We start from the raw sequence: 115,343 nt of genomic DNA on the forward strand, positions 1-115,343 counted from the left end.
TCAAACGTCAGGCATATGGATTCAGGGATAATTGGTACTTCAAGCTCCGATTATATTTTATTCACGAATCCATCCCGGCATTTCCCGGATGAATCAAAAAACTGAAATTGATCCTGGAAAAACATTCTAAGCGACGGGATCCGGCAAAAGATCGCCAGCCTTGAACAACTCCCTTGGAAATGGATTGCTTTTCCCGTCCTGCTTCCCATTAAGGTGCATTTAGCCCGGAGTGCCGGGAATGTATATCCCCCAACAGTTTCCTCGGAAATTCATGAGGAAAATAGAGGAGAGGATCACCCCGATGAAGTATAGGATTTTATTAGTTGATGGCCAGGTATCATTCTGTCAGCAGTTCAAGACGATCTTAAACGATAAAGGCCATGACGTCTGCATCTCTCATAACCCAGACGATGCATTGGAAAAGCTGTCCGGCCAATCGTTCGATATCCTGTTATCCGATATGAGAATGCCGGGCATGGATGGATTGGCTTTATTCCTGAGCGCGCGAAAAATAGATAGCGAGATCGCCGGCATAATCATGACTTCAAACGGTTCCATTTCGATGGCGGTGAACGCAATCAAACAGGGGGTTTCCGATTACATCCAGAAACCCATCGAGCCTGAAGTTCTGCTGATGATGATTGAAAAGGCGTTGCAGGAAAGACAACGGACCCGGGAAATCCGCCATCTGCGAAAGGCCTTGGTGCAAGGGTTTTCCTACGGCAAGATTATCGGGAAAAATCACAGAATGCGGGAAGTTTTTCATCTCATCGAGAAAGTGGCGCCCAGCGACTCCCGCGTTTTTATTACCGGAGAGACCGGGGTAGGCAAGGAGTTGGTGGCCAGGGCGATACATTTTAACAGCCCAAGAAAAAATAAGGCGTTTGTTGGCATCAATTGCGGGGTGTTGTCAGAATCCCTTTTGGAAACCGAGTTGTTCGGACACGAAAAGGGGGCTTTCACCGGTGCCGATCGCTGCAAGCAGGGTAAGTTCGAGTATGCCAGGGGAGGGACGCTGTTTCTCGATGAAATCGGCGATATCTCTCCGGCCCTCCAGGTGAAACTGCTTCGGGTTACTCAGGAAAATTCCATGGAGCGGGTCGGAGGCAACTCCCCGATCGATGTCAATGTGCGGATCGTATCGGCCACGAATCAGGATATTATGGGAAAAATCAAAAGCGGTTCTTTTCGGATGGAACTTTTTTACAGACTCAATGTTGTTGCCATTCAAATACCGCCCCTGCGGGAAAGAATAGACGATATTCCCCTCCTTGTACATCACTTTATCCACTGCCTGAACCGGAAATTTCATAAAAACATCCAGCGGGTTTCAACACGGGCCATGAAACAATTGATGCAGCACAACTGGCCCGGAAACATTCGGGAACTGGCCAATATTCTGGAAAGGGCGTTTGTCACAACAGACGGTGCCGTAATCGATAGTATCGATTTCTCAAATGATTTCCGGAAAAGTACCGGCCAGCAAGCCTTATACCCGGTGGACACGGATATTCCTTTTAAAACGGCCATGGCAATGGTCCAACAGCAGTTTGAGAAAGCCTACCTTTTAAAAGTGCTCCAACAGTGCAACGGCAACGTGTCAAGGTCGGCAGAAATAATGGAACTTAATCCCCGAACGTTGTGGCGCAAAATAAAGGACTACCGGATTGATCGGTTAGAATGCATCCTCGCTGGTAATCGTTATTGATCAGTTTGTATTCTGATGTCACAGTGCGACATCCATGCCCTTATCATAACCAATAAAAATAATAGGGTTTTCAAATATAAACACACATTTTGTCTTTGGGTCGCGCCATCGGTGCCGGCATTCACCTTGTAAAAAAACTTCTTTTCCAATTGCGTAACTGCCGAATTTTCCCTGATGAAATTACGATCGGCAAAACAAACAGATTAATGGCACATATTTTGAATGTGAATAGAGTAAGGATGCCAACTCATGTATGGCATCCCTCCCGCATTTTGAAGGGAAAATGGTGGAAATCCATTGCTGCCCCGCAACTGTAAGCGGTCTGTCCACCGTTTTATAAGACTGCGAGCCAGAATACCTTCTTTCCGAATGTCGCGCTTTCGAGGGTGAGGCGCCCATTTGTTAAAGCAGAGAAGAACCGTAATCGAACTTTAGCAAATGCAGGGTCTCTGGGGGTACAAAGCTTGATTGCGACAATTTCACAACACCACAATCCGGTTGGAACCTGTTGCCGTGACCTTTGCGTCGCCGGTTGAGCCAGCGGACAGGATCGTCCATTCGTCAGGCTGTTTATCTTCGAACGGGCGAGGAGTTCTGACCCGTTCTATTATAAAAACCAATCATTTTCTACCTGTGGGAGGCCCAGATGAATGCAAAAGAACGTGTGATGGCAGTTATAAACCATCAAAAGCCCGATCGAATGCCGTGTTTCGGAGCCAATTCGACCGTGACCTATGACCAGATGGAAGCAGTTGGCGCGTACTGGCCCGAAGGACACGAAAAGGGTGAAGCTATGGCCAAGCAGGCATTGGCCGCATATACCGTGGTGGGTTTTGATGCCGTTCGGGTTCCCTTTTGTCAGACATTTGAGGCGGTTGCCCTGGGATGCATCCGGAAGTCGGGGAAAATCAGGGATTCCGAAGGAATTCCGGGAATTGATCATCCTCCGCCTTATAAACTCGATGATACGCCCGAGTTTCCCGGTGATTTTCTTTCAAGGGGGTATATACCTGAATTGCTCAAAGCTATTGAAATCCTGAAAAGGGAAGTAGGCGATGAGGTCCCCATTGTGGGGGGAATCATTGGCCCTTTAACCATCGCTGGCTCTCTTCTGGGCAGTGTGCCACTGCTGAAAGCTACCTACAAGGCACCTGAAAAGATCGTGCCGTTTTTGGATATCGGTGAAAAAGCCGGTACTGCTCTGGCCAATGCCATGATCGAGGCGGGAGCAGATATTATCTCGATCGAGGACATGACCGCCTCCCCCGAATTAATTGCGCCCAAAACCTATCGGGACTACGAACTGGAGTACCAGCGCAGGCAGATTGAATCCATTTCTGTGCCTGCCATACTCCATATTTGCGGCAATGTCGACAAGATCGTTGAATGGATGGGGCAGACTTCCCCTGCAATTCTGAGCCTCGAACCCAAGGCCGACACCCGGCTGGCCCGTCAAAAATGCGGGCCCAATATGATCTTCATGGGAGGGGTTGATACTGCGACAACCCTGTTCATGAAGGATGCTGAAACGGTGAAGAAAGGTTGTGAAGAACTTATAGAAGATGGCGTCCAGATTCTGGCCCCGGGATGTGCCGTGGCACCTGGCACCCCCATGGATAACCTGAAGGCTATGGTGGAGGTCGCAAAGGCTCACTAGATAGATGATCGACTGTGGCGGTTGTCCCGGAAAACCCCACAGAAAAACAACAAAAACAAAACAAGGAGAAAGATGATGAAAGTGTTGAACGATTTTTCAAACATCTTCAGGCGGTATGATCTCCATGTGGAAAAAACAGGCCAGGCCAAGGAGGTTTCAAAAGACCCGATTCTCCAGGATATCGCTAAGTTCGTGGTAGAAGGAGATGAGGAGGGAGTCCTGCCCGTTGTCCAGAAGGCCCTGGAAACCAAATCCCCCCTTGAGGTCATCAATGATGCACTCATCCCCGGCATGAATGAAGTCAGCCGGTTGTGGGAAGAAGGCAGCTATTTTCTGCCCCAGGTTATCCTCTCAGCAGATGCCATGAATGTCGGCATTGCAGAGTGCGAGAAGAAAATGGGAAAATCCATGGAGCGAAAAGCAAAAGTGGTCACACATACCGCAGAAGGCGATATTCACGACATCGGCCAGGTGATTGTCAATGCACTGCTCAATGCCAATGGCTTCGAGGTTATCGACCTGGGATCCGATGTCCCGGTGGATAAGGTCGTGGCAGCATGTCGAGATCATCAACCGATAATGGTTACCGGCACCGCACTCATGACCACTACCATGTCGGCCTTTCCCAAAATTGCTCATCAATTGAAAAAGGCGAACCTGGAAATTCCTTTTATCTGTGGTGGTGGCGCGGTTGCCGAGGAATATGTGTCGGAATATGATCTGGGTATCTGGGGCAAGGAAGCCAGCCAGGCTCCGGGAATGGCCGAAGATGCACTGGCAGGTGAATCCTGGCAGTCCATGCGGTCCAAGTGGAATGGATAACGGATCAGTGGGTCAAACGCATGATTGTTGACATCGTTTTCGGGTTTCTGGGAGCAGGAAAAACCACATTCATCACCAGGATTCTCAATGATTGGGCCGTCAAAGAGAAGACCGTGGTGCTGGTGAACGAGTTCGGCGAAGTGGGTCTTGACGGGGAACTTCTTGCTATGCAGGGAGGCAATGTCGTGGAGATGCCCAGCGGTTGCATCTGTTGTACACTGCAGGCGGATTTCAAAACTCAACTGATGGACATCATAGATACCATCCAACCGGAAAGAACCATCATAGAACCTACCGGTGTGGCGACGATTTCCCAGATTCGATCCATCATTGAACTGCAGGTATTCGAAGGGGCAATAGAGGAAATCAACGATATTTTGATCGTGGATGCCACTGGATTTATGGATCTGTACAAAGCCAATCGCCATTTCGTTGAGTCCCAGATCGAGTATGCCAACATCGTTATCCTGAACAAATACGATCGGGTTGATAAGAGAAAAGCCATGTTGACGCGCAATTCGATATCGGCCATCAATCCCGGCATTACGGTGCTAACAGCGGCATTCGGGGCGGTGGATTGGGCGGAATACCAATTGGCCCTTTCCACCGTTTTTCGTTCAACACCATCGATAGACGTGGAACGCGGCCATGACCATGACTTGGCGCACCAGGACCGCTCATCATCACCGGCAAATGGCAGGAAATTGCGTTTCAGTGAAAATCAGGATGCGCTGGGTTATGAATCTTTCGGATATGTTTTCGAAAACCTGTCGTTTGATCCGGAATCGCTGGATTCATTCTTCCACATGCTCAAACAAGAGGCAGCCGGCATGGGTGAAATCGTGCGGGCGAAAGGGATTTTTCAAATCGGTGATAAGGGTGTGTTAATGGAAATCGCTTCGGGAGAGTTGTCCACCCAGCCCGCAGGGCAGGTCAGAGACAGCAAAATCTCGGTCATCGGCAAAAGCCTGGATCGGGATAAAATAAGCGCTGCTTTGAAACAGTGCACAACAGAGAAGTCATGATAAATATACGGGCAAAACAGGCAAATGATATATGCGGCAAACCCGTCATCCTTATTGTGGATGATGCCTATATGGCCCTGCGGCCGTTGACACGGTTGATCTCCCCGGAAAAGTACAGGACCATCTGGGTTTCAGATGAACAGCAGGGGTTGAAACTTCTGGAGAAATATCATGGCGTGCCGCTGGTCTGCATCATTGATCTGAAATCATCGACTATGGGCGCAGGCGGGTTTTTCCATCAGGCCAGACAGCTGTGCGGTCCCATCCCGCTTCTTATCACCAGTCCCCTGGGAACGATTTTGCATATGAGAGGCGATTTTTATGAGTTTGCGGGTTCCAATTTCAAAGACCACATCAATGATATTCTCTCTATCATCGTAAGGAGGCTGGCGAATCCGGGGGGGGCGAAAAGCAGGGCATCGAAACCACCGGAAACAACCCATGGGCCGACGGAATTCATGGTTGGCTGCAGCCGCAGCATTAATGAAATCCATCGCATGATTGATAAGGTAAGTCGTTTTCCCAGCACTATACTCATTCAGGGAGAAAGCGGCACCGGAAAAGAGCTGATAGCGCAAGCCGTTCATCGCGCCAGTCAGCGGAAAAATCAGCCGTTTGTCGCAATCAATTGCGGAGCTATACCGGGAAATCTAATGGAAAGTGAACTTTTCGGACATGAACGGGGCGCTTTTACCTCCGCAAATACGCATCGAAAAGGAAAGTTCGAAATCGCCCGGGGCGGCACTGTTTTTCTGGATGAAGTGTCTGAAATCGAGCGTGATTTGCAGGTCAAGCTGCTCCGGGTTCTACAGGAAAGGGAATTTGAACGGGTTGGGGGCAACGAAACCCATAAAATAGATGTTCGCATAATCGCCGCTACAAGTCGGAATCTGAGAGAGGCTGTGGAGGCGGGATCGTTCCGGGAAGATCTGTTTTTCCGTTTGAATGTCATACCCTTTCAAGTTCCTCCCCTCAGGGATAGAAGAATAGATATTCCCTTGTTGTTGAATCACTTTATGAAAACAACGGCTGAAAAAACCAGCCTGCGGCCGCCGCAGCTTTCCGATCCGGCGGAGAAGGCGTTGCTTCGGTATTCTTATCCTGGAAACGTGAGAGAACTGGCAAATATTGTGGAGCGACTTTTTGTCCTGTGCTCCGATGGACAGGTGACGCTGGCCGATCTGCCAGCAGAAATTCTGGATGAAACCTCCGGGGACTCTGAATACCCGGGGAAATGGATCAACGATTTACCTGAAACCGGGGTCCGTCTCCGGGAGATGGAAAAGGCCCTCATTGTAAAAACCCTGGAAAAAACTTCGGGAAACAAGGCAGCGGCGGCCAGAATGATGGGTATGACGCGACGTCGGTTGTATATACGGCTTATGGAATATGGCATCGTTTCCGCATAGGCGTGTTACCTCAGGTGACACCTGCGGGCCCGGATGTCACCCGGGGTGACAGTGCATGCGGGCTGATCGGCCGAAGGCTTCTGTCCCGGAGGTGTTTTTTCGGGCATTTTCCGGTCTCCATCTCATCGAGGATTTCATGGCACATGTTTTGCCTTTTATCAGATTGAGGACATTCAATTTACAATGGATTTGAACGTCGAAGAGGGCCATCCAATACATAATTGAAAAGGGGGATCGTCATGGCAAGAAAAAAAATTGAAAAAATGGCTTACAGCAGTGGTGCGGAGATGATGTTCGGCACCGCCAAGCATCCGGTCAAGACTTCTCGCGGCATCCATATCGGCGGGGGATTTGTCCATCCGGAAGTGGTTCCGCACCCCCGGGCCGGAAGCGAAAAAACCAAGAAAACACTCCTTCGGGAATATGAACGGGCCAACGGGGACGCACTGGAGCGAATGGTCATCGTCGGCCATCCTACTCTGATCGTTGAAAACGAACATGTGTTTCAGATGACCCATAATCCAACCTGGGGTGGAGAAATCGCGGCCCAGACCGCCCGCCAGATGGATGATTGTCTCGACAAGTACGGCCTGAAAGCCGCATACCGATCCACCCCGGCCGATTTGCGCAAACCCGACATGCACCACATGCGGGAAAGCGATTACACCCATGAGATTATAGAATCCTTCAAGCAGGTGTCCAAATACGCCGACATCATATCCATCGAGTCGATGGGCGGAAAAGAGATATTCGACCATGCGATCATCCGTAACGACATTACCGGCATCCTTTTCGGCATCGGTGTCCTGGGCGCTATCGATATGGAGTGGATGTGGGACCAGATCGTAGATATCGCCAAGTCCAACAATTGCATTCCCGGTGGAGATACCAACTGCTCCGAGGCGAACACGGCAATGTTTATGGCCGGCGGCATGGTTTCCAAGGATGTCCCCCATGTCATGGCGGCCCTGGCCCGTGCCATTTCAGCCTCCCGTACACTGGTCGCCTATGAATGCGGCGCTACCGGCCCCACAAAGGATTGCGCTTATGAGGATCCCATCATCAAGGCCATGTCCGGCGTTCCCATCTCTACAGAGGGAAAAATCAGTGCCTGCGCCCACTCAGACCTTGCGGGGAACCTCATCGCTGCGGTTTGCGACGTTTGGAGCAATGAGGCAGTGGAATATCATGATATGTTCGGCGCCACCACCACGTCGGTTTTTGCGGAAATCCTGGGCTACGATTGTGCCATGTTCAACAGTGCCATTGAGTTGGGCTATCAGGAACAGATGAAAGAGATACTGGTCAACTCCGATATGTACCGTGATTCTCACAGCTTGATTCTGGCCCCGGATAACGCCTGGGAGATTGGCAACGCCATTATCGGCAATCGCGGGGACAGCAATTACGCCAGCGGCAGAGCGGGCGCCATCAAGGCGGGCCAGATTATCCTGGGCGACTCCAAGATGAAGCTGACCCAACTCGAAAAAAAGGCACTGGAAAATGCCATGAAAGACCTGGAAGGCCTTCCGGACAGCGAGGGGGATTTCATCCAGATGTGCCTGGACAAGTACAAGAACGTCAAGGGATTCAACCCGGATTCTTATGGGCTATAGCGGTCCATTATAACACGGGTATCGGCGCAAAGGGCATATCCGGGACACCTTGCTTCGGTTATGCCCGACTTTTTTGGAAGGATTCGAGACAATGATAGCCTGCACCCGATGTGGCCGGTGGCATCTCGATGCGGAAAAGGCTGCGGGAAAAAGGCTGTCATGCACAGAAGTCAAACAATATTGGGAAGGCATCAGGCAGGAACACCAGAGGCAAACCGGGCACCGACCCCGAATCTCCGTCGACAGGGACGGTGAATGGGCATGTATGGAATGCAGCGCTAAACTGATCCTCCCCCTTATCGAATAGAGACAAGGGACCCCATGCCGAAACTCGCCATCGCTTTGGATCTTGGTACCAGCGGATTTCGCGGTCAAGCAATTGACCTCGATGAAAAGGGCCGGATCATCACCACAGCCATCACCACCCGACATCCCCTGCCAGGCGCCAATGTAATCGATCATCTGCATTTTGCCCTGGAGGTTGGCATTCATGTCGCCCATATGGTGATTGTGTCTGCCGTTAACCACGTTATTGATGCCCTTGAAATCGAAAAAGATCAGGTGATCCGAATGGCCGTTTGCGGTAACCCCATTCAACTGTCCTTGTTTCAGGAGATCGAAATCCGCGATCTGGCTTATGCCGGCAAGCAGAAACTCGAATCGATAGGTGTGGTTCCGCCGGCCCGGGATGCCCAGATTGTCAAGGCCAGTCAAATCGACGGCCTGGATCTGGCACCGGATATCGATATCCTGATCCCTCCCGCTGTGCAGCATGAAATCGGTGCGGACGCTCTGGCCATGATGATTCAGACCGGGATGCTGGAAAAGGAGGAAATCGCCATCGTAACCGATTACGGAACCAATGCTGAAATGGCACTTGTTGCTAAAGGCATTGTTTACACGGGTTCCACGGCTGCGGGACCGGCTCTGGAAGGCCAGCAGATCGAACACGGTCTTCTGGCCCTGCCCGGGGCCATATCCGACGTGGAATTTGTCCCTGACGAATCAAGGACAAGAACGGCAAGTGCTGCCATTGACAAACCAATGGAAGGACGTTTGAAAACCAGGATTCTGAACACGGACATGTCGGCCCGCACCGGTGATACAGTAAATCCGAATTCCGGAGAAGTTCTGGAAAAGGGGGAATTATCGGCTGTTGGCATTACCGGAACCGGTGTTGTGGGGTTGATCAGTCAGGGGCTTATATCCAAGCTCATTCGCATTCCCCGGATCCGGACATTTGATTCGGAAATTCATCTGCCCGACGGCATAACGTTCACTGAAGACGACCTGGCCGAAGCCGGCAAAGCGATCGGTTCTGTCCGCGCCGGACATATAACCCTCTGCAAGGAAGCCGGTCTTGGGATGGAAGATATTGAAACCGCATACATGTCCGGAGCATCCGGCACATATGTCGATGCCCTCAAAGCCCGGGAAGTCGGACTGATTCCGGCTGGGGTCCGAAAGATTTATCAGGTCGGCAACACGTCCCTGGCCATGGCACGCGACATCGTGCTGGATGTGGACAACCTTTGGAAGATGAAGGCCATTGCAGACGATTTGAAGAAGCATCATTGCATGTTTGCTGCCTCAAAGGTGTTCGAAAAGGTCTTTATTCTGGAGCTCTCGTATTGGACAGAGGGGATGCCCCTGGCGCAATACCAGCGTTTTCTCGCAAAATACGGTATGCCGGCTCTGACGGAAGTTGAAAGCCTTCCGGAGGTGATCAAGACGGTGGACAGGGATATCCCCGAGCTCGGATACAAAGGGCTCCGGATCATCCCCGACATCGGTGAACAAAAGGTTTTTGCCTTTGAGGCGTGCATCGGTGACGAAGCTTGCGTCTCGGTCTGTCCGGAACGGGCCCTGACGATGGAATCCGTTGATGATCAATTTCAAGTGACTGTTGATCTGGCGCTTTGCGATGGTGTGGCCTGCCGGCGGTGCGAGCGGGCCTGCACCGAAAAATGCTTCGATCTGGTGAAGCTCTTTACTGCAAACGCAAAAAGGCCGGGTTGGGATCCGGAAGATATTGATCGGACCATGCTCCCCGCACTCAAACGTGTGCCTGGGTTAAAAAGCGTCTGGATTTTATCGGCGGAAGATTTTAAAAGCGTTTTCCAGAAGGAACAGGAAGCCGAGGAACGTTCTTTATTGGGGCTTGGAAAAGTGGTCAACACGGGAGTGAAAAAAGTACTGGCTTCTCAACGGGTCTACGTTGCACTGACTACCATGGCGTTTGATTGGGGGTGCCATGCCACACTGGTCCTGAAAAAAGGGGATGAAATGGTGGGCGAGGAAGTGAGGGACGAAACAAGGTTAGCCGAATTGTCCACGCGTAAGGATGTATGGTTCATGCACAAGAATTTCGTGATCTACAAGGACAAAATAACCTTTCCCCAGGACATCGTGAAAAAAGTCTGTCATTTTGAAATTCCCTGCCTGCCCGCCGGGTTCTGTATTCCGGATAATGATCTGAGGAAACATTATTCCATCATCTTTGCAACACCCTCGATGCTTGGGGATATCTTTCTTAAAAATCGATACTGCGCCGGCGTTGACGAGAAAGGAACGGGGACCATCCTCGTCGGGGTTCAATTGCCATGAGGCTGGAATTGTATTCAATGATTTTTGAACACATGGGCAAAAGTCGATTTTCCCGGCCTTTCGTGCTGCAAGGCAACCTGCCTCTTTGATTTTATACCAGTTGATAGGGTAGTGAAGCGAATTTTGCCTGGGCTTCTGCAGTCATAGAGATTTTTTAATCTCCCTTATATTTATTTTTGTTTACAGGAAGCAAACTCAGACATCTCGTTTGCCGTATGTGTCACGGCTAATCTTGTCATATTGCAATGCAGTGCTCGGGTGAGGCGTTTTTTCCTCGGCCGGGTACCCGATGGCTATCATTGATTCGACTTCCAGTCCGTCTCTCAGCCCCAGTAATTCGCCAACATAATCACCTGCGCTTTGGCCTGTGTGGTGATTGCGTTTTCGGATCTGTCCCCAGCAGCTTCCCAGCCCGAGATCCGTAGCTGCCAAATGAATAAACGCGCCAGCTACACTTGCATCTTCAACCCAGACATCTGATTTGGACGTGTCGGCACAAATTGCTATCGATAGCGGTGCTTTTTCAAAAAATGCGAGGCCGCTGGGCCTGGCCCCGGAAAGTCGGCTTAAAATTTCGGGATCGGTAATCACAACAAATTCCCAGGGCTGTGTGTTTCTTGAGGAAAACGACCTTAAGGCGGCTTCGATCAGCAAATCAATTTTCTCCTTTTCAACAGGTTTTTCCTTGTATTTTCTTATACTTCTTCTTGCCCGAATCAAATCAATAAACATCCTCTTTTCCTTTCCATAATGGTTTTAAACTTTTTACGGCGCCATTTGAAATCGCCATTCTTCAGATCCGCCAAATCCTGAATACTGCCCGGGCATAGCCGCCATTGATTAGCGGTCCCACGCTGTAAACGCGGCGAATATCCGGCCAATAAAAGAGGGGCTCCTGTCTAAGGTAAGCCCCTCTAATTATTAATAAATTGTGGTGCCGAAGGCCGGATTTGAACCGGCACGGGCGTAGCCCACTACCCCCTCAAGATAGCGTGTCTACCAAATTCCACCACTTCGGCACAAACTGGATGTGAACCGCGGTTATTGCGGGTTATCGTCTGTTGACGGCGCTGCGGGCGCCTGCTCATTCGGTCCTGCTTGCTCGCCGCCGCCCGGTGCTGCGGGCACTTGGTCTGCGGGCAGGCTTTGCTCCGCAGCCGGCGGCTGAAATTCCTCAACCACGGATTTGTCCCCGCTTTTGGAGATATAGGCCAGAGACAGGGACGTGACCATAAACACCACTGCCGCCACGGTGGTAATCTTGCCCAGAAAAGTCGAGGCCCCGGTGTTGCCAAACAGGGTCTGGTTGCCGGCTCCACCAAACATGGCGCCCATGCTTGCTCCCTTGCCGGTTTGCAGCAGAACAATGCCGATTAAGGAAAAGCAGACAAACAGATGGATGATAATAATCAGTACATGCATTGGATTTAACGCTTATAGTGTATAATTTCAGCAAATGTATCCGGCTTCAGGCTTGCGCCGCCCACCAGTGCCCCGTCAATGTCGGGCAGGGCCATCAACTCGGCAGTGTTTGCCGGCTTGACGCTGCCGCCGTATAAAATTCGGGCAGCCCCGGCGGTTTGCGCCCCAAAGCGTTTTTCCAGAAATTGCCGCACATGGGCGTGGACTTCCTGTGCCTGCTCCGGGGTGGCGCTTCTGCCGGTGCCAATGGCCCAGACCGGTTCATAGGCCATGACGGCCTGGCTGAACTGATCTTCAGACAGTCCTTCTAACCCTTTTTCCATCTGTTTGTCAAGCACGGAAAACGTTTTTCCGCCATCGCGCTCGGTTTCGCTTTCCCCGATACAGATCACCGGAACCAGTCCGGCGGCCACAGCCGCCTTGATTTTTTTGTTCACGCCTTCGTCGGTTTCCCCGAAATACTGGCGGCGTTCGGAATGGCCGATGATCACATACCGGCATCCGGCTGATACCAGCATCGGGGCGGAGACTTCGCCGGTGTAGGCCCCTTGGTTTTCCCAGAACAGGTTCTGGGCGCCGAGCTGTACCGGGGTATCTCCGATGATGCGGCTGACCGGCACCAGAGCGGTGGCCGGCGGAGCGATCATAACCTCTGCCTCCTCTTTGCCGGTGAGCTGCCCCACAAGGGCCCGGGCCGTGTCTTCTGCTTCCGGGCAGGTTTTGTGCATCTTCCAGTTGCCGGCGATCATGGGTCTGCGCGTTGTCATGGCCACCTCCGGAATTAAAGCTGTTTTCCCATCATTTCAGCCAGGTCCACCAGGCGGGTGGAATAGCCGGTTTCATTGTCATACCAGGAAAGGACCTTGACCATGTTGTCAATGACATAGGTGTTTTCCGCATCAACCACAGAAGAAAGGCTGTTGCCGTTGAAATCCTCGGAAACCAGCGGCAGTTCGCTAAATCCCAGAATGCCGGCCAGCGGGCCTTCGGCGGCTTCCTTTAATGCCGCGTTGACGGTTTCCGCAGATGCCGGTTGCCTGAGAGTGGCCACAAAATCCACAAGAGAGACATTGGGCGTGGGCACCCGTATGGCCATGCCGTTTAGCTTACCGTTTAGCTGGGGCAGCACCAGGCCCACGGCTTTGGCCGCGCCCGTGGTGGTGGGAATCATGGACATGGCCGCCGCACGCGCCCGGCGCAGGTCCTTGTGCGGGGCATCCAGCAGTCGCTGGTCGCTGGTGTAAGAATGGACGGTGGTCATCAGGCCGCTTTGAATGCCGAATTTTTCGTCCAGCACCTTGGCCACGGGCGCCAGGCAGTTGGTGGTGCACGAGGCGTTGGAGACAATATGATGGTTTGCGCTGTCATAGTCTGTTTCATTGACGCCCATAACAAAAGTCATGTCCGGGTCCTTGCCGGGTGCGGAAATAATGACCTTTTTCGCCCCAGCGCTCAGGTGCTTGGCTGCGCTGTCCCTGTCCCGGAAAAGACCCGTGCATTCGGCCACGATATCCACGCCGGCTTCTTTCCAGCCGATATTGGCCGGATCTTTTTCCGCAAAAACCCGGATGGTTTTGCCGTTGACCGAAATGGCGTTGTCCCGGGCAATAATCTCCGCATCCAGGCGCGGGTGTACCGAGTCATAAATCAAGAGGTGGGCAAGGCTTTTGGTGTCCATGATGTCGTTGACTGCTGTTACCTCGATGTCAGACCGCTTCAGGGCGGCTCTGAAAACCAGTCTGCCGATTCTGCCCATTCCGTTGATGCCGAGTTTGATCGCCATTTTCCTTCCTCCTTATAAAAGTGGTATTCACAATAAATGAAGTTTGCAGTTTATTCCCGTTTGTTGCCCTTTAATATTTCGCTGGCAAGGGAAATGCTTTTTTTGCCGTAGGCCTCGATGGTCTTGGCCAGTACATCGAGCTCTGATTCCCGGTTGCGGGCGTTGGCCGCCTTGATCAGCACCGGCAGGTTGACTCCGGAAATCACCTCAATGCGGCCTTCCTCCAGAAACGAGTAACTCAGATTCGAGGGCGTGCCCCCAAACATGTCCGTAAGGATAATCACACCTTCGTTTTCGTCAACATACTGCACAGCCTTGTCAATCTTGCCTCTGAGTTTGTTGACATCATGGGACAGGTCTATGGAGACCGCAGTGACGGCCCTGGGCCGTTCATCGAAAATCATGGATGCGGTTTCAATGAGCGCCTCGCCGAGTTGTCCGTGGGTGACAATAACAATTCCGATCATAAAAGGTCCTTGGCTCAGATTTTGAGATCCACATCCCGGTGTGTGAGCATCACGGGCCGGCCTGGTTTGTTGATGTGCGCATAAAGCGCCTCAGCAATAACCACGGATCGGTGCTGCCCTCCGGTACAGCCCACTGCAATGGTAAGGTAAGCTTTGCCTTCCTTTTCGTAAAGCGGGAGCAAAAAGTCAACCAAATCATGAAATTTTTCAGTAAACGTCCGGGTAATGCTGTTTGTCTGCACAAATTCACGCACGGGGCGGCTTCGGCCATCCTGGTCCTTGAGTTCGGGAATGAAAAAGGGATTGGCCATAAACCGCACATCCATGACCATGTCCGCGTCCTGGGGGATGCCGTGTTTAAACCCGAATGAGAGCACCTGTGTGCGCATGGGTTTAGAATGGAGGATGGTTTCCACCAGGTTAAAGATGACGGATTTCAGATCATGGAGCGTATAATCCGTGGTGTCAATAATACGGTCGGCCATCTGGCGAATATGGTCCATATGTCCGATTTCCGCCCGGATGCTTTCCTGCAGGCCCCGGTCCTGGGACAGGGGATGATGCCGGCGGGTCTGGCTGTATCGCCGCAGGATAACGTTTTCTTCGGCTTCCAGGAAAAACACGTCAATGTTGTAACCGCGCTGGCGCAGATCATGGAAAATTTCCGGAAAGGAGCGGAGAAACCCCTTTTCCCGCAAATCCATGACAAATCCGAGCCCGGCGATCTCGGATTCCGATTGCAGGGGAAGCTCCATGAACTTGGGCAGCAGCTTGACCGGCATGTTGTCAACGCAGTAAAAGCCCGCATCTTCAAGTGCGGCCAGGGCCACGCTTTTGCCCGATCCGGACAAGCCGGTGATAATGACGATTTTATGCCGATGCATCAGAAATCCTCATCCACTTCCGAAAGCACGTCCATGACTTGTTGGGCACTGTTTGCCCGCTTCAGTTTTTCCTTGAAATCCTGATCCCTGAGCAGTTTTGAAATCCGGGCCAGTACCCGCAGGTGCAGACCCGTGGAATTGTCCGCGCTCAGTAGCAGAAAAAAAATATAAGCGGGTTTGCCGTCCAGGGCATCAAAATTGACCCCTTTTCGGCTCAAGCCGAATCCGAGCACCAGGGATTCAATTCCGTTGATTTTGCCGTGGGGAATGGCAATGCCGTCGCCGATGCCAGTGCTGCCCAGCCGCTCGCGTTCGATAAGTACCCGGACGATATTGCGCTGCTCCAGGCCGGTCAGGGCGGCCACCGGCTCTGTAAGCTCGTCGATAACCCCTTTTTTATCCGTTGCCTGCAGGTTGGTCAGGATCGTGTCCGCGGTAATGTAATCAAGTATTTTCATAACATTGCACCCTGTTTGCGCGGTGCCGGCCAATTGCCGTCCGGCACCGGTGCTTCGGTGTTATCCCAGGGGCTGAATCAGTCCGAGATCCCCGTCATTGCGTCGGTAAAGCACATTGATTTGGTTGGTCCGGGCGTTTCTGAATACCAGAAAATTATCGGAAATCAGGTCCATCTGCATTATGGCTTCTTCCACGTCCATGGGTTTGTATTCAAGGTTCTGGACAATGACGCTGGCGCCCGGGGCTTCTTCCGGGGACTCGTCCCCGCTTGGCATTGCCGCCGGCTCCGGGCTTCTGTCCTCGCCCCGGCCGCCCTGGCGATGATTTTTGATTTTGGCTTTTTGTTTTTTGATCTGCTTTTCAAGCTTGTCCAGGGCCAGGTCAATGGAGGAATACATATCATTGGATTTTTCCCGGCAAACAATGTTGAGCCGGTCGCCGGTCACGCGGATTTCTGCGATATGACGGATCTTTTCCACGGAGAGCACCACCTGTGCTTCCGCCGGATTGTCCAGGAGCTTGTCCATGCGGTCGAGTTTGCTGGAAACATAAGATTTCAGGTGATCGGAGGGATCAAGGTTTTTGAATGTCACGGATGTTTGCATGGGTACCTGCCTCCTTGATTAGGGTTGTTTACGCTTGCTTGATGGAAGAACCCCCATTATTTCCCTGTACTTGGCAACGGTCCGACGGGCGATGCGGATGCCGGATGCCGCCTCGAGCATGTCGGCGATTTTTTTATCGCTGTAGGGCTTTTTGGGGTTTTCTCCGGCAATAATCTTTCTCATTTCCTCCTGTACGCTGGCCGAGGCAATGGTGTTGCCGTCAGCCCGGTTAATGGAGCTGTTGAAAAAGAACTTGAGTTCGAAGATGCCATGCGGGGTATGGGCGTATTTGTTGGTGGTCACACGGCTGATGGTGGACTCATGCATGTTGATGTCTTCTGCCACGTCCCGCAGGACCATGGGTTTTAAATGAGCGATGCCCTGGTCGAAAAAATCGCGCTGGAATTTGACGATGCTGACCATGACGTTGTAGATGGTCCGCCGCCGCTGCTGAATGCTTTTGATGAGCCACTCGGCAGACCTGAGCCGGTCGCGCAGATAAGTGCGCGTATCTTTGGCAATGGGTTCTCCTTTGCGCACGGCCTGGCGGTAGTAGGAATTGATGTGCAGCTGGGGGATTTCGTCGTCGTTTAGCATAACGATATAATCGTCGCCTTCCCTGTACACGTAGACGTCCGGGGTGATGTAGATCTGATCCTCGTCGCCGTAGCGGAATCCGGGCCTGGGATCGAGCTGGCGGATGAGCTCGATGGCTGCAGACAGGGTTTCCATGCTGCATTTCAGCTCGCGGGCAATGACCTGATAGCGTTTGTTCTCCAGGTTATTGATGTGATCGCGCAACAGTGCCTCTACAACAGGATCTACAATGCCGAACTGCCGGGCCTGAATCAGCAGGCACTCGCTTAAGTCCCTGGCGCAGATGCCCGGCGGATCAAAGGTCTGCATCACATAAAGCACGTCTTTGACCTGTGAAACATCGGTTTCGGCCATTTGGGCGACATCTTCCAGGGGGACGTCAAGGTAGCCGTATTTGTTCAGGTTGCCGATGATCAGGCTTCCAATGGCTTCCTGCTCGGCCGTGGGCCGGGTCATGAGCAGCTGCCAGCGCAAATGATCGTAAAGGTTTGTCCGGCTGGCGGTAAAGGCCTCGTAATTGGGCGCCTCCTTTTCCTCGGACTCATAGTGAACCCGTCCCGTGGAGCTGTATTCGTCCATGTACTGCTGCCAGTCAAGCCGCTCGTCAAATGATTCCTCCATTGTGATTTCCCTGGCATCCGCGGCTTCAGGCGTTTCCGCCGGGGTTTCCTCGGGCGTTTCCACGGTCTCTGATTCTTCCAGGGTGGGATTGCTTTCCAGTTCCTGCTGAACCATTTCCACGAGTTCCAGGCGTGATAACTGCAGAAGCTTGATGGCCATCTGCAGCTGCGGAGTCATAACAAGATGCTGCTGGAGTTTTAAGTTCTGTTGGAGTTCGATTGCCATATCAGAGTCTGAACTTTTCTCCCAGGTAGATTTCTCGGGCAACAGGGCTTTGGGCGATCTTTTCCGGGCCGCCCGACTCGATTACCTCGCCGTTGTTTAAAATATAGGCCTTGTCACACACGCCCAGGGTTTCCCGAACGTTGTGGTCTGAAATCAGGATTCCGATACCCCGCCGGCTCAGATGTGAAATGATATTTTGAATATCGATCACCGCCAATGGATCAATGCCGGCAAAGGGCTCGTCAAGCAGAATAAAGGCCGGATCCGTGGCCAGTGCCCGGCTGATTTCCAGCCGCCGGCGTTCTCCGCCGGAAAGCACTCCGGCTTTCTGCGCCGATAGCCGTTTGATGCCTAGCTCGTCGAGCAGTTCATCAGCTTTCTGCTCCTGCTCGGCCCTGGATATCGGCAGGGTTTCGAGAATTGCCAGCAGGTTGTCGCGTACGTTGAGCTTTTTGAATACCGACGGTTCCTGGGGCAGATATCCCACCCCTTTGCGGGCCCGGACGTGCATGGGATCCTCGCTGATGTCTGCATCATCGAGAAACACATGGCCGCCGTCAGGGCGGATCAGGCCAACGGTCATATAAAAAGTGGTGGTCTTTCCCGCCCCGTTGGGTCCCAAAAGCCCCACCACCTCGCCTCCGGTCAGGTTCAGGTCGACCTGATCGACCACTTTTCGGCCATGATAGGTCTTTACCAGGCTTTTTAAATTCAGGGTTCGGGTCATGGCTTTCGGGCTTTGCTGGTTTTTGTTTTGTCCTGATTGTCCGCGCCGGATTCGGATTCAAAAACAGCTTCCACCCGTTTGCCCGCATCTGAGCTGACCACGATTTCCCCGGTTTCCCGCTGCAGGGTGACCTTTCTGCCGACAATGGCGTTGCCGTTGTTTTTGATTTCCACGCGTTCGCCTGTCAGGGTCAGCAGGCCGTCATCTGCGGTATATACGGCTTTTTGGCTTGTGGCGGTTTGCTCGTCTGTATAGATAACCACGCTGCCTTCGGCTTCCATGCGCTGGATACTGCTTTCGCTCATGCCGGACTGACCGGGCTGGGCGCCTTCTTCGGCCTTGTAGAAAATTTTAAGCCGGTCGGATTTGATTTCGGTTTTTCCCTGAACCGCGTGGGCTTTGCCGATAAATTCGGCACTGTTTTCATTGCTTTTAATCACCATTTTATCCGAAGTGATGTGAATGCGGCCTTCATCGGGCTGAAACAGCCCGGGCTTTTGTGCCCGGCAGGGCCAGGCTGTCATAAGGGTGATCAGAATCGCCGCAATGGCAAAGATTCCGGCAGGATTCGGGCTGTTTTTGCGCGCTTTGTCTTTATTCAACAGGATCCATCCATGACTTGACGTGACCTTCAAGGGTGACTTGGTCTTTTTGGAGCTCAACTGTTGCCGAGTCACCGGAAATCCGCATATTTTCTCCGTGAATAACCACTTTCTGATCTGTATACAATATATGTAACTCATGCTCATAATGCAAGCTTTCGGTCCTGAGCTCATATCCGGGATAACGGGCCACAACCGATTTTTCCACCGTCATGTCCCGGGTTTTGGTGTCAAGTTTCCCGGTGTCTGCAAAAAGTTTGACCTCGGTACCGTCTGAGTCAAACGCGGTCATTTCAATATCTGTGAGCACAGCTTTGTTTTGATCCGAATAGATTTCCGCAGTGGCGGCATTCAGCACCCATTCGGTTTTTCCGTCCCGTGTGGCTGTATGCTCAAATCCGTTTATGGTCAGGGCCGCTTCCGAGGTGTTTTTCTTTTCGGTCTGTTCCTCGTAGTCGGTCTGCATGCGAAACCGCACAAACACCGTTGCCAGCAGCACGGCGATCACAACGATGGCCAGTAATCCGGCCTGTTTGTATCGGGTCCGGTGTTTCATTAAAAGGTTCAAGGTTGATGGCACCGTAAAAAGTCTGATTTCAGATGGTGCCGTAAAAAGTTCAAGATCAAGGCTTGCGCAATTTCGAAGAATGCAGCGTACTGATCTGTACGTGAAATTCTGAGAAACTGCGCGTAACGCAGATATTGGATTTTTACGGCGCCATCAAGGTTCCTTCGGGATTTACGTCCGGTTTAGCCAGCGGGAAATGATGGATTCCCACAAACCCTGTGCCGAAAGAATGCGTTCGCAAACCTCCCGGACAGCCCCCCGGCCTCCCGGCTGTTTTGTGACCATGTCTGCGTGCTGCCGGACGACTTCATGGGCATCTCCAACGGCCACGGCCAGGCCGACCCGGTCCATGATGGCCAGGTCCACGAGATCGTCTCCCACAAAAGCGGTCTGGGCCGGGCTGCATCCGGCCTGCGCAACAATTGATGTCAGAAGCGCCTGCTTGTCCTTGACGCCTGTATGGCAATAATCAATGTTGAGTTCCGCGGCCCTGCGGTCTACAGCCGCGGATTTGCGTCCGGAGACAAGGCCCACCCGGATGCCGCCCTCCCGGGCCATGCGGATGCCCAGGCCGTCTTTAACATCAAAGGTTTTTGCTTCATCGCCGTCTGTAAAATAGAGAATCCGGCCGCTGGTGAGCACCCCGTCGACATCGAGCAGCAGCACCCGGATTTGCTGGAGTTTTTCTTCAAGCATGTTAGGGGTTTCTCTCCGGTTTGATCAATGCATTGTTGATGGCTTTGAGTTGATTGAGCAGAGGCTCGAGTTCATCCAGGCGAATGGAGTTGGGGCCGTCTGACAATGCCTTGTCCGGTTCCGGATGGACTTCCAGAAACAGGCCGTCTGCCCCGGCGGCAATGGCTGCCTTTGCCAGAATGGGGGCAAACTGGCGCTGGCCTGCGGATGCGCCACCGGCACCGCCGGGCAGCTGAACGCTGTGAGTGGCATCAAAGATCACAGGGCATCCCAGTGACTGCATGATGGGAATGCTTCGAAAATCGGCAACCAGGTTGTTATAACCAAAAGATGCGCCCCTTTCGGTCAGAAGGACCTGCGGGTTTCCGGCAGATCTGGCTTTTTTTGCAACATGATCCATGTCCCAGGGCGCCAGAAATTGTCCCTTTTTAATATTTAAGGGCCTGTTTGTCCGGGCAGCGGCCACGATCAGGTCGGTCTGGCGGCACAAAAAAGCCGGGATCTGCAACACGTCGAGCACTTCGGCAGCAAGCTCGGCCTCAGAGGGGCTGTGAACATCAGACATCACGGCCACATCCAGTTCCAGGCCAATTTCGGAGAGGATTTCCAGGCCCTGCTTGATGCCCGGGCCCCGGAATGAATCAATGGATGTCCGGTTGGCCTTGTCATAGGACGCCTTGAAGATAAACGGTATGTCAAGCCGTTTGGTGATCTCTTTTAAAGAGCGGGCGATCTGCATGACGCCTGTGTAATCTTCGATTACGCAGGGTCCGGCCACCAGAACGAAAGGGCGGCCGCTGCCCGCGGAAAAGTTTTTGATCTGAACTTCTGTCATTGAAAAATTGATCCTTTTGGTTGATTTGCCGGGTCATGGCCTTTGCACGCCAGCCGCTTGTATCATTGGCCGGCTTCGGGCGCCGGCAAAATCCATGCCTCCTGTTACCCCGCGTGCCGGTAAAAGTCAAGATTCGAAAATAAGGCCTTGCCTCCGGGCCGGCGAGCTGTTAAAAATAGCTTTCGTTTACCGGGTATCCAATTAAATTTCAGGGATCAATCATATATGGGTTTTAAAAAACGCAGGGAACGGGGCAAAGGTCTGAAATACAGCCTGGCGGCTGTTTTGATAACAATGGTGGCCGTATCAGCGGTCTGGCTGCTGATGGTGAAATTCGAGGGCAGGGCACCGGAGATTGAACTCGACATGTCTGATTCGTTTATTGGCGCCGATGCCGCAGTTTCCGGCACAATCACCGATGAAAAATCGGGGATCCGCAAGCTCTGGATCGCCGTAATCCAAAACGACAGGGAAACCGTTCTCAAAGAGGAATCCGACTTTTCCGGCACGCAGCAAGGCCCGCCCAGGCAGAGGCGTTTTGAGGTGGATTTAAATGCCGGGAAACTGGATCTCAAGGATGGAAAGGCCCTGTTGCGCATCGCTGCCTGGGATCATTCCTGGCGCGGCTGGTTTTCCGGTAATCAGGCCTATCTGGAAAAAGAAATTACCATTGATACCCAGCCGCCGCGGGTGGAGGTCATCAGCCGGCAGCACAATATCCGGCCCGGCGGATCGGGTCTGGCTGTCTATCGGATGTCCGAGAATTGTCCGGAGCACGGGGTCGTGGTGGGAGATCATTTTTTTCCCGGCCACAAGGGCTATTTTGATGACCCGGAGCTGGCGGTTTGCTTTTTTGCGCTGGCCCATGATCAGGACAGGGACACGAAGCTGCATGTGCAGGCTCTTGATCCGGCGGGCAATGCCGGCCGGGGCGGGTTTTATTACCATATCCGCAACAAAAGCTTTGACGCCGAACCCCTGCCGGTTTCCGACCGTTTCCTGTCCCGGATTCTGCCGGAGTTTCAAAGTGAGGACGGTTTTCCGGCTGATGCCGGCGCCCTGGAACAATTCTTGTTTGTCAACCGCGAGCTGCGCAAAAAAAACAACCGCACCATCCTTGCCCCTGGCCGGTCTCCGGATGAGCAGATGCACTGGCAGGGGGGCTTTTCCAGGCTTCCCAATGCCGCAAGAAAGGCCAGTTTCGCCGACCACCGGACCTATGTTTACAACGGGGAAAAAATCGATGAGCAGATCCACATGGGCATTGATCTGGCCTCTGTGAGCCAGGCGCCGGTGCCTGCGGCAAATGCGGGCAAAGTTGCCTTTGTGGGCAGAGCCGGCATCTACGGCAACGTGGTGATCATCGATCATGGCTTTGGCCTGTTTTCCGTGTATGCCCATTTGAGCCGCAGCAGTGTATCAGAGGGGCAGATGGTGGAAAAAAACGATATTATCGGGGGCACCGGAGCCACCGGTTTGGCCGGGGGGGATCACCTGCATTACGGCATGTTTGTTCATGATGTGTTTGTGGATCCCATGGAATGGTGGGATTCGCAATGGATACAAAATAACATCACAGGCAAGCTGGAACATGCCCGGGAGCTTGCAAAAAACAACTGAGCCCGGCAATGACGGCTCCCGCAGGGTTGATCCGGTTTTTTCAGGAAAATCATCAACGATATTGTTAAAAATTGAAAAAAAAATCAGAATCCCAGCAAATCCCGGATGAGGACGGTGCCAAAACCAAAAGCCGACTGCGGGAAAATCTTGAAGCCATTGCCATTGCCGTTGTGCTGGCCCTTTTTATCCGGGCGTTTGTGGTCCAGGCATTCAAAATCCCTTCCGGGTCCATGGAACCCACTTTGCAGGTGGGCGATCACATCCTGGTTAACAAGTTTATCTACGGCATTCGGCTGCCGGTCACCAATACCAAGATGATACCGGTGAGCAGCCCGGAACGCGGGGATATTGTGGTGTTTGAATATCCGGTGGAGCCGGACAAGGATTTTATCAAGCGGGTTGTGGCGGTGCCCGGCGATGTTGTTGAAATCCGGGACAAAAAGGTGTATGTCAATGGGCGGCTTGTTGACCAGTACACGGTCAAGCATACGGAAAAAAGGGTACTGCCGGGCGCGGTCAATGCCAGGGACAACTTCGGCCCGGTCACCGTGCCGGAAGACGCTTATTTTGCGTTGGGGGACAACCGGGACAACAGTTATGACAGCCGTTTTTGGGGCTTTGTAAAAGACTCGGCCATCAAGGGAGAGGCCTTTATCATTTACTGGTCCTGGGATAAGGACAACTTCGGGGTCCGGTGGGGCCGCATCGGCGAAGTGCTGCACTAATCAGGAAGCCTGCCCATGCAGTGGACAAAAAAGGACGTGCTCGACATTGAATCACTTTCGGTGGATGAAATTGAATTCATCTTTGAAACCGCCTTTGGTTTAAGGGAGATTTCAGAGCGGCCCATCAAGAAAGTGCCCACCCTCCGCGGCCAGACCATTGTTCTGCTGTTTCTGGAACCCAGTACCCGGACCCGGGTTTCCTTTGACATCGCCGCCAAGCGGCTTTCGGCAGACAGCATTGCCATTGCCGCGGCTTCCAGCAGCATTGTAAAGGGGGAAACCCTGATTGACACGGCCAGAAATCTGCAGGCCATGAAGCCTGACATTCTGGTGGTCCGTCATTCTTCGGCCGGGGCCCCGCATCTGCTGGCGCGCAATCTCGATATTTCCGTGATAAATGCCGGAGACGGCATGCACGCCCATCCCACCCAGGCATTGCTGGACATGATGACCGTAAAGGAAAATAAGGGCCGCATAGATGGGTTAAAGGTTTCCATTATCGGAGATATCGCTCACAGCCGCGTGGCCCGGTCCAATATCGCCGGGTTTACGAAAATGGGCGCCAGGGTAAGTGTTGCCGGCCCCCCCACTATGATGCCCGCCGGCATTGAGCAGTTGGGGGCATATGTGGCACCGGATATGGATGCCGCGGTTTCAGAGGCGGATGTGATCATTCTGCTGCGGATTCAAAAAGAGCGCCAACGGCGCTTTTTGTTTCCATCGGAACGGGAATATGCCGCCCGGTACGGGCTGAATGCCGCCCGGCTGCGCCGGATCAAGCCGGATGCGCTGATTCTGCATCCCGGTCCCATCAACCGGGGCGTGGAAATTGCCCCGGAGGCGGCAGACGGGCCGCATTCCGTGATTCTGGATCAGGTGACCAACGGGGTGGCCCTGCGCATGGCCCTTTTTTATCTGCTGGCAGGAGGTGTGCGGGATGCAAATGTGGATTAAAGGCGGCCGGGTTCTGGATCCGGAAGAATTTGACGGTCCGGCCGATATTTTCGTGGAAGACGGCCGGATTGCCAGGGTGCAGCCGGCAGGGCAGGGCGTTGAAGCGGGCTTTCCGGCAGATGCCGAAATTATCGACGCCCGGGATCTGCTGGTGGTGCCGGGGCTTGTGGACATGCACGTGCATCTTCGCCAGCCGGGCCAGGAATACAAGGAAACCATTGAAACCGGCACCCGGGCAGCCGCAGCAGGTGGCTTTACGGCTGTTTGCTGCATGCCCAATACTTCTCCGGTCAATGACTCGGAATCCGTCACCCGCTTTATCATCCAGGAGGCCGGGCGTCTGGGGTATGCAAGGGTCTATCCGGTGGGGGCTGTGAGCGTGGGATTGGCCGGTCAGCAACTGGCGGAATTCGGGGATCTGAAGACCGCAGGGGCCGTTGGTGTGTCTGATGACGGTCAACCGGTAGCGGATGCCCAGCTCATGCGCCGGGCCCTGGAGTATGCACGGGGAATCGGGATCTGCGTGATTTCCCACTGTGAGGAGAAGGCCCTGGCCGGGGGGACTATGAACGAAGGGGTGGTGAGCACCCGGCTGGGACTGGCCGGCATTCCCAACGCAGCGGAAAGCATCATGGTCATGCGCGACATTGCATTAAGCGAGCTTACCGGCACACCTGTGCATATCGCCCATGTGAGCACACGGCAGTCAGTTGAGGCCATCCGCGCGGCCAAAGTCGCAGGCATTGCCGTGACAGCCGAAACCGCGCCCCATTATTTCACTTTGACCCACGAGGCGGTAAAGGCTTATGAAACCCATGCCAAGATGAACCCTCCCCTGCGCACGGAAACTGACCGGCAGGCGGTGATCGCCGGCCTGGCCGACGGCACCATTGATGCGGTGGCAACCGATCATGCGCCCCACGGGGTGCTGGACAAACAGCTCGAGTTTGATCAGGCGGCAAATGGGATCATCGGGCTGGAAACTGCCCTGAGCCTGGGACTGCGGTTGGTGGATGCCGGTCTCCTGAGCCTGGGGCAGCTGATTTCGGCCATGTCCAAAAATCCCGCCCGGATTATCCAAAAACCCTGCGGTCTGGTTTCAGGCCTGCCGGCTGATATCACCCTCATTGATCTTTCCGCCCGGTACACCTATCATGCGGCAGACGGCTATTCCAAAGCCCGCAATACCCCGTTTGATGGTTGGCAATTCAAGGGCCGCGCTAGATACACAATCGTGGGCGGTCAAAAGGTTTTTGATTCGCAAAACCATGCAAACCTGTAAACACTGCTGATTGTTGTTATGACCGAAAAAGCCACATTGCTCATTGTTGACGATGAGCTGAGCATGCGAGAGTTTCTGGAAATCATGCTTGGTGCCGAAGGCTACGGGGTGGATACGGCTGAAAGCGGACGCCGGGCCAAGGCCATGGTTGATGAAAATGCCTATGACCTGGTCCTGTGCGACATCCGGCTGGGCGACATCAGCGGCCTGGAGGTGCTGCGCCGTGCCAAGGCAGATAATCCGGATACAGTGGTCATCATGATTTCCGCTTATGCCACCGCGGAAAACGCGGTGGAGGCTATGAACGAGGGGGCCTATGATTACCTGCCCAAGCCTTTTGACAATGATGAGTTAAAGCAAACCGTTGCCAAGGCTCTGGAACTCAAGACCCTTTCGGATGAAAAAAAACTGCTTGATGACGAACTGCAGCAGAGTATGCATTTCGGGCTCCTTGTGGGCAACAGTCCCAGGATGATGCATATCTACGAGGTCATCGAGCAAATTGCGCCCACGCGCACCAACGTGATGATCACCGGGGAAAGCGGCACCGGCAAGGAACTCATTGCCCGGGCCATCCACAATCAAAGCAGCCGCAGTGACAGGCCCTTTGTGGTGATCAACTGCGGCAGCATTCCGGAAAGCCTGATGGAAAGCGAGTTTTTCGGGTATAAAAAAGGGGCGTTCACCGGTGCTTCCCAGGACAAAAAGGGCCTGTTTGAGGCCGCCCACACCGGCACCATTTTTCTCGATGAAGTCGGCGAATTAAGCCTTCCCATGCAGGTGCGCCTGCTGCGGGTGGTCCAGGAGCGTTCCTTTAAGCCGGTTGGCTCCAATGATGACCTGTGCGTGGACATCCGCATTGTTTCAGCCACCAACAAGCAGGTTGAAGAAGAAGTCATTGCCGGCCGGTTTCGGGAGGATCTTTACTACCGGCTCAACGTGGTGGAAATCAAGGTGCCGCCCTTGCGGGAGCGAAAAGGAGATCTGCGGGCGCTTGCCCAGCATTTTCTGGAAAAATACGCCCGGGATGCGGGCAAGGAAATGACCAAGATTTCCTCCTATGCCGTTGATTTGCTTCATAAATATGATTTTCCCGGAAATATCCGGGAACTTGAAAATTTAATTGAGCGAAGCGTCGCACTGTCGAGCACCAATATTTTGCTGCCCGACAACCTTTCCCTTTCCATTCACAAGCGCCGCTGGATCGAGGGGATTGAAAACCGGCGGTTTGACCTTGATGAAGTGCCCAAGGGCGTGTTTCTCGACAGCATCCTGGAGCAAATCGAGAGGGCCTACCTGGAAAAGGCGCTTTCCTGCACAAGCGGCAACAAGCACAAGGCCGCTGAACTGCTGGGCATCACCTTCCGCTCTTTCCGCTACCGGTGCAGCAAGCTGGGAATCGAAAAACCGGAATAGCCTTAAAAGAGTTTTTTCAAATGATCAATATTGAGGGATTGAACAAAAGCTACGGCGGTCACGTGTTGTTTGATGACGTGAGCCTTCGGGTCCATGCCGGCGAGCGCCTGGGGTTGGTGGGCAGAAACGGGCACGGCAAAACCACCCTGTTTCGGCTGATTATCGGAGATGAGACCCCGGATGCCGGGAGCATTTCCCGGCCGAGAAATTACCGGATCGGTCATGTGGCCCAGCAGCTTATATTTTCCGCACCCACGGTGCTTGAAGAAGGCATGCGCGGCCTGCCGGCGGATCGGTCAGAGGCCCACTGGGAGGTGGAAAAGATCCTTGCCGGCCTCGGGTTCTGCCAGGCGGATATGGGCCGGGCGCCGGCTGAATTTTCCGGTGGCTACCAGATTCGGCTCAACCTGGCCAAGGTGCTGGTCTCCCGACCGGACATGCTTTTGCTCGACGAACCCACCAACTATCTGGATATCACTTCCATCCGCTGGATCCGCCAGTTTCTGGTCAACTGGCCGGGAGAGGTTTTTCTGATCACCCATGACAGGAGCTTCATGGACGGTGTGGCCACCCATATCGCCGGGATTCACCGCAGAAAAATCAAAAAGATCGCCGGCAACACGGAAAAATACTATACCCAGATTGCCCAGGAAGAAGAGGTGTATGAAAAAACCCGGCAGAATGACGAGCGCAAGCGAAAAGACATCGAGCGCTTTATCAGCCGGTTTCGGGCCAAGGCCCGCCTGGCCAACCTTGTGCAGTCCCGCGTCAAGACCCTTTCCAAGCTGACCCGAAAGGAAAAACTGGAGCAGGCCAAAAACCTGGATTTTTCATTTAACAGCCCCGGCTTTACGGGAAAATACATGCTTCAGGCGGAAAATCTCGCATTTTCCTATAACAGCGGACAAGCCAGTGAGCCGGCCGCCTGCCTGATTGACGATTTTTCCATGACCATCGCCCCGGATGAGCGGATCTGCATCATGGGCAGAAACGGGGCGGGCAAAACCACCCTGCTGCGTCTTCTGGCAGGGGAACTGGCCGCGCATGCCGGCCGGATTGAAAATCATCCCAACGCGGTCAAGGGCCTGTTTGAACAGACCAATATCCACACCTTATCCGATGAGCGCACAGTGGAGGAAGAAATCATGGCGGCCAACCCGGACATGGGCCGCCAGGCCTCCCGCAGCATCTGCGGGGCCATGCTTTTTGAGGGCGATCAGGCCCTGAAAAAAATCCGGGTGCTTTCCGGCGGGGAAAAATGCCGGGTCATGCTCGGCCGGCTGCTGGCCGCCCCGGCCAATTTCCTGCTGCTCGACGAGCCCACCAATCATTTTGACATGGAGTCGTGTGACGCATTGCTGGCTGCCATAGACGCATTTGACGGGGCCGTGGTCATGGTCACCCACAATGAAATGTTTCTCCATGCTCTGGCCCGGCGCCTGGTGGTTTTCCAGGGCGGGGGCATCGAGGTGTTTGACGGCACATATCAGCGTTTTCTGGAAAATGTGGGGTGGGAGGAGGACGAGCCGGCCGCCGGCCGGCGGCAGGACCCGGCGCAAAAAGCCGATTGTGCCGGCCAGATCTCCAAAAAGGATTACCGCCGCCTGCGCTCAAAAATTGTGGCGGAAAAAAGCCGGGCCCTAAAGCCCGTGGAAGATCAGATCGAAGCGGTTGAAAACGATATTGTCCAATGGGAGCAGCAGCTCGGGGATTTAAACGCCCGGATGCAGGAAGCTTCGATAAACGGCGGGGGCCGGGAGATCGCCGAACTGTCCCGGGCTCTGCATGAGTGCCGGCAAAACATTGATGCCGGTTTTGAACGCCTTGAATCCTTGTCGGCCAAAGCCGATGCCAAACGGGCGGAATTTGACGCGCAAATGGAACAACTCGACAACCAGCGGCCCTTTTAAAAAATCAAATCCTCTTCCTCCGGCTTCCAGAGAATCTTGTAGAGATCCTCTCTTCTGCTTTGCAGGTTGCGCACGCTTCCCTGCTGCCGCAGCTCCTTTAGCAAATCCAGGTCCAGGTCCACCATCAGCGTCATTTCCGTGTTGGGGGTGGCTTCTGCGGCAATGGCGTCATGGGGAAAGGCAAAGTCCGATGGCGTGAACACTGCGGCCTGGGAATACTGGATGTCCATGTTTTCCACCCTTGGCAGGTTGCCCACGCTGCCGGATATGGCCACATAGCATTCGTTTTCAATGGCACGGGCCTGGGCGCATCTGCGCACCCGCAGATAGGCGTTTTTGGTATCTGTCCAGTAGGGCACCAGCAGGATGTTCATTCCTTTGTCCACCAAGTGGCGGGATAATTCGGGAAATTCAATGTCATAGCAGATCAGAATCCCGATTTTGCCCATGTCCGTGTTAAACACCCGCAGGTCGCTGCCGCCCCGCAAACCCCAGTACAGGGACTCGTCCGGGGTGATGTGGAGCTTGTACTGGGCATCCCAGGTACCGTCGCGCCGGCAGAGATAGGAGACATTGTAGAGGTGTTCGCCGGCGTATTCCGGCACGCTGCCGGCAATGATGTTGATGTTGTAGGCAAGGGCCATCCGGAGAAACGATTCTCTGAGCGGCTCGGTGTATTCAGCCAGCGACCGCATGGACTCGGCCGGGTTCTCCTGGTTGAAATTGCGCAGAAGCGGTGCGTTTAACATCTCGGGAAACAAAACCAGATCCGAATTATAGCCGGCCACGGCATCCACGAAAAATTCCGCCTGCTGGATAAAATCATCAAACGAAGCAAAGGGGCGCATTTGCCACTGCACCACGCCGATTCTGGGATAGGCTTTTCTGCCGCCGAACAGCTTTCGCTTTTTTTCATAATAGATGTTGTTCCATTCCAGCAGCACCCCGTAGGAGCGCGACTGGCTGTCTTCGGGAATATAGTTTTTCAGAATTTTCTTGATGTGAAAATCATTGGCCAGCTGAAAGGACAGCACCGGATCATAGATTTCGTTGTTTTTGACCTTCTGGATGTACTGCTGGGGGGTGAGTTCCTCATGATACTCGTCATAGCCCGGAATCCGGCCGCCAAAAATGATGCCCCTGAGATTTAGTTCCTCGCAGAGTTCCTTTCTGGCGTCATAAAGGCGCCGGCCCAGGCGCAGGCCCCGGTAGTCGGGATGGACGAATATGTCGATGCCGTATAAGGCGTCTCCGGCCGGATCATGGCCGCTGATGCGGCTGCCGCCGATAACATCGTCGTAAGAGTGCTTTTCCTCGTAAATATCGGCGTTGACAATGATGGCAAGCGCTGCGGCTACCACCTTTCCCTTGTCCTCGATGCAGATCTGGCCCTCGGGAAACCGGTGGATCAGGGTGTGAAATTCACTTCTGTCCCAGGCCCCCATCTTGTCGGGATAGACCCGGTCCATGATTTCCTTGACATCCGGGTAGTCCCGCGTGATTAAATTACGAAGTTTGAGTTTGTGTTCAGATGTTTGACTGGTGCTATCCATGCTGTTCCTTTTGGGCTGTTGCTTTTGGCTTTTGTTTCAGTTCCGGGCCGTGCCGTGCCGGAAATCCTTTCTGCAGGGGCAAAAAATCATCTTAACCTGCCCGATTTCATGCAAGTTGACACACCGGACGAATCCGGCTATATAATAGGAATAAGATCCCATGTCCATAATAAAAAATATTTAAGGAAAAAATTAAGCATATGTCAAATCGCCGCCAGATGTCGGGCCAGGAAATGATTCAACTTGTTTGGGGTGCGGCCCTGCTGTTGATGGGCGTTGCCTTTTTCTTCCGGATTCCCCTGATCATGGAGCAGGTTGCCGAAATTGAGCATTTTGACTCTGTCCGGATCTTTTTGCACATTGCCTTTTATCTCATGGCCATTATTCTGGCCGGCGGCGGAATTCAGAAATTATACCGTTTCCGGCAGACGCGGGAAGACACCGACGGCTAAATTTTTTGCGCGGTTTGATCAAATCGGTTTTCAGAGACATCGGGAAAAAAACAATGAACAACGTTAAGCCATTTAACATGAAGTCCGGAAAAAAAAATGAGAAAGCCGATGCCTGTTATTTGAAATCGGAAGTGGCCTACCGAAGCAAACTCCAGGAAATCAGCAATGCGGTGTATGCGGCCGCCGATATTGACGGCATCCTCATTGATGCGGCCGGCGAGATTGTTGAAATCATGGGGGCCCGGCGCATCACCATTTACTACATCGACGGCATCCAACGGGAACTGGTCTCCAGGTTCAAGTCCGGCGACGAGATCAATGAAATCCGTATTCCTGTCAACAAGCAAAGCATTGCGGGCTACTGCACGGTGACCCGGCAGATGGTCAACATCAGCAACGTATATGACAGCGCCGAACTGGCCGGCATTGACCCGGAACTGGGTTTTGACCGGTCCTGGGATGAGAAAACCGGTTTTGAAACCCGCCAGGTGCTGGCCGCCCCGATTGTTTTTCAATCCGTTGTGCTGGGTGCCATTCAGCTTATTAACCGCAAAAAGGGAGGGTCCTTTTCAGCCGGGGACGAAAAAAAGCTTTCCGAACTGGCCACCATCCTGGGTATTGCCCTGTACAAGCAGCAGCAGATGACCGCCCGGCTCAAAGGCCGGTTTGATCTGCTGCTGGAAAATTATATCATCACCCGGGAAGAGCTCGATGATGCCGTCATTGCCGCCAGGGAGCGCAACAAACCGGTGGAGCGCTTCCTTGTCGAAGATCTGGAGATCGACAAATCCGATGTCTTAAAGTCTTTGAGCCGGTATTACAACCTGCCGGCCGTGGAATACAGCGATGACATGGATCTGCCGGCCGATATCATCGCAGGTCTGGATACCCGCATGATGGAAAAACAGGGATGCGTTCCGGCGGGTTTTGAAAACGGGGATCTGCTTGTGGCCATGGCTGACCCGGGTGACCTGGAATGCCTTGCGATGATCCGGGAACAGTTTTCCAGTTACACGGTTCGTGCGGCCGTGGCCATGAAAAAAGATGTTTTAAACATGCTCCGTTTGGCGACCGACATGCAATCCCGGCCGGCCGGGTCTCTGCAAACCCATGTTCTGACCGCCTCCGGGTCGGTGGACCAAGGGGATGAAAAGAGCGCTTTGTTGACTGAAAAAAGTCCTGAAGTGACCGAATTTCTGCGCAATCTCCTGGCAGAAGCCCGCAGGCGGAGCGCTTCTGCCATCCATTTCGAGCCGGAGCCGGATCAAATGGAAATCCAGGTGCGCTTTCGGACTGACGGGGTTTGTGCATCTGGTCAGACGATTTCAGACAGCCTGTATCAGGCTCTGGTGTTGCGGGTCAAGGCCATGGCGGGCCTGGATATTGCCCGGACGGGTCCCCATCAGCATGGCCGGTTGCGGTTTCAGGCAGAAGAGGGCCGGGATGCGGTTTTTCAGGTGACCATTATTGCCACTGCAGGCGGCCGGGAGGATCTTGTGCTGCGCAAGCAGCCTGCGGCAGCGCCCATGCCCATCGACGCCCTGGGCCTTGGCACAAATACCTGGCAGGCGTTTGCACATGCGCTTGAACATGCTCACGGGCTGATCCTGGTTTCCGGCCCCCCGAAATCCGGGCGAACCACCACTCTGCACGCAGCTTTGGCGCAAATCAACGCAGAAGAAAAAAAGATCTGGACCGCGGAAAAACACCTGGAAATCCTCCAGCCCGGGATTCGGCAGGTCCGGGTGGAGCCGACGGCCAGCTATGATTATGCTGCAGCCCTGGAGTCATTTGTTTTAGCAGATGCCGACAGCATTTTAATTGACGATATACCGGACGGCAAAACCGCCAACGCGGCTGTTTCTGCATGCCTGTCCGGCAATCTGGTTTTATCAGGATTTACTGGTCCGGGCGCTCCTGAGAGCCTGGCCCGGCTTGTTGTCATGGATGCAGATGCCTTTCATCTTGCAGAGGCGTTGATTTGCATTTTGTCCCAGCGCCTGGTGAGAACCCTTTGCACCCGATGCAGGCAGGCCAGGCATCCGGGACGCAAAGAATATGATCAATTGGTATCCCTCTACGGCAAAGCCGCTTTTGCCCGGGATCTGGGCATTGCGTATTCCAAAGACCTGAGGCTTTATGCCGCAGCCGGATGTCCGGAATGCAGCCATACCGGATACAAAGGGCAGATCGGGATTTTTGAACTACTTTCTGTCACCGACGGGATCCGGGACATGATCCAGACCCGGCCCCCGGGTCGGCACTTGGGTCCCATGATCCGGGAGCATGCCGTTGCCGGGGGCATGACCACACTGTTTCAGGACGGGGTTGCCAAGGTTTTTGCCGGACAATGCGACCTGACACAGGTGCGCAGGACCTGTTTGTCCTGACCTTAGAAAAAACGATGATTTCATAAAAAGCTGTTTATTCCGCTGCAGCAGTATTTTTGCAGAAAGGAAATCCATAAGCAACTTGGCTGATCGGCGGCACGAAAAGGGAGTTTCCTCGCTTCATGAGCCTCCCGGAGACTCAATTTCCGCTCGGAAACCCGCTTTTCCGCGTCCCCGTCAGGGTAACGCAGTACAATTTCGGTATAGCGGAAAAAAAGGAATTTCATTGGAACTGTCTGAAACACTTCAAAAAAGTTGCTGTTCATTTTTGGTCCTGGCTGCAGTCATTGGGAATGCTGCCAAGGAAGTCCAAGGGCGGGGGATGTTTTCGAAGCGACATTGAGCGTTTTTGCGGAAAGATTCAACAAATGCCGAAGCGTGAAAATTTCAAATTGTCTGAGGCCGACAGGCCGAGTTTTTGAAATTTTAGCGAAGGCATTTGTTGAATCCGCAAAAATGGTCAGGAGCGAAAAAACTGCCCCCGACCGCAGGGCTTCCTTCCCTGGAGCCAAAAAAAATTTACCCCCGAATTTGTTTTGGCTTCGGATTATACTTGACAGGCCCGATTGGCTGGTATTATAACGCAGTTAAGGTAAGTAACACTTACATACACAAAAGAATACAGGAAAACCGGCATGCAGCAAAGCCGTATGAATTCCCACCGGAACCAAACACATATTGCGGGGTACGCATCATGAAAGTACTGCACATTGATCACATCGGCGTGGCTGTCAACAGCAATCAGGAAAGCAAAACCTTCTGGTCCGACATTCTGGGCCTGCCTTTTGAGGGCGAGGAAACCGTGACCGAACAAAAGGTCAAAACCGCTTTTTTCCCTGTGGACAAAAGCGAGGTGGAGCTGCTGGAATCCACGGCCGAAGACGGCCCCATTGCAAAGTTCATCGAGAAAAAGGGGCAGGGCGTCCATCACATCGCCTTCCGGGTCGATGATATTGAGGGCGCACTGGCCGAACTCAGGGAAAAAGGCGTAAAACTCATTGATGAAAAACCGCGTATAGGCGCCGGCGGGGCCAAAATCGCCTTTATTCACCCCAAGGCCACGGGCGGGGTGCTGGTGGAACTCTCAGAGAGATAAAAAGATTATCAGACAATACCATCCACGAATCAAAAACAACGGAGAGCAACATGGCCGAACATCCCGAAAAACCCAGATGGATTGATCTTGCCAAAAAGGAATTGAAAAACAAGCCGGTTGAATCCCTGGAAAAGAAAACCCCTGAAGGCATTACTCTAAATCCTTTGTACACGGCTGAAGATATTGAAGGACTTGATTTTGTCAACACCCTGCCGGGATTTTCTCCGTTTGTCCGCGGCCCCCGGGCGACCATGTACGCAGGACGGCCATGGACCATCCGCCAGTATGCCGGTTTTTCTACTGCCCGGGAGTCAAACGAGTTTTACAAGCGCAACCTGGCAGCCGGGCAAAAGGGGCTGTCAGTGGCCTTTGACCTGGCCACCCACCGGGGATATGACTCGGATCACCCCCGGGTGACCGGTGATGTGGGAAAAGCCGGCGTTCCCGTGGATACGGTGGAGGACATGAAGATCTTGTTCGATGAGATCCCCCTGGACAAAATGACCGTGTCCATGACCATGAATGGCGCAGTATTGCCGGTTCTGGCCGGGTATATCGTGGCGGCCGAAGAGCAGGGCGTCTCCCAGGAAAAACTGGCCGGTACCATTCAGAATGACATTTTAAAGGAATACCTCACCCGCAACACCTACATTTATCCGCCGGATCCGTCCATGCGGATCGTCTCGGATATCGTTGGATATTGTTCGGCCAACATGCCCAAGTTCAACACCGTGAGCATCAGCGGCTATCACATGATGGAAGCCGGGGCGGACTCGGTGCTTCAGACCGCCTTTACCCTGGCAGACGGGCTGGAATACGTGCGCGCCGCCCTGGATGCCGGCCTGGAGATTGATTCGTTTGCTCCGCGCCTGTCCTTTTTCTTTGGCGTGGGCATGAACTTTTTCATGGAGATCGCCATGCTCAGGGCTGCCCGCTATTTGTGGGCTGATTTGATGAAGCAGTTCAATCCCAAGGATCCGCGCTCCACCATGCTGCGCACACATGTGCAGACATCGGGCTGGAGCCTGACCCAGCAGGATCCCTACAACAACATCATCCGCACCACCCTGGAGGCACTGGCAGCGGTTCTGGGCGGGACTCAGTCGCTTCACACCAATGCGTTTGACGAGGCGGTCAGCCTTCCCACGGACGTTTCCGCCCGGGTGGCCAGAAACACCCAGCTGATTATCCAGGAGGAATCCCAGATCACCAGTGTGGTCGATCCCCTGGGCGGTTCTTATTACGTGGAATCACTTACCAACGAGATTATCGAACAGGCCCGCGCCATTATCGATGAAGTCGAGGAATTGGGCGGCATGGCCAAGGCCATTGTGGAGGGCATGCCCAAGATGCGCATCGAGGAGGCCGCTGCCCGCCGCCAGGCCCGCATTGATCAGGGAAAGGACGTGATCATCGGGGTCAACAAATATCCGGTGGAGGAAGAAACCGAAATCGCGGTGCGCGAGATTTCCGAATCCGTTCGCGACGAGCAGGTCAAATGGATAAACGAAATCCGGGAAACGCGCGATGAAAACGAGGTCCGCCGCACCCTGGAGGCCCTGACCAACTGCGCTGAATCCGGCGGCAATCTGCTCGAAGCCTGTATTCCCGCCATCCGCGCCCGGGCCACGGTCGGGGAGGTCACAGAGGCCATGGAAAAGGTTTTTGGCCGATATGTGGCCACCACTCAGTGCATTTCCGGGGTGTATGCCGGGGAATACCAGGATGACGAGATCATTGCCGCCATCCGCAAGCGCGTGGATGAATTTTCCGAAAATCAAGGCCGCCGTCCCCGGATTCTGCTGACCAAGATGGGGCAGGACGGCCATGACCGGGGCGTGAAAGTGGTGGCCACGGCATATGCGGACCTGGGCTTTGACGTGGATTTAAGCCCCATGTTCCAGACCCCGGAGGAAGCCGCCAAGATCGCGGTGGAAAACGACGTGCATGTGGTGGGCGTCTCCAGTCTGGCCGGCGCCCACAAGATCCTGGTTCCTCAACTGATCGAGGAACTTAAGAAGCAGGGTGCAGAAGACGTGCTGGTGGTCGTCGGCGGCATCATCCCGCCGGTGGATTATGATTTTCTGTATAAGGCCGGTGTGGCCAAGGTTTTCGGCCCCGGTACCATGGTGACCGATTCGGCCAACCAGGTATTAAACGCCCTGAAATAATATGCCTGAACATGCCGCCTACTATATCGATGGAGTGCGGGCGCAAAACCGCAAGGCGATTTCCAAGACCATCACCTTGATTGAATCCGCACTGCCCGGCCACCGGGAATTGACCTACCAGGTGCTCGACGGCCTGCTGCCGTATACCGGCCAGGCGGTGCGCCTGGGCATTACCGGTGTTCCGGGCGTCGGCAAAAGCACCTTTATTGAAACCCTCGGCCTCCGGCTCATTGAAAAAGGCCGGAAGGTGGCCATTTTGGCGGTTGATCCCAGCAGCGCCAAAAGCGGCGGCAGCATCATGGGGGATAAAACCCGCATGGAAAAACTGGCCGCCAATTCTGAGGCCTTTATCCGGCCCTCGCCATCTGGCGGGACCCTGGGTGGTGTTGCCCGAAAGACCCGGGAAACCATCCTCGTGCTGGAGGCGGCCGGATACGATGCGGTCATGGTGGAAACCGTGGGCGTGGGCCAGTCCGAGTTTTCCGTGGCTTCCATGGTGGATTTCTTTCTGGTGCTGCTGTTGGCCGGTGCCGGAGATGAACTCCAGGGTATCAAGCGCGGCATCATCGAGCTGGCCGATGCCATTGCGGTCAACAAGGCCGACGGTGAAAACTTTTTCCGGGCGGAAAAGGCCAGAAAAGACTATGAAAATGCTTTGCACATGATGGCCCCCAGGAGCGATTCCTGGCAGCCGCCGGTGCTTACCTGCAGCGCCCTTGAAATGACCGGTATTGATGAGATTTGGGATACGGTGCTTTCTCACCGCAAGCAGATGCAGGCTTCAGGGGCCCTTGAGCGAAGACGCCGGGAACAGGCCCGGCAATGGTTTGAATTTCTTGTGGAGCAGGGACTCAAAGACTGGTTTTACGGGCTCGGACAAGTTCGGGCCCTTCTGCCGGAACTCACCCGGCGCCTTGAAGACGGGGAGACAACGGCCATGGCCGCAGCCAGACAGCTGCTGGACCTGGTCACGCACGAACATGAAAGGACACAGATATGAGCGGAGTTTCGGACAAGATCAAGGAGCTTCTTGAAAAAAAAGCCCGCATGCGGGAAATGGGAGGCGAAAAGGCCGTTGCCAAGCAGCAGGAAAAGGGCAAGTTAACCGCCCGGCAGCGGCTGGAACATCTTTTTGACGCCAACACGTTCCGGGAAATTGATATTTTTGTCAAGCACCGGTGCGTGAATTTCGGCATGAATGAAGTCGACGTTCCCTCCGACGGGGTGGTCACCGGCCATGGCCGTGTCAACGGCCGGCCGGTGTTCGCCTTTGCACAGGATTTTACGGCAAGGGCCGGCACCCTGGGCGAGATGCATGCCAGCAAGATCTGCAAGATCATGGATCTGGCCATGAAATCCGGGGTTCCCGTGGTGGGATTCAATGATTCGGGCGGGGCGCGCATCCAGGAAGGTGTGGATGCCCTTCGCGGCTACGGCGAGATTTTTTACAGAAATTCCATTGCTTCCGGCGTGATTCCCCAGATTTCGGCCATCATGGGACCCACCGCCGGCGGTGCGGTTTACTCGCCGGCCATGACCGACTGGGTGTTTATGGTCAAAAAGACCAGCCACATGTTTATCACCGGTCCCCAGGTGATCAAAAGCGTCACCGGAGAGGAAATTTCCTTTGAGGACCTGGGCGGTGCCACCACCCACAATGAAAAAAGCGGGGTGGCCCATTTTGCCTGTGACTCTGATGAGCACGCCATTGAGCGTATCCGGGACATGCTGTCCTATCTGCCGGCCAACAACATGGAGGACCCGCCTGCGGCCGATACCGGCGATGATCCGGAAAGGCGCGATGAACGCCTGGACACGATTATCCCGGCCGATTCCAACCAGTCCTACGACGTCAAGGATGTGATTGCCGCAATCGTGGACAACGGCGATTTTTTCGAGCCCCATGAGCATTACGCCAAAAACATCGTGGTGGGCTTTGCCCGGCTAAACGGCCGGACCATCGGCATTATCGCCAACCAACCCAAGTTTCTGGCCGGGTGCCTGGACATTGACGCCTCAGATAAGGCCACCCGGTTTATCCGGTTTTGTGACGCATTTAACATTCCCTTGCTGACTTTTGCGGATGTGCCCGGTTATATGCCCGGCAGCGACCAGGAGCATGGGGGCATCATCCGGCACGGCGCCAAGCTGCTGTGGTGCTATTCCGAGGCCACGGTGCCCAAGCTGGTGGTGATTTTGCGCAAGGACTACGGCGGGGCCTATATTGCCATGAGTTCCAAACACCTGGGCGCGGACATGGCCTTTGCCTGGCCGTCTGCGGAAATCGCGGTCATGGGTGCTGAAGGGGCGGCCAATATTATCTACCGCAAAACCATCGACAATGCAGAAGATCCGGTGGCCACGCGCAAGGAAAAGGTGGCGGAATACCGGGATCTGTTTTCCAATCCTTACGTGGCCGCAAACCGCGGATATATCGATGACGTGATTGTGCCCAGTGAAACCCGGCCGCGGCTTATCGAGGCCCTGGAAATCCTGTGCACCAAGCGTCAGAGCCTGCCGCCGAAAAAGCACGGCAATATTCCGGCATAACAAGGGGGTTGAAGATGGAAAAGAAAAAACAGGCCGCACTTGCCGCAGTGCTGCACTATCTGGACTGCGAAAAGGCCGCGCAGGCAGAAGCTGAAACCGGCTGGCAGCAGGCCGCCGATCAGGGTCAGGCCCGGATGCCGGACGGTTATGTGAGCCCGTGGGCTTTGAGCGGCCGGCAGGCACAGATGCAGATGCGGACCATGGTCCAGATGAAGGTATTTTAGCAGCGTTTGCGTAACGATCTGAAAATATATGAAACCATTCATTGCGAAAATTAATCCATAAGGCGAGGAGAGCTGGGTATGACCGAACACCATGAACTCAAGCAGACTGAAGTCAAATACGGCGCGGATCGCCCCAAGGCGGCCAATCCGGTTAAAATCGAGGATCTGACCCTGCGTGACGGGCACCAGTCGCTGTTTGCCACCCGCGGCCGTACCGAGGACATGATCCCTGTGGCGGAAATGATCGACGATATCGGTTTCTGGGCCGTTGAGGTCTGGGGCGGGGCCACGTTTGATACCATGCACCGGTTTTTAAACGAAGACCCGTGGGAGCGGCTGCGCACTCTGAAGCGCTATATCAAGAAAACCCCTTTTTCCATGCTGCTTCGCGGCCAGAACCTGGTGGGCTACCGAAATTATCCCGATGACGTGGCCCGGGCCTTTGTGGACCGGACCGCGGAAAACGGGATGGACATTTTCCGCACCTTTGACGCGTTAAATGATTTCCGCAATTTTGAAACCGTGGTCGAGGTGATCAAGAAATGCGGCAAGCATTTCCAGGGATGTGTTTGCTATTCCATGACCGAGCCGCGCATGGGCGGTGAGGTCTACGATATCGACTATTATCTCAACAAGGCCAGAGAACTCGAAGAAATGGGGGCGGATACCATCTGTGTCAAAGATATGGCGGGTCTGCTGTCTCCTTATGACGCATTTGAACTCATCAAGGCGTTAAAGGAAAACGTCAAGGCGCCGATTCATCTTCACAGCCATTTCACCTCGGGCATGGCGCCTTTGACGCATTTGAAAGCCATTGAGGCGGGCGTGGACATCATTGACACCTGCATGACCCCCTATGCCTACCGCACCTCGCATCCGGCCATCGAGCCCATGGTGATGTCGCTTCTGGGCACCAACCGGGACACGGGCTTTGATATCCGTGCCCTGGCCGCCATCAACGAGAAACTGGAAAGAGACATTCTGCCCAAGTACAGGTATCTGCTGGACGACTCCAAGGTTTCGGTGATCGACATCAATGTCCTGCTGCACCAGACCCCGGGGGGAATGCTTTCCAACCTGGTCAACCAGCTGCGGGAAATGGATGCTTTGGACCGCATTGACGAGGTCTACAAGATGCTGCCCAAGGTCAGAAAGGACCTGGGCCAGGTGCCCCTGGTGACGCCGACCAGCCAGATCGTGGGCATCCAGACGGTCAACAACGTGCTGTTTGACGATGAAAACGAAAGCTACAAGATGATCACCTCCCAGGTCAAGGACCTGTGCTATGGTCTGTACGGCAAGACCCCGGCCGGGGTCAATCCCGAGGTTCAGAAAAAGGCCCTCAAGGGCTATCCCAGGGGCGAGCAACCCATTGAATGCCGGCCTGCGGAAATCCTGGAGCCGGAACTGGAAGCTGCCAAAGAGGCGGTCAGGGATATTACCACAGATATTGATGACGTGCTTATCTATGCCCTGTATCCGGTCACTGGAAAGAAATTTCTGAAATACAAGTACGGACTGGAGACCCCGCCGGATTCCCTGAAGCCCAGGACCCTGGAAGAGGCCAAAAAGGAAGAGGACCTGATCCGCAAAGTGCGCACCGGTGAACTCAAGGACGTGCTGGAAAAAGCCGAGAAAAAGGGCCAGGCCCCGGAAGGCGACAATGTTCGCAAATTCAATGTTTTTGTGGACGGCGAGGAATTTGAGGTAGCGGTTGAAGATACGGGCATGCCCTTTGTGACCGCAGCGCCCCAGCCGGCAGCTGCAGCACCGGCGGGCCCCCGCAGGGCGGGCGGTCAGGCAGCACCTGCGGCCCGTCCGGCACCTTCTTCGCAGAAATCCGAAGCAGCCGGGCAAAAGGCCGAAGCGCCGGATAAAAAAGCAGCTCCTTCCGTTGAGGGCCATCCCATCAAGGCGCCCATGCCGGGCACGGTGATTCGCTATGAGAAAAAAGAAGGCGACAGCGTGGCCGAAGGCGACACTGTTGTGATTCTGGAGGCCATGAAAATGGAAAACTCCCTGACAACGCCCGTGGCCGGAACGGTCAAGGCCATTGGTTTTTCCGAAGGCGATTCAGTGGCCAAAAACGACGTGCTTTGCGTGATTGCATAAAAACGGAGCAAATGACTTATGAAGATACACGAGTACCAGGCCAAGCAGTTGTTTTCCCAGTACGAGATACCCATTCCCAGGGGCGCGGTGGCTGACAGCCCTGATGCGGCCAAATCCGAAGCCGGCACCCTGGGCGCATTTCCCGTGGCGGTCAAGGCCCAGATTCATGCAGGCGGCCGGGGCAAGGGCGGGGGTGTGAAGATTGCAAAGAATCTGGCTGAAGTGGAAAAATATGCCGGAGATATCATCGGCATGAATCTGGTCACCCCCCAGACCGGATCTGAAGGTCAGCCCGTCAAACGGGTGCTCATAGAAAGCGGACTGGAGATTGAAAAGGAGCTTTACCTGAGCCTGATGACCGACCGGGAATCGGCCGAGGTGCTGATCATGGCCAGCGAGGCCGGGGGAATGGATATTGAAACCGTGGCCGCTGAGACACCTGAGAAAATCATCAAGGTGTATGTCAATCCCCTGTCTGGCATCTATCCTTACCACTGCCGGCAGGCGGCTTTCGGGTTAAACCTGGGAAAGGAATTGCTAAAGCCGTTTTCCCAAATGCTGACCCGGCTCTATAAGCTGCTGATGGAAAAAGACGCCTCCTTAGTGGAAATCAATCCCCTGGTGATCACCAGGGATCAGGAGTTAATCGCCCTGGATGCCAAAATCAATTTTGATGACAACGCGCTTTACCGTCAGAAGGATGTGGCGGAAATGCGCGATTTGGATGAGGAAGACCCCCTGGATGTGGAAGCCTCCAAGTATAACCTCAACTACATCAACCTTGACGGCACCGTTGGCAACATGGTCAACGGCGCGGGTCTGGCCATGGCGGTGATGGACACCATCAAGCTGGCCGGTGCCGAGCCCGCCAACTTCCTGGATGTGGGCGGCGGAGCCACCGCGGAAATGATTGAAAACGGGTTTCGGATTATTTTGTCTGACAGAAAGGTCAAAGCCATTTTGATCAATATATTCGGCGGAATTCTGCGCTGCGATGTGCTGGCCGAGGGTGTTGTCAAGGCGGCCAAAAACACCCAGATTGACGTGCCCCTGGTGGTGCGCATGGAAGGCACCAATGTGGAAGAGGGCCGTCAAATCCTTGCCGAATCCGGACTGGAGATACAAACAGCCCGGGATCTGGCTGATGCCGGGGAGAAAGTGGCTGCACTGGTATAAATTTCGAATCAAACATGAAGAACATGAAGGTCATGAAGAAAAAACCGGAAAAATGACCGGTTTGGTGTTCTTCATGATGATCAATAGTGAATGCAATCAGCTGAGGAAACCCATATGAGTATATTCGTGGATGCAGATACCCGGGTGGTGGTGCAGGGGATTACCGGAAAAGAAGGGCAGTTTCATGCCCGGCAGTGCGTTGAATACGGCACCAATGTGGTGGCCGGTGTGACCCCGGGCAAGGGCGGGCAAAAAATGGACGAAGTGCCGGTGTTTAACTCTGTGGCTGCTGCCGCGGCCGAGACCGGTGCCAACTGCAGCCTGATTTTCGTGCCCCCGCCATTTGCCGCAGACGCTGTCATGGAGGCCGCAGACGCGGGCGTGAACGTGATTGTCACCATCACCGAGGGCATTCCCGTACTGGACATGATGCGGGTCAAACACTATCTCAAATCAAAGCCGTGCCGCATGATCGGTCCCAACTGCCCGGGCATCATCACCCCGGGGGAGGCCAAGGTGGGCATCATGCCCGCCCCGATTCACAAGGCCGGCGGTCCCATCGGCGTGGTATCGCGCTCCGGGACCCTGACCTACGAGGTGGTCTACCAGTTAACCGCCCAGGGCATCGGCCAGACCACCTGCATCGGCATTGGGGGTGATCCGGTTAACGGCACCAATTTTATCGATTGTCTGGACGCGTTTGAGGCAGACCCTGAGACAAAGGGCGTGGTCATGGTGGGCGAAATCGGCGGCAGCGCCGAGGAGCAGGCTGCGCAATTTATCAAGGAAAAGATGTCCAAGCCGGTGGTCAGCTTCATTGCCGGAATGACCGCCCCTCCGGGGCGGCGCATGGGCCATGCAGGCGCCATTATTTCCGGGGGCACGGGCACGGCCCAGGGCAAGGTCGAGGCGTTGAAAGCCGCCGGCGTGCACGTGTGTGAAAACCTCGGCCGCATCGGCGAGCTTTGCGCCAAAGTGTTTTAATATAGTTGATCTGATAGCCTGAATGGGCTGATCCATCAAGGTCTGCAATGATGTTTATTCAACCCAAACATTGATTATTTTTTATCCGGGAGCGGATGACATGAACTGGTTTGCACAAAACATTTCCACCGCCATCGGCAAAAAGCTGCTCATGGCGGTCACCGGCTTCGGCTTTGTGGGGTTTATCCTCATGCACCTGGCTGGAAACCTGACTTTTTATTTCGGCAAGGACGCGTTTTTGACATACGTGGAAACCCTGCACACCTTAGATCCCATCATTGTGGTGGTGGAACTGGTGCTGCTGGCCCTGGCGGTCATTCATGTGAGCACCGGCACGATTCTGTTTTTTCAGAACCGCGGGGCGCGCACCACGCGCTACGCAGTCGATAAAACCGCCGGGGGGCGCACCATTGGTTCGCGCACCATGCCCTATACCGGATTTCTGATCCTGTTGTTTGTGATCCTGCATTTGTCTCAGTTTCATTTTATTGATCATGCGGTGCAGACACCCTGGGACGCGGCCCTGGATACCTTCAACAACGGGCTGTTTGCCTTGATCTACATGGCAGCCGTGATTTTGGTGGGCATTCATATCCGGCACGGTTTCTGGAGTCTGTTTCAGACCCTGGGGTTAAATAACGAAAAATACATGCCCCTGATCCAGACAATCGGCATCGTGATTGCCATTGGCGCTGCAGTGGGTTTTTTCTTTGTTCCGGTTTATATCCGTATGGTTGTTCTATAAAAAAGGGGTGGTACATGACACTTGAATCCAAAATACCGGCCGGGCCCTTGCAGGACAAGTGGGACCGGCATCGTTTCGAGCTCAAACTGGTCAACCCGGCCAATAAAAAGAAGTTCAACATCATTGTTGTGGGCACGGGGCTGGCCGGGGCGTCGGCTGCGGCAACACTTGCCGAGCTGGGCTATAACGTCAAAAACTTCTGCATCCAGGATTCCCCCAGAAGGGCCCACAGCATTGCGGCCCAGGGCGGGATCAATGCAGCCAAAAATTACGCCAATGACGGTGACAGCATTTGGCGGCTGTTTTATGACACGGTCAAGGGCGGCGATTTCCGGGCCAGGGAGGCCAATGTCTACCGCCTGGCCCAGCTCAGCGTCAACATCATCGACCAGTGCGTGGCCCAGGGTGTCCCTTTTGCCCGGGAATACGGCGGACTGCTGGACAACCGCTCCTTTGGCGGCGCCCAGGTGTCGCGCACATTCTACGCCAAGGGCCAGACCGGGCAGCAATTGCTGCTCGGGGCCTACAGTTCGCTCATGCGCCAGGTCAATACCGGAAAAGTCGAGATTTTTCCCAGGCGCGAGATGCTGGATGTGGTGGTTGTAGACGGAAAGGCCCGGGGCATTGTGGTGCGCAACCTGGTTACCGGAGAACTGGAATCCCACAGCGCCGACGCGGTGGTGCTGGCGACCGGCGGCTACGGCAATGCCTATTTCCTGTCCACCAATGCCATGTCGTCCAATGTCACGGCTGCATACCGGTGCTACAAAAAAGGGGCGCATTTTGCCAACCCCTGCTTTACCCAGATTCATCCCACCTGCATCCCCGTGCATGGCACCTATCAGTCCAAGCTCACGCTCATGAGCGAAAGCCTGAGAAACGACGGCCGGGTCTGGGTGCCCAAAGAACCCGGGGATAAGCGGCCGCCCGGGCAGATTCCCGAGTCCGAACGGGACTATTACCTGGAGCGGAAATATCCGAGCTTTGGCAACCTGGTGCCCAGGGACGTGGCCTCACGCAACGCCAAGGAGCAGTGCGACATGGACAAGGGCGTGGGCGAAACCGGCCTTGCCGTGTATCTGGATTTTGCTGATGCCATCGCCAGAGACGGCCGGGACGTGATTGCCGGCAAATACGGCAACCTGTTTGAGATGTATGAGAAAATTACCGGAGAAGATCCGTATCAGACGCCAATGAAGATCTATCCGGCCGTGCACTATACCATGGGCGGGCTTTGGGTGGACTATAACCTGATGACCACCATTGACGGGCTGTTTGCACTGGGCGAGGCCAATTTTTCCGATCACGGAGCCAACCGGCTGGGTGCCAGCGCCCTGATGCAGGGGTTGGCAGACGGCTATTTTATCATTCCCTACACCATCGGCGGTTATTTGGCCGGCACGAAACTGCCGGACGTGGATGCCTCGGCCCCGGAATTTGCGGAATCCAGGTCGCAGATTCAGTCCCAGGTGGACAAGCTGCTTTCCGTGTCCGGAAAACGCACAGTGGCGGATTTTCACAAGACCCTGGGCAAGATTTTGTGGGATTACTGCGGCATTGCCAAGGAGGAAGAAGGCCTGAAAAAAGCCAAGCAGATGATCGCCGAGCTGCGGGCGGAATTCTGGGAAAACGTTACTGTACCCGGAGATGCGGCCGATTTGAATCAGGCCCTGGAAAATGCGGGCCGGGTGGCGGATTTCATGGAATTCGGCGAGTTGATGGTCACAGACGCCCTGGAACGCAAGGAGTCCTGCGGGTGCCATTTTAATACGGCCTACCAGACAGAGGACCATGAGGCCCTGCGCGATGATGACAACTACTGCCACGTATCGGTTTGGCAATACCAGGGCGCGGATTCAGATCCCGTGCTGCACACCGAGCCTCTTGAATTTGAAAACGTGGAACTGACCCAGAGGAGCTACAAGTAAATGAGTACCCAAACCATTGACCTGACCCTCAAGGTCTGGCGTCAGCATAAAAACAATCCCCGGGGATCTTTGGAAACCTATCCGGCCAAAGGCATTTCAACAGACATGTCATTTCTGGAAATGCTCGATGTGGTCAATGAGCAGCTCACCACAGAGGGCATCGAACCCATTGCCTTTGACCATGACTGCCGGGAGGGCATCTGCGGGATGTGCGGGGCTGTTGTCAACGGCCGGGCTCACGGGCATATGCCAGAGACCACCCTGTGCCAACTGCACATGCGCCATTTCAAGAACGGGGACACCATCGTGATTGAGCCCTGGCGAGCCCGGGCCTTTCCGGTGATCAAGGATCTTGTGGTGGACCGAAGCGCCCTGGACAAGATCATCCAGGCCGGCGGCTATATATCCATCAATGCCGGCGGCCCCCAGGACGGCAATGCCATCCCCGTTCCCAGAGATAATGCGGAAAAAGCATTTAATGCCGCGGCCTGCATCGGCTGCGGGGCTTGCGTGGCCGCATGCCCGAATGCGTCGGCCATGCTGTTTGCCGGGGCCAAGATCTCTCATCTGGCACTTTTGCCCCAGGGCCGCCCAGAGGCCAAAAAACGGGCCCTGTCCATGGTGCGGGCCATGGATACGCTGGGATTCGGCAATTGCTCAAACGAGGCCGAATGCGAGGCCGAGTGTCCCAAGGGCATTTCCATCCGGGAAATCGCCCGGATGAACCGGGAGTTTATCAAGGCGGCATTGTCCTAGATTTGTATTTTTCCCAAAGCCGTGTTATAGATCGGAAAATGTGGATAAAAGAGTTCTTTTTTGATCAACATGAATCAATACGCGGCTTTGGGGAGGAATCATGAGAACAATCAAGTGGCTGGGGGTGCTTTCACTTCTCGGTGGTCTGGTGCTTGTGGGATTTCAGGGAATCGCCTCGATCATGGACGAGGGGCAGACGTTTTACAACCACACCCTGGCAAGTGTGTTCGGGCATGACGCCTTTGCCTGGATCGAAAGCTTTCCGGTTGCTTTTTTGAGAAGTTATCTGGATTCTTTGGTCACAGCGCCGCTCTACATTGTCCTGCTTTGTGCAGGGGGATTGCTGCTGGTCATCCATGGCCTGTTTGCCAAGAGCTGAGTCTTTAAACAAAGGGGGCAGTTCCCGGAACTGCCCCCTCTTTTTTTGCTTATTGTTTGGATTTTAAGGCCGCCTTGAGTTTTTCTCCCAGATCGCCCATGGCCGAATCGGCTTGGGCGGTTTTTTTATAAGACTGCCATTCGCCTTTATCCGCAGCGTCTGCCGGGGCAAGCGAGATCTTCCGGTCTGCGATGTGAATGGCTTCAATGGCTACGCTTATGGGATCATCGACTTTCAGGGACTCGATCTGTCTGGCATTGGGGGCGTTATTGATTTTGGACACAGGCAGCAGTCCCACAACCCCGGGCTCTATGGCCACGAAATAGCCGAAGGATTCCTTTTTCTCAATGGTGCCGGTGACCTGCTGGCCGGGTTTGTACCGGTTTTCTATATTGATCCAGGGATCGCCTTCCGCATCTTTCATGCTCAGAGAAATCCGACGTTTTTCCGGGTCAATGCCCTTGATCATCACAGCCACGTGCTGGCCCGGCGATACCTCGTCTTCTGCCTTTAGCACGCGCTTTTTATAGCTCATCTCACTGATGTGCACCAGGCCCTCCACGCCCGGGGCGATTTCCACGAATGCCCCGAAATCCGCACACCGGGTGACCATGCCGTCAACCTTGTCGCCCAGGCTGAATTTTTGGGAAATATCCTGCCAGGGATCACCGGCGGCCTGCTTCATGGATAGCGAAATCCGGCCCGGTTGGCCCGGTCTTTCCGGCTCCCTGATATCGAGTATCTTAACGCGCACCGGATCTCCGGCAGACACGGCATCTTCAGGCTTTTCGAGCCTGGACCAGGAAATTTCGGATATGTGGGCCATGCCCTCCACCCCGGCGCTCAGTTCCACAAAGGCGCCATAGGGCATCAGCCGGGTGACCCGTCCGTCAACGATATCGCCCACAGACACGGTTTTAAGAAATTGTTCTCTTTGCTCAGCCATGTAACGTTCCAGCAGCTCCCGGCGGGAGACCACGATGTTTCGGCCCCTTTCCTCGATGCGGGTGATGAGAAATTCGTATTCCCCGGCCACATAATCCTCCGGGGTTTCCACGTAGGCCACATCCATCTGGCTGACCGGGCAGAAAGCGGTTTTTCCGGAAACATTGACCCGGAATCCCCCCTTGCAGGTCTCAGTGACCTTGCCCTGGACCGGGACCTTGGCGCGCTGGGCTTCATAGAGCTGGTGGATGCCGCTTTCGGCGGTCATGCTCCTGGAAAGACGGATTTCGCTGTCATCTTTTGACACCACGTAGAGGGTGAGCGGATCGCCCAGGTTGTAAGGGAAATTACCTTCCTTGTCCGTGAGTTCGGATTTGGCCGCCACCCCGTCGATCTTGGTGCCGGTGCTGACAAATACACTGTCTTGTCCAATGGCGATGATCTCGCCGGTGATCTGTTCGCCGATGTGCAGATCGTCTTTCATTTCGCTCATGTAGGATTCAAACAGATCCGCAAAGTTTTCTTCTTCATCAGATCCGTTTTCTTCCGGGATGTCATTTTCGGACATGGTTTTTGCTCCAGATCAGTTAATCATCAGTAGCTGCGATTTTCCAGGTTTGCCGCATCTACTGTGTCAGCCGATATCTCGCATAGCCGGCTATCGCTCAACATCGGCTTCCTTGTATCTGCGGCAAACTTGAAAATCTCTCAGTTTAGGTTAAAGTAATTTTAAAAAGCCGTCTTTAATGCCTTGGTCCCGGGGTTTGGCCCTGGGAAGGGCTTCCTTCCTGACAAGCAGCAAGCCAGATCAAAGGCTTTTTGCGATACTGTCACGGTTTACGGCCCGGTGCTTTTCTGTCACAATAGCATAATTGTCATTCCGGATAAAGTCTATTGCCTAAATCCCGGGATAATTGTTTATATTTGACACTTTATGGCGTATTTGCAACAGGCCGATGATTTCAACAAACATCCGATGCATTGAAAACCGGCTGGCTGTGCATTATTTTTACTTATGAAATTGATTGAAATTTTTATATACAAGGAGATTGAATGCTCACAAGATGGGTACCATGGAAGTTTATCATTAAACGGGCTGCCAAACGATTTGGCATTATTGATCCGATCAAGCTGGCTGCGCGGATCAGGCGGTTTTCCCAGCCCTCTGAGGTTCAGGAGCCGATTGAACTGCTCCGGGCCGGCATTATCTTCCACGCCCGGGGCCTGGTCAACACCAAGGCCATTCAGTACAATCTGGACTGGATCTGGCCCTACTGGGTTCAGCGGCAGTTCAATCCATCGGATTATTCCTTTATTCCGCGGGGGTTTGCCTTCAGCCACGTTAATCTCACCCACCGCAACTGGACCGCTGTTGGCCATCCCGACCTGCAGGTCTATCCCATCATGGATCCCCGGGGCCTGGTCACACCGTTGTATGACGGCTGGTCCGTGGACTGCTGGATCATTGACGCAAACGGCAGACCACTGATTCCGTCGGCGCTGGAGAATTCAAACCAGCATCTGGATATGGATGAAAACGCTTTAAGGCTTGTGCACCAGTGCAGTGAAAACAATATGGACCTGGAAACCGGACTACAGATGCAAACCCAAAACAGTTCCGGGTACGCGCAGATTGATTACACCGGCCGGTCAGCAGCCGGGGGATGGCTGGTTGTGGCTTTGCGGCCCTATAATCCTGAAGGCATTCAGTTTATTGAATCCATTGAATTTCAGAACCATGCCCGGCCATTCTGGCTGGTGAACCGTCATACAAGGGTTTATATGGATCAGGAGCCGGACAAGATTTTGTTTTCTGATTATGGCGAGGGAGACGTGTTTGGCAAATGGGCGGATGTAAACCCCAATGTCAAACGGGTCAAATGCCGCGTGGGCATGGCCACTTCTGCAGCGTTTTTCCGCCTGGAGGAAAACCAGGCACGCCGTATCCGGGTGTCAGTGGATCTGGAAAATGATATGCCGCCGGCTTCCGAGCGCCGAAAAATTACCCTGGGCTCCTGGCAGGAACATCTTTCGGATACCGCCCGGCTTCGGGTCCCGGATGAAAAAATCCAGTTTTTGTATGACACGGCCGTGCGCTCTTTGCTGCTTTTGTCCGCGGGTGATCCGGTGCCGGGTCCGTATACCTATAACCGGTTCTGGTTCCGGGATGCCTGCCTGATGTTAAATGCCATGATGACCGCCAACATGTGCGAGCGAAGTCGCATCCGGATCGATCGGTTTCCCCGCCGGCAGGGCAGGAGCGGATACTTCCGGTCCCAGGAAGGGGAATGGGATTCCAACGGTCAGGTGCTGTGGATTATGCACCGGTACCTGGAGCTTACCGGCACACGGCCGCCAAAGACCTGGCTGGATTCGGTTCTCAAGGCCGCGGAGTGGATCGAGGAAAAACGGGCGCCCAAAAGTCCGGGCATACGCCACGGCGGGCTGCTGCCGGCTGGGTTTAGCGCCGAGCATCTGGGGCCCAATGATTATTATTACTGGGATGATTTCTGGGGCCTGGCCGGGCTTAAGGCGGCATCAAAAATGGCCGGACAGTTTCACAGTCGGGCCATGGCCGAAAGGTTTAACCGGTTTTATCAGGATTTTTACAAGTGCATATTCGGAAGCATTGCCGCCATTCCCGAGGCCAAAAGCAAAAATGCCATCCCGGCCTCGCCCTACCGGCGAATGGATGCAGGGGCCATTGGATCGCTTGTGGCCGATTATCCCCTGCAGGTCACGCCTGCGGCTGAGCCCCGGATTATGGAAACCGTGGAGTACCTCATGAATGACTGTTTTCATAAGGGGGCGTTTTTCCAGGACATGATTCATTCCGGAATCAATGCGTATCTCACCCTGGATATTGCCCAGAGCCTTCTGCGGGCCGGAGACCCGCGCTATAAGGATCTGATCGAAAAAGTGGCTGAACTGGCCACATCCACCGGCCAATGGCCCGAGGCCATCCATCCCCACAGCCTGGGCGGATGCATGGGCGACGGCCAGCACGGCTGGGCTGCGGCCGAATGGGTGGTTATGATCCGCAACCTGTTTGTGCGCGAAGAAGAAAATCATCTGATCATTGGTTCGGGAATTTTCGGGCAATGGCTTTCTGAAAACGAGCCATTGTTTTTCGGCCCAACCCCCACACCCCATGGTCCTGTGAGCGTGACCCTGACCCCTGCTCAGGGTCGTCTTGAAGTGCAGATCAACGGGCAATGGCGAAGCAGGTGTCCGGATATATTCGTTCAGGTGCCCGGCTATGAGAACGCAGCCGTGGAAGCCGGATCTCAGGACAATGAAATGCGTATCGAGGTGTGCGAAAAATGAACATCTGCATGTTCACCAATACTTATTTGCCTCATGTGGGGGGTGTGGCCCGGTCGGTTTCCCTGTTTGAAACAGACCTGAGAAAACTCGGCCGCGAGGTGCTTGTCGTAGCCCCCACGTTTCCGGACAAAAAACCCGGCCGGGAAAAGACTTCCCGGGTACTTCGGGTCCCGGCCATCCAGAACTTCAACGGCAGCGATTTTTCCGTGAGCATTCCGATTCCCTTTATCATAGATGAGGAAATCGATGCATTTGCCCCGGATATCATCCACAGCCACCATCCGTTTCTGCTCGGGGATGCGGCCATGAGAACGGCATACCGCCGGGGCCTGCCCCTGGTGTTTACCCATCATACCCTCTATGAGCAGTACACCCATTATGTTTCCTCCCAGTCGCCCACCATGAAGAAATTTGTGATTCAAATGACAACAGCCTATGCCAATATGTGCACCCATGTGGTGGCCCCGAGCCAGAGCATTGCAGACCTGTTAAAGCAGCGAGGGGTCAAAACACCGGTTACGCCCATTCCCACGGGCGTGGATTTCGAGGCATTTCACGATGGCAGCGGTAAACAATTCCGAAAAGAATTCAGCATTCCGCAAAATGCCCGTGTGATCGGTCATTTGGGGCGGCTGGCCAGGGAGAAAAACCTGTCTTTTCTGACCCGGGCCGTGGCCGCTTACATGAAGCAGGATTTTCGGGCATGGTTCGTGGTGGTGGGCGACGGCCCGGAAAAAAAGCAAATGGAGAAGGATTTGGCCGGACAGGGCTTGGGCGACCGCCTGGTGATGGCCGGCAAGCAGACCGGGGATGCCCTGGTCAATGCCTACCATGCCATGGATCTGTTTGCATTTTCCTCCAAGTCCGAAACCCAGGGCATGGTTGTCACAGAGGCCATGGCCGCGGGCAATCCCGTGGTGGCCCTGGATGCTTCGGGCGTGCGCGAAGTGGTCAGAGACGGGCACAACGGCTCTTTGCTGGATGAAGATGCTGACCCTGAAACCTTTGCCCAGGCCATTGGCCGGTTTTTTGCGGAGGATGGCCATCTGCAGGTATATTCCGAAAATGCCCGGGAGACGGCAAGAGAGTTTGACCGGATGCATTGCGCGCAAAAGCTTTCGGATCTCTATACCCACATCGGCCGGTTGCCGGCTTCCAAAAAGCAGAAGATCAATGACGATCTGTTTGGCAACTGGGAGGAAATGCTCAAGGCGGTGCGCATAGAATGGAATATGCTTTACAGCAAGCTCAATGCCGTGGCCAAAACCCTGGATTTTCTGAAATAAACCCACATTTTCCAAAAAGGAACTGTCTGCTGTGCCAAGAGATCAAAAATTACCGGATTCACTTGTTTACGGGCCCGTGCCTTCCCGCCGCCTGGGGCTGTCTCTGGGGGTGGATATCGTGCCTTACAAAACCTGCACATATGACTGCATTTACTGCCAGATCGGCCGTACCCCCCGGACCACTGTTACCCGGCGGCCCTATATTGAAAAAGACCGTATCCTGGCCGAACTTCAAACCCGTCTGGATGCCGGGGCGAGACCGGATTACATCACCGTGGGCGGCTCCGGGGAACCGACTTTGAACAGTGAAATCGGCGCTATTATCCGGGAAATTCAGCAGATCTCGACTTTCCCGGTGGCCGTGCTCACAAACGGTTCTCTTTTGTGGGATGCAGCCGTCCAAAAGGACCTGCAGGCCGCAGACGTGGTGCTGCCTTCGTTTGACGGTCATGATGCAGAAAGTTTTCAGCGTATCAACCGCCCCCATGCAGATATATCATTTGAAAAAATGGCTGCCGGTCTGGCCGGATTCCGGAAACAATATGCAGGCCGAATTTGGCTTGAGATTTTTATTGTTTCGGGTATTAATGATACAAAAGAGGCCATGGAGGCCCTAAGATCCCATTTGGAAAGTATTAATCCGGATCGGATTCATTTAAATACGGCGGTCCGGCCGCCTGCGGAAAAATATGCCGCCCAGGTGCCGGCAGACAGGCTCCAGGCCCTGGCCGAAGTTTTGGGTCCAAAGGCCGAAGTCATTGCCGAATTTGCCCACACGCATACACCCGCCCATGAAAAAGACATGGAAGCCGAGATCCTGGACATGCTGTTGCGCCGGCCGTGCACGGCTGTGGATATCGCAGACGGCCTGGCCATGGACCCGAAGGCGGTGGCTGATAAAATGGTGCAATTGACTGCAGCAAATCTTGTGGAGATCCGCAAGTCCGGCGGTCAGATTTATTATTTTCGGCCCGGCCATCAGGCAGACCGGCCCTGAACGACTTCGGCCGGCCGGGAAACCAATCGTCCGGCTCGCTTTTGCCATTGATTTGTGATATGGATATTGCCATGAACCTGATCAAGCCAGTTCAAAGAAATGCCGTTGAAGGTTCCGGCAAAGCGGATGCTCCAGACCGGGACGGCAACCGGCGCTATTCTTTTGCCGAAGAATTGGCCAATTCTGTCACCCATGGCGTCGGCGCGGTGCTAAGCATTGCTGCCCTGGCGGTGTTGCTGTTTCTTGCGTGTAAAAGCGGCGATGTGTGGCATTTGGTCGGGTTTGGCGTTTACGGGTCATGCCTGCTGATGCTTTATCTTTCTTCTTCGCTTTACCATGCGGTTGCCGGCACCCGGCTGAAAACCCTTTTTCGCAGACTGGATCATGCCTCGATTTTTTTGCTCATCGCCGGCACCTATACCCCGGTTCTTTTGATTGCCATGCGCGGCCCCTGGGGCTGGAGCCTGCTTGCGCTCATCTGGACCATGGCAGCGGCCGGACTCATTTACGAACTGATATACCTGGGCCGCCACAAGTTTGTCAGTCTGACCATTTACCTGGCCATGGGATGGTTGGCCATTGTCGCCATTAAGCCCATGCTCGCCATACTTCCCCATGGATTGCTGTATTGGGTGGTCTTTGGCGGGCTTGTCTATACAGGGGGGGTGGTCTTTTACGTATCCAAATGCCTGCCGTTTAACCATGCCATCTGGCATTTGTTTGTCCTGGGCGGCTCCGCCCTGCATTTTATCGGCATTCTGATTCATCTTACACCGCTTTCCTGACCCCGGCCGCAGGGCTTCCTTCCTGAAAAAACAGCGGACACGGTAAAAAGCTTTTTACGAAAAAACAAAATCCGTTGTTTCCCTGTTTCTCCGTTATTTTGCATGGAGTTTGCGCTGCAGGCGATTTTACGACTAAAATGAGCGAGTAAATCGCATTTAAGCCTTTACATTGGGGTTGAACCTTAGTATACAATTTTCTATCATAAAAAATAATCTTCGCACCTATCCCGTTTTTGCCCACCCGAGTGACAGGGAGATGGAAAATGAAAAACCAAGTCTTTTTCCGGCCTTTTTTCCTTTTTTTTCTTTTATTGATCAATGCAGCCCCATTAGCTGCCCAGGTATCAGAAACCCCCTCAGAATCAGAAACACAGCAGCAGCAGGAGAGCGGAGTGCTCGATGGCCTTCTCAAAACCCTGGGGGATGCAGCACAGGATTCTCTGGAGCAGGAGATTGAAGAATTCATCGGAACGTATGAAGGCCGCATCGGTGAAGTCAAATTGCTGGAAAGGCGCGGCAATGCAATTGTTCTGCAAGTCGATTACGAAGATGTCAAACGCAGGGACGGGGTTTATGTCCAGGGTGATGTTTTGCGCTGGGGACAACCCCTGGAAGGATTTTCCAGCACCCTGTCGCCCATAGAAGACAAAAAAGGGGCGGTGATTCTCATAATCGGCCGGGATTCGCAGGCGGATGCGACCGGTTGGGATACCGGTTCTGAGGACATTATGTCTGATCAAATCCTTTTATACCTGGTCCGCAAAACAGATCCGGATCGCCCTTTTGGCAGCCTGGTCTATGATTTTCAAAAAAAATGGACAGACAGCAGTGAGATTGAATCTGCTGAAGCAGAAAACGCCGAACCGGCTGATTCCGAAGAGGCCATTGAACTGGCAGAAGATGAAACCGCAGAAAACACCCAGGCCGGCACCGCCGGGCCCAAACCCCTTGAAACCGGAGCCGTGTTAAGGCCCGTTCAAACCGTGCAAATCGATCCATCACCAACTGAAAAAGTTGCACAGACTGCGGATACAGCCGGCAAGACAAACCTGCCGGCCCGGAAAATATCAATTCCCCTGGTTGCCGAATATAATTTTTTTGCTCATGCCAACAAAGCCGCATGGAAAAGCGCGGCCGGGCAACTGCCGTTTCCGGGCTCAGACAGCGACAACCGGGGGTTTGCAAGAACCCTGAAAAACGGCACCATTTATCCGGACAACAAGGCGGCCAATCTTTTGCAAACCCACCCGCAATGGGTTGACGGCGGATGGATACAGGGGCGCTTTCCGATGATGAAACTCGGCGACAACGTGATGTTTAAAAGCACCGGTGCGCTGCTCAAGGGCGCGGAAAGCTCAGACGGGGTTGTGATGACGGTTTTGGTTGTATCCGCGGACAACAAGTCCCGCAGGGTGCTTCGCAAACGCATTACAAAAAGACAATATACTCCCCTGGAAGCAGACCTGTCGGCCTGGGCGGGCAAGCCTGTCCACATTGTTTTGCGTGCTCAGGCCGGCCAAAGCAGCGACCAGGACTGGGCGGTTTGGGTCAATCCCCGGCTGGTGAGCCAATAAGCTGGCCTATGTCTTGATGGCGCCGTAAAAGTCCAATATCTGCGTTACGCGCAATTTCTCAGAATTTCAGGTACGACTAAGTACTCTGCATTCTTCGCAATTGCGCAAGCCTTGATTTTGAACTTTTACGGCACCATCTGAAATCAGACTTTTTACGGTGCCAACATGTCTTAACCGCGTTATTTTTCAGGTAGGGAGATGCGTCCATGCGAAAATTGCTGATCATCGTGTTTTGTATAAGCCTCGGTGCAGCTGCCGCCCGGGCCGGGGAACAATCCCCGGTTGTCAACAATCGCCTTTTTCAAATAAACCCAAAGCCCGCTGAAACAGACCAGTCCGCGCCGTCCCTTCAATATAAGCCGGTCACCGCGGTGCGGATACAAAAACCTGTTTTTAAAAATCTGAAAAATCTCAGGCCGATCATACCCGAGGATGCCGTTGAACAACCCCAGGGGCCCGACCCTTCGGCTGCTTTGGATTTAAGCGATATCATCGATGATCCCGCCCTGCTGGCCGACCTGGGGGTTGTCTGCGGCTGGGACAGCCATTTGATCCTCCAGGACAAGGCAGCCGCTCATGTCTTTTATTACATTCCCCGGGCCTTTCTGCTCAAACGCGATGCAGACGGCTACCGGTTCAATGTTCAGTACAATTCCCAGGCAGAGGCCGGGCAGCCTTCGGTGATGATCACAGCCGAACTCCAGGCGCCGCATCAGACAGGTGATATTCATCTGCTCAAGTCCATTCTGCACCAGGCCTTTGATCTCAAGCCCACAGATCCATTAAGCGTCAAGGCGCTGCCCGGTCTCGGGGCCACGGCGGATTTGCAGGCCCTTTCCACCGGCCTGACCCTCCCGCCGGAACGGATCCATTTGGAGCCGCCCGGGCATTTAAAGCAAGTGTTTCGGCTCACCCTTTCGCTGACCCAGGATGAAACCGAGGAGGTTCTGGCCCAGATTGCCCATGGCGGTCTGGTGGGCCGCCTCAATGTTGTGGTTGAACAAGTGCGGATTCCCGTTCCCATCCGCATTCAGTATTCCCGTTTTGCCGGCCCCCGTTTAAAGGGATTTGATCAATGGGCCCGGGGCAATCCCATTGCATCGCTGGAAAACGTAACGGATTTTCCCATGGCCCTGGCGGCCGTCAATGCCTATCGCCTGAAAAACGGCAGACTGGAGCGGCTTTCCAAAAAACTCAAACCCGTTCAAATTGATCCGGGATCTGAAAAATCCCTGAAGCTTCCGGCTGCTGAAGCGCTTTTGGGCGATAACCTCATGGTGGCCTGGATGGATTTGGATTTTGACAGCAATTGTATGCCGTGCCTTGAGACAATTGATCAGAATATCAGAAAAGGCGTGGCCCTGGCTCCGGGAAGCCTGATGCATCTGGAGGCCATTCCAGGGTTGTTTGACCAGTTCAGTGTGTACAAACTCATTGTTCACGTCCAGTCACCTTATTTTACAGCCCGGGCTTCCGCGGTTCAGAAAAAGGAAATCACCCTGACCGCTGATGACAATATCAATGAAAATCTCATGCTCTATATTCCTGCAGATAAAGGCGGGGATCCGCTGTTGTACAAATACCGTCTCGAAGCTGTCACTCAGGCGGGACAAACCCGGATGGCACCAAAATGGGAGGAAGGCAGAAAACTCACCCAGTTTTTCGGTTCCAGCCAGATGGAAGCGTTGTTTAACGGCCCGATCCAGTAATCCGGGGGGTAATAATCTGAAAGCAAAAGGTTTGAAATACCTGCTGACAGTTGCTGCTCTATGCTTGTGGCCGGTGTCTGTATGCATGGGCGCGCCGGATCTGGATTATTTTACAGATATCCGGGATGTGCGGATTTACCGGGATCACCAAAATCATTCCAGATGGTATATCACTCCGGCCAGGCCTGTTTTGGGCAGGCAAAAAGACCGCACTCCGGATTACAGCCTGGCCCTTTACCGCTATCTCGGGCGCAAGGGTACAAGTGATTCCGGGGAGTTCAGGGCGCGGGGGGTGCTGACATTCGGCATTGAGCGCTGCCGAAAACCCCAAATTCTGCCGCAAATCCGCAAAGAACTCAGCTCCAGGGGGGTCAGCGGTCCTGAAATCAGAAGCATGCCGGTTTCCAAAACCCGGATCTCCCTGATGTTTGCCGGTGAACGAGCCGGCCGGACTTACAACACCAGGTGGACAGGCGGTGCGCTGGTGCTCCCCCTGGATGCCCGGGATGCGGAGATTTTATGGGATGCTGTGACAGCCGGGCAGATCCAGGTGAGTGTGTCCATCGACGAGACCCTGGCCGGGGTGCGCAAAAAACAGGACCAATGGGAGCCCGGCACAGACGCGCAAACCCGGGTTGTGGCGGTTGAAATGGATATTGCCGCTCATCCGGATCATTTTCAGCGCACCGATCTCGGGGCGGGAATGAAAAAGGGCTATACCGGCCTGGATGTGTTCTGCTTTGATTTTGTGGAAAATCTGGAGGAAAACCTTTATGCCAAGATCGTGGAGGTGGCCATCCCCACAGCCGGCCGGGATCTGGTGGAGTCCGTGACATTTAAGGCCAACAGCGATTACCGCCGGCGTATCACGTTTAAGCTGGCAAAAGACCTGGACCAGCCCTATCGCTACAGAATTTTAAAGATTTATAAAGACGGCAGCAAAAAGACCGGACAATGGCGGCAAAAAACCGGGGAGGCGCTGCTCGATATTACCGCCTATCAAAACAAGACAGAGGAGAACCAGAAAACAGAAGAACAATGACGGCATCCGTGATTTGCCGGAAAACAGGGGGGGTAAGGTGTCAATTTTCCGAAAACTGTTTTTGATTGTTGCCTTTGCGTTGGTGTGGCTCCTGGGCGTCCAGGCGGCGGCCCAGGAAATTTTGCTGGATAAAATGGAAACCTGTGGAGATTTGATCTGTTATCCAAGCTTGGATTCGCCGGAGCGTTTTTACTATCTTCCGGATCAGCCCGGACTTGCCTATAAAAACGGCCGGCCCCAGTTTTCCTTTCTCAAGTATGCCCGGACCCGAAAGACAGGCGAAGCCGGCACAGGACAAGCTGCGGGCGGTGGCATTCTTCATTTTCTCGTGACCTACGGCGCATCTGATGAGCGGGTCCGCCGGGCTGAAAACGACCTGCGGCAGCGCCACCCGGACGCTGTTTTGGCGGGCCCGATTGCGTACCGCAACGGAAGCTTTGCCCTGGTTACATCCTTTCAGCAGGAAAATCAGCAAACCACCCGCACGGTGGCAGTCGGCAAAGCCCCTTTGATGGAAGGACAGAAGACAGCCGTATCCATGGCCCTGACCCGGCAAGGGGCGGAATTGCTGTGGGAAAGCTTCCAAAGCGATACACCGGATATCTCCCTGGTTTTTGACATGGAATTTGCCGGGATCCGGCAGCCCTATGAGGCCACCCTGGAGGCGGACTGGAAAAGGGTCAGCAAGCATGACCGCATCAAGGCCGGCTTCAAGTATCAGTGGTTCGGCGCGGACGTGGATATTCTGCTCCAGGAGCTGCGACAGACAGGCGCGGTTAAAATCACCACCAAGGGTGAAAATAAAAACATGGACCAGATCATCCAGAGTGCGAATGAGAAGTTGCTGAAAGTGATGTTTGATCCTGCGCCCGCCGATGATTTAAAGAAAGCCGCTGTTCAAAAAAACAGCTATGAGAGCCTGAATCAGGCGGTCCAGCTGCTCAAAAACGCTGCCGGCGCAAAAAAATCCAAGAAAAGCGCCGGCATTGCAAACCCAGAGGCAATTTACAGGCTGGCGGGGGACCTGCCCGCTTCTGCAGCCAAGCCTTTCTGGCAGTCGGTTTATCAGTCTCTTTTCCCTTCAGCCTATGCCGACACCTTTAGAGACCGGGCCAAGGAGCTGTATACGAAGGGGTGCGTCCATTACAGCAAAGAAGAATATCAGCAGGCGCTCGAAACTTTCAGGCAAGCCTTGGACTTCTATGTCAAAAACAAGGACGCGGAACCCCAGGGGAAAGCCGATTTACTGTTCAATGTTGGAATGTGCCTGTTCAAAATGGAACACTACGAACCCGCCATAGATCCCTTCAACCATGCCGCGGATCTCTATGGACGGGACAGCGTTAACGGAAAAGCCGCACTGGGAAAAATTGAAAAGGCAAAAGCCCTCGCCGCGGCGGGGTCCGGGGACAGGCCGGCCGCCTCAGCCGACAGCGGGGGAATCGATCCGGAAGCCGCGGAGCAGACGGCCATTGAAAAAGATGCTGGCTATGCGTACAACCACGCCCGAGGCCTGTATGAAAAAGCCCGGAAAGCCAACTTTAAACAGGCTGAAACCCAAGCAGCCCTGAAGGCTTACGAGGCTTATCAAAAAAACCAGCAACTTACAGGCAGCCGGGCCGACGAAGTCAATGGACGCATCCGCATGCTGCGCCAGCGCCTCGAAAAAAAGGCGGATGCTGCCCCCACTGCCGCCTCTGATGAAGCACAATCCGCCGGTCGGACAGCAGAAGAAGCTGCCGGCATAGCTTCGGGAAAGCTGGAGGATTCCTCCGCAGGACAGACAGCAACAACGGATGCGTCGTCAAAAGTCGGTCAGCAAGCAGCAGCAGGGGACAAAGACAAGACCGGCGTTGACAGCAGGAAAGAGGCTGCTAAAAAAACGGCCGCCCAAAAAAACCGTGCCAGTGGCGCACCGGGTTTTTCCTTGGTGGCCTCCTATGAAATGAAGCGCATCAAGCGCTCCGGCAAGATGGTCTATGAGATGAATCATTTCCGAACAGAGAACCAGGCTTTTGCCATGGCTGAAAATATCGGGGCCATCTATGCCCGATACGGCAACGATCCCCGGGTGTTTCGGGCCGTGACAATCGATGATCCGGTTTTCAAACAGCGGGAAGTCCTGGTGACGCTCGATGGACAGGATGCCGCCACTTTTACCAAGTATATGAATTTCGTTACGGTGAAAATGAAAAAGCGCCACCAGGCAGGCGATATAACCACAGATGAGGTGGTTATCACACCCGAAAGATTCAATGATTCCGGCAACCATTTTTCCATGGCGTATGGATGGAAAAACGATTCCGATCGCGAAGCCTGGCTGAATTACAAATACCAGGCCATCTGGTCCTTTCACGGCGGGGTGGAACTCCGCACCCCGTGGAAGGACACCGACAGCCCCATGCTGGCTCTGACCCCGCCCCACCGCTACAGGACAATTGCCATCGAGGGCGACGGCAGCCGCCTGACAAAGGCGGGGGTGCGCCATGGGGTAATCACCCTGAAATGCAGAATCGGGGATCATTATGTGACCCGGCAGGCCACGATCCGGAATAAAGGCCCGGCGCCATCCATGATCCTCGACATTCCCGAAGACCCGGACAATCCCGAAACCCGGATGGCCGTCACCTGGTATCTCACAGGAAGCAGAAAAATACCAACTGCAGAAAGAAAACTGGAAGGCGATATCATCTATTGGGATGAACTTCCCGGGGGAGGCATTTAAGCAATGAAGGTGTTTCAAAAAATTGCAATGACGGTCGTATGCTTGTTTTTTGTGCTGACCGCCGCTTCAGCATGGGCGCTGGTCAATTATGAAGCCGGCCGGATGGAAATCAACGGGATTTTGCTGCTCCAGGATGCCGGTGATTCGGATGTTTATTATTATCTGCCCACTGTGCCCAGGGTATCGGAAAAAAACAACAGTGCCCTGGAGATTTCCCTGGTGAAGTTCGTGGATCCCAAAGGCGACACCAGCGGCGGGCTTTTGCACATGCTCATGACCTTTTCCCTGCCTGCAGATGAGCGCGCAGCCCTTGAAAAGGCCCTTAAACAGAAAAGACCAAAAGCCCGCCTGGCCGGGCCGGTGCCCCTGAACCAGCAGGAAGAGGGAAGTTTTTCCATTATTTCCGGAACGCTGTCAGACGATGGGTTTACCCGGAGTTTGATCAGCAGCGGCCGGGCACCGGTTACCCCGGGTTCCAGGGCCGCGGTGGCCGCCACCCTGTCGCCCCACGGGGCGACCTTGTTGTGGGAATCGTTAAATAAACCCACCTCGGATGTATCCGTTGCCCTGCGGACTTATTACGAGGCCTCCCTGCCGTCTTTTGAAGCCCGAATCAGTGCGGATGTGAGCACGGTTTATGAACATTTCTCAAAGGTTTTCAACCGGCAGGACAATTATGCCAGACGTCAGATCCGGGATATCATGGATGAACTGGTCCGCACCGGCACCGTCAATGTGGAGATCTTTGACAGGCTTCCGGAGGATACGGCCAACAAGGCCATGCAAAGCCTGGTGGATCTGGCCACCACCAAATTGACTGAAATTATTTTTGACCAGGAAACCGGATTTACCGCAATTCCGGAAAAGGAAGAAGCTGTTGAATCCGGCCAGATCAAGGGCCGTCAGAAAAAAGGATGGCTGGCCAAGGTGTTCACCGGTACGGGCAACCAACAATATTACACGGATAATCAGTATGTGCTCAAAAAACGAACTGATATCAACCGGGCCACTTTCAATATCAATTTAAACCGGCGGGCCGTGATTCGGGTGCCTGTGGACACGGCAGGAAATATATCGGGCCTGTACAGGGAATTCGGGGAAAACCCGGAAATGTTTCGGGTGGTCAACCTGGCGGATCCGGCCTTTGAAAAACGGGAGGTCTTTTTCCGTATTGACGGCAACTTTTCCGGCGTCTTTGAGGATATCATGAATTTTGCCGGGGTTTCTGTGATCAAGCAGTATCCGGATCACGCTGCTGCAGCCGGTGAACTGATATTCACACGGGAGGATATCCGGCAGGGGGTACTCAGCAAATCCTGGCGCTACGCCCGGCTGGGGCAAAAAGAAGAGGCCTGGCTGGATTACGGGTATCGCACCACCTGGAGCATCAGGGGCCAGCACCAGATCAAGAACCCGGAAAACCCGGATGAATGGCACACCAGCAGTGATCCCATCATCACCATTGCCCCGCCCCTTGACCGGATGGACCTGGAAGTGGATGCGGATCGTTTTCTTTTCGAAGATGCAGGGATCCGAAGCGCCACGCTGGAAGTCCGATACCCGGTTTTTGGCGAGAAGGTTAAAAAACGGCTGGCCGTAATGCGGGTCACGGATGCCGAGTCTGTGTCCGGCCACGTGCTTTTTTACGATCCGCAAGCAGCCGTTGATTACCGGGTCAACTGGTACCCGTCCGGTGGCCGGCCCATTAAGGGCGACTGGCAGCCTCTGGATGAAACCTATCTGGTTTTGATACCGCCTGAACTATAATTTAAGGAGGATATAATAATGATCCGATTCAAGCAGGTGGGAATGATTACAGTACTCATCCTGTGTATGGCGGCCGGAGCCGCCCTGGCCGGTGCCGGCAGCACGGCTGGTGCAAATCTGGAATATATCCAGAAATTAAAACCCAAAGCCATCCGCCCGGCGCTTACCGTCCCCTCATCAGAGACTGTCCGGAAAGTGGGCGGGATCCAGTACGGCCGCCACCGGGATGTCAAGCTCAAGGACGGCACCACTGTCCGGTGTTTTCCCGAGGCCACCCGGGATCCGGCAAAAACCAGCAAAACTTATTATTATCTGCCCACCAACCCGCATATATCCAGGCATGCCGACGGTACCCCGAAATTTTCCCTGATTCGTTTCGTGACGGATAAAACCAAGGCCGAAGGCGGGGCCGAGGGCGCCGTGCTCCATTTTCTCGTTGAATATGGCCTGGATAAAAGCCAGCAGCAGGCAGTGGAAAAAGCACTGCAAAAGCAGGTCAAGGGTGCCCGGCTAAAAGGCGCGGTGCCCCTGGAAGTTGGCGCGGAAGGCAACAGCTTCAACGTGGTCTCTGCCGTATTGGGCGACGAGGAGTTTACCGCCACGCTGATCACCACCGGAAAGGCGCCGGTGATGGAGGGTCAGCAGGTGGCCGTGGCCGCCCGGCTGGACGCCCACGGCGCCACCCTCCTGGCGGAAAGCTTCAAGCAGCCCACTTCCCAGGTATCGGTTGTCTTTGACCTCAAGTACGTGGTCAAGCTTCCGGCCTATGACGTCAAGGTCAAAATTAACTATGACAAATACCATGAAATCGAGTCCCAATACAGCTACCACCGGGAAAAATCGACTGACAGAACCCGGTACTGGGATCCCAAATGGTACAACGCCCTTAACCTGAGCACGAGAAAAACCACGATGCTCACTGAAAAAGAAAAACACCAGATGCTGGATTTCCTGGAAGAGACCGGGGTGGTGAGCTTTGATTACGTCCAGCATGTGCCTGACAGCGACAAGGAGATCGTTGAAAGCGGCTTGCACAAGATTGTGCTGGAATCCTTTTTTGACATGCAGAAAAGGCTGGGCCAGCCCGCGGAGGAAGAACTGTTAAGCGACGACGAGCAGACAAAAGAAGACAAGGACGCCATTGCCCAAAGACGCAAGGAAGCCGCAAAGCACAAAAAGTACCAGTACACGGTGTTTCAGCGAAAAGAGATCCGCCGGAAATCCACCCAGACGCTGAACCTCAAAAAGGTCATGGCCCGCTATGAGCACTATTCCATGACCGGCAACGTGGGCGCCTGGTATGAAAAATACAAGGATGATCCGAAGCTCGTCACCGAAGTCAATTTGGATGATCCGTTTTTTCAGCGGCGGGAGATGCGCTTTATTATTGACAATGAGGCCTATGATATATTCAATGAAATGGTCAATTACGCCACTGTCCAGGTGCGGGTGCCCCGCAAAGACCAGCGGCCCTTTATTGATGAACTCACCATTGACCGGAAATATCTGGAAAACAACGGACAGACCGCAACCCTGACTTATGCCCGGATGGGCGATGATGCCCAGACCTATGATTATGCCGTGCAATGGAGTCTGCGGGGCGGCCACCTCTATCCCCCGGAGCCCGATTGGACGGAGGGAGAGCTCATGGCCGTGACCCTGGCCGCCCCTGTGCGTCCCCGCACCCTGGAAGCTGAAGCCGACCTGGGAGAACTGGAGCAAATGGGCATCGCACGGGCGGTTGTCGAACTTCAGTACACCCGCTTCGGAAAACAGCATACTGACAGCAGAGCGCTGGCCATTTCTCCGGCCCAAGGCGAGCCCCTGGTCAACAAGGTGATATATCAGGATGCAAACAGTGATAAACTTTCCTGCCGGGTAATTTACTATCACAAAAAACTGGGCCGGCTTCCGGGCAGCACCTGGCAGCCGGTGGCGGGAAATTACATTTTCTGCGCCCCTTCAGGAACGATTTTACAAAAAATTCAATCTGCGATGAACTGATAACAATTGGATAAAAAAGGAGAAATCATGATGAAACGGTTGATATTGGTGTTGTGCTCCATGCTGCTGGTGTTTGGTTCCGCATGCGGCAGCGAATACAGTGATGTGGTGGATGTGCAGAAGGATTTTATTGATTTGTCATCTGATTATAATTCGGACATGGAAAAGGCCGATTCGGCTGAAAGCGTTGCTGCGGCCATGAATGCGTATGCAAAAGGGTTAGAATCCCTGGCCCCGCGCATCAAAGAGATCAATGAAAAATACCCTGAACTCCGGGACCCGGAGCAAATGCCCGAAGAAGTCAAACAGACTGCCAAAGAGCAGGCCGAGGTTATGCAGAAGGTCAGCAGCAGCTTTATGAAAGCCATGCCTTACATGAACGATGCCGCTGTCCAGGAGGCCCAGCAGCGGATCACAACCGCCATGCAGGGCATGGGTTCGCAATAGCTTCCAACAGGGTCTGAAACTGACCGAATTTAAGGGCCTCAGGGTTTGATGGCGCCGTAAAAAGTTCAAGATCAAGGCTTGCGCAATTTCGAAGAATGCAGCGTACTTATCCGTACGTGAAATTCCGAGAAATTGCGCGTAACGCAGATATTGAACTTTTTACGGCGCCATCAGGGTTTGAGACGGATTCGGAGTTCGCCGTCCTGCACCCGGAAATCTTCAACGCCTGCGGCAAAGGTGGACCAAAAGCCTTTTTCATTGCCGAACTCACGGACAAGGTCCACGTTTTTTAAATTTCCCATCCAGGCATTGGGCAGGGGCACGCCCCAGATACTCATGCCCCGGATTTTGACAACGGGTTTGGCGTTGGCATAGCCCAGTTCCACCCCTGCGGTGATTTTTATGGTTTTGCCGCCCAAAAGCGGAAAATCCGGATCCATGGGGATCAGTAGTTTCATGCTGGCCATGTCTTCGGAAAAATTAAATGCCAGCTTGTCTGCCAGGTTGGTGTTTTTGGCGATCAGGGCATTGAACTCCCTTTGGCTGAAAATGATTTGCCGGCTGCCGGGATCTTCCGTATATGGCTCCGGGGTTACGGGCGAATTTTGATCCCGGGCCGGTCCCTGGGAAGGTTGGTTCATGGATGCGGCATTGAGCCGGTTGATTTTTTGGGTGAGCTTTTTTTCCTCTTTGGGGCTCAATGTCACCGGCGTGAATTCTGAGGGAAAAAACACGTACCGGATGGCCACAGCGGTGCCAACAGCGGAAAGCAGTGCCACTGCCGCAAGAATTGCAATAAATTTGAGCCGGCTGCGGGATTTGGGCCTTTGATCCGCAAGCCGGTCCGGTGGTTGGCTTTGTTCATTCATTTGTCCGGGGCCTTAATTCAAAAATATTTTTATTCCGAAACTGAGCCCGGGATCGCCATCAGGGTGACAAGCGCCTTGGACACCAGTTTTTCCTGGTTTTGGAGAACCGAAAACAGTTCCGATTCCGCCGCGAGAATCCTCCGTCCCTGGTGGATGATCCTGGATCGGCACGCCACTGTATCGCCTGTGACCGGTTTGAAGTAGTTGATTTTCAGTTCAATGGTCAGTATGGAAACATCTTCGGCCACCAGGGTGTAGGCGGCGTATCCGGCGGTGTGATCGGCCATGGTGGCCAGCACCCCGGCATGGACAAAGCCTTCACGCTGGGCGTGCTCCGGGCCGACAGTCAGTTTTACCTCAAAACGTCCGGCATCAACATTGACCACCTCTATTCCGCAGTGGGCCGGAAAACCCTGTCTGTAATCCTGCTTTAAAAATTCAAAGCGGGTGTTATTGTCCATTGGCGTGGCAGCACTTTTTATTAGGGTTTCGGGCTTTTTTCGTTATTTGGGATAAATGGTGACATTGACTTTTTTCCTGCCCCACTGCAGGGCCTCTGTGTGGGAGCGGTAAAAAATGTCCAAACGCCGGGGGCCCTTGATGGCACTGCCCCGGTCTTCTACGACGCCGTATCCGTATCCGGGCACAAACATGCGCGTGCCAAAGGGATAATACCGGGTATCTGCGGCAATGGTGCCGTCTTCGGGCAGCAGCAGCCACGGGAAAAACACGATGCGCACCAGTATCATCCAGGGATGGGTAAGGCTGTCTCCGGAAAAAAGTCCGGGTTGGGGCTCACGGGGTTTGGTGCCGCTTGCGGTCAGCCCCGTGTAAGGCCGGCCGGCCCTGGGACCATATGAGATGTATTTGTTCCAGACATCGAGTTTCAGGCATTTCCACGAGCCCCGTTCCCATCCGCAGCACTGGCCGCAGCCGCAGTAGGCGGTCACCTCCATGGTTTTGACCCGGTATTTGCTGCCGCATCCGGCAGTCATCACCACAATCGCCGCCATGAGCAATACCAGAAGGTAAACGGACTGAAATTTTTTCTCGGACATGGACGAAGTTTTCCTTCTTACCCCACAGGCCGGCAATCCGGGCAAAACACCAGCCCGAGAAGCCGTCTTTGTTTACCTGGGCTCTTCAAAATACTCAACCTGGTAGGTCAGCACCTCGGTATCGCCTTTTTGCCAGGCATCTGAGGGCAGCCCGGCCTTCATGCACAATTGCTCCAGAAAGGTCCTTTGATCCGGGAGCTGTTCCCAGACTTGGGGCAGAAACGTGGAGCTGTAGGGTCCTTTTCGGAGAATCACCCCGTCCACATGGGGACGGAGCTTGTCAAGCAGATCCCGGCCGTCCTTGTAATTCAGGGGTTTGGGTTCTGTGAGCAGGCTGACCTCGATTTGGATTTTTTCAAATTCCTGCTTTGACAAGGGAGCAAAGCGCGGATCCTGAAATGCGGCGTTTACAGCGTTGTCCTGCACAGCGCTGATCAGGGGCTTGTCCGGCAGAAGGTTTCCGATACAGCCCCTGAGTTGATCATTGATTTTCAAGGTCACGAAAGTGCCCCGGCGGCTTTCAAACGCGGTATCCCGGGATGCGGCGTCCAGATCCGTTGAAGGTTTGTAAGACAGGCCGAGACGCTCGGCAATGGTTTTTCTGGCGATTTCAAGCAGGATTTCGCCTTTTTTTTCGTCAAACTCCCGGCTTTGATGCTCCTCTGTCATGGGTGCCTCTTTGTTTCTTGCCTGTGATATGCCATTCTGATTGCGCGCTGAGTTCCGGTCACCCACCGCTACCGCGACGGTCCGGGTAGATCAATGGTGGCGCAGGTGTTGCCGGACCCGCAGGTTTGGGACGAAACCTGGGGTTTGGCGCCCTGCTGGCCTGTTTTGCAGCAGCCCACCCGGCTGATCACCCGCTCCAGGGTTTCACAGCCGCAGGCCTTGCATTTCATCTCCACTTCCTCGGAGTCATTTCCGGCACCGAGGATAAATTCCTGGATGTCTCCGCACTGGACGCATTTAAATTCATATATGGGCATGCCAATGGTTTCCTTTCTTTTGTATGGTTTTAGCTGGTTTTAAAGACGGTTTTTTTAAAACGATGTTTGATGCTGCCGTAAAAAACTTCTCACATGGCTTGATGGTTCTCAGGAAGAAAGCCCTGCGTCCGGGAGCCGTTTTTACGCTTCAAAAACAGCCCCCCTTGGACTTCCTTGGAAATCCAGTGCCTGTGTTGGGCAGAATTCCCCATATTTTGAATTATTGAAAAGATATCAAAAAGGTCCGGGCCTGTCCAGGATTTCAGCAGGGGTTTCGGCAGGTTGTTTGCGGTGGATGAAAAATCCCAGAGGGCCCGGGCTTTAAGGGCGATGCAAGGCAAAGCCGGGCAGCATGGATGCATTTGCCAAAAAAATGTTTATAGTATGTACGCATTTGAGTATATACCGACAATTTAAGCTCAATATACTTGCAGAAAGAAAATCCATAAGCGCTTTGGCTGATCGGCGGCCCGAAAAAGGAGTTTCCTCGCTTCAGGAGCCTCCCGGAGCCTCAATTTCCACTCGGAAACTTGCTTTTTCGCGCCGCGTCAGGGTAACGCAGTACAATTTCGGTAACACTTAATCACTTAACACTGACTGTAAAAAAGACTTTTTACAGGCTCATCAAAATTGAAAATCAGAATCAGTGCAAAAGGAGCATGCATTTATGTCCCAACCTGCAAGTCCCATGGAGATTTATAAACTATTAAACAAGTCCAACTGCCGCCATTGCAATGAAAAAACCTGTATGGCCTTTGCTGCGGCAGTGTTTACGGGAAAAAGAAGTTTGTCTGAATGCCCTTACGTGGATGCCGAGGCTGTTGCGGCATTTGAAAATCAAAACAATGCCGCCCAACAGTCAAACGGCAATGGTGCAGAAGTCGATGATGCCGTGGAAGAGCTTCGGGAGCAGGTGCGCCAAACCGACCTGGAGGAAGCCGCCCGGCGCCTGGGCGCCCGTTTTGAAAAAGGCCGCATCATTGTCAAGGTCATGGGCAAGGATTTTGCCGTGGACGGCGACGGCCGGATTTCCACCCAGATTCATGTCAATCCCTGGGTGACTGTGCCGGTGTTTGATTACATCGTCAATGCAAAGGGCACGCCCCCCACGGGCCAGTGGGTGCCCCTTCGGGAGCTTAAGGGCGGACGTGAGCGCGAGGGCCTGTTTGACCAGCGCTGCACCAAACCCTTAAAAAGCATTGCAGACAACTATACGGATTTTTTCAATGATATGCTCGACGTGTTTGACGGCAAACGTACTGAAACCCGGTTTGATGCCGATACCGCGGTGGTGATGTATCCCATGGCCAAAGCCCCTCTGCTGTTTTGCTACTGGGAGCCCGAAGAGGGGATGGAATCGAATTTGCAGATATTTTTTGACAAATGCGTGGAAGACAACCTGAGCATCGGCTCTGTCTACACCTTGGGAGCGGGTCTGGCCCACATGTTTGAAAAGTTTTCCTTAAAGCATACAGGTTGATTGCAGCAGAACCATTTAACGTCAATCCCGATTCATCCATATAACCGAGCCCAAAAAAAGGGGCCAAAAAAGGGGGGAGATGATGATCCAGACCCGGATTACCGAATTGTTCGGCATTGAAAAACCCATCGTTCAGGGCGGGCTGATGTGGATCGCCCGGGCGGAACTGGCCGCAGCCGTGGCCAATGCCGGCGGCATCGGCTTTATGACCGCGTTGACATTTCCCGACCCCGAGGATTTGCGCGCGGAAATCCGAAAATGCCGGCAGATGACAGACAAGCCCTTTGGTGTCAACCTTACGTTTCTGCCCACGCTCACCCCGCCGGACTATCCCGCCTATATCCGGGTCTGCATCGAGGAAGGGGTCAGATTTATCGAGACCGCCGGCAGAAACCCGGAAGCCTACATGGATGAGATCAAGTCCGCAGGCATCAAGGTGCTGCACAAGTGTACCTCGGTGCGCCACGCCCAAAAGGCCGTGAAAATCGGTTGTGACGCTATCGGCATGGATGGTTTCGAGGCAGCCGGCCATCCCGGTGAAGACGATGTGACCTCCCTGATCCTGCTGCCGGCCACCCGGGATGCCATTGACGTTCCCCTGGTGGCCTCGGGCGGGTTTGCCGACGGCCGGGGCCTGGCCGCAGCCCTGGCCCTGGGCGCGGATGCCATCAACATGGGCACCCGGTTTGTGGCCACAAAAGAGGCGCCGGTGCACGACAATGTCAAGCAGGCCCTTGTCGGCCGCACCGAGCGAGACACCCGCCTGATCATGCGCTCTTTGCGCAACACCGAGCGGGTTTTGCACAACACCGCTGCTGATAAGGTCATTGAAATCGAGCAGCAGCCGGGTGAAACCCGCATCGAGGACATTGTTCCCTATGTGGCCGGCCGGGTGGGCGAGGAAATGCTAAAAGACGGCAATATGGAAACCGGAACCCTGGCTGCGGGCCAGTGCATGGGCTTAATCCGGGACGTGCCCAGTGTGGAGGACCTGCTTGAGCGCATCATGGCAGAGGCCGAAGCCGTGATTCGCAAAAACGCGGAAAGCATACGGGACTGAAAAAGGCTGGAGCCGTCGGTCATCGCCAACTTTGGATGCATGACGGCTCCAGTTTTTTGTGTTTTTACCAGGACTTGCTCAGGGTAATGATAAACTGGGAGCCTTCCGGGCTGTTTTCTGCGTGAAATTCCCGGAGAAACCGGAGGTTGACCTGCATGAGCCGGGGCGGGGGGAAGAAAAAATTGATTTCCGCGCCCAGGGCATGGTTTTGTTTTCTCTCCGAGGCCACGGTGCCGGGGCCGTCATCGCTGTCATCATCGATTTGCCAGGTGGAGCATCCGCTGATGCCCGGCCGGACCACAAGGCCGGGAGAAACCGGGATTTCCTTGCCAATTCCCCATTCCACCACAAATTCCGCTCCGGGCCGGATATCGGTGTCCTTTTGCCGGCCGTGGACCAGGGTCCGGGTCAGGGCGCTGGCCGACCATGTCTTTTGCTCATCGAAAAACAGGGTGCCGCCAAGGGTGAGCATGCCGCTCCAGTATCCCAGGCCGGGGGAGGCGGGTTTGTCTGCGTCAAATTCGCCGATGGGGGCAATCACGGCCAGAGCGGCCACGGCATCCCAGGCGGGCCGGTGCCAGGACAGGGCAAAGGGTTCGATGGTGATGTCGCCCACGCTCAAAGATTCGCTGTCGGATATCCCCATGGCGTCAATGGAGACATCCTTGCTCAGCACGGGCACAATCACGTCGTAGAGCACCTCTGCGCCCAGAAATTTTTTATCCGTTACATGAATGAATCTGTGTACGCTGGCAAACACGTCCAGGTCATAGCCGATGTCGAGTTTCTCTCCGCTGTCGTCGGTTAAGGTGGTGGGATTGTAGAAGGTGTTGTACATGCGGTAATGAAAACCCGGGGGAGGGGTGGATGCGCCCAGCACACCTTCGGTTCCCATGGGGTAATGGGTGCCGGCAGTGGCGCAAAAACCGGCAGAAGCGGTCAAAAACAGACCGGCTGCCCACAGCCCGCAGAAAATACATAAAAACCGTGGTAAAATCCTTTTGGAACCTGTTTTTGCCATACCTGACAATCCTTTCCTGTTTTTCGCCTTGTTGTTTGTACGGGCTTGCATGGTACCCGTGAGCGGCCGATAATGGTGAACGATTATTAAAGCTGCCTTATATAAGGCTTGCCCGGATTGTTCAACCCAAATTGAGCGTTTCAGATTTTTAAAAGCAATTCATTTGGGTTGAAAACCGCTCAATTCAGGTTCAAGTTTTTTGTCCGGGTTTTTACATATCCTTTACAAACTTTTACATTGACTTTTACATTTTTCCGGGCTAATGGATAAATCATGAAAACAGAATTGAGTCCACGACAGCAGCGGTTGCTCGATTATCTCCGGGAGCAGATCGCGGAAACCGGCCAGACGCCGTCTTTGCGCCGGGCCGCCGGGGATCTGGGAGTGAGCCATACGGCAGTGGCGGAAATGCTAAAAGTCCTGGAGCAAAAGGGGCTGGTAAAGCGCCATGGCCGCTACGGCAGGCATCTGCACCTGCTCAACCGCGCCGGCGCAACTGCCGGAATCCAGCGGATCCGGGAAGTTCCGGTCATCGGCCGGATCACCGCCGGGCTGCCCATGTACGCCCAGCAGCAATGGGAGGAAAGCATTGTGGTGGATGCAGAGCTTTATAAGGGAGACAATCTTTTTGCCCTGCGCGTAAAAGGCGATTCCATGACCGGCGCCGGCATCCTCAGCGGGGACCTGGCCATCTGCCGGCCCCGGCAGTATGCTGCAGACGGTGAAATCGCAGCCGTACTCATAAACGGCGAGGAAGCCACGATCAAGCGTTTCTTTGCAAGGGCCGACCATATCCTGCTCAAGTCTGAAAACCCGGATTTTCCGCCCCAGCGCTACGGGTTTGACCAGGTCCTGGTCCAGGGCCGGGTCATCGGGATCCAGCGCGGCCCGGACGTGATGCAGAGGCTCTGATATGGGCCGGGTTTTTGAGCGGGAAGTGATTCATTTGAATATCGCCGATTTTGCCGCGGCCGTGGAAAGCCTCCGGGAGCCCAGTCTTCGGGGCCGGCCCGTGATCATCGCCCCTGCCGGCGGGCAGCGGGCCGGGGTGTATGACATGAGCGAAGAGGCCTACCAGGCCGGTGTGAGAAAAAACATGCCCTTATACCAGGCCCGGCGCCGGTGCCGGGATGCCGCGGTGCTCGCCCCGCAGCCGCAGCGCTACGCACAGGCCATGGCCCGGGTGGTGCGCCGGGTCATGCCGTACTCCCCCTTGATCGAGCCCGGTGAAATGGACGGCCACTTGTTTGTGGACGTCACGGGAACAGGCCGGCTCCACGGCCCGGCCCGGGACGCGGCCCGGCGCATGGCCCGGCAGATCCAAAGGGACCTGGGTTTTTGCCCGGCCTGGGCGGTGGCCGCCAACAAGCTGGTTGCCAAGGTGGCCACGCGGCTGGTAAAGCCGGCAGGGCAGTACCTGGTGGCCCCGGGTGATGAAGCCGGCTTTCTTTGGCCCCTGGGCCTGGATTTGATCCCGGGCATCAGCAGAGACGATCTTTTTCGCCTCCGGGAACTCAACCTGATGACCGCCGGCCAGGCCGCCGGGCTGAGCCCGGAGCAGCTGGCCGTAATTGTTGGCCGGCGCGCGGGAAAAATCCATGACGCTGTCTGCGGCATTGATTATTCACCCGTGTCCCCCGCCGGAGAGAGGCCGGATACTGTTTCCGCGGCCTGCGGCCTGGGTTCGGACACCAATTGCGTGTCTGCCGCAGAAGCGGTTTTATACAGGCTTGTGGAAAAAATCGGCGCTGAACTTCGATCCCGGAACCGGGCTGCCCGCAGGCTGGTGATGGCCATTGACTATGCAGACGGCCGGTGCTGTTTTCGGCAGACAACCCTGGAACCGCCTGCAGCCGATGATATCACCCTGTTTGCGGTTTGCCGCAGGCTTCTGCACAAGGCCTGGGTGCGCCGGGTGCGCCTGTTTTATGTGTACCTTGCCTGCCCTGCACCGGTTGCCTTCCAGGTGCAGCGGCAGTTGTTTTCCGATCCGGCCGGGGTGATTGCAACAAGAAATTCTCTGGCAGGCGCCGTGGACCGGATCCGTCATCGCTTCGGCCACGACGCGGTGCGCCCGGGCCGGGTGATGGTCGTGCAGCCATGATCCCCCTGGCGGTGCATTCCGGTTATTCTTTTTTACAGGGTACATCTGGTGTGGAGGCCCTGGTGGGCCATGCTGCGGCCCTGGGCCATGAGTGGCTGGCGCTCACGGATACGGACAACCTCTGCGGCCTATGGGCCTTTATGGCCGCCTGCCGCCGTCACGGTATCCGCCCCATTACAGGCGCTGAAATCACGGAACCGGCCACGTCCAGGCGTGCGGTCTGCCTGGTCAAAGACACCCGGGGCTATGCCGGGTTGTGCCGGCTTTTGAGCTGCCGCCACACAAGTTCGGATTTTGACCTGGCATCCGGGTTGGCTGCTTTTGGAAAAGGGTTGGTGGTGCTGGTTTCAGACCCGGATCTGCTGTATGCCGGCCATGAGGCAAATCTTGACATGGTGGCGGCCATGTTTGGACACCCGCTGCCCGCAGATCATCTTCTGTACAGGGCCGCCCGGCGTCTGGATATTCCCCTTGTGGCCGCACCGGCGGTTTTTTTCAGCCGGCCCGAAGATTTTGAAATTCACCGGGTGCTGCGCGCCATTGCCGGAAACACCATCCGATGCCGCCTGACACCCCGGGATACGGCCAGGAAAGACGCTTTTCTGGCTGCACCCCGGCAATACATGCGCCGGTTTGCCGCATGCCCGCAAGCTGTTTTACAAAACGCGGCCATCGCCGAACGCATCGGTTTTACCGGCCCGGATTTCGGCCTTGTGATGCCTCCGTATGAATCCGCACTTCCGGAACAGGCAGCCGGGCAACTGCGCCGGGCGGCCTATGAAGGCGCCCGGCGCCGCTACGGCCAGCTGTCCGCGGCGGTCACCCGGCGCCTGGACCATGAACTCGACATTATTTCCGCAATGGGTTTTTGCGGCTATTTTTTGATTGTGGCCGATATTGTCCGCCAAAGTCCCCGCACCTGCGGCCGCGGCTCAGGGGCGGCCTCCCTGGTGGCTTATTGTCTGGGCATTACCAATGTCTGTCCGGTAAAACACAATCTTTATTTTGAGCGGTTCTTAAACCCGGGGCGCAAGGATCCGCCGGACCTGGATGTGGACTTTGCCTGGGATGAGCGCGATGCCGTGATTTCCGGGGTGCTGGAGAAATATGCGGGCCGCGCCGCCCTGGTATGCAATCATGTGTGCTTTGGAGACCGCATGGCGATCCGGGAAACCGCCCGGGTGCTGGGCATGACCGAGCGCGAGATCTCCCGGGGCATGAAGGCCGAGGACCCGCCGCCGCCCTGGCCGGAGATTTTCCGGATAGCCGCACGGATCGCCGGGCTTCCCAGAAACCTGTCCGTGCATCCGGGCGGTGTTGTCATTACCCCGAAGGCCATTGACACTTACGCGCCCGTGCAGACCACTGCCAAAGGGCTGCCGGTTCTGCAATGGGACAAGGACGGAATGGAAGACGCCGGGCTGGTAAAGATTGACCTGCTGGGCAACCGCAGCCTGGGCGTGATCCGCGACGCCCTGGCCGGGGTTTGCCAAAATGGCGCAGAAATTGATGAAAACGCCTGGGTCCCGGAAGAGGATCCCGCCACCTGGCAGATGGTGGCCCAGGGGGGGACCATGGGGTGTTTTTACATTGAAAGTCCGGCCATGCGCCTTTTGCAGGAAAAAAGCCGTACCGGTGATTTCAGCCACCTGGTGATTCATTCCTCCATTATCCGGCCGGCGGCCAACGAGGTGATCCAGGAATATCTCCGCCGGCTCCGGGGCGGGGCCTGGAAGCCCATCCATCCCCTGGCCGCAGATGTTCTCACCGAAACCTACGGCCTGATGGTCTACCAGGAAGATGTCTCCCGGGTGGCTGTATGCGTGGCGGGCTTTTCCCACGCCGAAGCCGACGGACTGCGCAAGGTCATGTCCAAAAAAGACCGCAGCCGCCATCTGGGGGATTATTATCAGCGATTTGCCGCAGGCGCCCAGCAGCGCGGGGTGGCATCCGGGGACATGGAGGCCATCTGGCGCATGATCATGAGCTTTGGCGGCTATAGCTTTTGCAAGCCCCACAGCGCATCCTATGCCCGGGTCTCGTTTCAGGCCGCCTACCTGAAAACCCATTTTCCCGCTGAGTTCATGGCCGCTGTGATCAGCAACCAGGGCGGGTTTTACTCCGCTTTTGCCTATGTGTCCGAAGCCCGGCGCCTGGGCGTGACCGTGCTGGGCCCGGATGTGGAAAAAAGCCGGATTGCCTGGACCGGGAAAGGGAAAAAACTGCGCGTGGGGCTGGTGTCTGTAAAGGGCTTGTCTTTTGCCGGCTGCCGGCGCATTGTTTGCGAGCAGGGCAGGGGGGCGTTTGCCTGTGCCCAGGATTTTTTTGACCGGGTGGGCCCGGATGAAACCGAAGCCCGGGCCCTGATTCATTGCGGCGCCCTGGACCGCTTTCATCCGGAAAAAAACCGGGCGGTTCTGCTGTGGCAGTTCTGCGCCCGGGCCCGGGCCAAAAGGCCCGGGGCAGAATCGGCCGGCCTGTTTTCCGCCCCATCTGCTGCGGCCATGCCGGATCTGCCCGAGGCAGACGCATTGCTGCGGCTTCGCCGGGAATTTGCCGTGCTCGGATTTTTATGCCATTGCCACCCCATGAGCCTTTTTGTCCATGCCCTGAAAGGGGCAAATACGATCAAGGCCGCTGATATCCCGGCTTCTGCCGGCCGGCGGGTGCGGTTTGCCGGCTGGCGGATCACCGGCAAGACGGTTTTGTCCAAAAAGGGCGATCCCATGGAATTTGTCACCTTTGAAGACGAAACCGGTTTGGTGGAGACCACGTTTTTTCCGGATGCCTTTGACCGGTTTGCCGGTGTGCTGGAATCCGGTCGTGCGTTTCTGCTCTCCGGGGTGGTGGAAAAAAACTGGGGGGCCGCCACCCTGCGGGTGGACTGGCTCCAAAAGCTCGGCGCGGCAACAGGGCGGATGGCTTCGTGAAAATCAAAAAGACGCGGCATAAGGGCGGAATAAAAAATTTACATACATCTGCAATGGTGCTAAATCCATGATATGATTCTAAACACCTTGTTTCCGGTCTTTGCTGTAATTTTTCTGGGAAGCGTTCTCAGGCTGTCCGGATTTGTGAGCCGGGATTTTTTTCATGCCTCAGACCGGCTGGTTTATTTTATTTTCTTTCCCTGCATGCTGTTTTGGAAAATCGGCACAGGCGATCCGTCCGCCGGGTTTGACCCTTATTTGTTTGCTGCTGTGCTGGCATCGGTGCTGCTGGTTTTCGTTCTGAGCACCGCTTATATTGTTTTCGGAAAGGTGGGGACTTTTCAGGCAGGCAGTTTTTCCCAGAGCTGCTACCGGTTTAATACCTATATCGGCATGGCTGTGATGCTCAAGGCAGCAGGCGATTCCGGCGTTGTTTTGTTTGCGGTGTTGATCGGGCTGATCATTCCGGTGATCAATGTGCTGTCAGTAGGGGTTTTGATCTGGTTTTCAGAAAAAGATTATCCGCCAGGGCAAAAAGCATGGTATATGCTCCGTGCCCTTGCCACCAATCCGCTGATTCTGGCCTGTATTGCCGGTATTGGGTTTTCTGTATCCGGTCTGCGGCTGCCGGTATTTGCAGACAACACGCTTTCCTTGGTATCCATGCTCACCCTTCCCCTGGCCCTGATTTCCATCGGCAGCGCCCTGGGGATAAAAAAGTTGGGCAGCGGTTTCCGGCTGGCGCTCACCGCAGCTTTTTTTAAGCTGATGGTCCTGCCTGCTGCGGGTTTTTTTTTCATGAAAATGTTTGGTGTATCCCAAATCGCATTTCAGGTGGGCATGATTTTTTTCTGTCTGCCGGCTTCAACAGCGATTTACGTGCTGTCCTCGCAAATGAATTCGGATACCCAGCTGGCGTCCGCCTCGATTGTGGTTTCCACCCTGCTTTCCTTTGTTTCCCTGTCAGGGGCCCTGATGCTGGTTTGATCAATTTGGCGGCATTTTTTCATGGAATTTTTTACAAGCTGTGTTTAATATTAAAGCAGCCGTTTTTTTAGCAAAACGATGTTTTCCAATTTTTTAAAACACAGGGGGGGAGAAGTCATGAGAAAATCGTCTTTATTGCTTCTGTTTGCCGCATTTACGCTTTGTTTTTCACTGTTTGCAGCAGACGGCCAGGCCAAAAGTGCTTTTGTTTCCATCGGCGGCGGCCCCACGGGCGGTACGTTTAATTACTTTGCCAACGGCATTTCCATTTTCGCACCCAAACAGCTCGATGGGATTCGCATGTCCCCGGAAGGATCTGGCGGATCGGTGGAAAATGTACGCCGGGTTCATTCCGGCGATTTTGACTTCGGCATTTCCTATGCCGTTGATATCGGTCTGGGCGCAGAAGGAAAACTGCCGCAGGATGAAAAAGTTTACGACAAGGTGCGATGCATCGGCTATCTTTACGGTGCGCCCGCCCAGCTTGTGGTCCGGGCCGACAGTGATTACAAAAGCGCCATGGATCTGAAGGGAAAGCGCGTGGCAGTGGGCAATGCCGGATCGGGTGCGGCCACATCCGCTGAACGGTTCTTCCGCCATATTGGCGTGTGGGAAAATTTCAATCCCCAGTTCCTGGGCTATTCCACAGCTGCATCGGCTTTTCAGGACGGAAAGATTGAGGCCTTCTGGGTTCTGGTCGGATATCCCAACGCCTCGGTTATTGAAGCAGCTACCCAGACCCGGATCCGTCTGATCGATGTGGGCGTTGATGCGGAGAAAACCGGTTTTTACGACGCATATGCATACGCCCCCACAACCATTCCCGCCGGTACATACCCGGACCAGGAAAAGGACTGTCATACCTTCCAGGACTCCACTCTGCTGACAACCCGCGCTGATGTTGATGATGAAATCGTCTATAACATCACCAGGGTTATCTGGTCGGAAAAAGGTCTTGAATTCATGCGCCAGGCCCATGGGGCAGCCAAGGAAATGTCGCTGGAAAACAATTTCAAAAATGCTTCCAGACCGCTTGCAAAAGGGGCGGCAAAGTTCTGGAACGAAAAAGGCAGGCAGATTCCGCCGGAACTCAAACCCGTTGACTGATTTGTAAATGATCCGCTGCTGACATCCGGACAGACAGGAATGTGCAATGACCCCGGAAACCCAGGAAGGTTCAGCAACACCGGAAACCGTTGATGCAAAAAGGCTCGAAGAACTCCAGGCAAAGGAGACAAAAGGCTCCCGATCTCTTTCCGGCTTCTGGTTTTACCTGACTTCGGCCATGTCGGTTTTCATGGCTTTGTTTTATATGTACGGAGCCGGCATCCGGCCTGTATCTGCCCAGTATCACCGGGGTGTTTATGTTGCCATTACCTTTGTCCTGGTTTTTTTGTTGTATCCCATGCACCGCAGGTCAAGAAGGGACCGTCCGTCTGTTTTGGACATGCTGCTTGCGGTGCTGGCCGCTTTTGTTGTGGGCTACTGGATTGTGGAGTTCGAAGCTCTCAACTACCGGATGGGAAATGAAACCACCCTGGATTTTATTGTCAGCACCCTGGGCATTTTTCTTTCCCTGGAAGTCTGCCGCAGGGTGCTGGGGTGGTCTCTGACCCTGACAGGAGCGGCTTTTCTTCTGTATTGCTACTTTGGCCAATACATGCCGGAGGCCATTGCCCACCGGGGGTTTTCTTTTGAGCGCATTGTCAATCACGTGTATTTAAAGCAGGAAGGTGTTTTTGGCATCATGGCCAGCGTGCTGGTCACGTATGTGATTTTGTTTATTTTTTTCGGATCTTTTTTGAAAAAATCCGGGGCAGGGCAGTTTTTAATGGATCTGCCCATGGCGCTGGCCGGAAGGACAACCGGCGGGCCGGCAAAGGTATCGGTGCTGGCCTCCGGGTTTTTTGGCTCCATTTCCGGAAGCGCCATTGCCAACACCGTCACCACCGGTGCCTTCACCATCCCGCTGATGAAAAAAGCGGGCTTCAAGCCTCATGTTGCCGGTGCCATCGAACCTGCTGCATCCGTGGGCGGCATGTTCATGCCGCCCATAATGGGTGCCGGCGGATTTTTGATGGCCGAAATGACCGGAACCCCGTATGTGACCATAATGAAAATGGCGATTTTTCCAGCATTTCTGTATTTTCTGGCCGTACTCGTCATGGTTCATTTCGAGGCCAAGCGACACGGCATTGTCGGCATTGTGGAACCGGATCAGCCCGGGGTCCGGGAAATCCTGAAAAAGGAGTGGTTCATGGGCCTGCCCCTGGTGGTCATCGTGGCCCTTATGCTCACGGGCTTCAGCCCCGGATATGCGGCAGTGCTCGCAACCCTTTCCTGTATCCTGGTATCCTGGTTTACAAAGGACCAAAAAATGGGTCCCGGACAGATATGGGAAGCCCTGCTGGAAGGTTCCAGAAACACGCTTGTCATCGGGGCAACCGTTGGCGTGATCGGTATTATTGTCGGCTCCATTGCACTTACCGGCATCGGGCTTCGGTTTTCTGACCTGATTTTCAATCTTTCCGGAGGAATCCTTCCAATCGCCATTCTGCTTATCGGCATTGCCAGCCTGGTTCTGGGCATGGGTGTTCCGGTGACCGCATCGTATCTCATCGTGGCGGTTCTGGCCGTGCCGGCAATGAGCAGCATGCTTGCCATGCATCATTATGGCGTTTCCACGGTTACCGAACTCGGCTTCACCAACCAGACAGCCGCTGCCTGGACCCTGCTGGCTTCACACATGATCGTATACTGGTTCAGCCAGGATTCCAACATTACCCCGCCGGTATGCCTTGCTGCTTACAGCGGGGCCGCCCTTGCCAACTCGGATCCCTGGAAAACAGGCTGGACCGCATTCAAGTTTGCCAAAATGATTTATATTGTACCGTTTTTATTCGCCTATTCCCCGGGCTTGCTGTTAAACGCTTCCGGACTCAAAATTTTTATGACCTTTTTAACCTGCATACTGGGTACGATTTCTTTTTCAATGGTCACAATGGGGTATTTCAAATGCGCCACCAATGTGGCTGAATGGATTCTGGCAGCCGTTGGCACCATTGTCCTGCTGTTTCCCCGGGTGGTGCCGGGAATTACCGGCCTGGAAATTTCCATTTTCATCATAGATGCGGCTGCCATCGCTCTTTTCGTGCTGGTTTATCTGATGCAGACGCTGCGGATCAAAAAAAATCCAAATCTTACCCTGCCCCTTGAACAAAGAAGGCATCTTAAGACCGTCTGAATTCGGCAGTCCGGTCATTTTTCAGCGTTTTTACGGAATACGGGCAGACCGAGGAGCAGATCCCGCAGTTATGACCCTTGTGGTAGGCAAAAAAATGCTTTTTTTTCCAGTTATCACAGGCGGCGGCATCGAGTATCGCATCGCGGCCCACACCCGGATGCCATGTCCTGCCGCTTAATGCGTCTGCCGGGCAGGCCCTGACACACTTCATGCAGGTTCCGCAGAAACTTTTTTCCAGGGCGGGGCCACATGATAGCGGCATGTCCGTGAAAACCGTTCCCAGCCGGATCCAGGAGCCAAACGAACGGGTGATCAACTGGCAGTGACGGCCGATCCAGCCCAGACCGGCTCTTGTGGCCGCAGTTTTGTGGGGGAAATCGGCCCGGATATGGACCGGATCGGAACGAACCGATGCCGCCAGCGGCTTTGCCGTATATCCCGTGGAGACGATTTTCTCTGCCAGTTGTTCGGATATTTTATTGATTCTCTGGTTTACCCGGGCATATTCATCTGCATAGGCTTGGTTGGGTCCGTTTTGGATGCCGGCCATGATTTGAGGATTCATGGGAAAAACCAGAGAAACAGCAAAGGCAAAGGGCCTGCCATTGGGATCCGGAGGCGTGCTGAACCCGTCGAGATCCGCCGCACCCCACAGGGCCACCCCGTTGGCATCCATCCAGCGGGCAAGCCATGGAGGATTGTTTGGGGATGAAAAATTTTCACGCACCTGTCTGAAGCCTTTTTACCGCTGCTGTCACCACTTCCAGTGCGCGATCGATTTCATCTTTTGTTGTCATCCGGCCAGTGCTGAAACGCAGGGTCCCCTTTGCGCAATTGCGTTCAAGATCCATGGCTTCCAGCACGTGGGAGATTGAAACAGTGTCTGCGTGACAGGCCGCACCGGCTGAGGCCGCCACCTCAAGGCCGATTTCCTCCAGGATCCGGTTGGCCTCAAGGCCGCAAAACGATATGCTCAGGGTGTTGGGCAGCCGGTGGGTCAGATGGCCGTTGACCCGGACAGGATCAATTGTTTCTGTGAGTCCGGCCTGTAGGCGGTCCCGGAGTTTTTCCATATGTGCGGATGTGGTTTTCAGGTTCTGTGCGGCAATTTCACAGGCCTTTCCCAAGCCAGCGATTTCCAGTACATTTTCGGTTCCCGCCCGGCATCCCGACTCCTGGCCGGCCCCGTGGCAGAAGGGCTCCAGTTGCAGGCCCTTGCGGATATATAAAGCCCCCACGCCCTTGGGTGCATAAAGCTTGTGGCCGGCAATGCTGAGCAGCGACACCCCCAGGTCATCCACGTTCACCGGGATTTTACCCACAGACTGGGCCGCATCAGTGTGCACCAGGATGTTTTTCCTCTTTGCCGCCGCAGCGATTTCTTCAATGGGTTCGATGGTGCCCACCTCGTTGTTGGCATGCATGATGGAAATCAGGATGGTATCCGAACAGATGGCGTCCTTGACAGCCTGCATTGCCACCCGGCCGGTGGGGTCAACCGGCAGGTAGGTGACCGAAAACCCCTCTTTTTCCAGAAAACCACAGACTTCCAGCACTGCCGGATGCTCCACCCGGGTGGTGATGATATGGCGGCCCTTGTCCTGCATGAGTCTGGCTGCGCTTTTAATGGCGTGATTGTTGGATTCCGTGCCGCCGCTGGTAAAAACAATTTCCCCGGGCAGACAGCCGATAAGGCCGGCCACCTGTTGGCGGGCGGTTTCCACGGCCTTGCGCGGGCCAATGCCATACCAGTGGGAACTGGAAGGATTGCCGAATTCGGTTTCCAGAAACGGGCGCATGGCGGCAATCACTTCCGGGTCATGAGGGGTGGTGCCGTTGTAATCCAGATAAATGGGGCGCAATGGGTTGTTCATGGCCAATCCGGTTTTTGGGTTGAATTGTAATATGGTGTTTGGTTGCAGCAGGTTTGAATTTGATTCTATAAAGAAAAATTGCGTTTGTAAATGTTTGTCCGGCTTTTATCAGGTAAAACGTTACGTAACGTTATGTTTTGGTTGTACTTTTTCTGCCGGCTGTTTGTGCTTTGTTTTTCGGGCATTGGCATTGGCCGAGCAAATGGCATGCTTTTTGATTAAACTTTATTGCAGATAGAAAACAAATCGTTTGAACCCCAATTCATGGAGGCGCAATTGATGGATACAGCATATTCATCTTTTCAGGCCAGGCAAAACAATATTGGCCGACCGGCCCGTGTCCGGGATCTGGAGCGGGCCGCAGATCAGGGCTTGGATGTTTCCTGCGCTGCTGACCCGCAGGTCATTGATTCGGATTTTTTTCATGAGAACCAATGGAAACCCGCCCATATTCTTTTGTGCTGGTTTACCGGAACTGTGGAAGGGGTGCCGTTTGGTTTTCGGAAATGTTATTCCAGAAGCCGTTTAACCGGTACCTGCAGCCAGGGTATCAATGCTGTGATGAGTGCCAACCGGTATCTGCAGGCTGATTACCGCCTGCTTGAAAAAGCCGGTATTGCCATGTCCCGGACATTTTTTTCCATCCAGGAGGTGTTGCTTCGCCAGCGCATGGAACAGGATGCAGACTGCAACCCGATGACGGTCAATGACGTGGTTCAAATCGCCCGGGAAGGAAACGAGGTCATTGTTGAGGCTAATTTGGATGCGGTTTTGGCAATTGAGCATTATACAGACGTGGACACAGATAAAATTTATCTGATGGCGGATTTGGTGGTGATTACGCTGGGCAGCACCACCCATTGCAAACGCTGCCTTGGCAGTTATGCGGCGGAAAATGAGGACCGTGAAAAAATACCGGCCGTTTCCGTGGCCAACCACCGGCTTCAGGATATTTATGAGCAGTTCCGGGAAGCTGGCGTCGGATGCAATGAAGGCTATTTCAATCCCTCATCGTTATTTCCGGACAAATCCGATCCGGGCCGGAGCCCCACCCGGCTGTAAGCCAGGCCATGTTTTTTTTTGCGGCTAAAGCATGGCAAAAGACCTGCCGATAAGAACAATGAACCCGTGGATAAACGGAATCATCAAAAAAAAGACCAAAAGTATGCAGGTTTATCGCGCTGACAAATCAAATGCCGAAATCCATCCTGGCCCTGGTGAAAAAAAAGGGCAGGCCAGCCTGTTTGCCCGGCAGTTTGACCGGATGCTGGAAAAAAGTGCTTACGGGCAGTCGGCAAAAGCACGGCAGCCGGTTCATCTGGGCACGATTACCCGTGATCATCCAACAGTGTCGCATCTTCTGGCCGATCATCATAGCTACGGCAGTGAGTGCTGGGAAATCATCCATTCAGGCCAGAACCACAACAAACCCTATACCCGGATTCCTGAAGGGACAGAAATTTTTCTGGACCCGCAAACCAGGGAAATTACCTGGCATGGGGATCATGTGGCCGGCTATGACGGCCGCACCCGTCCCGGCGCGGGTGCGGCCGCCTATCAAGCCTATGGTTCCGGGGGCGCGTCCGGTTCAAATCTTCCGGGTGATCAGCGCCGGGTCATCGAGGATGCCATTGATCTGGCCGCACAACGGCATAACATGCCCAGGGATTTGATTGCCGGGGTGATCCGGGCGGAGTCTGATTTCAATCCCGACGCGGTTTCGGCTGCTGGCGCCCGGGGGCTCATGCAGCTGATGCCAGAAACCGCCCGGGAGCTTGGGGTTGAAAATTCCTTTGACATCAGGGAAAATATTGATGCCGGTACCCGATATTTAAAGAAAATGCTGCAGCTTTTCGGAGACAATCTGGAAAAGGCCCTTTCCGCATACAATGCCGGACCAGGTGCGGTGCAGCGGTTTAACGGCCGGGTGCCCTATGATGAAACCCGGCAGTATGTGGCCCGGGTTATGTCCTTTATCCGATAGCAGATCCTGTCCAATCATGTCTTGGGCCCATCTTCGGGAGCCGGCATAGCGGCCTGTTTTTCCTTGCGGCGCTTGTCATACCACCTTGCGATGGCCGGGGCCCGGCCAAAGAGATAAACGCCCACAAACGCTGTTATGATAATGTAGATACCGCTGAAAACCCGCAGCTGGGCCGGGGCCATGCTGGCGATGATGGCTGAAAACTCCCCCCTTTGTACCATGGAAAATCCGGCCCTTACAGATGCCTTGGGCGAGAGCCCGAACATGCGGCTTCCGGCAAATGCCGTCAGGATCTTGCCGACAATGGCCCAGGCCGCCATTGCCACCATCATGGGCACATACGACACCCCTTCACCCAGATAAATGGTGGTTCCAAACCAGAAAAAGAAAAAGGGCAGTGTCAGATCCCGCACCGGCAGCGTCAGGTGTTCGAGTTCCGGGGATCGTCCGGTTTCCGAAAGCATCACCCCGGCCAGAAACGCCCCGAGGATTTCCGAAAGTCCAAGGGATATGGCCAGGCCGGCATAGGCAAGGGCCACGCCCACGCCCAGAAGCGGCATGAAATCATGCTGGATATACTTGGAGACAAATTGGTTGAGCCGCGAAAATCCGTAGTGGCCCATGACAATGGCGCCAATGACCAGCAGCAGGATTTTGGCAACCAGTATGCCCATAAACGCCGGCGAAAGCGATTCGCCCGCATTGATGCCGGCGATAAACGATACCAGCAGCGGTGCCACCAGGTCTTCAAAAATCAGCAGGGCCAGGATAAACTCGGCTTCCGAATTGGCCAGCCGTTTTTTCTCCTCCAGCATCTTGGCGGAAATCGAAGAACTTGTGGCATAGGCCACGGACCCGATGATAAAAGCGGAAATAAAACTCATGCCGAAGACCATGGCAATGAGCATGGCCCCGCCCATGTTGAACCCCACGTCCAGCATTCCCGCCGGCCATATTTTTTTTGAAATACTGACCATCCGGGCAAGGGGAAATTCCAGGCCCAGGATGAAAAACAAAAGCACGATGCCGATTTCTGCAACCGTGTGGATGGCCTTGATATCGTGGAAAAAAGACGATACCGCCACGCCAAGGATGATGTAGAGCAAAACCGAAGGCAGCCGGAATTTCTGTGAAGTGAAGCTGACCAGGAAAAATGTGCACAGAAGCAGCCCGGCAAACAGAAGAAAAGGAATGGTTTCCACGATTTGTCCTATAATTTGCACAGGTTGTCGAGGTTCTTGGTCTGCTCCCGGTTGCCGATAACCATGAGCATATCTCCGGGCAGGATCACCTCGTTGACATCCGGGCTGCCAATCATTGTTTCACCGCGCTGGATGCCGATAATCGTGGTTCCGGTCCGGGATCGGATCTGGCTGTCAATGATTTTCTGGTTGGCAATGCAGCTGTCAGGCTCCACGCGAAGCCATTCCAGGCGCACTGTTTTTAAAAAAAGTTCCACCCGGTCGTCGGTGACCGGCTGGTAATCCACGCCCAGCAGGATAGTGCCCAGCTGACGGGCTTCTTCATCCGTGAGACTGAGGGTGAAGTCCGGATCATCTTCCTCGTCTTTGTCAAAATGGTAGATTTCCCGGCTGCCGTTGTGGTGTAAAATCACGGTTACCTGCTCGTCATTAACCGTCTTGAAGGAATAGCGTTTCCCGATTCCCGGCAGTTCAGTGGTTTTGATCTGCATGGGGCGATTCTCCTTTTTGGTTTTTGGTATTGTTTTTTCAATATTTGTTTTTGTTCAATACTGCAATTGTTTTTGCTATTGAACAAGCCCCTTTGCTGTGGACGGATTTTCGGGCCGGCAATAAGCATTGGACCGGAAACACGAAATCTGTTATCCGGATGGACAAGTATCGGCGCAGATTTCGGCAAAATCCGCTAAAAAAGGCTGCCCTGGATGAAAACCATGGCCACACAATTGTCCCTGCTTTTCGGAGAAAGACAGCAGAAAGGCAACATACGGCTGCTGGCCAAGTTTCTCCTGGTCCTGGTGCTGTTTTTTGTACTCTACAGCATACTGTTTCACATGCTGATGCTTTATGAGGGTCGCCAGTATTCCTGGGTTACCGGATTTTACTGGACTCTGACCACGATGTCCACCCTTGGATTCGGCGATATTACCTTTCACAGTGATGCGGGAAGAATTTTTTCCGTGGTGGTGCTGCTCAGCGGCATTGTTTTTCTGCTGGTCATGCTGCCGTTTACCTTTATTCAGTTTTTCTACGCCCCGTGGCTTGAAGCCCAGAACAAGGCCAGGGCCCCGCGGGCAGTGCCCAATGATCTTTCCGGACACGTTATTTTGACGCATTTCGACGATGTGGCCGTGAATCTGATTGAAAAGCTTCAACGTTATGCTGTGGCCTGCGTGATTGTGATCCCTGAACTGCAAAGCGCCCTGGATCTCCACGATATGGGCTATCACGTGGTCGTCGGTGAACTCGATGATCCGGAAACCTACCGCCGGCTTCGAATCGAGGCCGCTGCCATGGCCCTGGTTTTAAACGATGACATCACCAGCACCAATATCATCTACAGCATCCGGGAAGTCAGTGACCATGTGAAGACCGTAACCAACGCGGATGTCGGCGACTCGGTGGATATTCTGGAGCTGGCCGGCAGCAGCCATGTGTTCCGGTTTACCCAGATGCTTGGAAAGGCTTTGTCCAGGCGGGTTCTGGGCGTGAGCATGAAGGCCAACGTCATCGGCGCCTTTGACCGGCTGCTGATTGCCGAGGCCCCTGTCATGCGCACCTGGCTTCAGGGCAAAACCCTGGCTCAAAGCAATCTGCGCCAGGCCACCGGCGTGAATGTGGTGGGGATCTGGGAGAAAAATCAGTTCATGATTCCGGCGGCTCAAAGTTTTCTGGGCGAATCCACTGTAGTGGTGCTGGCCGGAACCGAGGCCCAGCTGGAGCGATTTGATGTTTCCATCGGCCATGATGCAGGTAGCACAAACGACCATGCGCCGGTGATGGTGCTCGGCGGCGGCCGGGTGGGTCAGTCCGTGGCCATGTCTCTGGAAGCCCGGCAGATCGATTTCCGGGTGGTGGAAAAGCGGTCCGTGATCGCCTCCAAAGATTCCAGGTATATCCACGGCAGCGCCGCTGATCTTGATGTGCTCACCCGGGCGGGCATCAATGAAAGCCCTTCAATTATCATTACCACTCACGACGACAATCTCAATATTTATCTGACCATCTACTGCCGCCGCCTCCGGCCGGATGTCCAGATTATCAGCCGTGCCAGCCTGGACCGCAACATCAATACCCTGCACCGGGCCGGGGCCAACCTTGTGCTGTCCTACAGTTCTCTGGTGACTGCCACCGTCATGAACCTGCTTCATCCCCAGCAGATGCTCATGCTTTCAGAGGGACTCAACGTGTTTCGGGTCACGGTGACCCGAAAGCTTGAGAACAAGCCTTTGATGAAACTGCAGATCCGCGAGCAGACCGGTTGCAGCGTGGTGGCGGTGAAAAAACACGAAGACCTAGTCATCAACCCTGAGCCTGACATTGTTGTCCGCCAGGGGGATGAACTGGTTCTGATCGGTTCTGCCGAATCAGAAAAGCGGTTTACGGAAAAATACCCGGCAGCTGTTTGAAAATCCGGCCTTTCTAAGTCACTTTAAAAAAGTTGCTGTTCGTGCCTGGTTCTATCATTTTCGCATGATGCCGGCCCGGTGGCGGTTTGCTCCCGGCCGACCGCTTGCGCGCTCAATGCGACTCGCAAACCACCCCCGGGCCGGCATCATGGCCGACTATATGTAAAGTTTCACACCAAAGGAGCCCGGGGCAACACATTCAAGTCCTGGAAGTAACATCAAAAAAAGTTGCCGTTAATGCTGGACCCCGGGGTTTGGACCGGGGAGAACGCTTCCAAGGAAGTCCAAGGACGGGGTCGGTTTTTGAAGCGACATTGAGCATTTACGGAAAAATTCAGCAAATGCCGAAGCTAAAAAATTTCAAATTGTTTGAGGCCGACAGGCCGAGTTTTTGAAATTTTAAGCGAAGGCATTGGCTGAATCCGTAAACGCTCAGGAGCGAAAAAACTGACCCCGGCCGCAGGACTTCCTTCCTGACAAACATCGGACGCAGTAAAAAGCTTTTTAAGATTCCATCAAACTTGAAAATCGCTCAATTCAAATATGATTGTCTGCCTGTATTGCATTTTTTTTAAAATGGCATTGACATTTTACTGAATCTGATTTTAATATCTGAGTCAGATTTTGTTTATGAATCAGCTTTTAATATTTAACAATTCTTTATACCGCTATTTTCCAGACAGGAGCAGCTGATGGACTTTGCCTTCACCAGAGAGCAGCAAATGTTTAAAAAAGAAATCATCCGGTTTGCCAAAAAGGAAATCGTGCCCCGGGTTCAGGAACATGACCGAAACGAGGCCTTTGACTTTGAAGCCTTTCGAAAACTGGGACGCTTCGGCATCCTGGGGCTGCATTTTCCGGAACAATACGGCGGCTCAGGAGCCGATGTGGTCACCACGGTCATGGCCGGGGAGGCCCTTGGAGAGGCCGGAGTCGACGGCGGACTCACATTGGCTTACGGCGCTCACTCCTTTTTGTGTGCAGACACCATCCTGCGCCATGCCACAGAAGAGCAGCGTCAGAAATATCTGCCCCGCCTGGCCAGCGGAGAATGGATCGGGTGCATGGGACTGACCGAGCCGGACGCGGGCTCGGATGTGGCCTCTATGAGGACCACGGCGGAAAAAAAAGGGGACAAGTATGTTTTAAACGGCAGCAAGATCTTTATCACCAACGGGCCCATTGCCGATGTGGCCGTGGTTTATGCCAAAACCGATCCGGGTGCCCAGCACGCCGGTATTTCCGCCTTTATCGTGGAAAAGGGAACCAAAGGCTTTGAGGCCGGCCCCCCGTTGATCAAGATGGGCGTGCGCACCTCCCAGACCTCTGAGCTGTTTTTCAGCAACTGCGAAATTCCTGTGGAAAATCTTCTGGGCGCAGAGGGCGAAGGCTTTAACATGTCGCTTCAGACCGTGGAATGGGACCGCAGCGCGCTTTTGACACCTTTTGTGGGAGCGGCCCGATACATGCTCAATGCCTGTGCCGATTATGCCAAAAAGCGCGAACAGTTCGGCCGTCCCATTGGAAAATTTCAGGCCACCAAACACAAGCTGGCCAATATCCGTATCTTTTACGAGGCCGCCCAAAGCCTGGCCTACCGGATTGCCTGGTGCAAGGACCAGGGCCGCCCGTTAAATCACCTGGAGGCGGCTGTGGCAAAGCTGTTTGTAGGCGACTGGTCCATGGGCCCGGCCAATGATGCCATGGTCCTGTTTGGGGGCTACGGCTACTGCCATGAGTACAACATGGAACGCATTTTCAGAGACAGCCGGCTGGCGCCCATCGGCGGCGGCACATCCGATATTCAGAAAATGATTATTTCACGGCTTATATAGGGCAGGGCACCATTGATGGAAATGCAACCATGCCCGGAAAGAGGCGAAAATGAACTATGATTTCACCCGGCAGGAAACCGCTTTGTTTGCCGATGTTACAAAAGCTGTAAAAGAATTCACGGAGGACGGCAAACTTGATTGCCGCAAAAATGCACTGGATAAAAAATCCCTGCAGCCGATTCTCCGCTCCCTTGCCAAAACTCCCTATCTGAAACTGGGCCTTGAGCCGGAAGACGGGTTAAACGGTCACTTAAGTCTTATGGGCGCCATGGAAGTGCTGGCTGCAGCATCACCTTCGGCATATCTGGCCGTGGAGGCTTCAACACGTCTTTTTGGCCGGGCCGTCTGCCAGTGGGCAAATCCGGATCAGAAAAAAAGGCTTCTTCCACAGCTTCTGGCCGGAGAGGTCATCGGGGCCCTGGCCCTTTCAGAGGCCAATGTGTCTGTTGAAAATCAGCCGTTTGTTACAAGCGGGAAAAAAGATGGTTCAAACGTTGTGATAAACGGCAAAAAGCAATATGTCATCAACGCGCCGTCAGCTGACTGGATTGCGGCGGCCGGCACTTATGATGATTCCATGGCACTGTTTTTTATAGAAAAAAATACACCCGGACTGGTGGTAAACCCCCCGCTTGAAACCATGGGATATGAGGGCGCCCTTATTGCCGGCATTTCCCTGGAGGACTGCCAAATACCGGAAAGCCAGGTTGTGCTTCCCTCTGCGGGGCAAGACATCCCGGCCATGATCCGGATGTGGGAAAATCAGATGATTCTGGGGGCAAGTCTCGGGATATCTTCTGCTGCCTTTGACGCGGCCTGTAATTTTGCCAAATCCCACAAAAGCGGTTCAAAGCCCGTTATCGCTTATCAGGAAATCGGCTTCAAGCTTGCCGAGATGCTCACTTTGCTTCAGACTTCCCAGCTTCTGGCATACCGAACGGCCTGGACCCTGGAGACAAACCCCAAAGAGGCCCGGGAGTTGATGTGGTGCGCCAAGGTTTTTTGCACTGAATCAGCCGAGCAGATCTGCAGCCAGGCGCTGCAGGTGATGGGGGCGGCGGGATGTGTGGAAGGCAACCGGGCACAGACAGCTTACAGGTGCGCCAAGTATAACCAGGTCACAGGCACTTCAACAGAGATTGCCCGGGTGAAAATCGGGGATGCCGAACTGGGTTACCGGGAATAGAAAGGATTGAGATGCCGGAGAAAAAACCCGGGGATGATTCCAAAAAAATGACCAAATCCGCCCTTCGCCGCCAGCGGGAAAGAGAAAAGCGTGTGGAGACCATTTTGCGGGCTGCAGAAACCCTTTTTGCCAATGAAGGATTTCACAAGGCCGGCATGGAGCAGATTGCCGATGCGGCCGAAGTATCAGTGGGAGCGGTTTATTTCTACTTCAGAAACAAGGAGGATCTGCTGATCCGGATGATGGACGAAATCGGCTATCTGCTGCGATCCATTCTGGGCCGGGAATTTAAGGCCCACGGGGGCACCCTTGAGGGCTTTAAACGGGCGGGGCATGCCTTTTTTGAAGTTTTTTGCGTCAATTACCCGGAGCAGGCAGCGATTTTGTTCCGGGAGTCGGTGGGCAAAAGCGACCTTGTGGAGCAGCGCCGCAAGGTGATTTTTGATCAATGTACCAGCGATGTGCTTCAGGCATTAAACACGGTCAGCCGCAACCAGGTCGTGGCCTTCAAGGGGCGGTTTTCCGCTGAAGTCATTGCTGTGAGCATTATGGGAATCTATGAGCGGGTGGCCTACCATTACCTTCTCTGGCAGGACCGGGCCGAAGATCTCACCGATATCGGCAGGGATGCGGTTGCCTTTATCGCCGGCGGGGTCAGCAACCTGTTCGAGGAACCGGATCAGGAGGGGAGAGGGGAAAAATGAAAAAAATTCTTGCTTTGATAGGATCTCCGAGAAAGCTGGGCAATTGCGAGATCGTGGCAAAAATGATCAGTGGCCAGGTTAAAGAGCCTCATGAACTAAATCTTCTGCGGATTTCTGATTTTAATATAAAGTTGTGCAGGGGTTGTTATATGTGTCTGATCAAAAACAAGTGTCCTTTAAAAGACGACCTGGACCTTGTAATTGACGCATTTGCCCAAGCCGATGCCTTTATCGTGGCCGCACCCACCTACTGCCTCGGGGCCAATGCCGCACTGAAGCTTTTGGCCGACCGTATCCTTTTCTTTTATTCAAGAAATGCAGAAATTTGGGGAAAGCCGGCTGTCGGCGTGGGAGTCGCGGGTATCGAGGGAAAGGAAGGAAGCACCAAGCTGCAGATCGACTCCTTTATGACCCTGTTTCAGATGCAGATCAAGGCAAGTGAAATTCTTTATGGCGCAATGCCGGGTGAGGCCGCATTGGAGGATGCAAACAAGCCGCTGATCAGCGGACTTGCAAACGCATTGTTGAATGATCCGGTTAAAGACGCTGCGCCCGGATGTCCCCTTTGCGGAGGAGATACATTCCGGTTTTACGAAAACAACAGGGTCAGGTGCATGCTGTGCAGCAACGAAGGAAAGGTTGATACAAGCGGTTCGTTTCCTGTTTTTCACATCGGGACATCTTCCCACGAACTTCTGCTCACACAGCAGGACGCCCTTTCCCACGGGCAGTGGCTCCAGCAGATGAAGCACAAATTCGGGGAGGATAAAACAAAGCTCAAACAGGTTACCCGCCAGTATGCGGACATGGGCAGCTGGATCAGACCGTCTGAAAAAACCAGAGACAGGGCCTGAGCGTCGTGGCCAAAGAGGAAAAAATGGATAATCCCGCAGACAGTCGTTTTTACCAGAAGTATTTTAGCAAACAGCACGACATGCTTCGAAAGGCGGTTCGTGAGTTTGTCCGGAAAGAAATTGCGCCTTTTGTGGACGACTGGGAAGAACAAGGCGGCTTTCCCCGGGAGCTGTATAAAAAAGTGGGCGAACTGGGTTACAGCAGCGTGTCTTACCCGGAAGACGTCGGCGGATCCGGGGGCGATCTGTTTGAGGAAATCGTTGTCAACGAGGAATTTATGCGCGGCGGGTCTCCGGGTCTTGTGGCCAGTCTGTATTCCCACGGCATTGCCCTGCCGCCCCTGATCAAGTACGGCACCCCGGAGCAGAAGGAAAAATTTGTCAAGCCCGTTGTGGCCGGCGACCGGGTGGCTGCCCTGGCTGTGACCGAGCCCGGGGGCGGATCAGATGTGGCCAGCCTGCAGACCACGGCCGTGCCCGACAAGGATTGCTACATTGTTAACGGTAGCAAAACCTTTATCACTTCGGCCATCAATGCGGACCAGATTACATGTGCCGTCAGAACGGGCGGGGACGGGGCCCACGGCATCAGCCTGCTGGTCATCGAGGCAGATACACCCGGATATTCCGTGTCGGATAAACTCAAAAAAACCGGATGGTGGACATCGGATACAGGACAGATTTTTTTCGACGACTGCCGGGTACCCGTGGAAAACCGCATTGGCGAGGAAAACAAGGGCTTTTATTACCAGATGGAAAATTTCCAGTCTGAGCGCCTGGCCATGGCTGTTCAGTCAAATATGATTTCCCGGATGTGCCTGGAAGAAGCCATTAAATATGCCAAAAAACGCACAGCCTTTGGAAAGACCCTGACCGGCTTCCAGGTGACCCGCCACAAGATCGCGGAAATGGCCACCCGGGTGGAGGCGAGCTCCGAGTTTACCTACCGGGTGGCGGCCATGGTCAATGCCGGGGAATATAAGGTTGCCGAAGTCTCCATGGCCAAAAATTTTGCCTGTCAGGTGGCCAACAGGGTGACATTTGACGCCACCCAGATTTTCGGCGGATACGGGTTTATCCGGGGTCACCTGGTGGAGCGCCTGTACCGGGACAACCGGATTTACTCTATTGGCGGCGGCACCCATGAAATCATGAACGAGGTGATTTCAAAGATGATTCTGTAACTTTGAACCTTGAACCTATAAGGAATTGCTCATGCCAGTTTTTAAGTCCCGGATTCAACCCCGGTCCGCGGAGTTCCAGGCCAACCGGGAGCATATGGAGGCAGGTGTTGCCCAGGTGCGCGAGATTGAAAAGCGGGTCCTGGAGACCGCTGAGGCCAAAATTCCGCGGTACCGGAAACGGGGCTACATCAGCCCCAGGGAGCGCTTAAACCTGCTTCTGGATCCCGGTGCTCCTTTCCTGGAACTCTATAGCCTGGCCGGCTACATGCAGGGAAACGACACGGACGGATCGGCTGCGGGCGGCACCTGTATCGCCGGAATCGGTTATGTCAAAGGCACCCGGTGTGCCATTTACGTGGATGATTATCTCACCAAGGGCGGCAGTATTTCCCGGTACGGGGCGGAAAAGCGCATGAACATGCAGATGATTGCCCTAAAAAAGAAAATGCCCTTTATCGTCCTGGCTCAGAGCGCAGGCGGGGACCTGCGGGAGGCCGGGGACATGTTCGGCGCTTCTGGAAAGTTTTTTGCCAATCAGGCCCGGCTATCGGCGGCCGGTATTCCACAGATCACGGTGGTTCACGGAAGTGCCACAGCCGGCGGGGCCTACCAGCCAGGGCTTTCCGACTACATTGTCATGATCCGGCGCCAGTCCACGGTTTATCTGGCCGGACCGCCCCTGCTCAAGGCCGCCACAGGCGAGATCGCTACAGACGAGGAAATCGGCGGGGCGGAACTGCACTGCCAGGTATCGGGCGTATCGGATTACATGGCGGAAAACGACGCCGACGGCATCCGGCTGGCCAGGCAGATCATGGAAAAAATTCAATGGAATAAAAACCTGCCGGCCTTGTCCCAAAAAGATTATGCCGCTCCGGTCTATCCCCCGGAAGAAATGATCGGCATTGTGCCCGTGGATCCCAAAGAACCTTATGACTGCCGGGAAATCATGGCCCGGATTGCAGACGGATCAGATATCCTGGATTTCAAGGCCGATTATGACGCCGGCACGGTGTGCGCTTTTATGGAAGTCCACGGCCAGGCCTGCGGGGTGCTGGGCAACAACGCCCCCATCACCTCAGACGGTGCTGCCAAGGCCGCCCAGTTCATGCAGCTCTGCGAGCAGTCCGACACCCCTTTGGTTTTTCTCCACAACACCACCGGGTTTTTGGTGGGCACCGAGGCTGAAAGCCGTGGCATTATCAAGCACGGCTCAAAGATGATCCAGGCTGTGACCAACACAACAGTGCCAAAGATTGCATTTATTGTGGGCGGCTCTTACGGGGCCGGCAATTACGCCATGTGCGGCCGGGGCATGGACCCGGATTTCGTGTTTGCCTGGCCCCGCAGCGTGGTGTCCATCATGGGGCCGGCCCAGGCCGGCAGTGTTTTGCGCCAGGTGGCCCACGCCCGTATGGAAAAAATGGGGCAGGTGGATGAAAATTTCCTGGACCAGATCGAGGCCGATACCCGAAAGGCCCTGGAAGAACGCTCCCATGCCCTGGCCAACACGGCCCGGCTGTGGGACGACGGGCTGATCGATCCGCGTGATACCCGCAGCATTCTGGGATTTGTGCTCGATATTTGCCATGAGGCAAAAATCCGCCGGGTCAAACCCAACACCTTCGGCATTGCCCGCATGTAAGGAGAAAACCCATGATTCATAAAATTTTGATCGCCAACCGTGGGGAGATCGCCGTGCGGGTGATTCGCACAGCCCGCAACCAAGGCTTTCCCACTGTTGCGGTCTACAGCGAAGCAGACGCAGTCGCCATGCACGTGGACGCAGCAGATGAGGCCGTGTGCATCGGCGGTGCCCCGGCGGCCCAATCCTATCTTTCCATTGACAATATCCTGAATGCCGCAAAAAAAAGCCAGGCCAATGCCGTTCATCCCGGCTACGGGTTTCTGGCGGAAAACCCGGCCTTTGTCCGGGCCTGTGAAGCAGCCGGCCTGGTTTTTATCGGCCCTGGCACCGATGCCATGGAGTTGATGGGAAGCAAGCGCCTGTCCAAGGAGGCTATGGTGGCTGCCGGCGTGCCCTGCATTGCCGGATATCATGGCAAGGACCAGACAGATGAAGTGTTATTGGCTGAAGCGGAAAAAATCGGCGTTCCCCTGATGGTCAAGGCGTCTGCGGGCGGCGGCGGCCGGGGCATGCGCCTGGTTACGAATGAAAAAAATCTGTCTGAAAGCATTCAAAATGCAAGGGCTGAGGCCAAAAGCACATTCGGAAATGATGAACTGATTCTGGAAAAGGCCATTGTGGAGCCGCGCCATATTGAAATCCAGGTTTTCGCTGATGCGCACGGCAACGTGATTCACCTGGGCGAGCGGGACTGCTCGGTTCAGCGAAGGCACCAGAAGGTGGTGGAAGAAGCGCCGTCACCATTTGTGGATGCGGATTTGCGGGAAAAAATGGGGCAGGCCGCGGTCAATGCGGCCAGGGCCTGCAAATACCTGGGCGCGGGCACGGTGGAATTCATGGTGGATGCGGATAAAAATTTTTATTTCCTGGAAATGAACACCCGGCTTCAGGTGGAGCATCCGGTCACGGAGATGATTACCGGCCAGGACCTGGTGGCCTGGCAGATTAAGGTGGCTTGCGGGGAAAAACTGCCTTTGTCTCAGGATGAAATAAGCCTTTTGGGCCATGCCATTGAAGTACGGCTTTATGCCGAAGACGCCCGCCGCGGGTTCCTGCCCCAGACCGGGCCGGTTTTGGCCTGGCAGGTCCCGCAGCGGGAGGGTGTGCGTGTGGATTCCGGAATTGAGGCCGGCCGGGAAGTGGCAGCACACTATGATCCCATTGTGGCAAAGGTCATTGCATGGGGCGAAAACCGCGATGAGGCCCGGCGGCGGCTGGCATTGGTTTTGCGTGACACGGTTCTTCTGGGGTTTAACAACAACAAATTGTTTTTAGAACGCATTGTCAACCATCCGGTGTTTGCAAAAGGCGGGGCCACAACGGCTTTTATTGAAAAACATTTTTCAGATGACATCAGCATGGGAAAAAATGCCCTTTCAGATCAAACCCTGGCCCTTGCCGCCATGATTTTTTACCAGGGCCGCTGCCCGCAGACCCGGGATGCCGGATGGCACACCCCGGCACCGTACCGGTACAACTTTGTGTTAAACTGCGATGAAACAGATCATTTTTTGTCCCTGGTCAGAAAAGACGCCCGGTTTGAGGTTTCAATGGCCGCAAAAGGCCCAGCAAATGCAAAAAATACAGAAAATGCCGAGCCTGGAGCCGATCGCCAGGTGACCCTGGAATGGGTGCGGGCAGATGATCACAGTGTCATTTACATTGACGGCGGGGTCCGCAGGAAAGCCGGGTATGCCTTTTTTGCCAACCAGCTGTTTGTGGATGCCGGATCCGGGCATTTTGTTTTTGAAGACAAAACGCTTCACACGGCCAAATCCGCACAGGATGCGGCAGGAGGCGGAGATGTGATCTCCACCATGAACGGGGTAATCGTTGAAGTGCGGGTCAGCCCTGGACAAAGGGTCGAGGCCGGCCAGGCGCTGCTGGTCATCGAATCCATGAAAATGCAGCACCAGTTTGCCGCAGCCATTTCCGGGACCGTTGAATCGGTTGCAGCAGCACCCGGAGATCAGGTCAAACCCGGTCAGCTGCTGGTGACAATTGCGGCAGAGCAGGAAAAGGGAGAATCTTCATGAGCCATCCAAAAGCAGATGAAAAACTGATCATCGCCAATTGCAGCGGTTTTTTCGGAGACCGGCTTTCGGCTGCAAGGGAAATGGTCGAAGGCGGGCCTGTCCATGTTCTTACAGGCGACTATCTGGCCGAGCTGACCATGGCCATTTTGCTCAAGGACACGTTAAAGGATCCGGACCGGGGTTATGCCAGGACCTTTTTAACTCAGATGGAAGAAATTATGGGCCAGTGCCTTGAAAAGGGCATAAAGGTGGTGTCCAATGCCGGAGGGCTCAATCCTGCCGCACTGGCGCAAAAGCTTGAAGAAATCGCTGATCAGCTGGGCCTGCATCCAAAAATTGCCTGCATTACCGGCGACAACCTCATGGAAAACCTTGAAGATCTGCAGGGCCAGGGCGAAGCCTTTGTTCACATGGATAAGAATATGAGTTTAAAGCAGGCCGGGGCCGTGCCCATTACCGCCAATGCCTATTTTGGAGGATGGGGTATTGCAGAGGCCCTCAAACAGGGGGCGGACATCGTGGTCTGCGGCCGGGTGGCCGACGCTGCACTGGCTGTCGGGCCGGCGGCCTGGCATTTTAAATGGCGCCAAACAGACTGGGACCGCCTGGCCGGGGCTTATGCCGCCGGGCACGTAATTGAATGCGGCGCCCAGGCAACAGGCGGCAATTATTCATTTATCGATGAAGTCCCCTCATTTCGAAACGTGGGTTTCCCAATAGCTGAAATTTTTTCAGACGGCAGTTTTGTGATCACCAAGCATCCAAACACCGGCGGCCTGGTATCCACCGGCACGGTCACAGCACAGCTGCTCTATGAAATCGCAGCCCCCGCATATCTCACCCCGGATGTGACCGTTCATTTTGACACCCTGACGCTCGAAGACCAGGGAAACCACCGGGTTCTGGCATCAGGCGTGTGCGGCGCTCCTCCGCCTGCAACCGCCAAGGTGTGCATCAATACCCTGGGTGGGCATAAAAACAGCATGACAGTGGTGTTAACGGGTTTAGACATTGAAAAAAAAGCCAAAATTGTCGAAGACACGCTTTTTGACAGCATCGGGGGAAAAGACCAGTTCCAGACCGTTGACGTGCAGCTGATCCGCTCAGACAAGTGTGATCCCCCTTCCAATGATGAGGCGTTTGCTTTTCTGCGCATCACAGTTGTGGATCCGGAGGCAAAACGCGCCAGTCGTTTTTCAAACAACCTCGTGGAACTTGTCCTTGCCAGTATTCCCGGTTTTACGATCACCAGTCCGCCGGGCAAAGCAACCCAGACGGTTGTGCACTGGCCCAGCCTAATGTCCATGGAGCGCCTGACCCAGGTTGTGGAAATCAGGGGCCAAAAACTGGAAGTCCAATGTGCAGCCCCGGATGCTGAACCCGTTGATGTGCATCCCAAAAAGATCCGTCTGCCTGCGGTCCCGGAAGGTCCCATGGTGCAGGCGCCCATGGGAAGGGTGTTTGCAACGCGATCCGGGGACAAGGGCGGCAATGCCAACCTGGGCGTCTGGGCCAAAACCCCTGAGGCTTTCGCATTTCTGCGGGAATTTCTGACACCCGAAAAATTAAAGGAGCTGCTGCCTGATTGCGCACCCTATGAAATCGAGCGCTTTGAGCTGGCCAACCTGTTGGCGGTTAATTTCTACATTCACGGCATTTTGGGCGACGGGGTGGCCGCTTCCTTCCGAAGCGATCCCCAGGCCAAAACCCTGGGCGAGTATCTGAGGGCAAAGGTTATTGAAATGCCGGCATCCATTGTTCCACACGCGTAAGGACAAATCCATGAGCGATGAACTCCTGTATGAAGTCAGAAACGGTGCGGCATGGCTGACCATCAACCGGGAAGCCCGCCGCAATTCCATCAGTCCGGAACTGGTGGGGCTGTTTAACCATCACCTGGACGCGGCTGAACAAGACCCATCCGTTAGGGCGGTATGCTTAACCGGTGCTGGACAAAAGGCCTTCTGCTCCGGCGCGGACCTGGGGGGGGCTTCCGATAACCAGCAGACCCGCCCGGAGCAGGCGTACGCGGATCTGCTCAAGCGCATTGCCGGTTATCCCAAGCCCACCGTGGCCCGGGTAAACGGCTATTGCCTGGCCGGCGGCACCGGATTCATGCTGGCCTGCGATATTGTGATTGCAGCTGACACGGCCAGGTTCGGCACCCCTGAGGTCAACGTGGGGCTATGGCCCATGATGATCGGCGCCCTTATTTTCAGAAACGTGCTGACCAAAAAAGCCATGGAAATGATTCTGCTGGGCGGGAAAATCAGCGCGCAGCAGGCCCTGGACATGGGTCTGGTGACCCGGGTGGTGCCCCCTGAAAATCTGGATGCAGAAGTCGGTCAAATTCTGGACAACCTCTGCCAGAAAAGCCCCATTGGCATGAAGCTTGGCAAGCAGGCGTTTTACCATATGCGCGACATGCCCTTTGAGAAGGCCCTGGATTACCTGGTCGAACAGATCCGGGTGGTGTCTTCCACAGAAGATGCGATGGAAGGCATTGCCGCGTTTATGGAAAAGCGGACGCCGGAGTTTAAGGGCAGATAGGGGTGCTGAGGACGGAGGACAGAGGGCCGAAGAGGGAATACAGAGGACGGAAGACAGAGGACGGGAGACAGAGGACGGGAGAACAGATGGCAGAAGACCGGGAGCAGGGAGGCAATACAATGGAGGCGATTTGCAGGGATCTGAAGGCAGAGTGTGAGGCGCTCGACAATCTGGTGGCCGGGCTGGACCCGGAGCAGTGGGCGCTTCCCACCCCGTTTCTGACCTGGTGTGTCAAGGATGAAATCCGGCATCTGGCTTATTTTGACGACCGGGCGGCCCTTGCAGCCACAGACCCGGAGGGTTTCAACAAGCACCTTGAATCCGCTGTTGCCGATTTTGAGGCCTTTGAAAAGCATCTGGAGCAGGTGGGCCGGGACCTGACTACGGATCAGCTCATGGACTGGTGGCGAACCCGGCGGGGTATTATGCTCGATGCCCTTCAAAAGTGCGGGCCCAAAGACCGCCTGCCCTGGTACGGCCCGCCCATGGGCGCGCTGTCCTTTGCCACGGCCCGGCTCATGGAGACCTGGGCCCATGGCCAGGACGTGTTTGACGCCCTGGACATCCGCCGCACACCCACGGACCGCCTGCGCCATATCGCCCATCTGGGTGTGAAAACCTTTGGCTGGACCTACATCAACCGGGGCCTGGAAGTGCCCCCAAACCCGGTTCGCGTGGAACTTTTATCCCCGTCCGGGGACTTGTGGACCTGGGGGCCTGAAGACGCCCAAAACCGCATCAACGGACCTGCGGAAGACTTTTGCCTGGTGGTGGTCCAGCGCCGGCACGTGGAGGACACATCCCTTGAAGTCACAGGCGAAACCGCCGGAGACTGGATGCTAAAAGCCCAGTGCTTTGCCGGCCCGCCGGTTAATGGTCCTGCACCGGGCCAGCGGGCAGTGTAAAATAAAAGTCCGCTGCCCTCCCGCAGGGCCGGAAAATCCATGAAAAACATCGCATTTATCGAGGATGCCGGCATCAAAGAATGGTGGCGGCGGAAGCAGCGGCTGCCTGTGTTTACAACCAGTCTTTCCATTCTTCAAAAAACGCCAGGCATTCCGGGTTGGAAAGGGCTTCCTTGTTTAGCACGGCTTTGCCGTGGAGAATTTTTTTAACCGCCAGCTCCACTTTTTTCATGTTCAGGGTGTAGGGGATATCGGGCACAGCGCAGATTTTGGCCGGCACGTGCCGGGGCGTCGTGTTTTCCCGGATGGTGGTTTTGATTTTCTTCTCCATGTCCGGGTCAAGTTCGTATTCGGGTTTCATTTTCACAAACAGGACTACCTTTTCGTCGCCGTCGACCCTGTAGCCGGTGACAATGCTGTCTTCGACCTCGTCTAGTTTTTCCACCTGCCGGTAGATCTCTGCCGTACCGATGCGCACGCCGCCCGGATTCAGGGTGGCATCGGATCTGCCGTAAATAATTACCCCGCCGTGGTCGTTGATCTCGATATAGTCGCCGTGTGCCCAGACGCCCGGAAACATGTCAAAATAGGCGGAATGATATTTGCGGCCGTCCGGATCGTTCCAGAAATACAGCGGCATGGACGGCACAGCGGCCTCGCACACCAGTTCGCCCGGCTGGTTGTATACCGGATGGCCGTTTTCGTCATAGGCTTTGACCTTCATTGCCAGTCCCCGGCACTGCAGTTCTCCCGTATAGACCGGTCCCATGGGATTGCCCAGGAAAAAACAGGAGTTGATATCCGTGCCGCCGGAAATGGATGCCAGCTGCAGATCTTCCTTGATCTCCCGGTAGACGTATTGAAACCCTTCGGTGTCAAGCGGCGATCCGGTGGACAGCACCGCCTTGAGCCCGGAGAGATCATAACTGCTGCCCGGCCTGGATTCGGCATTTCTCAGTGCGGCGATATACCCGGCGCTGGTACCGAAAATGGTAATTTTTTCCTCTTCGGCCAGCCGCCACAGCACCTCCGGGTCCGGGTGAAAGGGGTTGCCGTCGTAAAGGGTTATGGTTGCGCCCCGGGACAGCGCGCAGGTCAGCCAGTTCCACATCATCCACCCGCAGGTGGTCACATAAAACAGATTGTCTTCGCGCTTTAAGTCCACGTGCAGCATGTGTTCCTTGATCTGCTGGATCAGCACACCGCCGGCGCCCTGGACCATGCACTTGGGCGGTCCCGTGGTTCCGGAGGAATACATGATGTAATGCGGATGTTCAAAGGGCAGTTGCAGAAAATCGATTTCCGCATCATCGCTGGTACCCGCGATAAAGTCCGCGTAAAGCACTGCCCTGGGAACGTTTCGGATATCCGGATTTTCAGTCGTATACGGCACCACCACCACCTGCTCCACAGAAGGAAGCTCCTGCAGGATCCGGCTCACCCGCTCCAGGTTGTCTATGTGTTTGCCCTTGTAGAAGTACCCGTCGGTTGTAAACAGAACCCTGGGCTGGATCTGGCCGAACCGGTCAAGCACGCCCTGGATCCCGAAATCCGGTGAGCAGGATGACCATGTGGCCCCCGCGCTCGCACCGGCAAGCATGGCAATGATGGTTTCCGGCATGTTGGGCATGAACCCCACCACTCGGTCTTCGGGCTGGATACCGAGTTTTTTCAGCGCCTGGGCCACCCGGGAAACCGCCCGGTGGAGTTCGGCATACGTCAGTCGGCGCACCGGCATGGACTCGCCCATAAAAACCAAGGCTGTGTGGTCATCGCGAAACCGAAGCAGATTCTCGGCAAAATTGAGCCGGGCGCCGACAAACCACTTGGCCCCCGGCATTTTGCCGGGATCATCAACGACCTGGTCATAAGCCCGTGAATGCACGATGTCGGCATATTTCCACATTTCGGCCCAGAATTCGGCAATGTTTTCAACGGACCATTCATAAAGATCCGCATATTGCTTGAAGTTTTTGTTGTAGGCCGCGTTAATGCGGTTCATAAACTGCATCATGGTGCTGTTTTGAGCCCTTTTTTCAGAAGGCTGCCATAAAATTTCACCCATAATCGCCTCCTTGCACGCAATTGGCTTTCCGCGGAACCAAGCCGCAATTGCTTTTCATTTTACGCATCCGGTATTGAGCGGGATTTATAATTGAGCACCGGCTCCGGCGTATACAGCCAAAGCCGGTGTCCCCTGTTGATCTATCGTTTCAATTTTATCCTAGTAGGGAATCACGCTCAATGCGATTGCCAGAAATGGAATCAGTGCAAAGAGCATGACAATGCAATAGCCAAACATGTGCCTTGCCTGAATACCCGTGATTCCCAAAAGCGGGATGGCCCAGAAGGGCTGGAACAGGTTGGTCCAGGCATCTCCCACAGAGTAGGCAATAATGGTCTTTCCGATCGGCACGTTAAGCTCCTGGGCCGCCCGGAGCACTGTTTCTCCGACCACGCTCCACTCCCCGCCGCCGGAAGGCACAAACAGGTTGGCCAGCCCGGCGGTGAGCCAGGAGACAATGGGAAACGTGCCTGGACTGGAAATATTGACCAGCCATCCGGCCATAATCACGCCGAGCCCGGAAAGGCTGATCATGCCCATGATCCCGGCGTAAAAGGGAAACTGCAGCACAATGCCGGCCGCTGATTTCACGGCGGTGTAGAAATTTTCCAGGTAGCTTTTCGGGCTTGTATAAAGGGCCAGGCCGATAAACAGGAAGCAGAAATTCACGATATCGAGATTCAGCCCCTTGCCCATGACAAAAAAGTACCGAAAAATGTAAATCAGGCCCATGAGCGCCAGCAGGCCGCCGATGATCTTGCTGTTGTCGATCTTTTCGGCAATGGAGCTGTCTTTGTCCACTTTTTTGGGCGCTTCCTCTTTGTCACCGCCTTCCACGGCTTCGGGCACATAGTAGTCAATTCCCTTGATCCGGGCCTCGGACTTGGGGGTAATCAGAAACATGACAATGCAGGCGTAAATCAACGAAACCAGGCTCAGGGTCAGGCCGTATCCTGAAAAAATGGTTTCACTGGTGGGAATTACGCCAATGAGATCAGCAAAAATATGTCCTTCTGTGGCGGAAAGAAGCGGAGCCGAACCTGACAGCCCCCAGTGCCAGATCAGGCCCAGGCCCATGTAGCCGGCCGTACAGAGCACCGGGTAGTGCACCTTGATGTTTTTGAAATGCATTTGTCGCCCGGTTTCCCGTGCCACAATGGCGCCAACGATCAGGCCCAGCCCCCAGTTGATCCAGGACAGGATCATGGCCACCAGCGCGACCATGACCACGGCCTGCCTGCCGGTTTTCGGCGTTCGGGCCAGTCCGCGGATCAGCTTCTGGGTCAGGTGGTGATAGGCCAGCACATAGCCGGTCACCAGGATCAGCACCATCTGCATGGCAAAGGTATGCAGGTTCCAGAACCCGTCGTACCAGTGATCAATCATCTGCATCGGGCCCTGCCCGGCAACAACCAGCCCCAGCAGAAATGTGAGAAAGGTCAGGATAATTGCAAACAGAAAAGGGTTTGGCATCCACTTCTGAACGTTTTCGGAAACCCGGAATCCGAATTTCTCCAGAAAGCTTTCCTTTACCTGGGATCCTTCCATGATGATTTCCTCCTTTTGCCTGGACGTGTCATTTAAATGCAACAGTAATGATGCGGCAACTTATGTACATTATTTCGAACAATGTTTAATCCAGCGATATGATATCACAACGCAAAAGGGTCACAAAATAGACCCGGGATCCCTGGTCAGGGTGGTGCTTTCATGCTGCAGAGGCCGGCCTGTAAATCGTGTGCTTGAAAACCCGGCAGAAGATAAGCTTCAGGAATTGTGTTTAATTTTCACTATATCGCAAAGTTGATGGCGCCGTAAAAAGTCCAATATCTGCGTTACGCGCAATTTCTCAGAATTTCACGTACGGCTAAGTACGCTGCATTCTTCGAAATTGCACAAGCCTTGATCTTGAACTTTTTACGGCACCATCTGAAATCAGACTTTTTACGGTGCCATCAAAGTTTATTGCTGTCAAGAGGATAGAAGGAAAAGGGATGACAAAAAATACTCCCGTTGCCGAAATGGGTCAGCTGAAATAAAAAAATTTCAAAAACCCTGCCGGGTCTGCTGCCTCCCTTGCGCAACCGTATGTTTTTGGATATACTGATTGATCATCAAAGAAAGGAGCCAACATGAATGAACCGGCTTTTCAATCGGCTCTGGAGCAGGCCGCAGCCATCCGGACCGGACAAATTTCCGCCGTGGAACTGCTTGAATATTACCTGGAACGGGTTCAACGGTTTAATCCGAAGCTAAATGCGATTGTGCAGACCTGCCCCGAATCTGCACGAAAGCGCGCGGAAAAAGCAGATCAGGCCATTGCCCGCGGCGAATTATGGGGGCCGCTTCACGGTGTGCCGGTTACCATAAAAGACACCCTGGAGGTTGTCGGCATGCCGTGCACCTCCGGATCTCCGGTTTTGAAAAATCACATGCCGGAAAAAAATGCCGAAACAGTGCAGTCCTATATCGATGCCGGCGCGGTGGTGTTTGGGAAAACCAATATCCCCTTGTACGGCGGTGATCTCCAGAGTTTCAACAAGATCTATGGCCAGACCAACAACCCGTGGAACCCGGAGTGCACCCCCGGCGGGTCCTCAGGCGGTGCGGCGGCGGCTTTGAGCGCAGGCCTCTGCTGCCTGGAAATCGGCAGCGACATCGGGGGGTCAATCCGAACGCCGGCGCATTTCTGCGGCTTATACGGCCACAAGCCCAGCTATGGGATTGTGCCTCAGAAAGGACACATTCCGCCGCATCCCGGCATTTTTACCGGTGAGCACGGCGTTTGCCTTGACATCATGGTGGTGGGACCGCTGGCCAGAAGCATTGACGATATTTCTCTGGCCATGGATCTGCTGATTGCGCCGGAACCGGCAGATCGGCGGGGACGGCAGATCCGCCTGCCCGAACCCCGCAGGGACAGCCTTAAAGACCTCAAAATCGGACTTTGGATGGACGACCCGGTCTGCCCGGTGGACAGTTCCGTTGGCGAAGTGCTTCAGAATGCCGTGGACAGGCTGTCCGCCAAAAAGGCCCGTATTGCCGACAAGCGGCCGAATGTGGATTTTGCCGGCAGCCATGACTGTTTTTTAAGTCTGCTGGCAGCTGTCATGGGCGAGGGCACGCCGGAGAAATATTTCAACAAATGGCTCGAAGACGTAAAGATGCTTTCGCCAAATGATTCGTCATACCTGGCCTGCCATCTGCGCGGCGCCACCCAGCTTCACCGGGACTGGGTCCTTCGAGACCGCCTGCGTCAGCTCCTGCGCCAAAGCTGGGCGGATTTTTTCCGCGAATTTGACGTGCTGCTCTGCCCGGTCGCCCCTTTGCCGGCCATTGCTCATGACCAGCAGTACCTGTATGACCGGCGAATCACGGTAAACGGAAACCAGCGCGAATACATGGACTTAATGGGGTGGGCCGGGTTGGCCGGCGTGGTTTACCTGCCCGCAACAGTGATTCCCGCCGGCCGCACCCGGCAAGGCCTGCCTGTGGGCATGCAGATCGTGGGCCCCTATCTTGAGGACTCCACTCCGATCCGGGCGGCAAAATTGATCTCCGAGGTCCTCGGCGGATTTGTCCCGCCGGATGGGTATTAAAAATTTTCAACACCACAGCCCTGAAGGGAGCCGGTTTTGCTGAATATAAAGTACGTTGCCAAATTTGCGGTGGTGATGTTTGCCGTCGGGCTGCTGCCGGCCTGTCTGTTTTCCGTACCGTACGCAAAACATAAAGATATCCCGGTTGATAAGCGTCTTATTGGAAACTGGACAAACAGGGACAGGTCCGCAAAGGGCTGTTGCCAGATCCTGATAATGGAACGGGATAAATACACATATAAAATCGAATACGAACAGGCACCTGATTTTGTGGGGGCTCCACTGAGATTTAATCTTACTGCGACCGGGTTTTTGACTGAAGCTTGCGGCCAAAGGGTCGGCCAATTCAGAATAGATAGCTTCGCCACCAAAGAGAAGGGAGGAAGTGAAGATATTGGAAAGATTACTGGTAGATATATTCTCGCGGTCTTTGAAGATATCGGCAGGGATGCATTCTGTTTTTGTTGGCTGCATCCCGAATCCCTTGGTGTCCCGATGAATCATCCGCATATGACTCCGGACCGTTTAAAGGAGATTGTTGATCGGCACCTGAAAGCAGGAGAATTCAGGAAAAATCGGCTTTGCTTCAAAAGGAGAAAGAAAGCCCCGTCATGGTGTTCAAAAAAAACAGACGTCGCCCCCTGCCTGGAAGGCCGCTGGATTGTAAAGTCCGCGAAGAAGGACGGAAGAAAGACAAAGCAGGTTGAAAATATGAAATTTGTTTTTTCGGGAAACAAAATGCTGATCAAGAGCCCCTGGCGGGAAAACGATGGGGATAACTATTTTTTTACAGTAAACGATGCAGTTAGTCCTCATCATTTCAGTTTTTCTGAGCTGGACGCCCAAGTGCCGATGAAAGGGATATATGAATGTAGTGGCGATGAGCTCAAGCTATGTATCCGTGATAAATCAAGCGGCCAGGGTCGGCCTGCCGCTTTTGGTTCGGCACCGGAAAGTGATCTGCTTATGCTTGAACTGTTGCGGGATGAATAGTTCCGCACCGCAACAGTCAAGCTATAATGTCCGTTCTCTTCCCATGGCTTTGCGCTTGCCACGTGCGTTTGATACTACTTCGGATTTTGGTTTAATTGCAGAAAAATTTTGACCTCTGGCAGGCTGAAAGCATAAGCCGCACGGCTTATCAGCCCATCATCCGGACTATCAGACGGAGCCAGCATATTGCACCGGACGCCCGTTTGAAGGCCGAACTGCCAATTATCTCTTTTTTCTACCCGGCGTAGATCATTTTCCGGGTCATGCCGCCGTCGATGACAAAATTCTGCCCTGTGACAAATTCGGCCTGCCTTGAGGCCAGCCAGGCGGCCAATGCGGCCACGTCCCCGGGCACGCCCACCCGGCCGGCGGGATGCTGTGAATGGTCCTGTCTGGAAAGCTGCGGGGCTGCACGGCTGCTCTTTTTTTGCCATTCTGCGGTCTCAATCCAGCCCGGGCTGATGGCGTTGACGCGCACTTTCGGGCCCAGGGAAACAGCCAGTGCGTGTGTGAGGGCCACAACACCGCCCTTTGAGGCGGAATACGCCTCGGTGTGCGGTTCGGACTGCAGGGCCCGGGTGGAGGCGATGTTGATGATGCTCCCCCGGGTTTTGGTCAAAAGGGGCGCCCCGTGCTTTGCGCACAAAAAGCAGCCGGTTAAGTTCACATCAATCACGCGCCGCCATTGTTCCAGGGCCAGCTCCGTGACCGGCACGCCGAATGAATCGGTGATACCTGCGTTGCAGACCAGCACGTCGAGCCGGCCGAACCGGTGCACCGCTTCGGCAACCGCATTTTCCACGTCCGGTTCCGCGGCCACGTCGCAGGCAACAGCAGCTGGATTTCCTTGTTCTTCAATCTCTGCTGCGGTTTCACGGCCGGCTTCTTCGTCGCAGTCTGCGATCATCACGTTCATGCCGTTTTTTATGAACCGCTCCGCAATGGCCCGGCCAATGCCCTGGGCACCGCCGGTAACCATGGCTGCTGGTTTTGCCTGATCCGTTGACATGCAAACACCATCCTTTTGCTCTGATTGCGGCTAAATAGGTTTGGTTTGTGTGTAAAGACCCGCTTGCCTTTTCTGTAGTATAGCAGACGTGTATGGTGAATCCCATTTTCAAATATAACGGCAAAAAGGTTTGCCCGTCCCTTCCGGAATGGTAATCTTCAGATATGGATGCAGTCAAGCTTTGACCTTCGGCAGGTCAACCGATACGCAAGAAACCCTGCAGATTTTCGAAAAAAAGGGGAAGGCCCTGCCGCCCCTGCCAAAATCATCACCCAAAAGAATAAAGAAGGAGTGGGCTTATGACCAAAAAAAAATTTCAGGGCGCAACGCTGGAATGCGTGCAGGGCGATATTGCAAACCAGCCGGACATGGATGCGGTTGTCAATGCGGCCAACGCCCGTCTTCTGATGGGCGGCGGCGTGGCCGGCGCCATCCATCGGGCTGCCGGGCCCGGCCTGGAAGAAGAGTGCCGGCCGCTGGCGCCCATCGATCCCGGCCAGGCGGTGATCACCGGTGCGCATAATCTGCCCAACCGCCATGTGATCCACTGCCTGGGGCCGGTCTACGGAAGGGACAATCCCTCTGATCAGCTGCTGGCGGAATGCTATCGCAATGCCCTGCAGCTGGCAGAACAAAACGGCCTGCAGTCGGTTGCTTTTCCGGCCCTTTCCACGGGGGCCTTTGGATACCCGCCGGAACCGGCTGCGCGGATTGCCATCAACACGGTGATTGAGCATCTGCCGGGCCTGAAATCGGTAACACATGTGCGCTTTGTTTTGTTCAGCAGTTCTGATCAGCAGATATATGAAACGCTTTTTGATGAGATCAGCGGCTGAAGTTTTTTCAGACCGGAATCCCCGAACGGGGTGCGCATAACCGCCCGGGGCAATGCTCATAAGCGCTCAAGAAAAAGGGGATGGCAACGATATCCAGAAACATGATGTACCGGGCGCAAGTTTTTTCATTTAAAAGCAGGGGAGGGCGGGGGTGGTTTTATTCAAAACACTGGCATGGATGGCTGCCGGCGCGTGCTTGCTTGCCTGGGGCTGTATGAGCGGTTCAGGCCCGGCGGGTCTGGCTTCCGGCAAAAGCGAGACCATCAAGGTGGATATCCGGGAAATGGGATTTCGCCGCAGCTACCGGGTGCATCTTCCGGCCGGATCAGCCGGACAAGGCAAACTGCCCTTGCTTGTCATGCTGCATGGGGCATTTGAAACCGCCAAAAGCATGGAAAGGCTCACCGGCTTCAGCGATCTGGCCGACAGGGAGAACTTCATTGTTGTCTATCCCAACGGCATCGGTCTTTTCGGGTTTCTGCAGCACTGGAATGCCGGGCACTGCTGTGGCAAGGCGCAGAAAGACGGCATTGATGATGTGGCTTTTCTTGAAACGGTATTAGATGACGTGCGTTCGCGTTTTTCAGTGGATCCAAACCGCATTTACATGGCCGGCCATTCCAACGGCGGCATGCTGGCCTGTTTGTATGCGGCGGAAAAACCCGGACGTCTTGCGGGTCTGGCCGTGGTTTCGGGCGCCATTGGCAGCCGGGAGGTGGAAAAAGGCGTGTGGCAGCAGATTGCGCGGCCTTCCTTTGGACTTCCCGTGCTTGTCATTCACGGATTCAATGACCAAACCATTCCCTATTCCGGCGGACCTTCCCGCAACCATAAAAGCCGGGAATTTGTGTCGGTTGCCAATACTGTGGACTTTTGGAAGTCCGTGAACCAGTGCCGGGGCGAAGCCGCAAAGCATTCCTTGTGCAACGGGCGGGTTTTGGTGGAGCAATGGATGACAGGCGACCATCGGCTCGTGCTGCATACCATTTACGACTGGGCCCACGACTGGCCGGGAACACGGGTGCCGCCAGGGGATAAAAACAGCCGCGCCCTTGAAAACTATGACGCGGCTGATGCCATTTGGGTTTTTTTCCGGGCTTTTTGATCCGTCAGGCGCAGTTTAGCACCATGCTGTGCTGGGCCTCATAGGGGTGGTAGGTCAGAGCAGTGTCAGCTGTGACATAGCCCGGCACGGCCAGCCCGGAATCAAACTGGGCATAATTGACAAAAGTGCGCCCGTCAATGCGGACTTTCATCCCGGATACAGGGCCCTTTAACGGAACAATGGCCCACGTGTTTTTGTATTTTTCCCCCAAATCCGCATAGCCCATCTTTTCGGCCGCGCTTCCGAGGCAAACCTCTATGTAATGCCTGCCCCCGCCATGGATTTGTTCCTGGTGGGTTTGGCTGATGGATTCGATGACCCGGTCAAGATATTTGTGCATGCCATTTTCCTCCGTGTTTAAGGATGATGGCACCGTAAAAAATCCAATATCTGCGTTATACACGATTCCTCAGAATTTCACGTACGGATAAGTACGCTGTATTCTTCGGAATCGCGCAAGCCTTGATCTTGAACTTCATACGGCACCATCTGAAAACCGACTCTTTACGAGTTTGTCAAGGATAGCGAGAAATTTTTCGCTTTTTAGAGAAAAATAAGCATGCCAGGGAAAAATCAAATCGACTGTTGTTTTTCAGGTTTCCGGTTTTTTTTATCCTTCGGCCTGGCGGATGGGGGTGATCCGGATTTCAACTCTCCGGTTGACCGCATCCGACGATGAAATGGGCTGGCTTTCACCGTAGCCGATGGCACTGACTCTTCTGGGATCCACATTTTGCTGGATCAGGGCGTTTTTGACCGCTTCGGCCCGTCGTTCAGAAAGCCGCTGGTTGTAATCCTCCGGTCCCACCTGGTCGGTGTGGCCCTCCACCCGGAGCAGTGTCTGGGGGTATTGGTTGAGCACCTTGGCCACCCGGGCAATTTCATTCATACCGCCGGGCTTGATGGTGGCCGAATCAAAATCAAACATAAGTTCTGACTTGAATGTGGTGACCAGTACATCCTGCTGCCGCCGGACGCTGGCGGCCTCGGAACTGGCAACGGCATTCTGTAGCGCCTGTTCCTGGCGGTCCATGTAAGCGCCGATCCGGTTTCCGGCAATGCCGCCGAGAACTGCGCCAATGCCGGCGCCGGCCAGCGTGCCCTCGGTATCCCCGCCGATGACCTGACCCAGGATGGCGCCAACGCCAGCCCCGACTGCCGCACCGGTTCCGGTGCCTTTTTGCTGTTTGGTCTGTCCGGCACATCCGATCAGGGCGACTACGAGGATTAAAGCCAGCAGAATTTTTATTGCGTTTTTCACTTTTGACCTCCATTGGGAATTTTGTTTTTCATCAATTTCAGAACTCGCTGCAAAGGGCTGCGTCGAAAACTTGCATATAAAGAAATAATAGCTATTTTTATCAGTCCGGAGCGAATCTGTAAAGCCGGAAATCGAGCTTTTGGGTTCATGATTGTTTTACACAATGCGCGTTTTTCTCCAGGCTGTCAAATCATTGCCCAAACAGGGCCTTGTTGTTTTGAAGGGGAAAAACTTTTTGCAGATCAAAGCAAACAGCGCTATTATTTTCTGCTCATAAAAAGAAAACCAATTGCAGCAAGGAGCATCAATGAAGCACTGGGTGGCAGAAAAACTCATATGTCCGGACTGCCTGCCGGAAGAACATTCCCTGAAAACGCAGATCAGCCGAGAGGCCAAAGGCGATATCATTGATGGTAAACTCAATTGCCCGGCCTGCGGGCGCGCCTATGTTGTTCAAGATGGCATTGCCAACCTGCGCCCGGAAAAAACCCTCAGGGTAAAAGGCGTCAATAACGGATATAATGCGCCGGTTATGCTGTCTGCCTATATGTGGAGCCATTTTGGAGACCTGCTGGCCGATGCCCGGGCAACAGACGCCTACCGGATCTGGTCCCAGAGCTTTGTTCCCACAAGCGGCGATGCCCTGGACGTGGGCTGTGCAGTTGGGCGCCTGAGCTTTGAACTTTCCAAGACCCATGACCGGGTCATCGGCATTGACACCTCTTTTGCGTTTATTGCCAGGGCCCGGCAGATCGTGCGGGAAAAAAATCTTGATTTCGAGCTTGTGGTGGAGGGCAATCTCACCGAGCGCAAGCATGTGGCCTTTGACAACGGGTGGCATTTTGAAAATATTGATTTTATCGTGGCCGATGCTTTGGCGCTTCCCTTTGCCGGCCGGGATTTTTCCGGTGTGGCGGCCATTAATGTGCTTGAAAAGGTGCCGGACCCCTTAAAGCACTTGGAAGAGATCAACCGGGTATTGCGCCCCAAAGATGCCATGTTTCTCTTTTCAGATCCGTTTTCCTGGGATCCGGCCTTTTCAGCGCCCGAGCGCTGGCTGGGCGGCAGCGGAAACGGCAGCAGCCCTTACAGCAAGCGGGGCATTGACACCGTCCGCCGGATGTTTGCCGGGGAATTCGGCGTGTTTGATCCGCCCTTTGAAATTGCTGATCAGGGCAATGTTTCCTGGAAAATCCGAAAAACCGAAAACTTGTGGGAACAAATTAGCTCCCAGTTCCTGGTTGGCTGCAGAAAGGCCGATTAAGCATTGTCCAAGGAGCGTCAGTTTTGAAACAGCGGCAAGGTATCTGCGGTTTATGCTTTCACAGCCCCGGATGCGGGGTGATTGCCAGTTTTGATGAAAACGACCGGATTGTCGGCCTTGAGCCGGACCCGGGCGCGCCCATGGGACAGGTGTTGTGCCCCATGGCCAGAAGCGTGGAGGAAATCGTTTACTCGGACAAGCGCATCACCCATCCCCTAAAGCGCAAGGGGCCCCGGGGGACCTATGAGTTCGAGCCCATCTCCTGGGATGCAGCCTATGACCTGATTGCGGAAAAACTTTTGGAAATAAAGGAGCAGTACGGGCCCGAAGCCGTCGGGTTTTATGCCGGTACAGGCTCCTATGAGCGGGCTTTCAAAGATGCCTTTCAGCTAAAGGGCTCAGAAATCTATCTGGCCTCAAGCATCCTGTTCCCCTATGGATCGCCCAATACCTTCGGGGTGGGGGCCCCGTGTTACACCTCCCTGGGCGTGCTGGCCCCCAAGCTCACCATGGGCTGCAGACACATTGACATGTATTCGGATGTGGACAATGCAGACCTGATTCTGGTGTGGGGAACCGATCCGTCCACTGCCACACCGCCGGCCATGTACAGCCGCCTGGCAAACGCAGCCGCAGAGGGTGCCGAGATCATTGTGATCGATCCGAGGAAAACCCGTTGTGCGGATCTGGAAGGCAGCCGGTGGATTCCCATACGCCCGGGCTCTGACGGAGCCCT

97 protein-coding genes, 1 tRNA gene and 1 riboswitch (1 of these 99 running past the window's edge) are annotated in these 115,343 nt (G+C 54.4%); of the genes, 65 read left to right on the forward strand and 33 right to left on the reverse strand.

The genetic code is table 11. The features are described from left to right. Nucleotides 1-301: 301 nt before the first annotated feature. The 5 genes from HNR65_RS03475 (at nucleotide 302) to HNR65_RS03495 (ending at nucleotide 6,621) form a co-directional block, all read left to right on the forward strand. On the forward strand, nucleotides 302-1,708 hold the full coding sequence (locus HNR65_RS03475; RefSeq protein WP_181550080.1) for a sigma-54-dependent transcriptional regulator: 1,407 nt from the start codon (nucleotides 302-304) through the stop codon (nucleotides 1,706-1,708). 223 nt (nucleotides 1,709-1,931) lie between these two features. Continuing rightward, nucleotides 1,932-2,088, forward strand: a riboswitch (cobalamin riboswitch). A gap of 266 nt (nucleotides 2,089-2,354) precedes the next feature. Further along, entirely contained in the window at nucleotides 2,355-3,365 is a 1,011-nt protein-coding gene (locus tag HNR65_RS03480; protein ID WP_181550081.1) for an MtaA/CmuA family methyltransferase, read from the forward strand. A gap of 72 nt (nucleotides 3,366-3,437) precedes the next feature. Then, entirely contained in the window at nucleotides 3,438-4,187 is a 750-nt protein-coding gene (locus tag HNR65_RS03485) for a cobalamin B12-binding domain-containing protein (protein WP_220128279.1), read from the forward strand. Nucleotides 4,188-4,207: 20 nt separating this feature from the next. Beyond that, nucleotides 4,208-5,212 carry a CobW family GTP-binding protein gene (locus tag HNR65_RS03490; RefSeq protein WP_181550082.1) on the forward strand — a complete coding sequence of 335 codons (1,005 nt, stop codon included), beginning with the start codon at nucleotides 4,208-4,210 and terminating at the stop codon, nucleotides 5,210-5,212. 305 nt (nucleotides 5,213-5,517) lie between these two features. Beyond that, nucleotides 5,518-6,621, forward strand: a complete 1,104-nt coding sequence (locus tag HNR65_RS03495) for a sigma-54 interaction domain-containing protein (RefSeq protein WP_181550083.1) — start codon at nucleotides 5,518-5,520, stop codon at nucleotides 6,619-6,621. A 10-nt stretch (nucleotides 6,622-6,631) separates the two neighbouring features. Here the strand turns inward: HNR65_RS03495 and HNR65_RS18110 are convergent, their stop codons facing one another. Beyond that, nucleotides 6,632-6,766, reverse strand: a complete 135-nt coding sequence (locus HNR65_RS18110; protein WP_269750847.1) for a hypothetical protein — start codon at nucleotides 6,764-6,766, stop codon at nucleotides 6,632-6,634. A gap of 94 nt (nucleotides 6,767-6,860) precedes the next feature. On the opposite strand from HNR65_RS18110, the gene HNR65_RS03500 reads away from it, so the two are divergent. Together HNR65_RS03500 and HNR65_RS03505 are read left to right on the forward strand one after the other, a co-directional pair. Further along, nucleotides 6,861-8,237, forward strand: a complete 1,377-nt coding sequence (locus HNR65_RS03500) for a methyltransferase MtaB domain-containing protein (protein ID WP_181550084.1) — start codon at nucleotides 6,861-6,863, stop codon at nucleotides 8,235-8,237. Nucleotides 8,238-8,558: 321 nt separating this feature from the next. Then, on the forward strand, nucleotides 8,559-10,844 hold the full coding sequence (locus HNR65_RS03505) for a methylamine methyltransferase corrinoid protein reductive activase (RefSeq protein ID WP_181550085.1): 2,286 nt from the start codon (nucleotides 8,559-8,561) through the stop codon (nucleotides 10,842-10,844). 195 nt (nucleotides 10,845-11,039) lie between these two features. On the opposite strand, the gene HNR65_RS03510 is transcribed toward HNR65_RS03505, so the two are convergent. From HNR65_RS03510 to kdsA, 15 genes are all read right to left on the reverse strand, one after another. Next, nucleotides 11,040-11,576 (reverse strand): nitroreductase family protein, encoded by a 537-nt coding sequence (locus tag HNR65_RS03510; RefSeq protein ID WP_181550086.1) that lies wholly within the window; start codon nucleotides 11,574-11,576, stop codon nucleotides 11,040-11,042. 200 nt (nucleotides 11,577-11,776) lie between these two features. Further along, nucleotides 11,777-11,863 (reverse strand) — tRNA-Leu (locus HNR65_RS03515). Between the two features lie 22 nt (nucleotides 11,864-11,885). Beyond that, the gene (gene secG, locus HNR65_RS03520; protein ID WP_181550087.1) at nucleotides 11,886-12,266 is read right to left on the reverse strand and encodes a preprotein translocase subunit SecG; all 381 of its coding nucleotides are present in this window, start codon (nucleotides 12,264-12,266) and stop codon (nucleotides 11,886-11,888) included. Nucleotides 12,267-12,271: 5 nt separating this feature from the next. Next, on the reverse strand, nucleotides 12,272-13,033 hold the full coding sequence (gene tpiA, locus HNR65_RS03525) for a triose-phosphate isomerase (RefSeq protein WP_181550088.1): 762 nt from the start codon (nucleotides 13,031-13,033) through the stop codon (nucleotides 12,272-12,274). Nucleotides 13,034-13,047: 14 nt separating this feature from the next. Further along, nucleotides 13,048-14,049 (reverse strand): type I glyceraldehyde-3-phosphate dehydrogenase, encoded by a 1,002-nt coding sequence (gap, locus tag HNR65_RS03530; RefSeq protein WP_181550089.1) that lies wholly within the window; start codon nucleotides 14,047-14,049, stop codon nucleotides 13,048-13,050. Nucleotides 14,050-14,099: 50 nt separating this feature from the next. Next, complete coding sequence (locus HNR65_RS03535; RefSeq protein WP_181550090.1) at nucleotides 14,100-14,516, reverse strand: PTS sugar transporter subunit IIA; 417 nt, start codon at nucleotides 14,514-14,516, stop codon at nucleotides 14,100-14,102. Nucleotides 14,517-14,530: 14 nt separating this feature from the next. Next, nucleotides 14,531-15,400: an RNase adapter RapZ gene (gene rapZ, locus HNR65_RS03540; protein WP_181550091.1), complete on the reverse strand. Its 870-nt coding sequence runs from the start codon at nucleotides 15,398-15,400 to the stop codon at nucleotides 14,531-14,533. Next, nucleotides 15,400-15,858: a PTS sugar transporter subunit IIA gene (locus HNR65_RS03545; RefSeq protein ID WP_181550092.1), complete on the reverse strand. Its 459-nt coding sequence runs from the start codon at nucleotides 15,856-15,858 to the stop codon at nucleotides 15,400-15,402. Before HNR65_RS03545 ends, rapZ begins: the two co-directional genes overlap by 1 nt. Before the next feature lie 60 nt (nucleotides 15,859-15,918). Next, nucleotides 15,919-16,464, reverse strand: a complete 546-nt coding sequence (gene hpf, locus HNR65_RS03550) for a ribosome hibernation-promoting factor, HPF/YfiA family (protein WP_181550093.1) — start codon at nucleotides 16,462-16,464, stop codon at nucleotides 15,919-15,921. Between the two features lie 18 nt (nucleotides 16,465-16,482). Further along, nucleotides 16,483-17,907 carry an RNA polymerase factor sigma-54 gene (rpoN, locus tag HNR65_RS03555; protein WP_181550094.1) on the reverse strand — a complete coding sequence of 475 codons (1,425 nt, stop codon included), beginning with the start codon at nucleotides 17,905-17,907 and terminating at the stop codon, nucleotides 16,483-16,485. A gap of 1 nt (nucleotide 17,908) precedes the next feature. Continuing rightward, on the reverse strand, nucleotides 17,909-18,634 hold the full coding sequence (lptB, locus tag HNR65_RS03560) for an LPS export ABC transporter ATP-binding protein (RefSeq protein WP_181550095.1): 726 nt from the start codon (nucleotides 18,632-18,634) through the stop codon (nucleotides 17,909-17,911). Beyond that, a complete protein-coding gene (locus tag HNR65_RS03565; RefSeq protein ID WP_181550096.1) occupies nucleotides 18,631-19,236 on the reverse strand; it encodes an LptA/OstA family protein in 606 nt (201 codons plus the stop codon). The genes lptB and HNR65_RS03565 overlap by 4 nt, the downstream gene beginning before the upstream one ends. Then, on the reverse strand, nucleotides 19,229-19,792 hold the full coding sequence (gene lptC / locus HNR65_RS03570) for an LPS export ABC transporter periplasmic protein LptC (protein WP_181550097.1): 564 nt from the start codon (nucleotides 19,790-19,792) through the stop codon (nucleotides 19,229-19,231). The genes HNR65_RS03565 and lptC overlap by 8 nt, the downstream gene beginning before the upstream one ends. A gap of 183 nt (nucleotides 19,793-19,975) precedes the next feature. Continuing rightward, entirely contained in the window at nucleotides 19,976-20,500 is a 525-nt protein-coding gene (locus tag HNR65_RS03575; protein ID WP_181550098.1) for a KdsC family phosphatase, read from the reverse strand. A gap of 1 nt (nucleotide 20,501) precedes the next feature. Continuing rightward, nucleotides 20,502-21,335 carry a 3-deoxy-8-phosphooctulonate synthase gene (kdsA, locus tag HNR65_RS03580; protein WP_181550099.1) on the reverse strand — a complete coding sequence of 278 codons (834 nt, stop codon included), beginning with the start codon at nucleotides 21,333-21,335 and terminating at the stop codon, nucleotides 20,502-20,504. Nucleotides 21,336-21,560: 225 nt separating this feature from the next. Between kdsA and HNR65_RS03585 the strand changes: the two genes are divergently transcribed. The 6 genes from HNR65_RS03585 to HNR65_RS03610 all read left to right on the forward strand — a co-directional run bounded on the left by HNR65_RS03585 (nucleotide 21,561) and on the right by HNR65_RS03610 (nucleotide 29,242). Next, nucleotides 21,561-22,955: a M23 family metallopeptidase gene (locus tag HNR65_RS03585; RefSeq protein ID WP_181550100.1), complete on the forward strand. Its 1,395-nt coding sequence runs from the start codon at nucleotides 21,561-21,563 to the stop codon at nucleotides 22,953-22,955. A gap of 71 nt (nucleotides 22,956-23,026) precedes the next feature. Beyond that, nucleotides 23,027-23,680 carry a signal peptidase I gene (gene lepB, locus HNR65_RS03590; RefSeq protein ID WP_181550101.1) on the forward strand — a complete coding sequence of 218 codons (654 nt, stop codon included), beginning with the start codon at nucleotides 23,027-23,029 and terminating at the stop codon, nucleotides 23,678-23,680. Between the two features lie 15 nt (nucleotides 23,681-23,695). Next, nucleotides 23,696-24,634 (forward strand): aspartate carbamoyltransferase catalytic subunit, encoded by a 939-nt coding sequence (locus tag HNR65_RS03595; protein ID WP_181550102.1) that lies wholly within the window; start codon nucleotides 23,696-23,698, stop codon nucleotides 24,632-24,634. Beyond that, nucleotides 24,618-25,916 (forward strand): dihydroorotase, encoded by a 1,299-nt coding sequence (locus HNR65_RS03600; protein ID WP_181550103.1) that lies wholly within the window; start codon nucleotides 24,618-24,620, stop codon nucleotides 25,914-25,916. Before HNR65_RS03595 ends, HNR65_RS03600 begins: the two co-directional genes overlap by 17 nt. A gap of 18 nt (nucleotides 25,917-25,934) precedes the next feature. Beyond that, nucleotides 25,935-27,332 (forward strand): sigma-54-dependent transcriptional regulator, encoded by a 1,398-nt coding sequence (locus HNR65_RS03605; RefSeq protein WP_181550104.1) that lies wholly within the window; start codon nucleotides 25,935-25,937, stop codon nucleotides 27,330-27,332. 20 nt (nucleotides 27,333-27,352) lie between these two features. Then, on the forward strand, nucleotides 27,353-29,242 hold the full coding sequence (locus HNR65_RS03610) for an ABC-F family ATP-binding cassette domain-containing protein (protein ID WP_181550105.1): 1,890 nt from the start codon (nucleotides 27,353-27,355) through the stop codon (nucleotides 29,240-29,242). Here HNR65_RS03610 and HNR65_RS03615 read toward each other — a convergent pair. Further along, the gene (locus tag HNR65_RS03615; RefSeq protein WP_181550106.1) at nucleotides 29,239-30,795 is read right to left on the reverse strand and encodes a bifunctional GNAT family N-acetyltransferase/carbon-nitrogen hydrolase family protein; all 1,557 of its coding nucleotides are present in this window, start codon (nucleotides 30,793-30,795) and stop codon (nucleotides 29,239-29,241) included. The two genes, HNR65_RS03610 and HNR65_RS03615, sit on opposite strands and share 4 nt — an antisense overlap. Nucleotides 30,796-30,995: 200 nt before the next feature. Between HNR65_RS03615 and HNR65_RS03620 the strand changes: the two genes are divergently transcribed. From HNR65_RS03620 to HNR65_RS03685, 14 genes are all read left to right on the forward strand, one after another. Then, nucleotides 30,996-31,247, forward strand: coding sequence for a hypothetical protein (locus HNR65_RS03620; RefSeq protein ID WP_181550107.1), 252 nt, complete (start codon nucleotides 30,996-30,998; stop codon nucleotides 31,245-31,247). Between the two features lie 53 nt (nucleotides 31,248-31,300). After that, nucleotides 31,301-33,637 (forward strand): GspE/PulE family protein, encoded by a 2,337-nt coding sequence (locus HNR65_RS03625; RefSeq protein ID WP_181550108.1) that lies wholly within the window; start codon nucleotides 31,301-31,303, stop codon nucleotides 33,635-33,637. A gap of 694 nt (nucleotides 33,638-34,331) precedes the next feature. Next, nucleotides 34,332-34,733: a methylmalonyl-CoA epimerase gene (gene mce, locus HNR65_RS03630; RefSeq protein ID WP_181550109.1), complete on the forward strand. Its 402-nt coding sequence runs from the start codon at nucleotides 34,332-34,334 to the stop codon at nucleotides 34,731-34,733. A gap of 50 nt (nucleotides 34,734-34,783) precedes the next feature. Further along, entirely contained in the window at nucleotides 34,784-36,904 is a 2,121-nt protein-coding gene (gene scpA / locus HNR65_RS03635; RefSeq protein ID WP_181550110.1) for a methylmalonyl-CoA mutase, read from the forward strand. A gap of 1 nt (nucleotide 36,905) precedes the next feature. Next, nucleotides 36,906-37,904 carry a methylmalonyl Co-A mutase-associated GTPase MeaB gene (gene meaB, locus HNR65_RS03640; protein ID WP_181550111.1) on the forward strand — a complete coding sequence of 333 codons (999 nt, stop codon included), beginning with the start codon at nucleotides 36,906-36,908 and terminating at the stop codon, nucleotides 37,902-37,904. Continuing rightward, on the forward strand, nucleotides 37,901-39,454 hold the full coding sequence (locus HNR65_RS03645; protein ID WP_181550112.1) for an acyl-CoA carboxylase subunit beta: 1,554 nt from the start codon (nucleotides 37,901-37,903) through the stop codon (nucleotides 39,452-39,454). The genes meaB and HNR65_RS03645 overlap by 4 nt, the downstream gene beginning before the upstream one ends. A gap of 14 nt (nucleotides 39,455-39,468) precedes the next feature. Beyond that, the gene (locus tag HNR65_RS03650) at nucleotides 39,469-39,678 is read left to right on the forward strand and encodes a hypothetical protein (RefSeq protein ID WP_181550113.1); all 210 of its coding nucleotides are present in this window, start codon (nucleotides 39,469-39,471) and stop codon (nucleotides 39,676-39,678) included. 78 nt (nucleotides 39,679-39,756) lie between these two features. Continuing rightward, a complete protein-coding gene (locus tag HNR65_RS03655) occupies nucleotides 39,757-41,790 on the forward strand; it encodes a pyruvate carboxylase subunit B (RefSeq protein ID WP_181550114.1) in 2,034 nt (677 codons plus the stop codon). A gap of 18 nt (nucleotides 41,791-41,808) precedes the next feature. Then, entirely contained in the window at nucleotides 41,809-42,966 is a 1,158-nt protein-coding gene (gene sucC, locus HNR65_RS03660) for an ADP-forming succinate--CoA ligase subunit beta (RefSeq protein ID WP_181550115.1), read from the forward strand. A 114-nt stretch (nucleotides 42,967-43,080) separates the two neighbouring features. After that, nucleotides 43,081-43,950, forward strand: coding sequence for a succinate--CoA ligase subunit alpha (sucD, locus tag HNR65_RS03665; RefSeq protein ID WP_181550116.1), 870 nt, complete (start codon nucleotides 43,081-43,083; stop codon nucleotides 43,948-43,950). Between the two features lie 100 nt (nucleotides 43,951-44,050). Further along, the gene (locus HNR65_RS03670; protein ID WP_181550117.1) at nucleotides 44,051-44,695 is read left to right on the forward strand and encodes a succinate dehydrogenase cytochrome b subunit; all 645 of its coding nucleotides are present in this window, start codon (nucleotides 44,051-44,053) and stop codon (nucleotides 44,693-44,695) included. A gap of 14 nt (nucleotides 44,696-44,709) precedes the next feature. After that, complete coding sequence (locus HNR65_RS03675; RefSeq protein ID WP_181550118.1) at nucleotides 44,710-46,623, forward strand: fumarate reductase/succinate dehydrogenase flavoprotein subunit; 1,914 nt, start codon at nucleotides 44,710-44,712, stop codon at nucleotides 46,621-46,623. Continuing rightward, nucleotides 46,624-47,379, forward strand: coding sequence for a succinate dehydrogenase/fumarate reductase iron-sulfur subunit (locus tag HNR65_RS03680; protein ID WP_181550119.1), 756 nt, complete (start codon nucleotides 46,624-46,626; stop codon nucleotides 47,377-47,379). Between the two features lie 100 nt (nucleotides 47,380-47,479). Beyond that, nucleotides 47,480-47,758 (forward strand): hypothetical protein, encoded by a 279-nt coding sequence (locus HNR65_RS03685; RefSeq protein ID WP_181550120.1) that lies wholly within the window; start codon nucleotides 47,480-47,482, stop codon nucleotides 47,756-47,758. Nucleotides 47,759-47,807: 49 nt separating this feature from the next. Here HNR65_RS03685 and HNR65_RS03690 read toward each other — a convergent pair whose 3' ends face one another. Next, nucleotides 47,808-49,271 carry a 30S ribosomal protein S1 gene (locus HNR65_RS03690; protein WP_181550121.1) on the reverse strand — a complete coding sequence of 488 codons (1,464 nt, stop codon included), beginning with the start codon at nucleotides 49,269-49,271 and terminating at the stop codon, nucleotides 47,808-47,810. A gap of 485 nt (nucleotides 49,272-49,756) precedes the next feature. On the opposite strand from HNR65_RS03690, the gene HNR65_RS03695 reads away from it, so the two are divergent. From HNR65_RS03695 to HNR65_RS03745, 11 genes are all read left to right on the forward strand, one after another. After that, nucleotides 49,757-52,030: a hypothetical protein gene (locus tag HNR65_RS03695; protein WP_181550122.1), complete on the forward strand. Its 2,274-nt coding sequence runs from the start codon at nucleotides 49,757-49,759 to the stop codon at nucleotides 52,028-52,030. Then, nucleotides 52,027-53,316: a glycosyltransferase gene (locus tag HNR65_RS03700; protein ID WP_181550123.1), complete on the forward strand. Its 1,290-nt coding sequence runs from the start codon at nucleotides 52,027-52,029 to the stop codon at nucleotides 53,314-53,316. The genes HNR65_RS03695 and HNR65_RS03700 overlap by 4 nt, the downstream gene beginning before the upstream one ends. 31 nt (nucleotides 53,317-53,347) lie before the next feature. Further along, nucleotides 53,348-54,313: a radical SAM protein gene (locus HNR65_RS03705; RefSeq protein ID WP_181550124.1), complete on the forward strand. Its 966-nt coding sequence runs from the start codon at nucleotides 53,348-53,350 to the stop codon at nucleotides 54,311-54,313. A gap of 71 nt (nucleotides 54,314-54,384) precedes the next feature. Beyond that, complete coding sequence (trhA, locus tag HNR65_RS03710) at nucleotides 54,385-55,098, forward strand: PAQR family membrane homeostasis protein TrhA (protein ID WP_181550125.1); 714 nt, start codon at nucleotides 54,385-54,387, stop codon at nucleotides 55,096-55,098. A gap of 392 nt (nucleotides 55,099-55,490) precedes the next feature. Then, nucleotides 55,491-56,672, forward strand: coding sequence for a hypothetical protein (locus HNR65_RS03715; protein ID WP_181550126.1), 1,182 nt, complete (start codon nucleotides 55,491-55,493; stop codon nucleotides 56,670-56,672). 206 nt (nucleotides 56,673-56,878) lie between these two features. Continuing rightward, entirely contained in the window at nucleotides 56,879-58,381 is a 1,503-nt protein-coding gene (locus HNR65_RS03720) for a hypothetical protein (protein WP_181550127.1), read from the forward strand. 85 nt (nucleotides 58,382-58,466) lie between these two features. Further along, entirely contained in the window at nucleotides 58,467-59,423 is a 957-nt protein-coding gene (locus HNR65_RS03725) for a hypothetical protein (RefSeq protein WP_181550128.1), read from the forward strand. 37 nt (nucleotides 59,424-59,460) lie between these two features. After that, a complete protein-coding gene (locus tag HNR65_RS03730) occupies nucleotides 59,461-62,148 on the forward strand; it encodes a tetratricopeptide repeat protein (protein WP_181550129.1) in 2,688 nt (895 codons plus the stop codon). Nucleotides 62,149-62,175: 27 nt separating this feature from the next. Beyond that, nucleotides 62,176-63,915, forward strand: coding sequence for a hypothetical protein (locus tag HNR65_RS03735; protein ID WP_181550130.1), 1,740 nt, complete (start codon nucleotides 62,176-62,178; stop codon nucleotides 63,913-63,915). A gap of 18 nt (nucleotides 63,916-63,933) precedes the next feature. Next, entirely contained in the window at nucleotides 63,934-65,919 is a 1,986-nt protein-coding gene (locus tag HNR65_RS03740; RefSeq protein WP_181550131.1) for a hypothetical protein, read from the forward strand. 27 nt (nucleotides 65,920-65,946) lie between these two features. Beyond that, nucleotides 65,947-66,366 (forward strand): hypothetical protein, encoded by a 420-nt coding sequence (locus HNR65_RS03745; protein WP_181550132.1) that lies wholly within the window; start codon nucleotides 65,947-65,949, stop codon nucleotides 66,364-66,366. A gap of 170 nt (nucleotides 66,367-66,536) precedes the next feature. Here the strand turns inward: HNR65_RS03745 and HNR65_RS03750 are convergent, their stop codons facing one another. The 5 genes from HNR65_RS03750 to HNR65_RS03770 all read right to left on the reverse strand — a co-directional run bounded on the left by HNR65_RS03750 (nucleotide 66,537) and on the right by HNR65_RS03770 (nucleotide 69,279). Continuing rightward, complete coding sequence (locus HNR65_RS03750; RefSeq protein ID WP_181550133.1) at nucleotides 66,537-67,235, reverse strand: arginine N-succinyltransferase; 699 nt, start codon at nucleotides 67,233-67,235, stop codon at nucleotides 66,537-66,539. A gap of 29 nt (nucleotides 67,236-67,264) precedes the next feature. Continuing rightward, entirely contained in the window at nucleotides 67,265-67,696 is a 432-nt protein-coding gene (locus HNR65_RS03755; protein ID WP_181550134.1) for a PaaI family thioesterase, read from the reverse strand. Nucleotides 67,697-67,738: 42 nt separating this feature from the next. Continuing rightward, nucleotides 67,739-68,293, reverse strand: coding sequence for a 3D domain-containing protein (locus tag HNR65_RS03760; RefSeq protein WP_232364644.1), 555 nt, complete (start codon nucleotides 68,291-68,293; stop codon nucleotides 67,739-67,741). Nucleotides 68,294-68,365: 72 nt separating this feature from the next. Continuing rightward, on the reverse strand, nucleotides 68,366-68,962 hold the full coding sequence (amrA, locus tag HNR65_RS03765; RefSeq protein WP_181550135.1) for an AmmeMemoRadiSam system protein A: 597 nt from the start codon (nucleotides 68,960-68,962) through the stop codon (nucleotides 68,366-68,368). 68 nt (nucleotides 68,963-69,030) lie between these two features. Further along, entirely contained in the window at nucleotides 69,031-69,279 is a 249-nt protein-coding gene (locus HNR65_RS03770; RefSeq protein WP_181550136.1) for an FmdB family zinc ribbon protein, read from the reverse strand. A 667-nt stretch (nucleotides 69,280-69,946) separates the two neighbouring features. Between HNR65_RS03770 and HNR65_RS03775 the strand changes: the two genes are divergently transcribed. Then, a complete protein-coding gene (locus HNR65_RS03775; protein ID WP_181550137.1) occupies nucleotides 69,947-70,759 on the forward strand; it encodes a DUF3786 domain-containing protein in 813 nt (270 codons plus the stop codon). 79 nt (nucleotides 70,760-70,838) lie between these two features. After that, nucleotides 70,839-71,819 carry an NAD(P)H-dependent flavin oxidoreductase gene (locus HNR65_RS03780; protein ID WP_220128280.1) on the forward strand — a complete coding sequence of 327 codons (981 nt, stop codon included), beginning with the start codon at nucleotides 70,839-70,841 and terminating at the stop codon, nucleotides 71,817-71,819. A 64-nt stretch (nucleotides 71,820-71,883) separates the two neighbouring features. Here the strand turns inward: HNR65_RS03780 and HNR65_RS03785 are convergent, their stop codons facing one another. After that, complete coding sequence (locus HNR65_RS03785) at nucleotides 71,884-72,840, reverse strand: SphA family protein (protein WP_220128281.1); 957 nt, start codon at nucleotides 72,838-72,840, stop codon at nucleotides 71,884-71,886. Between the two features lie 273 nt (nucleotides 72,841-73,113). On the opposite strand from HNR65_RS03785, the gene lexA reads away from it, so the two are divergent. The 6 genes from lexA (at nucleotide 73,114) to HNR65_RS03815 (ending at nucleotide 82,105) form a co-directional block, all read left to right on the forward strand. Next, the gene (gene lexA / locus HNR65_RS03790; RefSeq protein WP_181550138.1) at nucleotides 73,114-73,752 is read left to right on the forward strand and encodes a transcriptional repressor LexA; all 639 of its coding nucleotides are present in this window, start codon (nucleotides 73,114-73,116) and stop codon (nucleotides 73,750-73,752) included. Nucleotide 73,753: 1 nt separating this feature from the next. Then, nucleotides 73,754-74,944: a DNA polymerase Y family protein gene (locus HNR65_RS03795; RefSeq protein ID WP_181550139.1), complete on the forward strand. Its 1,191-nt coding sequence runs from the start codon at nucleotides 73,754-73,756 to the stop codon at nucleotides 74,942-74,944. Beyond that, nucleotides 74,941-77,874 carry a DNA polymerase III subunit alpha gene (locus tag HNR65_RS03800; RefSeq protein WP_181550140.1) on the forward strand — a complete coding sequence of 978 codons (2,934 nt, stop codon included), beginning with the start codon at nucleotides 74,941-74,943 and terminating at the stop codon, nucleotides 77,872-77,874. Before HNR65_RS03795 ends, HNR65_RS03800 begins: the two co-directional genes overlap by 4 nt. A gap of 72 nt (nucleotides 77,875-77,946) precedes the next feature. Continuing rightward, a complete protein-coding gene (locus tag HNR65_RS03805) occupies nucleotides 77,947-78,861 on the forward strand; it encodes an AEC family transporter (RefSeq protein WP_181550141.1) in 915 nt (304 codons plus the stop codon). Between the two features lie 117 nt (nucleotides 78,862-78,978). Further along, on the forward strand, nucleotides 78,979-79,968 hold the full coding sequence (locus tag HNR65_RS03810) for a TAXI family TRAP transporter solute-binding subunit (RefSeq protein WP_181550142.1): 990 nt from the start codon (nucleotides 78,979-78,981) through the stop codon (nucleotides 79,966-79,968). 46 nt (nucleotides 79,969-80,014) lie between these two features. Then, a complete protein-coding gene (locus HNR65_RS03815; protein WP_181550143.1) occupies nucleotides 80,015-82,105 on the forward strand; it encodes a TRAP transporter permease in 2,091 nt (696 codons plus the stop codon). Here HNR65_RS03815 and HNR65_RS03820 read toward each other — a convergent pair. Together HNR65_RS03820 and HNR65_RS03825 are read right to left on the reverse strand one after the other, a co-directional pair. Next, nucleotides 82,092-82,832, reverse strand: a complete 741-nt coding sequence (locus tag HNR65_RS03820; RefSeq protein ID WP_332309009.1) for a 4Fe-4S double cluster binding domain-containing protein — start codon at nucleotides 82,830-82,832, stop codon at nucleotides 82,092-82,094. The genes HNR65_RS03815 and HNR65_RS03820 overlap by 14 nt on opposite strands. After that, nucleotides 82,825-83,979 carry a cysteine desulfurase family protein gene (locus tag HNR65_RS03825; RefSeq protein ID WP_181550144.1) on the reverse strand — a complete coding sequence of 385 codons (1,155 nt, stop codon included), beginning with the start codon at nucleotides 83,977-83,979 and terminating at the stop codon, nucleotides 82,825-82,827. Before HNR65_RS03825 ends, HNR65_RS03820 begins: the two co-directional genes overlap by 8 nt. A gap of 279 nt (nucleotides 83,980-84,258) precedes the next feature. On the opposite strand from HNR65_RS03825, the gene HNR65_RS03830 reads away from it, so the two are divergent. Beyond that, nucleotides 84,259-85,041, forward strand: coding sequence for a hypothetical protein (locus HNR65_RS03830; RefSeq protein WP_181550145.1), 783 nt, complete (start codon nucleotides 84,259-84,261; stop codon nucleotides 85,039-85,041). A gap of 103 nt (nucleotides 85,042-85,144) precedes the next feature. After that, nucleotides 85,145-85,963 (forward strand): lytic transglycosylase domain-containing protein, encoded by an 819-nt coding sequence (locus tag HNR65_RS03835; RefSeq protein ID WP_181550146.1) that lies wholly within the window; start codon nucleotides 85,145-85,147, stop codon nucleotides 85,961-85,963. 14 nt (nucleotides 85,964-85,977) lie between these two features. On the opposite strand, the gene HNR65_RS03840 is transcribed toward HNR65_RS03835, so the two are convergent. Further along, on the reverse strand, nucleotides 85,978-87,165 hold the full coding sequence (locus tag HNR65_RS03840) for a cation:proton antiporter (RefSeq protein ID WP_220128282.1): 1,188 nt from the start codon (nucleotides 87,163-87,165) through the stop codon (nucleotides 85,978-85,980). 8 nt (nucleotides 87,166-87,173) lie between these two features. Further along, on the reverse strand, nucleotides 87,174-87,656 hold the full coding sequence (locus HNR65_RS03845) for a cation:proton antiporter regulatory subunit (protein WP_181550147.1): 483 nt from the start codon (nucleotides 87,654-87,656) through the stop codon (nucleotides 87,174-87,176). Between the two features lie 222 nt (nucleotides 87,657-87,878). Between HNR65_RS03845 and HNR65_RS03850 the strand changes: the two genes are divergently transcribed. The 11 genes from HNR65_RS03850 (at nucleotide 87,879) to HNR65_RS03900 (ending at nucleotide 102,475) form a co-directional block, all read left to right on the forward strand. Continuing rightward, nucleotides 87,879-89,573, forward strand: a complete 1,695-nt coding sequence (locus tag HNR65_RS03850) for a potassium channel family protein (protein ID WP_232364645.1) — start codon at nucleotides 87,879-87,881, stop codon at nucleotides 89,571-89,573. A 692-nt stretch (nucleotides 89,574-90,265) separates the two neighbouring features. Further along, nucleotides 90,266-91,408, forward strand: coding sequence for an acyl-CoA dehydrogenase family protein (locus HNR65_RS03855; protein WP_181550149.1), 1,143 nt, complete (start codon nucleotides 90,266-90,268; stop codon nucleotides 91,406-91,408). 49 nt (nucleotides 91,409-91,457) lie between these two features. Further along, a complete protein-coding gene (locus tag HNR65_RS03860) occupies nucleotides 91,458-92,594 on the forward strand; it encodes an acyl-CoA dehydrogenase family protein (protein WP_181550150.1) in 1,137 nt (378 codons plus the stop codon). 11 nt (nucleotides 92,595-92,605) lie between these two features. Further along, nucleotides 92,606-93,298, forward strand: coding sequence for a TetR/AcrR family transcriptional regulator (locus tag HNR65_RS03865; RefSeq protein WP_181550151.1), 693 nt, complete (start codon nucleotides 92,606-92,608; stop codon nucleotides 93,296-93,298). Next, nucleotides 93,295-94,152, forward strand: a complete 858-nt coding sequence (locus HNR65_RS03870; RefSeq protein WP_181550152.1) for a flavodoxin family protein — start codon at nucleotides 93,295-93,297, stop codon at nucleotides 94,150-94,152. The genes HNR65_RS03865 and HNR65_RS03870 overlap by 4 nt, the downstream gene beginning before the upstream one ends. Before the next feature lie 23 nt (nucleotides 94,153-94,175). Continuing rightward, a complete protein-coding gene (locus HNR65_RS03875) occupies nucleotides 94,176-95,336 on the forward strand; it encodes an acyl-CoA dehydrogenase family protein (protein ID WP_181550153.1) in 1,161 nt (386 codons plus the stop codon). Between the two features lie 31 nt (nucleotides 95,337-95,367). Further along, entirely contained in the window at nucleotides 95,368-96,981 is a 1,614-nt protein-coding gene (locus HNR65_RS03880) for an acyl-CoA carboxylase subunit beta (RefSeq protein ID WP_181550154.1), read from the forward strand. Between the two features lie 11 nt (nucleotides 96,982-96,992). Further along, nucleotides 96,993-99,020: an acetyl/propionyl/methylcrotonyl-CoA carboxylase subunit alpha gene (locus tag HNR65_RS03885; RefSeq protein WP_181550155.1), complete on the forward strand. Its 2,028-nt coding sequence runs from the start codon at nucleotides 96,993-96,995 to the stop codon at nucleotides 99,018-99,020. Next, nucleotides 99,017-100,792, forward strand: coding sequence for an acyclic terpene utilization AtuA family protein (locus tag HNR65_RS03890; RefSeq protein ID WP_181550156.1), 1,776 nt, complete (start codon nucleotides 99,017-99,019; stop codon nucleotides 100,790-100,792). Before HNR65_RS03885 ends, HNR65_RS03890 begins: the two co-directional genes overlap by 4 nt. A 10-nt stretch (nucleotides 100,793-100,802) precedes the next feature. Further along, on the forward strand, nucleotides 100,803-101,570 hold the full coding sequence (locus tag HNR65_RS03895; RefSeq protein WP_181550157.1) for an enoyl-CoA hydratase/isomerase family protein: 768 nt from the start codon (nucleotides 100,803-100,805) through the stop codon (nucleotides 101,568-101,570). An 86-nt stretch (nucleotides 101,571-101,656) separates the two neighbouring features. Next, nucleotides 101,657-102,475, forward strand: a complete 819-nt coding sequence (locus tag HNR65_RS03900; RefSeq protein WP_232364646.1) for a TIGR03084 family metal-binding protein — start codon at nucleotides 101,657-101,659, stop codon at nucleotides 102,473-102,475. Nucleotides 102,476-102,587: 112 nt separating this feature from the next. Here the strand turns inward: HNR65_RS03900 and HNR65_RS03905 are convergent, their stop codons facing one another. Further along, nucleotides 102,588-104,540, reverse strand: coding sequence for an acetoacetate--CoA ligase (locus HNR65_RS03905; RefSeq protein WP_181550158.1), 1,953 nt, complete (start codon nucleotides 104,538-104,540; stop codon nucleotides 102,588-102,590). A 159-nt stretch (nucleotides 104,541-104,699) separates the two neighbouring features. Beyond that, a complete protein-coding gene (locus HNR65_RS03910) occupies nucleotides 104,700-106,088 on the reverse strand; it encodes a short-chain fatty acid transporter (RefSeq protein ID WP_181550159.1) in 1,389 nt (462 codons plus the stop codon). 584 nt (nucleotides 106,089-106,672) lie between these two features. Here HNR65_RS03910 and HNR65_RS03915 point away from each other — a divergent pair. Both HNR65_RS03915 and HNR65_RS03920 read left to right on the forward strand, forming a co-directional pair. Continuing rightward, complete coding sequence (locus tag HNR65_RS03915; RefSeq protein ID WP_181550160.1) at nucleotides 106,673-108,139, forward strand: amidase; 1,467 nt, start codon at nucleotides 106,673-106,675, stop codon at nucleotides 108,137-108,139. Between the two features lie 36 nt (nucleotides 108,140-108,175). Further along, nucleotides 108,176-109,132 (forward strand): TIGR03067 domain-containing protein, encoded by a 957-nt coding sequence (locus tag HNR65_RS03920; protein ID WP_181550161.1) that lies wholly within the window; start codon nucleotides 108,176-108,178, stop codon nucleotides 109,130-109,132. Between the two features lie 235 nt (nucleotides 109,133-109,367). Here HNR65_RS03920 and HNR65_RS03925 read toward each other — a convergent pair whose 3' ends face one another. After that, entirely contained in the window at nucleotides 109,368-110,141 is a 774-nt protein-coding gene (locus HNR65_RS03925) for a glucose 1-dehydrogenase (protein WP_181550162.1), read from the reverse strand. A 299-nt stretch (nucleotides 110,142-110,440) separates the two neighbouring features. On the opposite strand from HNR65_RS03925, the gene HNR65_RS03930 reads away from it, so the two are divergent. Further along, nucleotides 110,441-110,977, forward strand: coding sequence for a macro domain-containing protein (locus HNR65_RS03930; protein WP_181550163.1), 537 nt, complete (start codon nucleotides 110,441-110,443; stop codon nucleotides 110,975-110,977). A 214-nt stretch (nucleotides 110,978-111,191) separates the two neighbouring features. Further along, nucleotides 111,192-112,082, forward strand: coding sequence for an extracellular catalytic domain type 1 short-chain-length polyhydroxyalkanoate depolymerase (locus tag HNR65_RS03935; protein WP_181550164.1), 891 nt, complete (start codon nucleotides 111,192-111,194; stop codon nucleotides 112,080-112,082). Between the two features lie 4 nt (nucleotides 112,083-112,086). Here HNR65_RS03935 and HNR65_RS03940 read toward each other — a convergent pair whose 3' ends face one another. Together HNR65_RS03940 and HNR65_RS03945 are read right to left on the reverse strand one after the other, a co-directional pair. Further along, nucleotides 112,087-112,422: a hypothetical protein gene (locus HNR65_RS03940; RefSeq protein WP_181550165.1), complete on the reverse strand. Its 336-nt coding sequence runs from the start codon at nucleotides 112,420-112,422 to the stop codon at nucleotides 112,087-112,089. 270 nt (nucleotides 112,423-112,692) lie between these two features. After that, nucleotides 112,693-113,343, reverse strand: a complete 651-nt coding sequence (locus HNR65_RS03945; RefSeq protein WP_181550166.1) for a YiaD family glycine zipper/OmpA-like lipoprotein — start codon at nucleotides 113,341-113,343, stop codon at nucleotides 112,693-112,695. Nucleotides 113,344-113,650: 307 nt separating this feature from the next. Here HNR65_RS03945 and HNR65_RS03950 point away from each other — a divergent pair, with 307 nt between their 5' ends. Both HNR65_RS03950 and HNR65_RS03955 read left to right on the forward strand, forming a co-directional pair. Further along, nucleotides 113,651-114,607, forward strand: a complete 957-nt coding sequence (locus HNR65_RS03950; RefSeq protein WP_181550167.1) for a class I SAM-dependent methyltransferase — start codon at nucleotides 113,651-113,653, stop codon at nucleotides 114,605-114,607. A 23-nt stretch (nucleotides 114,608-114,630) separates the two neighbouring features. Continuing rightward, on the forward strand, nucleotides 114,631-115,343 hold the 5' portion of the coding sequence (locus tag HNR65_RS03955; protein WP_232364647.1) for a molybdopterin-containing oxidoreductase family protein. 1,495 nt of this gene lie beyond the right edge of the window; only the first 713 of its 2,208 coding nucleotides appear in the window; it begins with the start codon at nucleotides 114,631-114,633; its stop codon lies off the right edge, out of view.

This window comes from Desulfosalsimonas propionicica, from assembly GCF_013761005.1.
In the GTDB taxonomy this organism is placed as follows: Bacteria; Desulfobacterota; Desulfobacteria; order Desulfobacterales; family Desulfosalsimonadaceae; genus Desulfosalsimonas; species Desulfosalsimonas propionicica.

Excerpts from the sequence above, each read along its gene's own strand:
- HNR65_RS03805 (WP_181550141.1), top strand. The coding sequence starts at position 77,947 with ATGATTCTAAACACCTTGTTTCCGGTCTTTGCTGTAATTTTTCTGGGA.
- trhA (WP_181550125.1), top strand. The coding sequence starts at position 54,385 with ATGAACCTGATCAAGCCAGTTCAAAGAAATGCCGTTGAAGGTTCCGGC.
- HNR65_RS03505 (WP_181550085.1), top strand. The coding sequence starts at position 8,559 with ATGCCGAAACTCGCCATCGCTTTGGATCTTGGTACCAGCGGATTTCGC.
- HNR65_RS03485 (WP_220128279.1), top strand. The coding sequence starts at position 3,438 with ATGATGAAAGTGTTGAACGATTTTTCAAACATCTTCAGGCGGTATGAT.
- lptC (WP_181550097.1), bottom strand. The coding sequence starts at position 19,792 with ATGAAACACCGGACCCGATACAAACAGGCCGGATTACTGGCCATCGTT.
- sucD (WP_181550116.1), top strand. The coding sequence starts at position 43,081 with ATGAGTATATTCGTGGATGCAGATACCCGGGTGGTGGTGCAGGGGATT.
- HNR65_RS03825 (WP_181550144.1), bottom strand. The coding sequence starts at position 83,979 with ATGAACAACCCATTGCGCCCCATTTATCTGGATTACAACGGCACCACC.
- HNR65_RS03870 (WP_181550152.1), top strand. The coding sequence starts at position 93,295 with ATGAAAAAAATTCTTGCTTTGATAGGATCTCCGAGAAAGCTGGGCAAT.
- lptB (WP_181550095.1), bottom strand. The coding sequence starts at position 18,634 with ATGACCCGAACCCTGAATTTAAAAAGCCTGGTAAAGACCTATCATGGC.
- HNR65_RS03925 (WP_181550162.1), bottom strand. The coding sequence starts at position 110,141 with ATGTCAACGGATCAGGCAAAACCAGCAGCCATGGTTACCGGCGGTGCC.
- HNR65_RS03750 (WP_181550133.1), bottom strand. The coding sequence starts at position 67,235 with ATGAATGAACAAAGCCAACCACCGGACCGGCTTGCGGATCAAAGGCCC.
- HNR65_RS03855 (WP_181550149.1), top strand. The coding sequence starts at position 90,266 with ATGGACTTTGCCTTCACCAGAGAGCAGCAAATGTTTAAAAAAGAAATC.
- HNR65_RS03755 (WP_181550134.1), bottom strand. The coding sequence starts at position 67,696 with ATGGACAATAACACCCGCTTTGAATTTTTAAAGCAGGATTACAGACAG.
- HNR65_RS03770 (WP_181550136.1), bottom strand. The coding sequence starts at position 69,279 with ATGCCCATATATGAATTTAAATGCGTCCAGTGCGGAGACATCCAGGAA.
- scpA (WP_181550110.1), top strand. The coding sequence starts at position 34,784 with ATGGCCGAACATCCCGAAAAACCCAGATGGATTGATCTTGCCAAAAAG.
- HNR65_RS03885 (WP_181550155.1), top strand. The coding sequence starts at position 96,993 with ATGATTCATAAAATTTTGATCGCCAACCGTGGGGAGATCGCCGTGCGG.
- HNR65_RS03795 (WP_181550139.1), top strand. The coding sequence starts at position 73,754 with ATGGGCCGGGTTTTTGAGCGGGAAGTGATTCATTTGAATATCGCCGAT.
- HNR65_RS03475 (WP_181550080.1), top strand. The coding sequence starts at position 302 with ATGAAGTATAGGATTTTATTAGTTGATGGCCAGGTATCATTCTGTCAG.
- hpf (WP_181550093.1), bottom strand. The coding sequence starts at position 16,464 with ATGCAAACATCCGTGACATTCAAAAACCTTGATCCCTCCGATCACCTG.
- HNR65_RS03685 (WP_181550120.1), top strand. The coding sequence starts at position 47,480 with ATGAGAACAATCAAGTGGCTGGGGGTGCTTTCACTTCTCGGTGGTCTG.
- HNR65_RS03700 (WP_181550123.1), top strand. The coding sequence starts at position 52,027 with ATGAACATCTGCATGTTCACCAATACTTATTTGCCTCATGTGGGGGGT.
- lexA (WP_181550138.1), top strand. The coding sequence starts at position 73,114 with ATGAAAACAGAATTGAGTCCACGACAGCAGCGGTTGCTCGATTATCTC.
- HNR65_RS03815 (WP_181550143.1), top strand. The coding sequence starts at position 80,015 with ATGACCCCGGAAACCCAGGAAGGTTCAGCAACACCGGAAACCGTTGAT.
- HNR65_RS03610 (WP_181550105.1), top strand. The coding sequence starts at position 27,353 with ATGATCAATATTGAGGGATTGAACAAAAGCTACGGCGGTCACGTGTTG.
- rapZ (WP_181550091.1), bottom strand. The coding sequence starts at position 15,400 with ATGCATCGGCATAAAATCGTCATTATCACCGGCTTGTCCGGATCGGGC.
- sucC (WP_181550115.1), top strand. The coding sequence starts at position 41,809 with ATGAAGATACACGAGTACCAGGCCAAGCAGTTGTTTTCCCAGTACGAG.
- HNR65_RS03740 (WP_181550131.1), top strand. The coding sequence starts at position 63,934 with ATGATCCGATTCAAGCAGGTGGGAATGATTACAGTACTCATCCTGTGT.
- HNR65_RS03860 (WP_181550150.1), top strand. The coding sequence starts at position 91,458 with ATGAACTATGATTTCACCCGGCAGGAAACCGCTTTGTTTGCCGATGTT.
- amrA (WP_181550135.1), bottom strand. The coding sequence starts at position 68,962 with ATGACAGAGGAGCATCAAAGCCGGGAGTTTGACGAAAAAAAAGGCGAA.
- HNR65_RS03735 (WP_181550130.1), top strand. The coding sequence starts at position 62,176 with ATGACGGTCGTATGCTTGTTTTTTGTGCTGACCGCCGCTTCAGCATGG.
- HNR65_RS03895 (WP_181550157.1), top strand. The coding sequence starts at position 100,803 with ATGAGCGATGAACTCCTGTATGAAGTCAGAAACGGTGCGGCATGGCTG.
- HNR65_RS03625 (WP_181550108.1), top strand. The coding sequence starts at position 31,301 with ATGAACAACGTTAAGCCATTTAACATGAAGTCCGGAAAAAAAAATGAG.
- tpiA (WP_181550088.1), bottom strand. The coding sequence starts at position 13,033 with ATGACAACGCGCAGACCCATGATCGCCGGCAACTGGAAGATGCACAAA.
- HNR65_RS03535 (WP_181550090.1), bottom strand. The coding sequence starts at position 14,516 with ATGATCGGAATTGTTATTGTCACCCACGGACAACTCGGCGAGGCGCTC.
- HNR65_RS03615 (WP_181550106.1), bottom strand. The coding sequence starts at position 30,795 with ATGGATAGCACCAGTCAAACATCTGAACACAAACTCAAACTTCGTAAT.
- HNR65_RS03695 (WP_181550122.1), top strand. The coding sequence starts at position 49,757 with ATGCTCACAAGATGGGTACCATGGAAGTTTATCATTAAACGGGCTGCC.
- HNR65_RS03720 (WP_181550127.1), top strand. The coding sequence starts at position 56,879 with ATGCGAAAATTGCTGATCATCGTGTTTTGTATAAGCCTCGGTGCAGCT.
- HNR65_RS03910 (WP_181550159.1), bottom strand. The coding sequence starts at position 106,088 with ATGGAAGGATCCCAGGTAAAGGAAAGCTTTCTGGAGAAATTCGGATTC.
- HNR65_RS03880 (WP_181550154.1), top strand. The coding sequence starts at position 95,368 with ATGCCAGTTTTTAAGTCCCGGATTCAACCCCGGTCCGCGGAGTTCCAG.
- HNR65_RS03650 (WP_181550113.1), top strand. The coding sequence starts at position 39,469 with ATGGAAAAGAAAAAACAGGCCGCACTTGCCGCAGTGCTGCACTATCTG.
- HNR65_RS03935 (WP_181550164.1), top strand. The coding sequence starts at position 111,192 with ATGAGCGGTTCAGGCCCGGCGGGTCTGGCTTCCGGCAAAAGCGAGACC.
- HNR65_RS03605 (WP_181550104.1), top strand. The coding sequence starts at position 25,935 with ATGACCGAAAAAGCCACATTGCTCATTGTTGACGATGAGCTGAGCATG.
- HNR65_RS18110 (WP_269750847.1), bottom strand. The coding sequence starts at position 6,766 with ATGTGCCATGAAATCCTCGATGAGATGGAGACCGGAAAATGCCCGAAA.
- HNR65_RS03600 (WP_181550103.1), top strand. The coding sequence starts at position 24,618 with ATGCAAATGTGGATTAAAGGCGGCCGGGTTCTGGATCCGGAAGAATTT.
- HNR65_RS03900 (WP_232364646.1), top strand. The coding sequence starts at position 101,657 with ATGGCAGAAGACCGGGAGCAGGGAGGCAATACAATGGAGGCGATTTGC.
- secG (WP_181550087.1), bottom strand. The coding sequence starts at position 12,266 with ATGCATGTACTGATTATTATCATCCATCTGTTTGTCTGCTTTTCCTTA.
- HNR65_RS03480 (WP_181550081.1), top strand. The coding sequence starts at position 2,355 with ATGAATGCAAAAGAACGTGTGATGGCAGTTATAAACCATCAAAAGCCC.
- HNR65_RS03835 (WP_181550146.1), top strand. The coding sequence starts at position 85,145 with ATGCAGGTTTATCGCGCTGACAAATCAAATGCCGAAATCCATCCTGGC.
- HNR65_RS03940 (WP_181550165.1), bottom strand. The coding sequence starts at position 112,422 with ATGCACAAATATCTTGACCGGGTCATCGAATCCATCAGCCAAACCCAC.
- HNR65_RS03950 (WP_181550167.1), top strand. The coding sequence starts at position 113,651 with ATGAAGCACTGGGTGGCAGAAAAACTCATATGTCCGGACTGCCTGCCG.
- HNR65_RS03810 (WP_181550142.1), top strand. The coding sequence starts at position 78,979 with ATGAGAAAATCGTCTTTATTGCTTCTGTTTGCCGCATTTACGCTTTGT.
- HNR65_RS03775 (WP_181550137.1), top strand. The coding sequence starts at position 69,947 with ATGTCCCAACCTGCAAGTCCCATGGAGATTTATAAACTATTAAACAAG.
- HNR65_RS03865 (WP_181550151.1), top strand. The coding sequence starts at position 92,606 with ATGCCGGAGAAAAAACCCGGGGATGATTCCAAAAAAATGACCAAATCC.
- HNR65_RS03545 (WP_181550092.1), bottom strand. The coding sequence starts at position 15,858 with ATGAAAATACTTGATTACATTACCGCGGACACGATCCTGACCAACCTG.
- HNR65_RS03845 (WP_181550147.1), bottom strand. The coding sequence starts at position 87,656 with ATGCAGATCAAAACCACTGAACTGCCGGGAATCGGGAAACGCTATTCC.
- HNR65_RS03510 (WP_181550086.1), bottom strand. The coding sequence starts at position 11,576 with ATGTTTATTGATTTGATTCGGGCAAGAAGAAGTATAAGAAAATACAAG.
- HNR65_RS03890 (WP_181550156.1), top strand. The coding sequence starts at position 99,017 with ATGAGCCATCCAAAAGCAGATGAAAAACTGATCATCGCCAATTGCAGC.
- HNR65_RS03690 (WP_181550121.1), bottom strand. The coding sequence starts at position 49,271 with ATGTCCGAAAATGACATCCCGGAAGAAAACGGATCTGATGAAGAAGAA.
- HNR65_RS03930 (WP_181550163.1), top strand. The coding sequence starts at position 110,441 with ATGACCAAAAAAAAATTTCAGGGCGCAACGCTGGAATGCGTGCAGGGC.
- HNR65_RS03670 (WP_181550117.1), top strand. The coding sequence starts at position 44,051 with ATGAACTGGTTTGCACAAAACATTTCCACCGCCATCGGCAAAAAGCTG.
- kdsA (WP_181550099.1), bottom strand. The coding sequence starts at position 21,335 with ATGACAGAAGTTCAGATCAAAAACTTTTCCGCGGGCAGCGGCCGCCCT.
- HNR65_RS03745 (WP_181550132.1), top strand. The coding sequence starts at position 65,947 with ATGATGAAACGGTTGATATTGGTGTTGTGCTCCATGCTGCTGGTGTTT.
- HNR65_RS03780 (WP_220128280.1), top strand. The coding sequence starts at position 70,839 with ATGATGATCCAGACCCGGATTACCGAATTGTTCGGCATTGAAAAACCC.
- HNR65_RS03760 (WP_232364644.1), bottom strand. The coding sequence starts at position 68,293 with ATGTCCGAGAAAAAATTTCAGTCCGTTTACCTTCTGGTATTGCTCATG.
- HNR65_RS03915 (WP_181550160.1), top strand. The coding sequence starts at position 106,673 with ATGAATGAACCGGCTTTTCAATCGGCTCTGGAGCAGGCCGCAGCCATC.
- HNR65_RS03620 (WP_181550107.1), top strand. The coding sequence starts at position 30,996 with ATGTCAAATCGCCGCCAGATGTCGGGCCAGGAAATGATTCAACTTGTT.
- HNR65_RS03680 (WP_181550119.1), top strand. The coding sequence starts at position 46,624 with ATGAGTACCCAAACCATTGACCTGACCCTCAAGGTCTGGCGTCAGCAT.
- rpoN (WP_181550094.1), bottom strand. The coding sequence starts at position 17,907 with ATGGCAATCGAACTCCAACAGAACTTAAAACTCCAGCAGCATCTTGTT.
- HNR65_RS03800 (WP_181550140.1), top strand. The coding sequence starts at position 74,941 with ATGATCCCCCTGGCGGTGCATTCCGGTTATTCTTTTTTACAGGGTACA.
- HNR65_RS03645 (WP_181550112.1), top strand. The coding sequence starts at position 37,901 with ATGAGCGGAGTTTCGGACAAGATCAAGGAGCTTCTTGAAAAAAAAGCC.
- HNR65_RS03905 (WP_181550158.1), bottom strand. The coding sequence starts at position 104,540 with ATGGGTGAAATTTTATGGCAGCCTTCTGAAAAAAGGGCTCAAAACAGC.
- HNR65_RS03675 (WP_181550118.1), top strand. The coding sequence starts at position 44,710 with ATGACACTTGAATCCAAAATACCGGCCGGGCCCTTGCAGGACAAGTGG.
- HNR65_RS03875 (WP_181550153.1), top strand. The coding sequence starts at position 94,176 with ATGGATAATCCCGCAGACAGTCGTTTTTACCAGAAGTATTTTAGCAAA.
- HNR65_RS03595 (WP_181550102.1), top strand. The coding sequence starts at position 23,696 with ATGCAGTGGACAAAAAAGGACGTGCTCGACATTGAATCACTTTCGGTG.
- HNR65_RS03575 (WP_181550098.1), bottom strand. The coding sequence starts at position 20,500 with ATGCTTGAAGAAAAACTCCAGCAAATCCGGGTGCTGCTGCTCGATGTC.
- HNR65_RS03655 (WP_181550114.1), top strand. The coding sequence starts at position 39,757 with ATGACCGAACACCATGAACTCAAGCAGACTGAAGTCAAATACGGCGCG.
- meaB (WP_181550111.1), top strand. The coding sequence starts at position 36,906 with ATGCCTGAACATGCCGCCTACTATATCGATGGAGTGCGGGCGCAAAAC.
- HNR65_RS03500 (WP_181550084.1), top strand. The coding sequence starts at position 6,861 with ATGGCAAGAAAAAAAATTGAAAAAATGGCTTACAGCAGTGGTGCGGAG.
- HNR65_RS03850 (WP_232364645.1), top strand. The coding sequence starts at position 87,879 with ATGGCCACACAATTGTCCCTGCTTTTCGGAGAAAGACAGCAGAAAGGC.
- HNR65_RS03490 (WP_181550082.1), top strand. The coding sequence starts at position 4,208 with ATGATTGTTGACATCGTTTTCGGGTTTCTGGGAGCAGGAAAAACCACA.
- HNR65_RS03495 (WP_181550083.1), top strand. The coding sequence starts at position 5,518 with ATGAGAGGCGATTTTTATGAGTTTGCGGGTTCCAATTTCAAAGACCAC.
- HNR65_RS03725 (WP_181550128.1), top strand. The coding sequence starts at position 58,467 with ATGGGCGCGCCGGATCTGGATTATTTTACAGATATCCGGGATGTGCGG.
- gap (WP_181550089.1), bottom strand. The coding sequence starts at position 14,049 with ATGGCGATCAAACTCGGCATCAACGGAATGGGCAGAATCGGCAGACTG.
- HNR65_RS03585 (WP_181550100.1), top strand. The coding sequence starts at position 21,561 with ATGGGTTTTAAAAAACGCAGGGAACGGGGCAAAGGTCTGAAATACAGC.
- HNR65_RS03830 (WP_181550145.1), top strand. The coding sequence starts at position 84,259 with ATGGATACAGCATATTCATCTTTTCAGGCCAGGCAAAACAATATTGGC.
- HNR65_RS03785 (WP_220128281.1), bottom strand. The coding sequence starts at position 72,840 with ATGGCAAAAACAGGTTCCAAAAGGATTTTACCACGGTTTTTATGTATT.
- mce (WP_181550109.1), top strand. The coding sequence starts at position 34,332 with ATGAAAGTACTGCACATTGATCACATCGGCGTGGCTGTCAACAGCAAT.